Origin of the sequence: Labrys sedimenti (genome assembly GCF_034424805.1) — a bacterium.
Classification (GTDB): Bacteria; Pseudomonadota; Alphaproteobacteria; order Rhizobiales; family Labraceae; genus Labrys; species Labrys sedimenti.
This window is the reverse complement of sequence record NZ_JAXOUF010000008.1, coordinates 56,554-168,608: the sequence shown is the minus strand read 5'-3', so window position 1 is coordinate 168,608 and position 112,055 is coordinate 56,554. Positions and strand designations below refer to the sequence as shown.

General features: G+C 64.6%; 107 protein-coding genes and 2 pseudogenes (2 of these 109 only partly in view). 51 read left to right on the top strand and 58 right to left on the bottom strand.

The annotated features are described in order from the left end of the window. The 5 genes from sucD to U1R88_RS22280 form a co-directional block, all read right to left on the bottom strand. Window positions 1-884: the 5' portion of a succinate--CoA ligase subunit alpha gene (gene sucD, locus U1R88_RS22300; RefSeq protein WP_322433226.1), read on the bottom strand. 13 nt of this gene lie to the left of the window's left edge; 884 of the gene's 897 nt are visible here — the first part of the coding sequence; it begins with the start codon at window positions 882-884; the stop codon falls past the left edge of the window. A gap of 12 nt (window positions 885-896) precedes the next feature. Further along, on the bottom strand, window positions 897-2,081 hold the full coding sequence (locus tag U1R88_RS22295) for a malate--CoA ligase subunit beta (RefSeq protein ID WP_322433225.1): 1,185 nt from the start codon (window positions 2,079-2,081) through the stop codon (window positions 897-899). 12 nt (window positions 2,082-2,093) lie between these two features. Then, a complete protein-coding gene (locus tag U1R88_RS22290; RefSeq protein ID WP_322433224.1) occupies window positions 2,094-3,059 on the bottom strand; it encodes an HpcH/HpaI aldolase/citrate lyase family protein in 966 nt (321 codons plus the stop codon). Window positions 3,060-3,178: 119 nt separating this feature from the next. Next, the gene (locus U1R88_RS22285) at window positions 3,179-4,369 is read right to left on the bottom strand and encodes an aminotransferase class V-fold PLP-dependent enzyme (protein WP_068289224.1); all 1,191 of its coding nucleotides are present in this window, start codon (window positions 4,367-4,369) and stop codon (window positions 3,179-3,181) included. Window positions 4,370-4,595: 226 nt separating this feature from the next. Continuing rightward, window positions 4,596-5,348: a DUF899 family protein gene (locus tag U1R88_RS22280; RefSeq protein WP_322433223.1), complete on the bottom strand. Its 753-nt coding sequence runs from the start codon at window positions 5,346-5,348 to the stop codon at window positions 4,596-4,598. Between the two features lie 535 nt (window positions 5,349-5,883). Between U1R88_RS22280 and U1R88_RS22275 the strand changes: the two genes are divergently transcribed. The 3 genes from U1R88_RS22275 to U1R88_RS22265 all read left to right on the top strand — a co-directional run bounded on the left by U1R88_RS22275 (window position 5,884) and on the right by U1R88_RS22265 (window position 9,002). Beyond that, window positions 5,884-6,660 carry a response regulator transcription factor gene (locus U1R88_RS22275; protein WP_322433222.1) on the top strand — a complete coding sequence of 259 codons (777 nt, stop codon included), beginning with the start codon at window positions 5,884-5,886 and terminating at the stop codon, window positions 6,658-6,660. Between the two features lie 113 nt (window positions 6,661-6,773). Beyond that, window positions 6,774-7,037 (top strand): hypothetical protein, encoded by a 264-nt coding sequence (locus U1R88_RS22270; protein ID WP_322433221.1) that lies wholly within the window; start codon window positions 6,774-6,776, stop codon window positions 7,035-7,037. Between the two features lie 606 nt (window positions 7,038-7,643). Continuing rightward, window positions 7,644-9,002, top strand: coding sequence for a porin (locus tag U1R88_RS22265; protein ID WP_322433220.1), 1,359 nt, complete (start codon window positions 7,644-7,646; stop codon window positions 9,000-9,002). A 173-nt stretch (window positions 9,003-9,175) separates the two neighbouring features. On the opposite strand, the gene U1R88_RS22260 is transcribed toward U1R88_RS22265, so the two are convergent. Then, window positions 9,176-9,784: a CGNR zinc finger domain-containing protein gene (locus tag U1R88_RS22260; protein ID WP_322433219.1), complete on the bottom strand. Its 609-nt coding sequence runs from the start codon at window positions 9,782-9,784 to the stop codon at window positions 9,176-9,178. Between the two features lie 81 nt (window positions 9,785-9,865). Between U1R88_RS22260 and U1R88_RS22255 the strand changes: the two genes are divergently transcribed. From U1R88_RS22255 to U1R88_RS22235, 5 genes are all read left to right on the top strand, one after another. Beyond that, entirely contained in the window at window positions 9,866-10,675 is an 810-nt protein-coding gene (locus tag U1R88_RS22255; protein WP_322433218.1) for an alpha/beta fold hydrolase, read from the top strand. An 854-nt stretch (window positions 10,676-11,529) separates the two neighbouring features. After that, a complete protein-coding gene (repA, locus tag U1R88_RS22250; RefSeq protein WP_068289206.1) occupies window positions 11,530-12,741 on the top strand; it encodes a plasmid partitioning protein RepA in 1,212 nt (403 codons plus the stop codon). Between the two features lie 79 nt (window positions 12,742-12,820). Then, window positions 12,821-13,813, top strand: a complete 993-nt coding sequence (gene repB, locus U1R88_RS22245; RefSeq protein WP_322433217.1) for a plasmid partitioning protein RepB — start codon at window positions 12,821-12,823, stop codon at window positions 13,811-13,813. A gap of 154 nt (window positions 13,814-13,967) precedes the next feature. Then, complete coding sequence (repC, locus tag U1R88_RS22240) at window positions 13,968-15,194, top strand: plasmid replication protein RepC (protein WP_322433216.1); 1,227 nt, start codon at window positions 13,968-13,970, stop codon at window positions 15,192-15,194. A gap of 353 nt (window positions 15,195-15,547) precedes the next feature. Further along, a complete protein-coding gene (locus U1R88_RS22235; RefSeq protein WP_322433215.1) occupies window positions 15,548-16,651 on the top strand; it encodes an RHE_PE00001 family protein in 1,104 nt (367 codons plus the stop codon). Between the two features lie 28 nt (window positions 16,652-16,679). Here U1R88_RS22235 and U1R88_RS22230 read toward each other — a convergent pair whose 3' ends face one another. The 8 genes from U1R88_RS22230 to U1R88_RS22195 all read right to left on the bottom strand — a co-directional run bounded on the left by U1R88_RS22230 (window position 16,680) and on the right by U1R88_RS22195 (window position 24,201). Beyond that, window positions 16,680-17,117, bottom strand: coding sequence for an acyl-CoA thioesterase (locus U1R88_RS22230; protein WP_322433214.1), 438 nt, complete (start codon window positions 17,115-17,117; stop codon window positions 16,680-16,682). Further along, window positions 17,110-17,853 carry a glutathione S-transferase family protein gene (locus U1R88_RS22225; RefSeq protein WP_322433213.1) on the bottom strand — a complete coding sequence of 248 codons (744 nt, stop codon included), beginning with the start codon at window positions 17,851-17,853 and terminating at the stop codon, window positions 17,110-17,112. The genes U1R88_RS22230 and U1R88_RS22225 overlap by 8 nt, the downstream gene beginning before the upstream one ends. Window positions 17,854-17,934: 81 nt before the next feature. Further along, entirely contained in the window at window positions 17,935-18,894 is a 960-nt protein-coding gene (locus U1R88_RS22220) for a LysR family transcriptional regulator (RefSeq protein ID WP_322433212.1), read from the bottom strand. Window positions 18,895-19,051: 157 nt separating this feature from the next. Then, window positions 19,052-20,221, bottom strand: a complete 1,170-nt coding sequence (gene argE, locus U1R88_RS22215) for an acetylornithine deacetylase (RefSeq protein WP_322433211.1) — start codon at window positions 20,219-20,221, stop codon at window positions 19,052-19,054. 61 nt (window positions 20,222-20,282) lie between these two features. After that, window positions 20,283-20,960, bottom strand: coding sequence for a DUF1028 domain-containing protein (locus tag U1R88_RS22210; protein WP_322433210.1), 678 nt, complete (start codon window positions 20,958-20,960; stop codon window positions 20,283-20,285). 11 nt (window positions 20,961-20,971) lie between these two features. Next, on the bottom strand, window positions 20,972-21,391 hold the full coding sequence (locus U1R88_RS22205) for a RidA family protein (protein ID WP_082979771.1): 420 nt from the start codon (window positions 21,389-21,391) through the stop codon (window positions 20,972-20,974). Window positions 21,392-21,414: 23 nt separating this feature from the next. Next, a complete protein-coding gene (locus U1R88_RS22200) occupies window positions 21,415-22,869 on the bottom strand; it encodes a 4-hydroxyphenylacetate 3-hydroxylase family protein (RefSeq protein ID WP_322433209.1) in 1,455 nt (484 codons plus the stop codon). A 198-nt stretch (window positions 22,870-23,067) separates the two neighbouring features. After that, window positions 23,068-24,201 carry a branched-chain amino acid ABC transporter substrate-binding protein gene (locus U1R88_RS22195; protein ID WP_322433208.1) on the bottom strand — a complete coding sequence of 378 codons (1,134 nt, stop codon included), beginning with the start codon at window positions 24,199-24,201 and terminating at the stop codon, window positions 23,068-23,070. On the opposite strand from U1R88_RS22195, the gene U1R88_RS22190 reads away from it, so the two are divergent. From U1R88_RS22190 to U1R88_RS22165, 6 genes are all read left to right on the top strand, one after another. Beyond that, entirely contained in the window at window positions 24,200-24,409 is a 210-nt protein-coding gene (locus U1R88_RS22190) for a hypothetical protein (protein ID WP_322433207.1), read from the top strand. The two genes, U1R88_RS22195 and U1R88_RS22190, sit on opposite strands and share 2 nt — an antisense overlap. Window positions 24,410-24,454: 45 nt before the next feature. Beyond that, window positions 24,455-25,372: a branched-chain amino acid ABC transporter permease gene (locus tag U1R88_RS22185; RefSeq protein WP_322433206.1), complete on the top strand. Its 918-nt coding sequence runs from the start codon at window positions 24,455-24,457 to the stop codon at window positions 25,370-25,372. Window positions 25,373-25,375: 3 nt separating this feature from the next. Further along, window positions 25,376-26,563, top strand: coding sequence for a branched-chain amino acid ABC transporter permease (locus U1R88_RS22180; protein ID WP_322433205.1), 1,188 nt, complete (start codon window positions 25,376-25,378; stop codon window positions 26,561-26,563). A gap of 11 nt (window positions 26,564-26,574) precedes the next feature. After that, entirely contained in the window at window positions 26,575-27,363 is a 789-nt protein-coding gene (locus U1R88_RS22175; protein ID WP_322433203.1) for an ABC transporter ATP-binding protein, read from the top strand. Then, complete coding sequence (locus U1R88_RS22170) at window positions 27,356-28,054, top strand: ABC transporter ATP-binding protein (RefSeq protein WP_322433202.1); 699 nt, start codon at window positions 27,356-27,358, stop codon at window positions 28,052-28,054. The genes U1R88_RS22175 and U1R88_RS22170 overlap by 8 nt, the downstream gene beginning before the upstream one ends. A 147-nt stretch (window positions 28,055-28,201) precedes the next feature. Continuing rightward, window positions 28,202-29,362 (top strand): LysR substrate-binding domain-containing protein, encoded by a 1,161-nt coding sequence (locus tag U1R88_RS22165; protein WP_322433201.1) that lies wholly within the window; start codon window positions 28,202-28,204, stop codon window positions 29,360-29,362. A 181-nt stretch (window positions 29,363-29,543) separates the two neighbouring features. Here the strand turns inward: U1R88_RS22165 and U1R88_RS22160 are convergent, their stop codons facing one another. After that, window positions 29,544-30,524, bottom strand: a complete 981-nt coding sequence (locus U1R88_RS22160; RefSeq protein ID WP_322433200.1) for a quinone oxidoreductase family protein — start codon at window positions 30,522-30,524, stop codon at window positions 29,544-29,546. Between the two features lie 116 nt (window positions 30,525-30,640). Between U1R88_RS22160 and U1R88_RS22155 the strand changes: the two genes are divergently transcribed. After that, window positions 30,641-31,522, top strand: a complete 882-nt coding sequence (locus U1R88_RS22155; protein WP_322433199.1) for a LysR family transcriptional regulator — start codon at window positions 30,641-30,643, stop codon at window positions 31,520-31,522. A 257-nt stretch (window positions 31,523-31,779) separates the two neighbouring features. On the opposite strand, the gene U1R88_RS22150 is transcribed toward U1R88_RS22155, so the two are convergent. The 7 genes from U1R88_RS22150 to U1R88_RS22120 are packed head-to-tail and all read right to left on the bottom strand — an operon-like array spanning window position 31,780 to window position 39,846. Then, window positions 31,780-32,769 (bottom strand): ABC transporter ATP-binding protein, encoded by a 990-nt coding sequence (locus U1R88_RS22150; RefSeq protein ID WP_322433198.1) that lies wholly within the window; start codon window positions 32,767-32,769, stop codon window positions 31,780-31,782. Between the two features lie 8 nt (window positions 32,770-32,777). Next, window positions 32,778-33,737, bottom strand: a complete 960-nt coding sequence (locus U1R88_RS22145; protein WP_322433197.1) for an ABC transporter ATP-binding protein — start codon at window positions 33,735-33,737, stop codon at window positions 32,778-32,780. Beyond that, window positions 33,734-34,705, bottom strand: a complete 972-nt coding sequence (locus U1R88_RS22140) for an ABC transporter permease (protein ID WP_322433196.1) — start codon at window positions 34,703-34,705, stop codon at window positions 33,734-33,736. The genes U1R88_RS22145 and U1R88_RS22140 overlap by 4 nt, the downstream gene beginning before the upstream one ends. Further along, window positions 34,705-35,721: an ABC transporter permease gene (locus tag U1R88_RS22135; protein ID WP_322433195.1), complete on the bottom strand. Its 1,017-nt coding sequence runs from the start codon at window positions 35,719-35,721 to the stop codon at window positions 34,705-34,707. Before U1R88_RS22135 ends, U1R88_RS22140 begins: the two co-directional genes overlap by 1 nt. A 20-nt stretch (window positions 35,722-35,741) precedes the next feature. Beyond that, entirely contained in the window at window positions 35,742-37,406 is a 1,665-nt protein-coding gene (locus tag U1R88_RS22130; RefSeq protein WP_322433194.1) for an ABC transporter substrate-binding protein, read from the bottom strand. A 21-nt stretch (window positions 37,407-37,427) separates the two neighbouring features. Further along, window positions 37,428-38,333 (bottom strand): proline iminopeptidase-family hydrolase, encoded by a 906-nt coding sequence (locus tag U1R88_RS22125; protein ID WP_322433193.1) that lies wholly within the window; start codon window positions 38,331-38,333, stop codon window positions 37,428-37,430. Beyond that, window positions 38,323-39,846 carry a leucyl aminopeptidase gene (locus U1R88_RS22120; protein ID WP_322433192.1) on the bottom strand — a complete coding sequence of 508 codons (1,524 nt, stop codon included), beginning with the start codon at window positions 39,844-39,846 and terminating at the stop codon, window positions 38,323-38,325. The genes U1R88_RS22125 and U1R88_RS22120 overlap by 11 nt, the downstream gene beginning before the upstream one ends. A gap of 276 nt (window positions 39,847-40,122) precedes the next feature. On the opposite strand from U1R88_RS22120, the gene U1R88_RS22115 reads away from it, so the two are divergent. Continuing rightward, window positions 40,123-41,025, top strand: coding sequence for a LysR substrate-binding domain-containing protein (locus tag U1R88_RS22115; protein WP_068289134.1), 903 nt, complete (start codon window positions 40,123-40,125; stop codon window positions 41,023-41,025). Window positions 41,026-41,179: 154 nt separating this feature from the next. Here the strand turns inward: U1R88_RS22115 and U1R88_RS22110 are convergent, their stop codons facing one another. Together U1R88_RS22110 and U1R88_RS22105 are read right to left on the bottom strand one after the other, a co-directional pair. After that, on the bottom strand, window positions 41,180-41,782 hold the full coding sequence (locus tag U1R88_RS22110; protein WP_322433191.1) for a HutD/Ves family protein: 603 nt from the start codon (window positions 41,780-41,782) through the stop codon (window positions 41,180-41,182). A 45-nt stretch (window positions 41,783-41,827) separates the two neighbouring features. After that, window positions 41,828-42,640 carry a hypothetical protein gene (locus U1R88_RS22105; RefSeq protein WP_322433190.1) on the bottom strand — a complete coding sequence of 271 codons (813 nt, stop codon included), beginning with the start codon at window positions 42,638-42,640 and terminating at the stop codon, window positions 41,828-41,830. A 215-nt stretch (window positions 42,641-42,855) separates the two neighbouring features. On the opposite strand from U1R88_RS22105, the gene U1R88_RS22100 reads away from it, so the two are divergent. Together U1R88_RS22100 and U1R88_RS22095 are read left to right on the top strand one after the other, a co-directional pair. After that, complete coding sequence (locus U1R88_RS22100) at window positions 42,856-43,542, top strand: DUF2384 domain-containing protein (protein ID WP_068289129.1); 687 nt, start codon at window positions 42,856-42,858, stop codon at window positions 43,540-43,542. After that, window positions 43,535-44,227 (top strand): RES family NAD+ phosphorylase, encoded by a 693-nt coding sequence (locus U1R88_RS22095; RefSeq protein WP_322433189.1) that lies wholly within the window; start codon window positions 43,535-43,537, stop codon window positions 44,225-44,227. The genes U1R88_RS22100 and U1R88_RS22095 overlap by 8 nt, the downstream gene beginning before the upstream one ends. A 268-nt stretch (window positions 44,228-44,495) precedes the next feature. Here the strand turns inward: U1R88_RS22095 and U1R88_RS22090 are convergent, their stop codons facing one another. The 4 genes from U1R88_RS22090 to U1R88_RS22075 form a co-directional block, all read right to left on the bottom strand. Beyond that, window positions 44,496-45,269: an SDR family NAD(P)-dependent oxidoreductase gene (locus tag U1R88_RS22090; RefSeq protein WP_322433188.1), complete on the bottom strand. Its 774-nt coding sequence runs from the start codon at window positions 45,267-45,269 to the stop codon at window positions 44,496-44,498. Window positions 45,270-45,303: 34 nt separating this feature from the next. Beyond that, a complete protein-coding gene (locus U1R88_RS22085; protein ID WP_322433187.1) occupies window positions 45,304-46,125 on the bottom strand; it encodes a carbohydrate ABC transporter permease in 822 nt (273 codons plus the stop codon). A gap of 3 nt (window positions 46,126-46,128) precedes the next feature. Continuing rightward, window positions 46,129-47,019: a carbohydrate ABC transporter permease gene (locus tag U1R88_RS22080; RefSeq protein WP_322433186.1), complete on the bottom strand. Its 891-nt coding sequence runs from the start codon at window positions 47,017-47,019 to the stop codon at window positions 46,129-46,131. 410 nt (window positions 47,020-47,429) lie between these two features. Next, window positions 47,430-48,749, bottom strand: coding sequence for an ABC transporter substrate-binding protein (locus U1R88_RS22075; RefSeq protein ID WP_322433185.1), 1,320 nt, complete (start codon window positions 48,747-48,749; stop codon window positions 47,430-47,432). A gap of 461 nt (window positions 48,750-49,210) precedes the next feature. Here U1R88_RS22075 and U1R88_RS22070 point away from each other — a divergent pair, with 461 nt between their 5' ends. Next, the gene (locus U1R88_RS22070) at window positions 49,211-50,548 is read left to right on the top strand and encodes a hemolysin family protein (protein WP_322433294.1); all 1,338 of its coding nucleotides are present in this window, start codon (window positions 49,211-49,213) and stop codon (window positions 50,546-50,548) included. Window positions 50,549-50,838: 290 nt separating this feature from the next. Here the strand turns inward: U1R88_RS22070 and U1R88_RS22065 are convergent, their stop codons facing one another. The 9 genes from U1R88_RS22065 to U1R88_RS22025 all read right to left on the bottom strand — a co-directional run bounded on the left by U1R88_RS22065 (window position 50,839) and on the right by U1R88_RS22025 (window position 60,840). Beyond that, window positions 50,839-51,993, bottom strand: a complete 1,155-nt coding sequence (locus tag U1R88_RS22065; protein WP_322433184.1) for an alpha-hydroxy acid oxidase — start codon at window positions 51,991-51,993, stop codon at window positions 50,839-50,841. Window positions 51,994-52,174: 181 nt separating this feature from the next. After that, window positions 52,175-52,906 (bottom strand): histidine utilization transcriptional repressor HutC, encoded by a 732-nt coding sequence (gene hutC / locus U1R88_RS22060; protein WP_322433183.1) that lies wholly within the window; start codon window positions 52,904-52,906, stop codon window positions 52,175-52,177. Between the two features lie 59 nt (window positions 52,907-52,965). Then, entirely contained in the window at window positions 52,966-54,009 is a 1,044-nt protein-coding gene (locus U1R88_RS22055) for a zinc-dependent alcohol dehydrogenase (protein WP_322433182.1), read from the bottom strand. 3 nt (window positions 54,010-54,012) lie between these two features. Further along, window positions 54,013-55,341, bottom strand: a complete 1,329-nt coding sequence (gene hisD / locus U1R88_RS22050) for a histidinol dehydrogenase (protein ID WP_322433181.1) — start codon at window positions 55,339-55,341, stop codon at window positions 54,013-54,015. 40 nt (window positions 55,342-55,381) lie between these two features. Then, window positions 55,382-56,182 carry an ABC transporter permease gene (locus U1R88_RS22045; protein ID WP_322433180.1) on the bottom strand — a complete coding sequence of 267 codons (801 nt, stop codon included), beginning with the start codon at window positions 56,180-56,182 and terminating at the stop codon, window positions 55,382-55,384. Further along, window positions 56,179-57,123 carry an ABC transporter permease gene (locus tag U1R88_RS22040; RefSeq protein WP_322433179.1) on the bottom strand — a complete coding sequence of 315 codons (945 nt, stop codon included), beginning with the start codon at window positions 57,121-57,123 and terminating at the stop codon, window positions 56,179-56,181. The genes U1R88_RS22045 and U1R88_RS22040 overlap by 4 nt, the downstream gene beginning before the upstream one ends. Before the next feature lie 250 nt (window positions 57,124-57,373). Then, the gene (locus U1R88_RS22035) at window positions 57,374-58,480 is read right to left on the bottom strand and encodes an ABC transporter substrate-binding protein (RefSeq protein ID WP_322433178.1); all 1,107 of its coding nucleotides are present in this window, start codon (window positions 58,478-58,480) and stop codon (window positions 57,374-57,376) included. Between the two features lie 35 nt (window positions 58,481-58,515). Beyond that, the gene (locus U1R88_RS22030; protein ID WP_322433177.1) at window positions 58,516-59,655 is read right to left on the bottom strand and encodes an ABC transporter ATP-binding protein; all 1,140 of its coding nucleotides are present in this window, start codon (window positions 59,653-59,655) and stop codon (window positions 58,516-58,518) included. A gap of 405 nt (window positions 59,656-60,060) precedes the next feature. Then, window positions 60,061-60,840, bottom strand: coding sequence for an SDR family NAD(P)-dependent oxidoreductase (locus tag U1R88_RS22025; RefSeq protein WP_322433176.1), 780 nt, complete (start codon window positions 60,838-60,840; stop codon window positions 60,061-60,063). Window positions 60,841-61,088: 248 nt separating this feature from the next. On the opposite strand from U1R88_RS22025, the gene U1R88_RS22020 reads away from it, so the two are divergent. From U1R88_RS22020 to U1R88_RS22000, 5 genes are all read left to right on the top strand, one after another. Then, window positions 61,089-61,601, top strand: a complete 513-nt coding sequence (locus U1R88_RS22020; RefSeq protein WP_322433175.1) for an OsmC family protein — start codon at window positions 61,089-61,091, stop codon at window positions 61,599-61,601. Between the two features lie 169 nt (window positions 61,602-61,770). Then, entirely contained in the window at window positions 61,771-62,802 is a 1,032-nt protein-coding gene (locus tag U1R88_RS22015) for a sugar ABC transporter substrate-binding protein (protein WP_322433174.1), read from the top strand. A 186-nt stretch (window positions 62,803-62,988) separates the two neighbouring features. Continuing rightward, on the top strand, window positions 62,989-64,518 hold the full coding sequence (locus tag U1R88_RS22010) for a sugar ABC transporter ATP-binding protein (protein WP_322433173.1): 1,530 nt from the start codon (window positions 62,989-62,991) through the stop codon (window positions 64,516-64,518). After that, entirely contained in the window at window positions 64,508-65,566 is a 1,059-nt protein-coding gene (locus U1R88_RS22005; protein WP_322433172.1) for an ABC transporter permease, read from the top strand. The genes U1R88_RS22010 and U1R88_RS22005 overlap by 11 nt, the downstream gene beginning before the upstream one ends. Next, a complete protein-coding gene (locus U1R88_RS22000) occupies window positions 65,563-66,543 on the top strand; it encodes an ABC transporter permease (protein WP_322433171.1) in 981 nt (326 codons plus the stop codon). The genes U1R88_RS22005 and U1R88_RS22000 overlap by 4 nt, the downstream gene beginning before the upstream one ends. Window positions 66,544-66,561: 18 nt before the next feature. Here U1R88_RS22000 and U1R88_RS21995 read toward each other — a convergent pair whose 3' ends face one another. After that, a complete protein-coding gene (locus tag U1R88_RS21995; RefSeq protein WP_322433170.1) occupies window positions 66,562-66,975 on the bottom strand; it encodes an NUDIX hydrolase in 414 nt (137 codons plus the stop codon). Window positions 66,976-67,071: 96 nt separating this feature from the next. Between U1R88_RS21995 and U1R88_RS21990 the strand changes: the two genes are divergently transcribed. The 7 genes and pseudogenes from U1R88_RS21990 to U1R88_RS21960 form a co-directional block, all read left to right on the top strand. Continuing rightward, entirely contained in the window at window positions 67,072-67,983 is a 912-nt protein-coding gene (locus U1R88_RS21990) for a LysR substrate-binding domain-containing protein (protein ID WP_322433168.1), read from the top strand. Window positions 67,984-68,229: 246 nt separating this feature from the next. After that, window positions 68,230-69,000, top strand: coding sequence for an ABC transporter ATP-binding protein (locus U1R88_RS21985; RefSeq protein ID WP_322433167.1), 771 nt, complete (start codon window positions 68,230-68,232; stop codon window positions 68,998-69,000). 102 nt (window positions 69,001-69,102) lie between these two features. Next, window positions 69,103-69,882 carry a transporter substrate-binding domain-containing protein gene (locus U1R88_RS21980; protein ID WP_322433166.1) on the top strand — a complete coding sequence of 260 codons (780 nt, stop codon included), beginning with the start codon at window positions 69,103-69,105 and terminating at the stop codon, window positions 69,880-69,882. 6 nt (window positions 69,883-69,888) lie between these two features. Beyond that, window positions 69,889-70,578, top strand: a complete 690-nt coding sequence (locus U1R88_RS21975; RefSeq protein WP_322433165.1) for an ABC transporter permease — start codon at window positions 69,889-69,891, stop codon at window positions 70,576-70,578. Continuing rightward, window positions 70,575-71,267 carry an ABC transporter permease gene (locus U1R88_RS21970; protein ID WP_322433164.1) on the top strand — a complete coding sequence of 231 codons (693 nt, stop codon included), beginning with the start codon at window positions 70,575-70,577 and terminating at the stop codon, window positions 71,265-71,267. The genes U1R88_RS21975 and U1R88_RS21970 overlap by 4 nt, the downstream gene beginning before the upstream one ends. Window positions 71,268-71,341: 74 nt before the next feature. After that, window positions 71,342-72,301 (top strand): arginase family protein, encoded by a 960-nt coding sequence (locus U1R88_RS21965; RefSeq protein ID WP_322433163.1) that lies wholly within the window; start codon window positions 71,342-71,344, stop codon window positions 72,299-72,301. Between the two features lie 73 nt (window positions 72,302-72,374). Then, a pseudogene (locus U1R88_RS21960) lies at window positions 72,375-72,770 on the top strand (EamA family transporter); the annotation flags it as partial. A gap of 44 nt (window positions 72,771-72,814) precedes the next feature. Here U1R88_RS21960 and U1R88_RS21955 read toward each other — a convergent pair. From U1R88_RS21955 to ocd, 5 genes are all read right to left on the bottom strand, one after another. Next, a complete protein-coding gene (locus U1R88_RS21955) occupies window positions 72,815-73,813 on the bottom strand; it encodes a hypothetical protein (protein ID WP_322433162.1) in 999 nt (332 codons plus the stop codon). Between the two features lie 3 nt (window positions 73,814-73,816). Then, a complete protein-coding gene (locus U1R88_RS21950) occupies window positions 73,817-74,929 on the bottom strand; it encodes a DUF3696 domain-containing protein (protein WP_322433161.1) in 1,113 nt (370 codons plus the stop codon). Next, window positions 74,926-76,101 carry a DUF262 domain-containing protein gene (locus U1R88_RS21945; protein ID WP_322433160.1) on the bottom strand — a complete coding sequence of 392 codons (1,176 nt, stop codon included), beginning with the start codon at window positions 76,099-76,101 and terminating at the stop codon, window positions 74,926-74,928. Before U1R88_RS21945 ends, U1R88_RS21950 begins: the two co-directional genes overlap by 4 nt. A 198-nt stretch (window positions 76,102-76,299) precedes the next feature. Next, window positions 76,300-77,232: a citrulline utilization hydrolase CtlX gene (gene ctlX, locus U1R88_RS21940; RefSeq protein ID WP_322433159.1), complete on the bottom strand. Its 933-nt coding sequence runs from the start codon at window positions 77,230-77,232 to the stop codon at window positions 76,300-76,302. Between the two features lie 226 nt (window positions 77,233-77,458). Next, window positions 77,459-78,508: an ornithine cyclodeaminase gene (gene ocd, locus U1R88_RS21935; protein WP_322433158.1), complete on the bottom strand. Its 1,050-nt coding sequence runs from the start codon at window positions 78,506-78,508 to the stop codon at window positions 77,459-77,461. Window positions 78,509-78,630: 122 nt separating this feature from the next. Here ocd and U1R88_RS21930 point away from each other — a divergent pair, with 122 nt between their 5' ends. The 3 genes from U1R88_RS21930 to U1R88_RS21920 all read left to right on the top strand — a co-directional run bounded on the left by U1R88_RS21930 (window position 78,631) and on the right by U1R88_RS21920 (window position 82,132). Beyond that, window positions 78,631-79,089 (top strand): Lrp/AsnC family transcriptional regulator, encoded by a 459-nt coding sequence (locus tag U1R88_RS21930; protein ID WP_322433157.1) that lies wholly within the window; start codon window positions 78,631-78,633, stop codon window positions 79,087-79,089. 398 nt (window positions 79,090-79,487) lie between these two features. Further along, window positions 79,488-79,940 (top strand): (2Fe-2S)-binding protein, encoded by a 453-nt coding sequence (locus tag U1R88_RS21925; RefSeq protein ID WP_068289035.1) that lies wholly within the window; start codon window positions 79,488-79,490, stop codon window positions 79,938-79,940. 14 nt (window positions 79,941-79,954) lie between these two features. Then, window positions 79,955-82,132: a xanthine dehydrogenase family protein molybdopterin-binding subunit gene (locus U1R88_RS21920; protein ID WP_322433156.1), complete on the top strand. Its 2,178-nt coding sequence runs from the start codon at window positions 79,955-79,957 to the stop codon at window positions 82,130-82,132. A 277-nt stretch (window positions 82,133-82,409) separates the two neighbouring features. Here U1R88_RS21920 and U1R88_RS21915 read toward each other — a convergent pair whose 3' ends face one another. Then, entirely contained in the window at window positions 82,410-83,657 is a 1,248-nt protein-coding gene (locus U1R88_RS21915; protein ID WP_322433155.1) for an NAD(P)-binding domain-containing protein, read from the bottom strand. Between the two features lie 59 nt (window positions 83,658-83,716). Here U1R88_RS21915 and U1R88_RS21910 point away from each other — a divergent pair, with 59 nt between their 5' ends. Together U1R88_RS21910 and U1R88_RS21905 are read left to right on the top strand one after the other, a co-directional pair. Beyond that, entirely contained in the window at window positions 83,717-84,385 is a 669-nt protein-coding gene (locus U1R88_RS21910) for a helix-turn-helix transcriptional regulator (protein WP_322433154.1), read from the top strand. A 190-nt stretch (window positions 84,386-84,575) separates the two neighbouring features. Next, a complete protein-coding gene (locus tag U1R88_RS21905) occupies window positions 84,576-85,886 on the top strand; it encodes an MFS transporter (protein ID WP_322433153.1) in 1,311 nt (436 codons plus the stop codon). 83 nt (window positions 85,887-85,969) lie between these two features. Here U1R88_RS21905 and U1R88_RS21900 read toward each other — a convergent pair whose 3' ends face one another. Then, a complete protein-coding gene (locus U1R88_RS21900) occupies window positions 85,970-86,356 on the bottom strand; it encodes a c-type cytochrome (protein ID WP_068289025.1) in 387 nt (128 codons plus the stop codon). A gap of 301 nt (window positions 86,357-86,657) precedes the next feature. Here U1R88_RS21900 and U1R88_RS21895 point away from each other — a divergent pair, with 301 nt between their 5' ends. From U1R88_RS21895 to U1R88_RS21850, 10 genes are all read left to right on the top strand, one after another. Continuing rightward, window positions 86,658-87,644 (top strand): ABC transporter substrate-binding protein, encoded by a 987-nt coding sequence (locus tag U1R88_RS21895; RefSeq protein ID WP_322433152.1) that lies wholly within the window; start codon window positions 86,658-86,660, stop codon window positions 87,642-87,644. Continuing rightward, on the top strand, window positions 87,629-88,414 hold the full coding sequence (locus tag U1R88_RS21890) for an ABC transporter permease (protein WP_322433151.1): 786 nt from the start codon (window positions 87,629-87,631) through the stop codon (window positions 88,412-88,414). Before U1R88_RS21895 ends, U1R88_RS21890 begins: the two co-directional genes overlap by 16 nt. After that, a complete protein-coding gene (locus U1R88_RS21885; protein ID WP_322433150.1) occupies window positions 88,383-89,114 on the top strand; it encodes an ABC transporter ATP-binding protein in 732 nt (243 codons plus the stop codon). Before U1R88_RS21890 ends, U1R88_RS21885 begins: the two co-directional genes overlap by 32 nt. Window positions 89,115-89,348: 234 nt before the next feature. After that, window positions 89,349-90,194 (top strand): quinoprotein relay system zinc metallohydrolase 2, encoded by an 846-nt coding sequence (locus U1R88_RS21880; protein ID WP_322433149.1) that lies wholly within the window; start codon window positions 89,349-89,351, stop codon window positions 90,192-90,194. 353 nt (window positions 90,195-90,547) lie between these two features. After that, window positions 90,548-92,350, top strand: coding sequence for a lanthanide-dependent methanol dehydrogenase XoxF5 (xoxF5, locus tag U1R88_RS21875; RefSeq protein WP_068289019.1), 1,803 nt, complete (start codon window positions 90,548-90,550; stop codon window positions 92,348-92,350). A 256-nt stretch (window positions 92,351-92,606) separates the two neighbouring features. Further along, on the top strand, window positions 92,607-93,152 hold the full coding sequence (locus U1R88_RS21870; RefSeq protein ID WP_082979766.1) for a c-type cytochrome, methanol metabolism-related: 546 nt from the start codon (window positions 92,607-92,609) through the stop codon (window positions 93,150-93,152). Between the two features lie 43 nt (window positions 93,153-93,195). After that, window positions 93,196-94,011, top strand: a complete 816-nt coding sequence (locus U1R88_RS21865; RefSeq protein WP_322433293.1) for a substrate-binding domain-containing protein — start codon at window positions 93,196-93,198, stop codon at window positions 94,009-94,011. A 4-nt stretch (window positions 94,012-94,015) separates the two neighbouring features. After that, window positions 94,016-94,564, top strand: coding sequence for a PQQ-dependent catabolism-associated CXXCW motif protein (locus U1R88_RS21860; protein ID WP_322433147.1), 549 nt, complete (start codon window positions 94,016-94,018; stop codon window positions 94,562-94,564). A 43-nt stretch (window positions 94,565-94,607) separates the two neighbouring features. Then, the gene (locus U1R88_RS21855) at window positions 94,608-95,444 is read left to right on the top strand and encodes a quinoprotein dehydrogenase-associated SoxYZ-like carrier (RefSeq protein ID WP_322433146.1); all 837 of its coding nucleotides are present in this window, start codon (window positions 94,608-94,610) and stop codon (window positions 95,442-95,444) included. A gap of 97 nt (window positions 95,445-95,541) precedes the next feature. After that, window positions 95,542-95,826 (top strand): hypothetical protein, encoded by a 285-nt coding sequence (locus tag U1R88_RS21850; RefSeq protein ID WP_322433145.1) that lies wholly within the window; start codon window positions 95,542-95,544, stop codon window positions 95,824-95,826. Between the two features lie 14 nt (window positions 95,827-95,840). Here U1R88_RS21850 and U1R88_RS21845 read toward each other — a convergent pair whose 3' ends face one another. The 13 genes and pseudogenes from U1R88_RS21845 to U1R88_RS21785 all read right to left on the bottom strand — a co-directional run bounded on the left by U1R88_RS21845 (window position 95,841) and on the right by U1R88_RS21785 (window position 107,468). Further along, complete coding sequence (locus U1R88_RS21845) at window positions 95,841-96,200, bottom strand: hypothetical protein (protein WP_162275118.1); 360 nt, start codon at window positions 96,198-96,200, stop codon at window positions 95,841-95,843. Next, a complete protein-coding gene (locus tag U1R88_RS21840; RefSeq protein WP_322433144.1) occupies window positions 96,181-96,870 on the bottom strand; it encodes a hypothetical protein in 690 nt (229 codons plus the stop codon). Before U1R88_RS21840 ends, U1R88_RS21845 begins: the two co-directional genes overlap by 20 nt. Then, a complete protein-coding gene (gene pqqE / locus U1R88_RS21835; RefSeq protein WP_322433143.1) occupies window positions 96,867-97,997 on the bottom strand; it encodes a pyrroloquinoline quinone biosynthesis protein PqqE in 1,131 nt (376 codons plus the stop codon). Before pqqE ends, U1R88_RS21840 begins: the two co-directional genes overlap by 4 nt. After that, a pseudogene (gene pqqC, locus U1R88_RS21830) lies at window positions 97,994-99,012 on the bottom strand (pyrroloquinoline-quinone synthase PqqC). Before pqqC ends, pqqE begins: the two are co-directional and overlap by 4 nt. Beyond that, window positions 99,009-99,926 carry a pyrroloquinoline quinone biosynthesis protein PqqB gene (gene pqqB / locus U1R88_RS21825; protein WP_322433292.1) on the bottom strand — a complete coding sequence of 306 codons (918 nt, stop codon included), beginning with the start codon at window positions 99,924-99,926 and terminating at the stop codon, window positions 99,009-99,011. Before pqqB ends, pqqC begins: the two are co-directional and overlap by 4 nt. Window positions 99,927-99,970: 44 nt before the next feature. Continuing rightward, window positions 99,971-100,063 (bottom strand): pyrroloquinoline quinone precursor peptide PqqA, encoded by a 93-nt coding sequence (gene pqqA / locus U1R88_RS21820; protein ID WP_068288997.1) that lies wholly within the window; start codon window positions 100,061-100,063, stop codon window positions 99,971-99,973. Between the two features lie 222 nt (window positions 100,064-100,285). Further along, a complete protein-coding gene (locus U1R88_RS21815; RefSeq protein ID WP_068288994.1) occupies window positions 100,286-100,987 on the bottom strand; it encodes a response regulator transcription factor in 702 nt (233 codons plus the stop codon). After that, the gene (locus U1R88_RS21810; protein ID WP_322433142.1) at window positions 100,984-102,564 is read right to left on the bottom strand and encodes a sensor histidine kinase; all 1,581 of its coding nucleotides are present in this window, start codon (window positions 102,562-102,564) and stop codon (window positions 100,984-100,986) included. Before U1R88_RS21810 ends, U1R88_RS21815 begins: the two co-directional genes overlap by 4 nt. 205 nt (window positions 102,565-102,769) lie before the next feature. After that, a complete protein-coding gene (locus tag U1R88_RS21805; RefSeq protein ID WP_322433141.1) occupies window positions 102,770-102,976 on the bottom strand; it encodes a hypothetical protein in 207 nt (68 codons plus the stop codon). Between the two features lie 121 nt (window positions 102,977-103,097). After that, window positions 103,098-103,904 carry a formylmethanofuran dehydrogenase subunit C gene (locus tag U1R88_RS21800; RefSeq protein ID WP_322433140.1) on the bottom strand — a complete coding sequence of 269 codons (807 nt, stop codon included), beginning with the start codon at window positions 103,902-103,904 and terminating at the stop codon, window positions 103,098-103,100. Continuing rightward, the gene (gene fhcD / locus U1R88_RS21795) at window positions 103,901-104,824 is read right to left on the bottom strand and encodes a formylmethanofuran--tetrahydromethanopterin N-formyltransferase (protein WP_322433139.1); all 924 of its coding nucleotides are present in this window, start codon (window positions 104,822-104,824) and stop codon (window positions 103,901-103,903) included. The genes U1R88_RS21800 and fhcD overlap by 4 nt, the downstream gene beginning before the upstream one ends. Further along, on the bottom strand, window positions 104,812-106,446 hold the full coding sequence (locus U1R88_RS21790; RefSeq protein ID WP_322433138.1) for a formylmethanofuran dehydrogenase subunit A: 1,635 nt from the start codon (window positions 106,444-106,446) through the stop codon (window positions 104,812-104,814). The genes fhcD and U1R88_RS21790 overlap by 13 nt, the downstream gene beginning before the upstream one ends. Continuing rightward, the gene (locus tag U1R88_RS21785; RefSeq protein WP_322433137.1) at window positions 106,440-107,468 is read right to left on the bottom strand and encodes a formyltransferase; all 1,029 of its coding nucleotides are present in this window, start codon (window positions 107,466-107,468) and stop codon (window positions 106,440-106,442) included. The genes U1R88_RS21790 and U1R88_RS21785 overlap by 7 nt, the downstream gene beginning before the upstream one ends. Window positions 107,469-107,648: 180 nt before the next feature. Here U1R88_RS21785 and U1R88_RS21780 point away from each other — a divergent pair, with 180 nt between their 5' ends. The 5 genes from U1R88_RS21780 to U1R88_RS21760 all read left to right on the top strand — a co-directional run. Next, window positions 107,649-108,686 (top strand): beta-ribofuranosylaminobenzene 5'-phosphate synthase family protein, encoded by a 1,038-nt coding sequence (locus U1R88_RS21780; RefSeq protein ID WP_322433136.1) that lies wholly within the window; start codon window positions 107,649-107,651, stop codon window positions 108,684-108,686. Next, entirely contained in the window at window positions 108,686-109,579 is an 894-nt protein-coding gene (locus U1R88_RS21775) for an NAD(P)-dependent methylenetetrahydromethanopterin dehydrogenase (protein WP_322433135.1), read from the top strand. The genes U1R88_RS21780 and U1R88_RS21775 overlap by 1 nt, the downstream gene beginning before the upstream one ends. Then, the gene (locus tag U1R88_RS21770; RefSeq protein WP_322433134.1) at window positions 109,545-110,699 is read left to right on the top strand and encodes an ATP-grasp domain-containing protein; all 1,155 of its coding nucleotides are present in this window, start codon (window positions 109,545-109,547) and stop codon (window positions 110,697-110,699) included. Before U1R88_RS21775 ends, U1R88_RS21770 begins: the two co-directional genes overlap by 35 nt. Next, window positions 110,696-111,670: a methenyltetrahydromethanopterin cyclohydrolase gene (mch, locus tag U1R88_RS21765; RefSeq protein WP_068288976.1), complete on the top strand. Its 975-nt coding sequence runs from the start codon at window positions 110,696-110,698 to the stop codon at window positions 111,668-111,670. The genes U1R88_RS21770 and mch overlap by 4 nt, the downstream gene beginning before the upstream one ends. A 94-nt stretch (window positions 111,671-111,764) precedes the next feature. Further along, on the top strand, window positions 111,765-112,055 hold the start of the coding sequence (locus U1R88_RS21760; RefSeq protein WP_322433291.1) for an ATP-grasp domain-containing protein. 621 nt of this gene lie beyond the right edge of the window; only the first 291 of its 912 coding nucleotides appear in the window; it begins with the start codon at window positions 111,765-111,767; the stop codon falls past the right edge of the window.

The window sequence follows — 112,055 nt, the reverse complement described above, 5'->3', positions numbered from 1 at the left end:
CTGCTTTCCAGCACGCCTGCCACAGTCGGCCCGAATTCGGCCGGCGTCGGCACGATCGCGACACCGGCATCGCGCAGGATCTCGACCTTTTCCTGGGCCGACTCGCCGAAGGCGGAGATGATGGCCCCGGCATGGCCCATGCGCTTGCCTTTGGGTGCGGACAGGCCGGCGATATAGGCGATCAGCGGCTTGCGCATGTGATGCTTGGCCCATTCGGCGGCTTCCGCTTCCTGCGGCCCGCCGATCTCGCCGATCATCACCACGGCGTCGGTGTCCGGATCTTCCTCGAAGAGCTTCAGGATGTCCTTGAAGGACGAGCCGTTGATCGGGTCGCCGCCGATGCCGACGCTGGTGGAAACACCGATGCCCAGTGCCTTCATCTGCGAGGCCGCCTCATAGCCGAGCGTACCCGAGCGGCCGACGATGCCGACCCGGCCCGGCAGATAGATATTGCCGGGCATGATGCCCATCAGCGCCTGGCCGGGCGTGATGACGCCGGCGCAGTTGGGGCCGATCAGGCGCATGCGGTCCTCGTAGCGGAAGCGGCGCATATAGCGCTTCACCCGCATCATGTCCTGGGAGGGAATGCCGTCGGTGATGCAGACGCAGAACTTCAAGCCGGCATCGGCGGCTTCCATGATGGAATCGGCCGCGAAGGGCGGCGGCACGAACACGATCGAAGCCTCGGCACCCGTCTCGCGCACGGCGCCCTTGACCGTGTTGAAGACCGGAATGCCGTGATGGTCCTGGCCACCCTTGCCGGGGGTAACGCCGCCGACGACATTGGTGCCATAACGCTTCATGTCCTGGGCGTGGAAGGAACCGATCTTGCCGGTCAGGCCCTGGACGATGACGCGCGTCTTGCGGTTCAACAGAACTGCCATTTCGTTTCCCCCTCAATGCTTCTTGGTTTTGGCAAAAGCCTGCATCGCCTCGACCGATTTTTCGGCCGCTTCCGCCAGGGTCTCGGCGACGATCACCTTCTCGCCGGACTCGGCGAGAATACGCCGTCCCTCTTCGACATTGGTGCCGGCCAGGCGCACCACCAGGGGCACGTTCACGCCCACCTCGCGTATCGCCTTCACCACGCCCTCGGCCACCCAGTCGCAGCGATTGATGCCGGCGAAGATGTTGACCAGGATGGTCTCGACATTCTTGTCGGCCAGCACGGCACGGAACGCCTTGGCGACGCGCTCGGGCGAAGCACCGCCACCGATGTCGAGGAAGTTTGCCGGCTCGCCACCGGCGATCTTGATCATGTCCATGGTGGCCATGGCCAGGCCTGCACCGTTGATGATGCAGCCGATATTACCGTCGAGCCCGACATAGGACAGGCCGCGATCGGAGGCAAAGGTCTCGCGCGGATCTTCCTGCGACTTGTCGCGCAGCTCCGAAATCTCGGCGCGGCGGAACAGCGCATTCTCGTCAAAGGACATCTTGGCATCGAGGGCGATCAGGTTGCCGTCGCGGGTGACGACGAGCGGATTGATCTCCAGCATCGAGGCGTCGTAGTCGCGGAAGACGCGGTAGCAGCCCAAGAGAGTGTCGACCGCCTTGCCGATCATGTTGTTCTCCAGCCCGAGGCCGAAGGCGATCTCGCGGGCCTGGAACTGCTGCATGCCCGCACCGGGATCGACGATGGCGCGGATGATGGAGTCAGGCTGCTTCTCGGCGATTTCCTCGATCTCCATGCCGCCGGAAGCCGAGGCCACGATCATCACGCGCTCGGATTTGCGATCGAGCACGATGCCGAGATAGAGCTCCTGGCGGATGTCGACGGTTTCCTCGACATAGAGGCGCGAGACGAGCTTGCCCTTCGGGCCGGTCTGGTGCGTGACAAGCTTGCGTCCGAGCATGGCCTCCGCCGCATCCGATACTTCGCCGTCGGACTTGCAGATGCGGATGCCGCCGGCCTTGCCACGGGCGCCGGAATGGATCTGGGCCTTGACCACCCATTTGTCGCCGCCGATCTCGCTGGCGCGATAGGTCGCCTGCTCGGGGCTGTAGGCAAGTCCACCGCGCGGAATCTGCACCGAATAGCGCGAGAGCAGTTCCTTGGCCTGGTATTCATGGATGTCCATAAGGGTACCTCGTCAGTTGGGCAGGCCGGCGCGCGGCTGGGTGGACTGTTGGATGGCTTCGTGCATGACCAGGACGTTGCGAGCCATGCGTTCGGACGCGGCATCGATCATCTTACCGTCGAGGGCGGCGGCACCCTTGCCCTGCTCCTCGGCTTCCCGGAGCATCTCGATGATGCGGCGGGCACGATTCACTTCCTTTTCGGGCGGCGAGAACACCTCATTGGCAAGCGCGATCTGCGTGGGGTGGATCGCCCATTTGCCTTCGATGCCGAGGGCGGCGGCGCGCCTGGCCGCGGCGATGTAGGCCTCGGGATCAGAGAAGTCGCCGAACGGACCGTCGATGGCGCGCAGGCCATAGGCACGGCAGGCCACCGTCATGCGCGACAGGGCCGCATGCCACTGGTCGCCGGGATAATCGGGATTGAGGCCGCCGATCGAGACCGTGCGCGCCTTGCAGCTCGCCGCATAGTCGGCAACGCCGAAATGCAGCGCCTCGAGCCGGCCGCCATAGGCAGCGATCGCCTCGACATTGGCCATGCCGAGCGCCGTCTCGATCAGGCCTTCCAACCCGACGCGGGTCTTGAACCCCTTGGCGGTCTCGATCTGGTTGACCATGGCCTCGACCATGTAGAGATCGGCCGGCACGCCGACCTTGGGCACCAGGATGGTGTCGAGCCGGTCACCCGCCTGCTCCATCACGTCGACGACGTCGCGATACATGTAGTGCGTGTCGAGGCCATTGATGCGCACGGAGATGGTCTTGCCACGCGCGCGCCAGTCGATCTCGTTGAGGGCCTCGATGATGTTCTTGCGCGCCCGCTCCTTGTCCGGCGGGGCAACCGCATCCTCGATATCAAGGAAGATGTAGTCGGCCTCGCCGTCGGAGGCCTTGCGGATCATGTCCGGATTGGAGCCCGGTACCGCGAGTTCGCTACGCTGCAGGCGCAGTTTTCGCAGGTGATGGATGGTGTGGCTCATGATGTTCCTCCCTTCGGGCTGCCGCATCTTCGAACGTGGGCACGACCCGTTGGTACTGGCTTTGATCTTTATGGAGCGAGTCTTCGCCCTCCCCTTGATGGGGAGGGCCGAGTTGCGTCTTAGGCAGCCTTGGCCAGGCTCGGCTGAGCCGACAGGCGATAGTGCTCGAGGGCCGCGCCCACGCCGGAGCCGGGCTGGACCTTCACGCCGCAATCGCGCAGCGCCATTTCGGCTGCCGAGATCGCACCGCACATCATCACGTCGTTGACCCAGCCGAGATGCCCGATTCGGAATACTTTGCCGGCAACTTTGTTGAGACCGACCCCGAGGGAGGTCTGGTAGCCGTAGTGGGCCCGCCGCACGATCTCGGCACTGTCGATGCCTTCGGGCACCAGGACTGCGCTGACCGTGTCGGAATTCCACTTGGCTTCCTTGGCGCAGAGCTTCAGCCCCCAGGCCTCCACCGCCTTGCGCACGCCGGTGGCCAGGCGGTTGTGACGCTCGAAGACAGCCTCGAGGCCTTCCTCATGGAGGAGATCGAGGGCGACGCGAAGCCCGCGCAGGAGTTGAACCGCCGGCGTATAGGGGAAATAGCCGGTGTCGTTGGCGCGAATCTGGTCCTCGAAGGAGAAGTAGCAGCGCTTGTGCCCGGCCGTCTTGGCGGCTGCGAGAGCTTTTTGGCTGACCGACAGGAAGCCCAGGCCAGGCGGCAGCATGAAGCCCTTCTGCGAACCGGAGACGGCACAATCGACGCCCCAATCCTCCTGGCGGAAATCGATCGAGCCGATCGAGGAGACGCCGTCGGCAAAGAGCAGGGCCGGATGCTTGGCCGCGTTGAGAGCGGCCCGCACGCCGGCGACATCGCTGGTCACGCCGGTGGCCGTTTCATTATGCGTGACGAAGACAGCCTTGATGCGATGCTCCTTGTCCTGGAGAAGCCGCTCCGCATAGATCTCGACGGGGCAGCCGGTGCCCCATTCGACATCGACCACATCGACGTCGAGGCCGAAGCGCTCGCACATGTCGACCCACAGATGCGAGAACTGGCCGAAGCGCGACATCAGCACGCGGTCACCCGGGCTGAGCGTATTGGTGATCGCCGATTCCCAGGCACCCGTGCCCGAAGACGGGAAAATGAAGACGCGGCCGGTCTCGTTGCGGAACACCTTCATCAGGTCGGCGAACAGACCGCGGGTGAAGGCCGGATAGTCAGGCGCGCGCATGTCCTCCATCGGCATGTTCATCGCCTGGCGAACGACCTCCGGAACATTGGTCGGTCCTGGAACGAAAAGCTGGGTGAAGCCGGCCATCTAAATCCTCCCGAAATGTGCGGCGGGTCCTGAGCCTGCCGGTTGCTTTCGAGGGTGATGATCGGTCGGGGGGCCTCCTGCCCACAACACCTGTCGGGATAGATTCACGAGCCTGAGGGCATTGGAAGCCCCCTACACTTTCAGAGCCTGCCGCACCCCATCGGATGGGTGAGATCCTACCCGGACTGCCCCGAGAGGATCACGCCGCCCCCAGCAACAAGCGGCCTCAATGCCCAGAAAAATCGAGATCATCGGAATAGCCGGCCTCGAGGTGCGACCACTGGGCGGTGGGTCGCCCGTCGACACGCATCCTGCCAACCCCTTCGAGCGGTCGCGGCCATCCGGCAGGCGAGTCCTCCCACGCCTCCTGCCGTCCATAGACGGTCATATCGAGCAGCCGGTAATTGTTGTCCATCGCCTCGCCCCCCCGCCACGTCGTCCAGTGGGTCTCGAAGACGTCCGATCCCTGCCGCAGATAGCAGACGATGTACATCAGCCCTACCCGGCGCCCGACCAGGAGCGTATCGAGCGAGGCACGAGGCGCCGAGTACCAGAGCATCTGCCAGCCCATGAAATCCCGGTAGCGGGCGCTTTCCGCGTAAGGGCCCTGGCGGAAGGTGGCATAGGTGACATCGCGCGAATGCACATAGGACAGTTCTCGGACCCGCGACGTGACCCAGGTGCAGCTTTCGCATTGCTCCGGCGCGGGATGGCCGGCATGCCACATGAAGTAATAGGCGATGAGCATGCGGCGCCCTTCGAAGGCATCCAGCAAGGTCACCGCCCCCTGGGTACCGATGAGCGGGATTGCCCCATCCACCGTGACCATGGGCAGCCGTCGGCGGGCTGCGGCGATGGCATCACCTTCCCGGGTGTGAGCCTTTTCCCTGATCCGCAACGCCTCCGTCTTCGCGTGGAAAATATCCCGATCGACTATTTCGGGAGCTCCGAGCCGATGTGCAGTGCCGTCATCGATCATCGTTCTCGCCTTCCCTGGCCTCTATCGATGGCAACCAGGTTAATGCCGGATGTCCGAACGCTGCGAGTGATAAGTATGGCGGGATTGTGATGCGCGCCTGTCCGCGATCCACGCGCTGCCCTGTGGGGGCGCGATCTTTTTGCGCCTGTCGAGACTGTATGGTGATACCTCCATTGATCGTACGAAAGGAAGGGCTCGGATAGTGAGTGGGTTCCGTCCTCCCCAGGTATGGAGCCGTCCGAAGATCGATACGACGAGAGCGGAACTGGCAGCTGTAAATGCCAGTGAGCGGAGCTCTGTCGGCTCACCATCATACCAACGTATAATACAGGCAGAAACATTCAGTAAAAAAAGCCGGTATAGATGTGATGCCACGGTGGCGGGAGTGCAATCCTCGATTGAGATAATTGGCTTGGGGGCGAGCCGCACTGTCGGACTGATCTGCCGGAGGAAACACCAGGATGGTTTCAAAGCCCGCATGACCTTATCGCCGACAGAGATTCTAATCGGGGTGCGCGTGGACGAGGGACGTTGCTTGCATGCCTTGCAGGCTGAACGAACCTTCGGCACCTATGGCCTCACTGAACGCAGCGACGCTGTCACGCGCACCAACATACCGCCTATTTCCATCGACCTGATCGGCGGTTGCGGCCTCCACCGCACGGCCTTGATGCGCTGCCTCGCGGCGTCGGAGACCGCTCTCGCGGTGGAGGGCTTCAGGGATGTCGAGGCCTGGGCGGCCGCGCCTCTTCGTGCCACCGACGTTCTTCTCATCGCTTCGGAGCAGTTCTCCAGCATCGCGGCGATCGGCAGAGACATTCGGGCGATACTCGAGACAGCGCCCGCGGCCCGCATTCTCGTGCTCGCCGACATTACCACCCAGGCCATGCTGATCGCGCTTCTCAAGCAGGGTGCAAAAGGTGTCGTGCCCTCGGAATCGACGATCGACAATGTCATCTTTGCGGCCCGCCTCGTCCGCCGAGGCGGGTTGTTCACGCCTCTCCTGGAAGCGGTTCAAAGGAAAGCCGCTACGCCTGATCCTGGCGAAGGCGAGCGGCCCCCGCAGGCTGTGCTGACCCCCAGGCAGATCGAAATCGTCGTCGAATTGCGCAAGGGCTCGGCCAACAAGGACATTGCCCGCGAACTCGGGATGAGCGAGTTCACCGTAAGAGTACACGTCCGCAACATTCTGCGCAGGCTGAAGGCTCGTAGCCGTACTGAAGTCGTTGCGAGAACGAATGCCTTGCAGTTCCCGCCTGCCCGCTCCCGCGCAGCGCCGGAAGCCTCCATCGCCGCCCGTCAAGCTCGTTAGCCAGTTTATTTGCCCCCTCCGCCGGTGCCGTTCATTTATCCTCGTCGCGAATGGACAGCCCGGCGTAGCGAGCCCTCGCGATCAACCGCCTGCCGCGCGGACCGGAAGCGCCCATGCCTCACAAGCTCTATTCATTGCTGCGAACACTGGAACGGCATCGCCTCTGGTTCATGATGGACCGTCTGGGTTCCAATTCCGTCACCCTGACGGTCACGGTCGAGGAAAACCGGCTGGAGATCGATGTCTTCGAGGATGAACGGGTTGAATATGCCTGCTACAAGTCCAATCAGAAAATCACTGCCGGGGGCAAGAACCTCGACGCTCTAATCTCGGGGCTGGCTGCCATCGGCCGGCAATGGCCACCCGGCCCGCGATAAAGCGGGGATGGCCTTTTTCCAAGGGCACGCTGGCGACGGGCGTGGCGAAGCTCGGCCCAGAAGCTTCCGCTCCAATCATCCCCCAATGGGCCAGCAAGGCCTATCTCGCATTCACCATGACACCACGAGGGAGCGAGGCCCGCGCCAGGCGGTTTGGCGAGCCCCTGTGCGCAGTCCTCGAGCCATGTGCCCTCCACAAGGCCCCGCGCGTGCCCCTCAAAGCGAAACCCGACCAGGGAGGTCAATTCCTGGCCGGGCTCCAATAGCTCAGGGTCTCGCGAACCCGAGGGAATATTAGGGAATCACCGGCGTCTGCGCCACAAGCGCAAGGTTGCATTGATTTTCGATCAGATAGATATCGCGTGTAATTATCTTTAATTACGATACAACTAAAAGGCGATTTTAGCAGTGAAATTCCGAAGAACTGGTTGTAATTTTAAAAGATAGATTTCACATTTGCCCATCAACACTGATTAGATTGTGGCCTTTTTGTTACACAATTTCCCAAAAAGCCCAATCTACTAGCACATATATCGGATTCTTTTTGCGATGACTCGGGAAGTGTCGCAATCTCGCCTCCGGTAACAACCTCAAAGGGGGAGTCGCATGGCGACCAAATCTCTGCTTCTAGGAACCATAGCCGGCATCGCCGTCGTCGGCGTCGCCCAGGCCGCCGACCTGCCCATGACCAAGGGCGAGGCCGTCGAATATGTGAAGGTCTGCACGGCCTTCGGCCCGGGTTTCTTCTACATTCCCGGCACCGACACCTGCCTGAAAATCGGCGGTGAGATCCGCGCCGACTATCGCGGCTTCGGCGGCAGCGGCAGCGGTCGCGTCGAGACGACCGTCAACGGAGGAACACCCACGGTTACACGCGGGAACTTCAAGTGGAACCGCAATAACGATCGTACGGCTTTCAACACCCAGGCCCGCATCTGGTTCGATGCCCGCACCCAGACCGACTGGGGCCTGCTGCGTTCCTACTTCCAGATCAATGCCGACTCGCATCCGATCAGCCATCAGGGCCGCGGCGGCGTCTATAATGGCAACACTTTCACCATCGACAAGGCCTTCATCCAGTTCGGCGGCCTGACGGCGGGTTATGCCCATTCGTTCTTCGGCTTCTACGACAACGAATATGGCGACACCATCTGGGCGCCCTATTATGCCGAGAGCAACACCGTCAACCTGCTCGCCTACACCGCTCAGTTCGGCGGTGGCTTCAGCGCCACGCTGTCGGTCGAGGACGGCCGCGATCACCGCTCCAACGTTGCGGTGAAACAAGGCGGCCAGCAGGTTCCGGACGTGGTCGGCCAGCTGCGCTGGGATCAGAGCTGGGGTTCGGTCGCCATCCAGGCGGCAGGCCACCAGTTCCGCTCGGCGGAGGCCGTCGACGCCAATGGTGTTCCGCTCCTGGCCACCGACCCCGACTATATTCCTCACAAACAGAAATATGGCTGGGCCGTGGGCGGCACGGGCCTGCTGAAGCTGCCCTTCATCGATGGCGGACACTTCATCGTTGAAGGCCAGTATGCCGATGGCGCCCTCGATTATCTCGGTGCCGGCAACAGCATCTTCAACAACTACAGCGACTATTATTTCGGCTCGAACAGCACCTTCCGCGCCGGCAAGGGCTGGTCGGTCGTCGGCGAACTCGGCGGCAACATCACGCCCGTCCTGAACGCCAACCTCGTGGCCAGCTATATCGACGTTCGCTACGACGACCTGCTCGGCTTCGCCGGCAAGAAGTCCTTCGACAAGGAATTCACGGTCGCCGCCAACCTCACCTACACGATCGTCAAGGGCCTTACCATCGGCGCCGAAGTCGCTTACACCCGGGCTGACTTCAACCTGGGTTCGAGCAGCACCACCACGACCGACGGAGAGACCACCACCACGGTCACCAATACCAAGGCCACGCCCAATATCTGGCAGGCCGGCATTCGCATACGGCGTGTGTTCTAAGTCTCTCAGTACAGCGTCAAACCATGAGGGCTCGGCTCACGTCGAGCCCTTTTCATTGAGCCATTCGCCCGGGAAACCGCGGACTCATGACGACGCGGGCCGGCGGCGGGAAGCGTTGGAGAATCATTCCTTATCTCGATGAAATGATATCAATAGCCGACTACCAATAGTAATCACCGGCAGCGAAAAGCCTCGGCCTTGGCACGATTGCCGCAGGTGCGCATGTCGCACCAGCGTCGGCCCGCGCCCCGCCCGCGATCGATGAAGAGCCAAGTGCAGCGGCTGCATTGCCGCAGGCGCGCGACATCTTCGCTGCGCAGGAACTCCTCGAGGGCCAAGGCGATGGCGTCTAGCCAGCGCTCGGAACTGCCCGCGTCCGGCCGCCACCTGAATCGCCTCCCCTCCTCCCGGAAAGCGCCTCGTCCCAAGGCATCGCGGATCGCCCGTTCCACGTGCTCCATGCCTTGGCGAGCCGGCTCCGCAAGGCCAGATAGGCCAAGCATTCCCGCATAAGCCTGCTCCCGCAGGTCATGCAACCGGACCAACGCACCTTCATCGTCGAGCGACGTATCCTGCAGGAATGCGGAGAGTTCCTGCTTCGACAGCAGCCCCGCCCCGTCGGCCCAATGACGAAGCGCCTCCCAACTGCAGATCTTGTCATCCAGGCGAGTCTTGCCGGTGTCGGCAACGGTATTGATGAAATCAAGTACGGGATGGCCGCCGACATAATCGGCTTCGCTCCACCCTTGGGCAAATCGGCTCTGAGACTCGGAAATAACCATTATTTTGAATTTAGCGGTTGCGCTCTCGAAAATCCAGCCTAACCTATAATTGCAATAAAGAGGTTATTCTGGAGAAACGCCATGCTGGAGCTTACCAACCGTTTCACCTTTGAAGGCAGCCAGATCGCCTGGGGCATGCTGGGCGATGGTCCCTCTATGGTGCTGGTGCATGGCACCCCCTTTTCGTCGCAGGTCTGGCGCCGCATCGCTCCCTGGCTCGCCCGCAGGCGGCGGATCTTCTTCTACGACCTGCTCGGCTACGGCCAATCCGACATGCCGGACAGGGATGTCTCACTCGGCATGCAGAACCGGCTTTTCGGCGCCATGCTGCGCGAATGGGGTCTGGAGCGGCCGCACGTGCTCGCCCATGATTTCGGCGGCGCCACCGCTCTGCGTGCGCATTTCCTCGACGATGTCGCCTTTTCCGACCTGACCTTGATCGATCCCGTCGCGATCGCACCGCAGGGATCTCCCTTCGTCAGGCATGTCGGCCACCATGAAGCCGCCTTTGCGGGACTGCCGGCCTATGCCCATCATGCCCTCGTCTCGGCCTATATCGGCAACGCGGTCGCGCTGCCCTTGAGCGAGGAGGAACTGTCGATCTATCGAGATCCCTGGCTGGGCGACATCGGCCAGAGCGCCTTCTATCGCCAGATCGCGCAGATGAATCAACGCTATATCGAGGAGGTCGAGGCTCGCTATCGACGCCCGGACTTTCCCACGCGCATCATCTGGGGAGAGGACGACGCCTGGATCCCTCTCGCCCAGGGAGGCAAGCTAGCCGAACGCCTCACCGACGGCGCCCTCATCGCCGTGCCCCGGGCCGGCCACCTGGTTCAGGAGGATGCACCGGAGGCCATCGTCGCGGCTGTCCTTGACGAGCTTCCTTGAGGAGAGTTGATACGCCGCCGATCGAGCAGAGGCTCAACAAGCGCGGAATCCTCCACCCAGGCCCGGAGCGCCCCGCGGTAGGTCCCTTGCGTCATGGGGCACCCGACGTCGCTCCCTCACCCGATGGAGCGGGGATGATACTCCCTATATCCAGTGCGCCTCCACGCAAACGCACAAACGCAACTGTAGTGCTGGCTTGCAACGACGGCCCGGCGGCGCTGTCAGGCTCGGCGACAACCTGAGCCCATTGGCGATCGATCGGCCGGGGACATCGCAGGGAGCTGACCCGAACTCCATGCGAGGCTTCGGGCACTCCCATTCCATGCTGGGGTCCGAGATTGACATCGCAGCCAGAAGTCGAGCCCCAGGGTAGACCGCTCCCCTTTTCCACACAGGATACCCGCGCCCTGCCCTGCCAAGGAAAGCTCACAAGCCCGCCTGAGCGGCCGTAGTCGATCGGCATTGGTGCGAGCTGCAGATCGCCATTCCTGAAATCGCCGGCCCTTTGACCATCGCAAGCACAGCGCGCTGCGCTCGTCTCGAGATATTTTCTTTGGAGAGGATAGAATCGGCGGGAATCAGACTTCGATTCCCGTCAATAGGCAGCGGCCTAAATCTTTTATTTTTCCTACCAGCCTCAAGCGGCGTTTTGACAGCCGTGCAAACCGCAAAAAACCAACGATAATACAAAAAGATAGAATTGAAACAGGCCGTGCCGGAAGTGATTCGAGACACTATTTCGGCGTTAACCTTTCATTAACCTAAAATTCATTGCCGCTCCGCGAGAATCGGGCATAATTCCCGCTTGAAATGTTGTTTCATGCGAAAAAGCGTTATTCCGAGAATCGTAGTCGATGAACATGTCGATCTCAAACCAGGATCTGGAGGCATTCAGCTTTCACGAGACCATCCTCCAGCAGGGGGAATTGATCTCGGACAAGCTTAACATGCTCCGGGTCGAGCACTATCCACCGAATGCGCTGAAGAGCCTGCGCTCCTTCTCGCTGGCGGAGGTCGCCTATTTCCTTGGCGTTACCCAATCCAACGTCAAGAAACTGCATCTGGAAGGCAAGGGCCCGATTCCGACCACTTCCAGCTCGGGCCGGCGCAGCTATACGGCCGAGCAGATGCTCGAGCTGCGGCAATATCTCGACCGGCATGGCCGGGCGGACTTCAAGAAGTATGTCCCGCATCGCCGGGCCGGCGAAAAGCTTCAGATCCTCTCCGTGGTGAACTTCAAGGGCGGTAGCGGCAAGACCACCACCGCTGCCCATCTTGCCCAGCACCTCGCTTTGACCGGGCACCGTGTGCTGGCCATCGATCTCGACCCGCAGGCTTCGCTTTCGGCATTGCACGGCATTCAGCCCGAGCTCGACAAGAACCTCTCGCTCTACGAGGCCCTGCGCTATGACGATCAGAGGAAGCCGATCACACAGGTGATCCGGCCGACCAATTTTCCCGGCCTCGACATCGTACCGGCCAATCTGGAGCTGCAGGAATACGAGTACGACACGCCACTGGCCGCCTCCAACCGCGCCTCGCCGGACGGGCGGCTGTTCTTCACACGCATCACCAACGCGCTGAAGGAAGTCGAGGATCGTTATGATGTCGTGGTGATCGACTGCCCGCCCCAGCTCGGCTATCTCACCCTGACGGCACTGACGGCATCGACTTCGGTGCTGATCACCATCCACCCCCAGATGCTCGACGTCATGTCGATGAGCCAGTTCCTGCTGATGCTCGGCGGCGTCCTGCGCTCGATCAGCAAGGCAGGGGCGGAAGTGCGCCTGCAGTGGTTCCGATATCTGGTCACCCGTTTCGAACCGATAGACGGACCTCAGACCCAAATGGTCGGCTTCATGCAGGCACTGTTCCCGCATCAGATGCTGAAAAGTCCGATGCTGAAATCCACCGCGATTTCGGATGCCGGCATCACCAACCAGACCCTCTATGAAGTCGACCGCTCCCAATTCATCCGATCGACCTATGACCGCGCGATCGAGGCTCTCAATGCCGTGAACGAGGAGATCACCACTCTGGTCCACAAGGCATGGGGCCGGCGATGAGACCGATTTTTGACAGCCGTGCAGACCGGCAAAAAAACGCATTCTTTCAATATGTTGGACGAGAGCAGGGGAGGGCGCTTTGGCACGCAAGAATCTTCTAGCGAGCATTACCGGCCCCGCTGCGGATCGGACGGTGCATGAAACGCGCTCAGACTATGCTTCGCGCGGCGCGTCGCGCTCCATGATGCTGTCGATCGAGGAACTGGCCGAGAGTGCCAAGCGTCTCACCGACGGTGAGACCATTGTCGCGCTCGATCCAGGCCTCCTCGACGCTTCCTTCGTCTCCGACCGTATCGAAGACGACGAGGAGGAATTTGCCCTGTTCCGCGAAGGGATCGAGAAGGATGGGCAGCTTCAGCCCATTCTCGTCCGCCCCCATCCGGACAGCGATGGGCGCTATATGATCGTCTTTGGTCATCGGCGCGCGCGCGCAGCACGGGAGCTCGGCATCCGGGTGCGTGCCGTGGTCAAGAATGTCGAGGAAATCGCCCATATCATCGCGCAGGGCCAGGAAAACACCCGCAGGGCTGATTTGTCCTTCATCGAGAAGTCGCTATTTGCCGCCAAGCTGCTCGCGATGGGGCAGAGCAAGGATACGATCAAATCAGCCCTCACGGTCGATGATACGCTGCTTTCACGCATGCTGTCTGTGGTCGAGATCGTGCCCCCTTCGATCATCGAGGCGATCGGTGCTGCCAAGGCTATCGGCCGCGACCGCTGGGAAGAACTCAAAAAACTCCTTCTACGGCCTGGCACAGCCAGCCAGGCAGAGGAGCTTCTCGCCACGGAAGATTTTCGCCATCTCGATACGCCTGCCCGCTTTAACCGACTGCTGACGCATCTCCAGCGCTCACGCAAGCCGGTCCGAACGGCATCGGCACCAGAATCGGCCGGCAACTGGGCTGCGGAGGACAAACGCGTGGCGGCCAGCTACCGAAACACCGGAAAATCCTTCAGCCTATCGCTCAAATCGAAGGATGCGGGCGAGTTCGGTAATTACCTCTCGTCCAACCTGGAGGCGCTTTACGAAGCCTTCAGGGAGGCAAAACAACGCAACCAAACAGGAGATTAACCCCGCAAAAGAAAAAAGCCCCCGAGCGTCGCCGCGCGGAAGCCTTTTCTGTCGTAAGCAAACAGAGAATCTCATTTCCGCGAATCACTGTCAAGCGTTTCAGGCGTCGTACTTCGACGAGCGGATTTCTTTTGCCTGGATAAGGTGAAAGAGAGTGCAGATTCATCATGCAACGTCGCCCTTTGGGCGGCGAACGCTGACACTTGCCCAGATTGCAAGTCAGGCGATCGCTAAGACACATCCAAACACACGTGCACTTCCGAAATGGGAGATTTATCAGGCCCTGTGCACGGCACGCATGCGTCTCGGCATTTCCGAGCGCGCATTGGCCGTTCTTAACGCATTGCTGACTTTCCATCCCGAAAACACGCTCTCGGGCAAAGCCATCATCGTGTTTCCGTCCAATGAACAGCTCTGCCGTCGCGCGCATGGCATGCCCGCCTCGACACTTCGGCGCCATCTCGCCGTCCTCGTCGAAGCCGGCCTGATCATCCGGCGCGACAGCCCCAACGGCAAACGCTACGCCCGTCGCAATCGTGGCGGCAGCATTGAGCTCGCCTATGGTTTTGACCTCGCCCCCCTGCTTGCCCGTGCCGACGAGTTCATGCAGCTTGCCGCCGAGGTCGAGGATGCCGCCCGATCGCTCAAGCTCGCCCGCGAGCGCATCACCATCTGCCGGCGCGACATCTCCAAGATGATCGCCGCCGCACAACAGGAACTGATGCATGAGAGCCCAGAGAAGGCAGAGGGCCAGATCTGGCTCGACCTGCACGCCCTCTATCGCGACCTTATCGAAAGCATGCCACGACGCGCCACGCTCGAACAGCTCGAAACCTTGGCGAACCAGCTTTCGGCATTGGCCGACGACATCCTCAACCGATTGGAAATACAGATCAAAACTGCAAAAGTGAGCACCATTGAGTCCAGCAATGAGCGCCACATACAGAAATCAGATCCAGAATCCTTTATTGATTCTGAACCGGCAACACCCATTGCCCAGGCAACAAAGCCAGCACCGGCAAACCGCACAGCCTCGCTCGACAGCAGCTGCACCCTCGGCATGGTCCTGCGCGCCTGCCCCGATATTCTCGACTACACCCGCAACGGCATCGGCAATTGGCGTGATTTCCTCGGGGCCACCAGCCTGGCCCGCTCCATCCTGCGGATCAGTCCAAGCGCCTGGGAGGAAGCACAAACCGTGATGGGTGAAACACAGGCTGCCGTGGTCATCGCCTGCATCGTCCAGAGAGCCGCCAATATCAATTCAGCTGGCGGTTACCTGCGCAGCCTCACCCGCAAGGCCGAGGCAGGACAATTGTCGCTTGGTCCCATTCTGATGGCGCAAATCCATGCCCGCGAACCACAACCCTTAAGAACCTGACGATCGTCATGGCCAGGATGAAACGAATGATGTCCTTTGCAAAAAAAACGGCCGGAAAACCGGCCGCTGCTTGGATAGGCATCCAAGAAGTTTCTCTTGGGAGGAAACACCGGGAACCCATCAACCCACCGGGGAAGAATGGGGACGTGCTCCCGACAACGGGGATATGGAGAGAGCCAGGCTCCGCTTCAAGGTCGGGCGGCGTTAAATATCGGCAAGGCAGGAATTGAAAACGCATTTGCCAACGACGAGCGCCGAAAAAAGCTCTTCTCGATGTGGCGGAAGCTAAATCTATGTTAGGTTCCGTTATTAGATTTTTCATTAGGGTTATCAGGCCTTTGAAAATAGCTGGATTGGAGCTCGGAAGGCTGCCCTGGAGCGAAATCGCAGTCCCTCTTGCTATTGCGGAGGATGGACTTGCGCGGCTCGACGAAAGGCTGCGCACCAGTCCGATCCGACAGGGCTGGATCTCGCGCACCCATTTCTACGATGCCGCCGGCAGCCTGTGGCTCGATGGCGAATTGGTGCATCTCGAAGACCTTGTGCTGCACGATGCGGCCATGGACGCGCGCACACCGACCCATGAGCTTACCCGAGCTCACACCGTCCTGCGAGCTCGGCGGCGTATCGCTTCGGCTCCAGGCGACTGGGCTCTCTCGCCGGAAGGGCTGGCGGCGCTGATCGGCAAGGAACCGGCCGGGCAGGGATTATTCCTCACGCCTCGGGAAACGAATGACTTCAAGCCACAGGAAAAAGACAACGCATCGGTCCGGCCTGATGAATCGGAGGATCAGGCCTGGGCGGCCGAGCTGGCTGCAATCGACACGGTCGTCTCGCGCTCATCGGCCGTGCTTGCCGGGGAGATTGCCTCGATGCCCAATCGCAAGCCGGACATCTACGACGCCGACTGGGATGAGGAGGCTCGCCTCGAGGAATGGCGCGAACACATCAAGCGGCTGGAGGGGCTGCCGCCGGTGCTCGCCGCAGCGGCAGCGATCCTCGCCTGGGAAGCCATCGAGCCCCTGCAATATGCCGCCTGGCTCGGACGCGTGCTGGGAGCGAGCATCCTCCGGGCACGCGACAAGGCGCGCTTTCATCTGCCTTGTCTATGCGTGGGCTTGCGGGCTTTGCCTCGCGAGACGCGATTTGCCCATGGTCCCGGTCCGCGGCTCCTGGCTTTCATCCAGGCCATCGCAGCGGCGGCGGAACAAGGATTGAAGGACCACGACCGCTGGATCCTGGCTCGGCACCAGCTCGAGCGCCACCTTGCCGGGCGCCGCTCCACCTCGAAATTGCCGGCCTTGATCGAACTGATGCTGACGACCCCACTTGCCTCGGCTCAGCTCATCGCCAAGCGGCTCGATATCACGCCGCGGGCCGCGCAGGATCTCGTTACGCAACTGGGGGTGAGGGAGATCACCGGGCGAGGGCGCTATCGGGCCTGGGCGATCATATGAGTGAATACAGCAAGGCGTCGGCGGTTCGCTACGCCAGTTGAGGTCGGTGGACGCTCAGTTCCTGCAGGCGCTTGACGGCTCCTTCGGAAAGGGCACGGGAGCGGCGCGTGCTGTTGTCGACGAGCACCACGACGCTCTGCCCCTGGGCAACACAGGACCCGTTCTGAAACACGGCCTGATCGAGCGTGATCGAACTGCGGCCGAAGCCGTTGATCCTCGTACCGATTTCCACTGTCCCAGGCCAAAGCACCTCGGCGCGAAAATCGATGACCACGCGCGCAAGCACGAAAGAGCTGCCGGCATCCGCAATGGGGGCGGCGAGATCATGGAGGAGTTCAACCCGGCCCGTCTCCAGGAAGGTCGCAAACACTGCATTGTTCACATGGCCCTGCCGGTCCGTATCGCCATAGCGCAGCTTGTCGGTGGTCAGGAACTCGTAGTCTGCCGGAACAGGCAGGTCAGGCATCTGGCAACTCCGAAACGGCCTTGTGGTGGGGAGCTTGGCGTGCAAAACCATCGAAGAGATCGAGCAGGCGCTCGCGCCAGGCATGGATCGTGTCGTCAGCCGCCAGGAGGGTGGCACCACTAGTGCAGCGGGCCCACATGAACATGCCGAAAACGCAGTAATCGGCATAATTGGGATGCAAGCCTCCGAGGAAGGCCTGCCCGCCCAGCAAATGGCGCAGAGGCGTGAGCGTGTGACGCAGCCTGTCGAGATGAACCTGCTGGTCCTGGACGACCTGCTCCAGCGTCTTGCCATAGCGCTGCTCGCGGGTCGCGCGGAAATAGTCCCGGTCCTTGTCGTCAAGGATAGTGTAGATATCGAGCAGGATCAGGCGGGCGATGGCAGGCAGCAGGGCCGTATCGGCCCAACTGTTGACGAAACGCGTCACCGCTGCCGCTTGCGGCGCACCGAAGAGGGAAGGGCGGTCGGCAAAGCGCTCTTCGAGGTGAAGCGCGATGCGCCAGGAATCGGAAACGACATTGGCGCCATCGATGAGAACGGGCACCAGCCCCTGGCCCGAGAAGGCGATGGCTTCCTTGTCGGTGAAACGCCATGGCCTGCGATCGGCCTGAAGCCCTTTATGGGCCAGGGCCATCCGGATCTTCCAGCAGTGCGGGCTGAAGCGAAGCTGCGGGTCGGATCCGGCGAGTTCGTAGAGGATGAGTCTCGGCTCATTCGCAAGTCTTGGCTCGTTCATACCGCCTCCCATGCACAAGATGGCATTCGGCACGCATGGTGCTGCGGCCGGACAGGCATCCGGGTGGAGAATCAGGATCGATTACACCTCATCGGCTATAACACGAGAGGGACCTGACTCGGTTCCGCGCATGCCTGGAATATGATCGGCCGTGATGACCTCCCGGCAATGAGCCTCGAAGGCATCGACGATGCGAGGGCGCCGCATGTCCTTCAAACAGGCCAACCCCATCACCATCGTGGCGGTATTGCCCTCGAGTTCGACATAGGCGAGGGGGCGGCCATTTTCCGCCATCATGTTCACTGGTCTTACCGTCAGCATGGAAAAGCCGAGGCCGGCGCCGACATAGGAACGCAGGGTCGACGGGCTGGCCGTTTCGGCGACGATCCGGGGCGTGATGCTGCGCTGCTCGAACATGGACAGGAAATATTGGCGGCTGAGCGGCAGGTCGAGCAGGATGAAGGGCTCGTCCGCCAACTCCTCCAGGCGGACGCTCGATCGGCCGGCGAACCGATGGTCCGCAGCCAGCAGCACATAGGACGGCATCTCCACCAGAGGCTGGAAGCTCATGTCCGGCGTCAGATTGAGCTGATAGGTCAGGGCGATGTCGATCCGGGCCGAGCGCAGGCCTTCCAGCAGTTCGGCCTCGCTGCCCTCGGTCACCACCATCTGGGCATCGGGATATTTGGAGACGAAGCCGCGCCAGAGCTCCGGCATGATCAGGGAAGAGAAGGTCCTGAATGAGCCGACATTGATCGGACCCGACACGATGGAGCCGGCGGCATTGGCCACGTCATAGAGTTCATAGGCGGCGCGCAAGGATTCCTTGGCGGCTCGGAGCAGGCGCTTGCCGGGCGTGGTCAGCGACAGGCCCTGGGCGTGCTGGCGCACGAAGATCTGCACGCCCAGCTCGGTTTCCAGATGCGAGATCGCCGCCGAGACCGAGGGCTGGGAGATATTCACGAGCTCGGCTGCCCGGGTGACGCTGCCGGTCTCGCCGGCGGCGACGAAATAGCTCAATTGTCGCAAGGTGAAACGCATGGGGGGCTCCTCACGCGGCCGGCACGGATGGTGGGTTCAACACTGCGGCCCTGGATGGCAAATATTACTGTCGGACAAAATTCCCTGTTCGATGCGGTACGTCAAAGCGGCAACTGGCCGCTCGGCAGGAAAGGGCAGGGGAGAGGCCGCCCCGCCATCAGAGTCCGACGGCAAGGCGATCGACCAGCGTGGCGAGCATGGCGTCGCAGCGCCCGAGCTGGCCGGCGTCGATATATTCGTCGGGCTTGTGGCCCTGCGCCATGAAGCCGGGGCCGCACACCGCCGTCGCCAGGCCGAGCCTGTCCTGGAACAGGCCCCCCTCCGTGCCGAACGCCACCTTGAAGGTCGGCTCCCGGCTCTGCGTGATCCGGCGCAGCAGAGCCACCACCGGTGAATCGGCGGGAGTCTCCAGGCCCGGATAGGCATTGACCTCGTCGATCGCGATGGCCGCTTCCGGAAAGGCGGGGCGCAGGGGCGCGACGATCGCTTCGGCGTCGCCCTTCAGACCGGCGATGATAGTCTGCGGATCATCGCCGGCGACGTTGCGGATCTCGAATTCGATCTCGCAGCATTCGGGCACGATGTTGAGGGCCTGGCCGCCGCTCATCCGCCCGGCATGGAGGGTGGTATAGGGAATTTCGTATTGGTCGTCGCGCCTGCCGGTCTCGGCGAGGAGGCGCTGGCGCTCGCGCAGCCTGCCGAGGAAATCCGCCCCCAGATGCAGGGCGTTGAGTGCGAGCGGCGCCAGCGCGGAATGGCCGGCACGGCCTGTGCAGCAGGCCCGCAACGCCACCTTGCCCTTGTGTCCGGTGGCGATCCGCATGCCGGTCGGCTCGCCGACGATACACAAGGCAGGGCGGATTCTGCCGGTCGCCAGCCGCTCGATCAAGCTGCGCACGCCGACACAGCCGATTTCCTCGTCATAGGAAAAGGCAAGATGAAGCGGCGTCTTCAGCTCCTGCCTTGCCGCTTGCAAGGCCGTTGCCAGGGCCGACGCCACGAAACCCTTCATGTCGGCGGTGCCGCGGCCGTAATAGCGGCCATCCCGTTCGCTAAGGGCGAACGGATCCGTGCTCCAGGCTTGGCCCTCGACTGGAACGACATCGGTATGGCCGGAGAGCACGACGCCGCCATCCGCGGCAGGTCCGATGGTCGCGAACAGATTGGCCCTTGTGCCGTCCGGACTTTCGACGAGATCCCAGGCGATGCCGGCACCATCGAGCAGACTGGTGACATAGTCGATCAGTTCGCGGTTCGATTGCCGGCTGATGGTCGCAAAACCGATCAGGCGCTCGAGAATGTCCAGGGTCGTCGGTTCGGTTGCCATGCTGTCATCGCCACATGAAGGAGCCCGATCCTTTGGACCGGGCCCCGATTGTCATACCTGCTCAGAGATCGCCCGGTACGCCATAGCTCGGCGCCTTGCTCGGGTCGAGGGCTCGCGAGACATAGGCTTCCATCTCGCCCTTCCAGCGCTGCCAGAGCTGGTCGAGGTCCTCGATCGGGTCGCCTTCGCTCCAGTCGACCCTGAGGTCCGCGACCGGCCAGGCGACGTCCCGCACCAGCAGCATGCCGATGGAATGGACGGGGCCTTCCTCGCCACCGGCCTTCACCGCGGCGCGCATGGCGCCGATCAGGCGATCGCCAAGCGATTGCTCCGCCGCCGCCTCGAAGGCCGCGACCATGGCGACCGGGACCTCCGGCGACGACAGGAGGTTGCCGGCCGCGACCACGCCGGCGCCCTCGACCACCCGGTGGGTGCCGAGCGTCCGGCTGCCCGAGAAGGAGGCGGTGCGGCCCTGGCTGTCGACCAGAGCGAGCTGCCGGAACTCCAGATGCGGGGCCTCGGCCTTGAGCCGTTCCAGGGCTTCTGGTGCCGACAGCCCTCCGGCCATCAAATCGAGGCCCTTCGGTCCGAGCCGGGGATCGGTGATGTTCTGCGTGGCGACAACGCCGACACCGGCCCGCGCATGCGCGCAGCGGGCGGCGACGCAGGGCGAGGACGAGGATACGGCGATGCCGAACATGCCGGTCCGGGCGCAGCGCGCCGAGATCGAGAAGGTCATCGGGCTCTCCCTCAGGCCGCGTCGGGGATGACAGCCGTCACCTCGATCTCGACCACCCATTCGGGCCGGGCCAGGGCAGGCACCACCAGGCCGGTGGAGCAGGGATGGACGCCCTTGAACCACTCGCCCATCTCCAGATAGACCGCCTCTCGGTAGCGGATATCGGTCAGATACACCACGATGCGGCAGATATGGGCCATTTCGCTGCCGGCTTCCTCCAGCAGCATCTTGATGTTCTCCATGGATTTGCGGGCCTGGGCCCGGGCATCGCCGACATGCAGGCTCTCGCGGGTGTCGAGGTCCTGGGAGACCTGGCCGCGCAGGAACACCATGGTGCCGCGGGCGACCACGCCCTGGCTGAGATCGGTGTTGAGCTTCTGCTCGGGATAGGTGTCCTTGGTGTTGAAGGGGCGAAGACGCTTGTGGATCATGATTGAGTACTCCGGGGGCCGAATTAGCGCGGGGCGGTGAGGATGCGGTCCGACAGGCCGGCGGATTTCTTGGTGAAGCGCAGGGCGTCGTTCCAGTCGAAATTGCGGTAGACGGCGCCGAGATGGGCGAAGGGCGGCGACTGGGCGAAGAGCTGGAAGGTCAGCCGGTGGCCGGCATAGTCGGAGTTGAGCAGGTCGCGGGCGAAGGCGAGCAGCTTGCGCCGGTCGTTGCTGTCCCAGTTCTCGTTGAGCGTGTAGTACTTCTTCAGCCAGACGCCGGCTTCCTCGTCGGCGAAGCTGGCGGCATCGGGCGTGACGCAGATCTGGCCGCCGCAGAGCTCGCGGGCGATATGCATCATGTGATGAAGCTGCGAGCAGGCATGCACGCGCCCCGTCATCAGGAGGGATTGGTTGGGCATCAACAGCCCGCCCGGGCTCTTCTCGGCATTGGTGATCGAGGCGGTCAGATGCGCATTGATGCCCTCACGGTAGCAGGCGAGCGTCGCCAGCTTTTCCTGGACCGCCTGCTGGTTTTCCAGGCCGGTCTGGCGCACGTTCCATAGCGCCGCGCCGATCAGCATGTCGGCGAGCTTGAGGTTGCGCTGCACGAAGGCGAAGGCCGAATAGCGATGCAGCGTGGCGCGGATGAAGGCAGCCGCCTTGGTGTGCTGGTAGAACAGCACATTCTCCCAGGGGATCAGCACATTGTCATAGATGACCAGGCAGTCGACCTCGTCGAAGCGGTTGGCGAGCGGGTAGTCCTCGGCCGGGGCGCGGCCGGCGAAGCCGGTGCGGGCGATGAAGCGCAGGTTCGGCGAGGAGAAGTCGCACACGAAGCCGACGGCATAGTCGGACAGTTCCGAATTGCCCCAATTGGCGATGGTCGGCTTGGTGAAGGCCTGATTGGCATAGGCCGCGGCGGTCTCGTATTTGGCCCCGCGCACCACGATGCCGGCATCGGTCTCCTTGACGACATGCAGGAGCATGTCGGGATCCTGGTCCTGCGGCCGCTTGGAACGGTCGCCCTTGGGATCGGTGTTGGCCGAAACGTGGAAGGGATCGCGGTCGACGACGCGCTGGATGTGGTTGCGGATGTTGACGGAGAAGCGCGGGTCGACCTCGTTGAGGATGTCCTGGCCGTCATAGAGCGACCACATCTCGCCGGCCGTCTCGTCGCCCACACGGGTGACGACGCCGCCGACATCCTCCAGGATGGTGTCGGTGGCCAGGCGCTTGGCGTGCCAGTCGCTCTGATTGTGGGGCAGCTTGAGGCCGACGGAGTAGCGCTCGCCGTTTTCCTCATAGCTGAGGATGTCGCGGGTGGCGTCCTCATGCGCGAGGTCGTAGATGCGCGCGCGGATGTCGACCAGCGGCTTGAATTGGGGATGGAGGGTGACGTCCTTGACGCGCTCGCCATTGATCCAGATGCGCCGGCCGTCCCGGATCGAATCCCTGTATTGCTGCCCCGTTCTGAGCATCGTCTTTCCTTCGAAGTTTTCAGCGACATGAAGGCATGTCGCGAGGTGTGCGGCGGGTGAGGCCCGCTTTGCTTGTGTGCTAGATCTTGGGCGCCCGGTTGAAGGCGCAGACCATCGATCAGGGCAGGCAGGGCTTGCCCCGTGATGCGGCAGGTTGGTGGTGCCGGCGTTGCGGCCGACACCGGTAGCGGTAGCCGGTCAGTTCGTCTTGGTGGTCCAGGCGCCGTCCTTGACGACCTTGATCTCGATCTCGACCGGGATCTGCGTCTGGCCGTGATCGTCGAACGAGGTGGTGCCGAGCACGCCGTCATGCTTGATCGAGCGGATGGCCTGGGCGAGCTTGGCCTTGTCCTCGATGCCGTTGTCGGCGATCACCTTGAGCAGGATTTGCGTCGCCTCATAGGCATATTTGGTGTAGGGGCTGGGCGCCTCGGCATAGTTCTGGGCCTTGTAGTCGGCCTCCATCTTGGTCAAGGCCGGGTTGGACTGGGAAGCCGGATAGCTGACCATGGTGCCTTCGGCGGCCTTGCCCGCGACCGAGATGAATTCCGGATCGTAGAAACCGGAAATGCCGATCATCGGCATGGTTAGGCCGAGCTCGGCCATCTGCTTGCGCAGGATGCCGGCCTCGGTGATGACGCCGCCGAAATAGATCGCGTCGGGCGCCTCGCCCTTGATGCGGGTGAGGATGGTGCGAAAATCAGTGGTGCCCACGGGAAGCAGGTCAGTGGAGGAGGTCTGCCCGCCGGCCTCGCCGAAGAACTTCTTGAAGAAGTCGGCGTTGGAGACGCCATAGTCGGAGGTATCGGCGACGATGGCGATCTTCTTGGCACCCAGTGTCTTGAAGGCCCAGCCGGCCAGAGGCTGGTTCTCGGCCACCAGGGTCGGGGTAACGCGGGTGATCTCGGGCAGGTTCTGCTCGGTGATCTTCGGGCCGATGGCGCCCCAGACGATCATCGGCATCTCGAAGCGATGGAAGACGGGAATGGTGGCGAGCGCCACCGGGCTGTTCCAATGGCCCGTCGCCGCCACCACGGCTGAATCATTAGCCAGCTTCATGGCCGCGGAGACGCCGGTCTGCGGGTCGGAGGCGTCATCGAGCGCCACGCCCTCGATCGTATAGGGATAATTGCCCTCATTGGCCTGCTTGATGGCGAGCAGGAAGCCGTTGCGGGCGCCCAGGCCCTGGGGCGCGTTGCCGCCGCTGAGCGGGCCGAGGAAGCCGAGCTTGATGGTGTCCTTGGCCAAGGCCAGTGTCGGCAGCGAGGCCATGGCGGTCGCCAGCAGCACACTGCCGAGGAGGCGGCGCCGGCGTGCGTTGAAGATGGTCATGTCTATTCCCTTGCTCGATGGTGCGCCGGACCACGGCAGGATGGCTGGACTTGTCTTCTTGTTTGGGAGCCCGTGGCCGGTCGGCTTGTCCGAAGACGAGAGCAAGGGTGCGAAGTTTTTGCAAAAGCGAGAAGTCGCAATTTTTGAAGCACTGCCTCAGAAATGCCTAAGCAGCGCCGGCTTTTATCGCTGCCCCGCCTATGCGTAGAAAAGAAGACCGGACACTCGGCAAACGAGGCGGGAGGGGAATTCTATGGATGCGCTGCTCGCGCAATATCTGCTCAATTGGCTGGTGCTGGCCAGCATCTATGCCTTGGTGGCCTTGGGGTTCAGCCTGCTGTTCGGCGTGCTCAATGTCATCCATTTCTCGCATGGCGACGTCTCGATCACGGCGCCCTTCGTCGCCCTGGCGATGATCCAGATCCTGACCGGCGGCATGCTCGGCTTCGATACCGTGCCGGCCGCCCTGATCGCCTGCCTGATCGCGATCGCCTTTGTCGGCCTGCTCGGCGTGCTGCTCGACTGGCTGGTGATCCGCCGCTTCCGCAACGCCCCGGCGATGATGGCCCTGGTCGCCACGGTGGCGCTGGGCACCGTGGTGCGCGAATTGATCCGCAGCTTCTATCCACAGGGCAGCAATCCCAAGCCCTTCCCGGCCCTGGTGACGGGCGAGATCTCGCTGTTCGGCCTGACCGTGCCGGCTTTCAGCCTCACGGTGATCGTCCTGTGCATCGCGATGGTGGCGGCCCTGTTTGCCCTGATGCGGCATACGCCGCTTGGCATACGCATCCGGGCCGTCGCCGAGGACCGCAACACGGCGCGGCTGATGGCGATCAATCCCAGCCGCATGTTCGCCGCCACCTTCCTGCTCGCCTCGGCGGTCGGCGCCATCGGCGGCCTGTTCTATGCCAGCCATGCGGGGGTAGTGCGCTTCGATTTCGGCATCCAGCTCGGGCTGATCGGCTTTTCGGCCGCCGTGATCGGGGGGCTCGGCTCGATGCAGGGCGCGATCATCGGCAGCCTCCTGATCGCCGGCATCGAGATGCTGGCGCAGGCTTTGCTGGCGGATGGCGCCTCCTATCGCCTGGTCTGCATCTTCGTGCTGGTGATCTGCGTGCTGGTCTTCAAACCCTCGGGCCTGCTCGGCAAGCCTGTCTTCGAGAAGGTGTGAGCGATGGCCGCCACCACGCATAATCTGTCGCAGGCGCGTGCCGGCGCATCGCTCGGTGCCCTCGCCACCGTGCTCGGCATCGAGCTCGTCGGAGCCGTCCTGCTCGGAGCCCTGCTCCTGGCCGAACAGACCTGGATCATCGTCGCCCTGCTGGCCCTGCTCGGGGCCGGCTTCGCTGCCCTGCAGCTCAGGCCGCAGATCGAAGAACAGATCATCGCAGCCTTCCGGCAGTATCGGGGCGTCGCCACTCTCCTCGGCATCGCCATCGTCCTGGCATTTCCCTTCTTCATGCAGGGCAGCAGCTATGCGCTGCATCTGCTCATCGTGGCCCAGCTCTATTCGGTACTGGCGCTCGCCCTCAACTTCCAGCTCGGCAGCGCCAATATTCCCAATTTCGCGACGGGTGCCTCCTATGGCATCGGCGCCTACACCTCGGCCCTGCTGGCGATCAATTTCGGCATTTCCTTCTGGCTGACCCTGCCGATCTCGGCGGTGGTGGCGACCCTGTTCGGCTTTGCACTCGGCTTTCCCTCCATGCGCACCAAGGAGAGCTATCTGGCCCTGGTGACCATCGCCTTCGGCATCGTCGTCCAGCAATTGCTCAACAACCTGTCCTGGACCGGCGGTCCCAACGGCCTGGTCGGGATCCCCGCGCCGACCTTCTTCGGGCATTCCTTCATCAAGCCGCTCTATGTCTTCGGCTACAAGCTGCCGAGCCAAGCCAATTTCTACTATCTCTCGGCGGCGTTGGTGGGCCTGGCCATCCTCTCGGCGGGACGCCTCCACCACAGCCGGGTGGGCCTGGCCTGGAACGCGCTGAGGGCCGATCCGCTGGCGGCGCGCTGCCAGGGCATCAACGTGGTCTGGTACAAGATCCTGGCTTTCGGCGTCGACGCCTTCCTGGCCGCGTTCGCCGGCACCGTCTATGCCTTCTATGTCAGCTACATCTCGCCCGACAACTTCACCTTCGTGGTGTCGGTCACCATCATGACCATGGTGATCGTGGGCGGCATGGACAATACGCTCGGCGTGATCATCGGCGCCTTCCTGCTCACGCTGCTGCCGGAAAAGCTCAGGGTATTCTCCGATTACCGCCTGCTCTTCGTCAGTATCATCGTGATCGCCTTCCTGATCCTGCGGCCCCAGGGCCTCTTCCCGCAGCGCGCGCGCAATTATGGGGGCCAGCCATGAGGGAGGCGGTCATGAGCCAGGCGCTTTTGGAGACCCGCGACCTCACCATCCGCTTCGGCGGACTGACGGCGGTCGACGGCGTCGACCTCCGCCTCAACAGCTCGGAGATCCTGTGCATCATCGGGCCGAACGGGGCGGGGAAATCAACTTTGTTCAACGTCATCACCGGCATCTATCGTCCTTCCAAGGGCACGGTGGCGCTGGAAGGGCGGGATATCACCGGCAACCCCGCCCATCGCATCGCGGCCGCCGGTATCACCCGCACCTTCCAGTCGAGCCGGCTGTTCAACGATCTGACGCTGGTCGACAATGTGGTAATCGGCATGCATTGCCGGACCCGCACCGGGGTGCTCACCGCCCTGTTGCGCCCAGGCAAGGCACGGGCCGAGCTCGACGAAGCGGCGGAGCGGGCGGGTGAACTGATCCGCTCCATCTCGCCCGACCTCTATGAGCGGCGCCATACGCTGGCGGGAACGCTGCCCCAGGCCGACCGTCGCCGTCTGGAGATTGCCCGGGCGCTCGCCTCCGACCCGAAGGTGATCCTTCTCGACGAGCCGTCCTCGGGCATGGACGACCGCGACACCGACGCCCTGATGGCGAGCATCCGCTCTGTCATGGCCCGGCGCGCCGGCCTATCCTTCCTGATCATCGAGCACGACATGCGCCTGGTCAGGGCTTTGCCCGACAGGGTTGCCGTCATCGATTACGGCCGGAAGATCGCCGACGGCGATTTCCAGGAGGTGCGGCAGCTGCCGCGCGTCCAGCAGGCTTATCTCGGACACAAGGCCGGCCATGCTTGAACTCAAATCCGTCTCGACCAGCTATGGGCCGGTGCCCATGCTGCGCAACGTTTCGCTCCAGGTGAACAAGGGCGAGCTCGTCTGCCTGCTCGGGCCGAACGGCGCCGGCAAGAGCACGACCTTCAACGCCATTTGTGGCCTCATCAGGCTCGATGCGGGTTCGATCGGCATTGCGGGCAAGGATGTGGCGGCGGTGGGAACCGAGCGCCTGTCCGCCCTCGGCGTCGGCTTCGTCCCCGAAGGGCGCCGGCTCTTTCCGACCCTGAACGTGCGGGAGAATCTCAAGCTCGCCTTCGACGCCTCCAAATGCCGGGTGCCGTTCGAGGACAGGCTGGAGGCGATGGCCAGCTTGTTTCCGCGCATTCGCGAGAGGCTGGCGCAGGGCGCGGGGACGATGTCGGGCGGCGAGCAGGCCATGGTGGCGCTCGCCCGCGCCTTGATCGGCAATCCGCAACTGGTGGTGATGGACGAGCCCTCGCTCGGCCTCTCCCCCAAGCTGATCGACGAATATTTCGACATCGTCGGGCGCATCCGTGACGAGGGCAAGACCGTGCTGCTGATCGAGCAGAATGCCGAGACCGCGCTCTCGATCGCCGATCGCGGCTATCTCCTGGTGCGTGGCCAGATCGCGGTGACGGGTTCCAGCAAGGACCTGCTCGCCAACGACACGGTGCATCACCTCTATCTCTAAGGCGGCCCTGCCGACCTAGGGCGTGCTGCGGCTTTTCTGAACCCGTGCAGCGGAAATCCATATTTTCCAGCGCCGACGATTTCCGGAAGGATCGTTGGCCTGAACGGCCGGGGTGACACCGGCTTCAAGATCAATGGGAGAGAGCGGATGGGCGTGGGGATCGATCCGAAGGTGCGCGAGAAGTTTCTCGGCGGCATGAGCCAGGCCGCCTGCACCGTGAACGTGGTCTCCACCGACGGGCCGGCCGGCCGGGCAGGGGTGACCGTCTCGGCCATGGCTTCCGTCTCGGCCGATACGGAGCTGCCGACCATGCTGGTCTGCGTCCACCATCTCAGCCCGGCCGCGACCAAGATCGTCGAGAACGGCGTGCTCTGCGTGAACGTCCTGCGCGACGACCAGTCCTACATCTCGGACGTCTTCGCCGGGCGTTTCCGCGACGAGATCGGCGACAAGTTCGAATGCACCGAATGGGTGACGGCATCGACCGGTGCACCGCGCATCGCCGATCCCCTGGTGGCGTTCGACTGCAAGCTGCTGTCGAGCGAGAAGGTCGGCACGCACCATATCTTCCTGTGCGAGGTGCGCGACATCCATCTTTCCCGCCACGGTTCGCCGCTGATCTATGCCAATCGTTCCTATGGCTCGTCGAACCGGATCGAGGGGGCGAGTTCGCTGCGTGCGGCCCTGGCGGGCGAGACGGCCAAGCTGGTGATCGGCTGCTTCCACACCTTCGGCCCCTATCTCATGCCCTCGCTCATCCGCGAGATGGGCGGGATCGGCGTCAAGCTGATCGAGGGCGATCATCGCCGCCTGCGCGAAAGCCTGCTGGCGGGCGAGAGCGAACTGGCGCTGCTTTATGATTTCGACCTCGGCGAAGAGTTCGAAAAGCTGTCCCTGGGCGAGCTGACGCCCTATGTCCTGCTCGCTGCCGACCATCCGCTCTGCCACCAGAGCGAGGTGGCGCCCGAGGATCTCGCCGCCGAGCCGATGATCCTGCTCGATGCCCCGCCCAGCCGCGACTATTTCACCGGCATTCTCGAAGACGCCGGCATCAAGCCCTTGATCGCCTATCGCTCGATCTCCTTCGAGATGGTGCGCGGCATGGTGGCCCACGGCCTCGGCTATTCGATCCTGGCGACCAAGCCGGCCTCCGACATGAGCTATGACGGGCTCAACCTGGTGACCCGCCCGTTGACCGGCAAGCATCGCGAGAACCGCATTGTGCTCGCCCATCGCGCCGAGCGCGAACTCTCGCCCGCGGCCCGGCATTTCGCCGATCTGTGCGCCAGGCGCTTTGCAAGGCGGTGAGGCGATCTGGGAGTGCCGGGAAAGCACGACGGCGCGGAAGGAGGTCTCCTCTCTCGCCGAGAGGGGCGCGACTCGCCTTCCCCACTTCCTGGAGAGGGCAAGCCGCGTTTCGTTCGGCGCGGTCTGAGATATGTGCATCCGGGCCCGTATGGGGAGAGATTAGCACCCCGGCAACATCCTCCTACGGCGTGATCAGGATGGCCCCGACGACCTGGCGGGCCTCGGCTACCTCATGCACTTTGGCGATCTCGTCGAGCGAGAAGCGCTGCCCGATGTCGACGCTTACATGCCCCTTGGCGACCGCATCGAAGAAATCGGCGGCATTGGCGCGGAAGCTGGCGGTGTCGGCATTGTGGGCGAACACCGAGGGTCGGGTGATGAACAGGCCGCCCTTCTTGTTGAGCAGGTCGAGGTCGATGGCGGGCGCCGGGCCCGAGGCCGCACCATAGGAGACCACCAGGCCGAAGGGGGCGGCGCAGTCGAGCGACTTGATCAGCGTATCCTTGCCGACGGCGTCATAGACCACGCGTGCCTTGCGGCCGCCGGTCGCCTGCAGGAAGGCTTCGGGCCAGGCGGGATCGTTGAGATCGATCACGGCCTTGCACCCGGCGGCGAGGGCGGCATCGCGTTTACTTGGCGAGCCGGTGGTGCCGATCACGGTGGTGCCGAGGGCGGTGGCCCAGCGGCTGAGGATCTGGCCGACGCCTCCGGCGGCGGAGTGGACGAGCAGGAGATCGCCCGGCTGGACAGCATGGGTCTTGCGCAGCAGGTATTGCGCCGTCATGCCCTTGAAGAACAAGGTGGCCGCCGCCTCGTCGCTGACCGAGGCGGGCAGGACGGCGAGCTTGTCGGCCGGGACGTTGCGCCTGTCGGCATAGGCGCCCAGGCCTGCGTTGATGTAGGCCACCCTGTCACCGACCTTGACGTCGCTAACGCCAGAACCGACCGCTTCGACCGCGCCGGCGGCCTCGAAACCGAGCCCGCTCGGCAATTGCAGCGGGTAGATGCCCTTGCGCTGGTAGATGTCGATGAAGTTGAAGCCGATCGCGGTGTGCCTGACCTGGGCTTCGCCGGCGCCCGGCGCGGGCAGGTCCCGTGTCTCGAGCTTCATCACAGCGGGGTCGCCATACTCGGCGACGACAACTCTGCGTTGGGCGGACATGAACGGTATCTCCTGGGTGGACCGTATTGCGGTGTCGCTATCTGTTATGATCTCAATAGCATTTCGTGATAAATGGAGAGATGATCGTTAGACTTGAAACAAATGGTTTCAAATTGATGGATCGTTTCACCAGCATGGGTGTGTTCGCCAAGGCCGTGGAGGCTGGATCGTTCTCGGCGGCCGGCAATGCGCTGTCGATGTCCTCACAGATGGTGGGCAAGCATGTGCGCCTGCTGGAGGATCACCTCGGCGTCAAGCTGATCAATCGCACCACCCGGCGCCAGAGCGTCACCGAGATCGGACGGAGCTATTATGAGCGGGTCCGTACCATCCTGGCCGAGGTCGAGGCGGCCGAGGTGCTGGCCGCCGAGACGCGCGCGACCCCACGCGGCCAGATCCGGATCAATGCCCCCGTGACCTTCGGGGCGCATGAACTCGCCAATATCCTGCCGGACTATCTGGCCGCCAATCCCGAGGTCGATGTCGAGCTCACCCTGTCCGATCGCGTCGTTGATCTCGTCGACGAGGGCTATGATGCCGTGTTCCGCGTCGGCCCATTGGCCGATTCCAGCCTGATCGCCCGGCCGCTGCGACCGATGACGTTCACCGTCTGCGCGGCGCCGGCCTATCTTGCGGCGCATGGCCATCCTGCGAAGCCGGCCGACCTCGAGGACCATGAAAGCCTCGGTTTTATGCATGGCAATACGCGCGACCAATGGCGCTTTGCCGGTCCCGATGGCCTGGAAACGGTCGAATTATCCTATCGCTTCCTGGCCAATAATGGCCAGGCCCTGCTCACGGCGGCCCTGGCTGGCCTCGGCATCATGCTCCAGCCGTCGTCCCTGGTGCAAAGCGAGATCGAATCCGGGCGGCTGGTCCGGCTGCTGCCGGGCTATGAGGCTCCGCCGCGGGTGATGCACATCCTCTATGCGCCTGATCGCCGGATCACCCCGAAGCTGCGCTCCTTCGTCGATTTCGCCGTCACCCGTTTCGGATGAGGGCAGCACAAACCCTTGTGTAGTTTGCCGTAAGAGGCAGTCCCTTTTTTAGGACGACGAGGCCTGAAGTACCGCAACCCCTCATCCGCCTGCCGGCACCTTCTCCCGCAAGGGGAGAAGGGAATCAGTTTGGAAGGCGCCACGCCAGCCGGTCCCTTCTCCCCTTGTGGGAGAAGGTGCCCCATAGGGGCGGATAAGGGGTCGCGATGCCCTATCTGGCCTTGCTCCCGTTTTTTCAAGGACCCTGAAGGGAGGACCTATGAAGCAACGGGGAAGTGGCAGGCGACCTTGCGGCCGGGGCCGTAGTCCCGCATCTGCGGACGCTCCGTACGGCAGCGGTCCTGGGCGACCGGACAGCGCGGGTGGAAGCGGCAGCCCGGTGGCGGCTTGAGCGGGCTCGGCACGTCACCGGTGAGGATGATGCGCTTGCGCGTGCCGCCCGGCGTGGTCTCCACGGTCGGAACCGCCGAGATCAGGGCCTGGCTGTAGGGATGCGCCGGGGTGGAGAACACCTCTTCGGCCGGCCCTTCCTCGACGATGGAGCCGAGATACATCACCGCGATGCGGGTCGAGACCTGCCTTACCACCGACAGATCGTGGGCGATGAAGACATAGGTGAGGTTCAGCTTCTCCTGGAGGTCAGCCAGGAGGTTGACGATCTGGGCCTGCACCGACACGTCGAGCGCCGAGACCGGTTCGTCCAGAACCACCAGGTCCGGATTGAGCGCGATGGCGCGGGCGATGCCGACGCGCTGGCGCTGGCCGCCGGAGAACTCGTGCGGATAGCGCATGACGTGATCCGGCAGCAGCCCGACGAGATCGAACAGCTCCGCCACGCGCTTGGTGATCTCGGCGGACGACAGCCTGGTGTGGATGCGCAACGGCTCCGCCACCAGGTCGCCGACGCGCCGGCGCGGGTTGAGCGAGGCCGATGGGTCCTGGAACACCATCTGCAGCCGGCGCCGCAGCGGGCGGAGCTCGGCCAGCGACTTGCCGGTGATGTCGTCGCCCTCGAAGAAGAGCTGGCCATCGGAGATGTCGTAGAGCCGGACCAGGCAACGGGCCAAAGTGGACTTGCCGCAACCCGATTCCCCGACGAGCCCGACGGTCTCGCCACGCCGCACGGTGAGGGAGACGTTGTCGACCGCATGGACGGTGCGCCGGCCTTCCGAGGAAAAGCGGCTGCCGATCGAGAAGCGTTTGCCGAGCGCGCGCGTTTCGAGGATCGGCTGGTTCCTGTCTGTCATTTGTCCGCTCATGCTTGCGCCACCCGGAAGCAGGCGGCGGCGTGCGTGCCGCTGCCGAGACCGGGCTTGTCGGCCTGGCAGGGCTCGTAGCGTACCGGACAGCGAGGGCCGAAGGCGCAACCCTGCGGCAGCCTGAGCAGCGACGGCGGCGAGCCGGGAATAGCCGGCAGGCGCCTGGGCTTCTCGCCGGTCAGCGGCGGGATCGAGCCCAGCAGGGCCCGCGTATAGGGGTGCCTGGGATCGGAGAACAATTCCGCCCGGCTGCCGCGCTCCACCACGCGTCCCGCATACATCACCATGACACGGTCGGCGAGTTCGGAGACCACGCCCATGTCGTGCGTGATGAAGACCACGGCCGAATTATGAGTCGAACGCAGCTTGCGCACGAGATCGAGAATGCCGGCCTGCACGGTGACGTCGAGCGCCGTGGTGGGTTCATCCGCCACCAGCAAGGCCGGGTCGCAGGACAGGGCCATGGCGATCACCGCGCGCTGGCGCATGCCGCCGGAAAGCTGATGGGGATAGCGCGACATCGCCTCGCGCGGATTGGGGAAGTTCACCTCCGCCAACAATTCCTCCACGCGTTCCAGCGCCTTGGCCTTGCTGACCTTGCGATGGGCCTGGATCTGCTCGGCGATCTGCCAGCCGATGGTGTAGACCGGCGTCAGCGCCGTCATCGGGTCCTGGAAGATCATGGCGATCTCGTTGCCGCGCAGGCGCCGCAGCTCCCGAGCCGGCAGGCCCACCAGTTCCCGGCCCTTGTAGCGGATCGAGCCTTCGATTTTCGCATTCGGGTCGGTGATCAGGCCCATCACCGCCAGCAGCGACACGGTCTTGCCGGAGCCGGATTCGCCGACGACGCCGAGGATCTCGCCCTCGGCGAGGTCGAAGGAAACGCCGTCGATGGCACGAACCAAACCATCATCGGTGCGGAAGGAGACCCGCAGGTCGCGTACGGACAGCATCATGACGTCCTCACGCGCGGATCGAGGAGAATATAGACGAAATCGACGACGGCATTGGCCACGACCACGAACATGGAGGCATACATCACGGTTGCCATGATCATCGGCAGATCGAGGTTCTGCAGTGCGTCATAGGTGAGCTTGCCGATGCCATGGAGGCCGAACACCACCTCGGTCAGCAAGGCGGAGCCTCCGACCAGCGCGCCGAAGTCGAGGCCGAACAGGGTGATGAAGGCAATCAGCGAGGTCCTGAGCGCATGGCGCAGCAGGATGCGCGTTTCCGACAGGCCCTTGGCGCGGGCGGTACGGATATAATCCTCCTGCAGGGATTCGATGATCGCCGCCCGCAGCACGCGCCCGTAGATGCCGATATAGAGCACCGCGAGCGTGATCCAGGGGATGACCAGAGTGAGGAACCAGCCCGTGGGATCGTCGAGGAGGTTCTTGTAGCCGAGCGGCGGCACCCAGCCGAACAGCCAGGTGTCATGGTAGCGGCTCTGGGTGATCAGGTTCATCACCTCGCCCAGCCAGTAGACCGGCATGGAAATGCCGATCAGTCCGGCCGCCATCAAGAGCCTGTCGATCCAGCTGTCGCGCGTGGCGGCGGCGACCATGCCGATGATGACGGAGACCACGACCCACAGGACCGCCGCGCCGAACACCAGCGACAACGTGACCGGGATCGAATCGAGCACGGCCGGCACCACCTTCCAGCCGCGATTGACGAAGGAGGTGAGGTCGCCGGTGATGAAGATCTTCTTCATCATCAGGCCGTACTGGACATAGAGCGGCTGGTCGAAGCCGAAATTGTGACGCACGGCCGCCAGCACTTCGGGCGAGGCGTTGCGGCCGGCGATGCGGGCCGCCGGATCGGCGCCGGGCGTGGCGAAGAAGATCAGGAAGACGATGACGGAGATGCCGAACATCACGAACAGCATCTGGCCGAAGCGGCGCAGGATGGCATAGATCATCAGTCGCGCCCCAGTCGAACTTTGGAGCGCGGATCGAGCGCATCGCGCAGGCCGTCGCCGAACACGTTGAGCGCCATCACCGACAGGGCGATGGCGATGCCCGGTGCCAGTGCGACCAGGGGGCGTGTATAGAGCAGGGCTTGCCCGTCCTGGATGATGGTGCCCCAGCTTGCCGCCGGCGGCTGCACGCCGATCGACAGGAAGGAGAGCGCCGATTCCGTCAGCATGTTCAGCGCCATCATCAGCGGTACGAAGACGATCAGGGTGGTGGTGATGTTGGGCAGGATGTCGCGCCACAGGATGCGACGGCCGGGCACGCCCAGATTGATGGCGGCGAGCACGAATTCGCTCTTGCGCAGCGACAGCACCTGCCCGCGGATGGGGCGCGCCACATAGGGCACGTAGACGATGCCGATGATGATGATCGGCAGCCACAGGCTGCCGGACTCGATCACGATCGGCCCGATCGAAATGCCTTGCGCGATGGTGACGATGGAAAGCGAAATCGCCAGGAGATAGATCGGGAACGCCCACAGGACGTCGAGGAAGCGCGACAGAACCGTGTCGACGATGCCGCCGAAATAGCCGGCGATCAGGCCCGCCGCCGTGCCGAAGATCAGCGTGAAGATGGTGGCGGCCCCCGCGATCATCAGCGAAGAGAGGCCGCCATAGAGCATCCGGGCCATGACGTCGCGGCCCTGGCTGTCGGCGCCAAGGAAGTAATTGCCGAGCCGCCAGGTCGGGCCGATCGGCGTGTAACCGAGCCCCAGCCCTTCGGTCGACTGCTCCATAACCGGAACCTCGGCGCCATCGATCTGGATGACGGCGTCGAGCGTCGAGGCGAACGGGTCGACCCCGGCCCAGCGCGCATAGAGCGGTGCGCTGAGACAGGCGGCCACGATCAGGAGGAACAGTGCGAGGGAGGCCATGGCCGCCTTGTTGCGTCTCAGCTTCATGAAAGCGAGGGCCCAGGGCCCTCGCGATCGGCGTGGCATGGCGACGACTTCATTCGCCACGGAGGTTTCCTCGAAGTGTGTCACTGAACCCAGGCCTGCGTGACCATCCAGTTGAACTGCGGGTTGAACTTGAAGTTGCCGACGCGCTTACTGACGAAATCGAGGCGCTTGGGCGTGAACAGGCCGACGGCCGGCGCCTTGTCGGTGATCTGCCTGTCGATCTCGGCCCACATCTTGTCGGCGGCCTTCTGATCGGTGACGCCGAGGTCCAGCGCCTTCTGCATCTTGGCGTCGATCTCCTTGTCGCAGAAACCGGAGATGTTGATCGAAGCATCCGAGCCTTCGCGGAAGGAGGCGCAGCCGAACAGGATGTTCAGGAAGTCCGAAGCCGCCGGATAATCCTTGTACCACTGGCTGACCGACATCTGCACCTTGTTGTTGGTGTTCTGGATGTAGGTGAACTGGATGTTGGTCGAGATCGGCTTGACGTCGGTGACATAGCCGATGCTGGTCAGCACACTCTGCAGATAGACGCCGATGGAACGCGAAATGGCGGTATCCTCGACGATGATGGTGACCTTCTGGCCCTTGGTGCCGGATTCTTCGACGAGCTGCTTGGCCTTGTCGAGGTCGGGAGCCGACCATTTGGTGCCGGGATTCTTGGTGAAGGGGCAATAGTCCTCATGGCCGGGGAAATCCGGCGGCAGGACCTGGCAGACTGGCGAGGCCAGCACCTTGCCCCCGAACAGCTTGACCAGCGTGTTGCGATCGATGGCAAAGGCCACGGCCTGACGGGCCTTCTCGTTGTCGAAGGGGGCTAGACGCGTATTGAGCGGGGCATACCACCACGCCGAAAGCGGCGAGATGTGGAGCTGGTCCTTGAACTTGGTACCGAGTTCGGCGAGGCGGTCGCTCGGTAGCGGGTCGAACATCCAGTCGGCTTCCCCGTTCTGGATCGCGGTCACCGCGGCTTCCTCGGACAGGCCGAAATCATACTGGACGGCATCGGGATAGCCATCAGGCTGGGCCTCTTCGCTCCACTGCTTGAAATTGGGGTTGCGCGAGAGCGTCATGCCCTTGTTGGGATCGAAGGCGGAGATCATGTAGGGGCCGGTGCTGGGAATGGGGCGCGATCCCATGTCCTCGGCCGGCGTGTCGGCGGGCAGGATCACCGCGTGCGGCAGAGCGAGCTTGTAGAGGAGCTCGGCATCCGGCTTGGTCAGGTTGAGGGTGATGGTGCCGGCCGCCTCGTCGGCGACGACGCCGCCGTCCAGCGTGCAGCTCTTGGTGTCGGCCAGGCATTTGTCGGCCCCGACGAGGCCGGCATAGAAGGTGCCGGAGGTCGGGCCGGAAATCTTGAAGATGCGCTGGAAGGAGGCGACGACGTCCTTCACGCCGAGGTCCTGTCCGTTCGAGAACTTGATGCCCTTCCGCAGCTTGAAGGTGAAGGTCTTGCCCTCATTGCTGACGGTGGGCAGCGCCTCGGCGAGATCGGGTACGACGGAAAAGCCGTCCTTGCCTTCCGCCTTGCGGAAGATCACCAGCCCGTCATAGACCGGCTGGTACATCTGCCAGCCCTGGTCGGTGTAGTTGATGTGCGGATCGAGGGTCCCGGCTGCGGAGCGGGCCAGCAGGCGTATGGTGCCGCCGCGATGCTCCTTGAGATATTCGGCCTGTGCCGGCGCCAGCCAGGAGCCGGCCAGCAAGGCCGAGGCCGTTGCGGCCAAAAGCAGTTTCTTCATCATCGATCCCCTCTTCTGATTTGTTTACCGGTCGTGCTGATCCAGGAAGTCCCCGACCACCCGCATGCATTTCTCTTGCTCTTCCACATGCGGCATATGGCTGGAATGCTCGAATATCTCCCAGCGCGATCCCTCGATGCCGTCCTTGTAGGGCTGCACGGTCGCGGGGGTGGCCTCGTCATGGCGCCCGGAGAGGATCAGCGTGGGCACCTCGACGGCCGACAGGCGGTCGATGACGCTCCAGCTCTTCAGCGTGCCGATGACGTGGAACTCGTTGGGGCCGTTCATCACGTTGTAGACGGTGGGATTGCGCGCCACCTGGGCAAAGCTCGCCGCCACTTCCGGCGGGAAGGGCACGACCCGGCAGACATGGCGCTCATAGAACACCATGGTCGCCTCCTGATACTCGGCGTCATCCGTGGTGCCGGCCTGCTCGTGCCGGGTCAGCGTGTCCTGCACGTCGGGGGGCAGGTCGGCACGCAGGCGATTGGCTTCCTCCACCCACAGCTTCATCGAGGCGGGCGAGTTGGCGATGGTCAGCGACTTCAGGCCCTCAGGCCGGGTCACGGCATATTCGGCGCCCAGCATGCCGCCCCAGCTCTGGCCGAGCACATGGAAGCCGGCCCGGATGCCGAGATGGTCGACCAGGTTCTCGAGCTCGGCGATGAACAGTTGCGGCGTCCAGAAATCGGCACCCTTCTCCGGCAGCAGGGTAGAATTGCCGCAGCCGAGCTGGTCGTAATGAATGACGGCCCGCCCGTCGCGGGCGAGCAGCTTGTAGGCGTCGACGTAGTTGTGGGCGACGCCGGGGCCGCCATGCAGGATCACCACCGGGGCCTTGTCGCCACCGAGTGCGCCGTTGATGCGATACCAGGTCTCGTAGTCCCGGAAGGCTGCCCGGCCTTCCCGGCTGATGATCTCAAGCGACATTGTGCTTCCCATTCAGGTTATGGACCCATTCTTCCAGCATCTGCACGCCGAAAGCCGTGGCGCCCTGCCGGCCCAGAGGGCGGTCGCTGTCGGCCAGCTCCTTGCCGGCGATGTCGAGATGGACCCAGGGGCGGTCTTGCGTGAAATGGCGCAGGAAGGCCGCGGCATAGGGGGCATCGCCGTCTTCCATGTCCTTGGCGTGGTGCCGGAGATCGGCGAAGGGCGAGTAGAGGCCCTCGTCATAGGCGCGGTCGAGCGGCAATTGCCAGAAGCGCTCGCCGACGGTTTCCCCGGCTGCGATCATCTGCGCGGCGATGGCATTGTCCGTGCTGAACAGGCCGGCGAAGACCGATCCGAGGCCCCGCATCACCGAATAGGTGAGGGTGGCCAGATCGACGATCACCGAGGGCTCGAAGCGCGAGGCGGCATAATGGAGGCAGTCGGCCAGGAGCAGGCGCCCTTCGGCATCCGTGTCGAAGATCTCCACGGTCTGGCCCGAGGCGGTGGTGATGACCTCACGGGGCTTGAGTGCGGTACCCGAAGGCAGGTTCTCGGCGATGCCGAGCACGCCCACGGCATGGACGGGGCTGCCCTGCCGGGCGAGCGCCAGCAGGAGGCCGACCACGGCGGCGGCCCCGCCCATGTCGGCCTTCATGTCGAACATCTGGGCGCCGCCCTTGATGCACAGGCCGCCGGAATCGAAGCAGACGCCCTTGCCGACGAAGGCGAGCGGCTGCTCGCCCGAACCCTTGCCGCGATAGCGCAGCACGGCGACGCGTGGGGCGCGGGCCGAGCCGGAGCCGACGGCGAGCAGCGCATTCATGCCGAGTTCCTTCAGCCGCGCCGCGTCGAGGATCTCGACCTCGATCCCGGCTCCGCGCAAGGCGTCGAGGTGATCGGGGAAACTGTCGGGATGAAGATGGTTCGGGGGCAAATTGACCAGGGTGCGGGCATAGTCGACGCCCTCGGCGATGGCATTGGTCCGCGCCAGCGCTGCGGCAAGTTCGGCTTTGCCGGTGCCGACCAGCGCCAGCTGCCAGGCCTGATCCGCCTCAGCCACCGGACGCTTGTTGCGCAGGTCGAAGCGGTAGCGGCGCAAGCGGATGCCGAGCGCGACGCGTGCCAGGATCTCCGCCCCGGACAGATTGGCGCCGGCGATGGGATCGAGGACGAGCGTCGCCTCGCCGATGCCCTTGCTCTCCAGATGCGCGGCGAGCGCGCCGCCCGCACGCGCCAGCGACAAGGCGTCGAGCGTCTCGGCCTTGCCCAGCGCCAGCACGATCACCCGCCGGGCCGAAGCTGCCGGTGGTGCGAAGATGTCGGTGCAGGTGCCGGATGCTGCGAGTGTGGCAGGGTCGGCGCAGACCTGGGACAGAAGGCCGCTCATTTCGACGTCGAGGGCCGCAGCCCGGGGGCCGAGTTCCTGTCCGGCAGGTTTCAGGACCACGATGGTGGAGGCTGTGGAGGAGACCTCGTCTGCCGGCTCGAACACGGGTACTGGAGATTGCGGCATCGGACGGAAGGCTCCTTCATTGCAGCGCGACGCGCGGGTAGCCATCCGGCGCATATCACCGCTCCAGTGCCCGGCCGTTGCCGCTCGATCTGGAGTTCTGGCGCATGCGCAGAGCCGCGACCGCTTCTTGCAGCGGTGCGGTGCCGATGTCCCCTATGGTCGCTTTGTCGTGACGACTTGGTCCTTCTTCGGTATCCCCGAAGCTGGCGGGCGATCAAACGCCAATTTCGTCCACGTCGATTGACAAAAACTCATCCGACAATTCATCATCGGCGCATGGCACTCCCCTCACTCAATGGCATGCGCGCTTTCGAGGCCGCCGCGCGCCTGGGCAGCATCAAGGAAGCGGCGGAAGAGCTGCATCTGACGGCTTCTGCCGTCAGTCGCCATATCCGTACGTTGGAGACCACGCTCGGCCAGGAACTGTTCGAGCGCGGCTTTCGCCAGATCACCCTGACGACGCGCGGTTCCTATTATGCGCGCAGCCTCTCGGAGGCCTTCGAGGCGATCTGGCGTGCCACCGACGACGTCAGCTTTCACGACGGCCCGCGGCAGGGCAAGGCGCATCGTGTCCGGGTGCTGTGCGTGCCGGCGGTGCTCAATCTGTGGCTGGCCGACCGGCTGCCGGCCTTTCGCCGCCAGCATCCCTCCGTCGACCTGGAGGTGATGACCTCGGGCAAGCGCGCCAATTTCGATTTGGCCATCGTCGACGAGTTCGACTACAAGGCCGGCCCGGCCCTGACGCTGCTGATCCCGCTGGTGCTGACACCGGTCTGCACACCCGCGCTTTTGAACGGTCCCCTGCCGCTGCGCTCGCCGGCCGACCTTCTCCAGCATCACCTGATCCATGAATGCGAGACCACGCGGTGGAAGCGCTGGCTCGAGCAGGAAGGCATTGCGGACAGCCCGTCGAAGTCGGGCAGCATCATGGATGATTGCACGGCGATCATGCGGGAAACCATCAATGGCGTCGGCATCGCTCTCGCCGATACCATGATGGCACAGGACCTGCTGGAGCAGGGGAGACTGATCGCTCCCTTCAGCGCCCGCCATACCTATCCCGCCGGCATCTATCTCTACCAGCGCCGCAGCGTCGGCAACAAGCAGGGCGCCAGCCTGTTCCAGGACTGGTTGTTCGGTGAAGTCGCCGAGCACAAGCGGGCGATGGCGATCGGCTGAGATTATAGCAACGGCCTTGATGATTGATCGGTCAAGCATCGTCATTGCGAGCGCAGCGAAGCAATCCAGGAGCCACGGACACCACGTTTTCCATCTCTGGATTGCTTCGCTGCGCTCGCAATGACGCGCGGATCAGACAACGATGCCGTCGGTATTACAGGCCTTGCAAGGCCATGGCCGATCGCAGGCGCAGGACGAGGGCGCGCGCCTTTCTGCCACCATCCGATGCGCGGAGCGCTGCCGCCTCTTCCCTCAGTATCACCGTGTCGCGCTCCGCCAGGCGAAGGGCACCCCGGGTGGTGGTGTCAAGGCTCCAGCTGCCGCTGACGGAGAAGACGACGACGAGGTCGTCGGGTGGGATTTCGTGGCTGCCGGGGCCAGCCAGCACCTGCTGCGCGGCATGATACCAGCACTGGCGGCTGGCCATGACGTTGAAGACCCGCACCGCCCCCTTGACCGGCCGGCCTGTTGGAGCGAGGCCGGTATCGAAGCGGAACGGCGCGAAGGGCAGGAGGCAGTGTTTGGAATCCCCGAAGTCGAGGTCGAGTTCTTCGCCCTCGATCAGGGTGATCACCCGTTCCGCGCCGGGAAAGCTGGAGAAGGCGCCGTCCTCGATGATTGGGGCGCTGCTGATCCTCACCTCGAAATCCTCGCGCGAGCCGCCGGGTGGCGAAAGATAGATCTCGTCGGTTTCCCCGCGCCCGTTCTTCCAGGGCAGCGTGACATAGGTGGCGCGGGCAAGATGTTCGATAGCCATGATGGTCCGGGTTTTGATGATGCGCGGGTCTTGCCGCCGGGTCGGTCAGGCCAGCCGGTCGAGAAAGCGAAGGAAGCCGGGGGCAGGCGTTGCGCCCCGGTCCGATGCGATCACGCCGTCGGCGCCGAGGTAGAAGTGCCGGGTGCCGCCGTCTGTCCAGCACAGATAGCGGCCGGCGGGCGGGCGGCAGAGCATCGGCGAAAGGGCGAGTTGGCCGCCGGAAGCGACGGTTTCCGCCATCCAGGCAGAACCGAGCAAGGCGTTGGCCGCCCTGATGTCGCCGGCCCGCAGGAAAGCGCGGACCTGGCTGGAGGAGCAGCGCCGGGCATTGGCCGAGACTTCCGGAACGCGGGTCACGCCGAATCCGAGCGACCTGCCGAGATGCGCCAGCAGGTCGGCATCGCCGGCCCGCGCGCGGCCGAAACGGAAGTCGTCGCCGGTGACGACATGGCTGATGCCGAGGGCCTGCTTGAGGAGCCTGTGGGCAAACTCCGCCGGTGTCAGCGAGGCAAAACCCGCATCGAAGGTCGGGGAGAACACGTAGTCGAACCCCAGGGCGGCGAAGCGACGGGCCTTCGTCGCTGAGGTGGTCAGGCGAAAGGGAGAATCCGACGTGCAGAAGAAGCTGCGCGGGTGTGGCTCGCAGGACATCACGGCCAAAGGCAGGTCCTCGCCCGCAATGCGCTCGGCGGCATCGAGCAAGGCCTGATGGCCGCGATGGAAGCCGTCGAAATTGCCCAGCAGCAGGACGGCGCCGCGATCGGGGTCGCCGGCCGGCAAGCCATCGGCGACATGGCGCAGGCCGCTTTGGCCGGCAGGGCGCCATTGCGCATGCTGGATAGGCTGTGTCCATGCCATTGGCAAAATCCCCGGGAAGCGGCTCTGCTGCGACGTTCGAAGGCTAGCGGTCCACCGCCGCCACGGGAATTCGCATTTTCCGAAACGCTGCTTTGGGAAAACCGTGGCGTGCCGGCTGCCCGGCATGACCCGCCATTCGGGCCCGATAGTCTTGATGAGATGGGTTATCATGCTATATAGATAACCATGATCATTTCAAGATTGGAGCTGATGACATGACGACCGCCCAGGCTCTCAAGGCATTGTCGGGGGTCACCACCATCACCGGGACCCCGGAGGAGGTGCGCGACGGCCTCGGCCATCTCGGCGCCAAGGGGACGCAGGTCATCGCCGTGACGCTGGACCAGGTCAGTTCTCCGGCGGCGAAGGTGCTTGCTCATACCTTCGAGGCGATTGCTCCTCTGGTCGGCGCGATCATGGCCCGGCGCGAGAAGGCCGCGCTCCAGTCGATCATCGAGGCCCTGGTGCCCCAGGTGCCGCTGCCCCAGCATATGCTGGCCGAAGCGAGGATGACGGCCGAGGCGCGCAAGGCCGTGCTGGAGGAGGGCGAATGGCTCACCGCGGCCCAGGTCGCCGAGGTGGCGGGGTTCAGCGCAACCAATCCCAGCGCTCAGCCCAACAAGTGGAAGAAGGACGGGCAGATCTTCGCCATCCGCCATCAGGGTGTCGACTATTTCCCCGGCTATGGCCTGGATCCTGCGACAGGGTATCGGCCGGCCAAGCCGCTGGGCGAGGTCCTGAAGATCTTCGGCCCGGCTAGGGATGGCTGGGGCGCGGCCTATTGGTTCGCCTCCGACAACAGCTATCTGGGCGGGGAGCGTCCCCTGGACCTGCTGCTGCGCGAGCCCGACCGGGTCATCGCCGCGGCCCGCGACGAAATGGAGGGCGTGCTGCATGGTTAAGGTGAGGACCGTGCCGAGGCTTGCCAAGGCACGCCCTGCGACACCCGCGCCGCTATCCCAGTTCGCCGCCAAGACAGCCATGATGACCTGGCCCAAGGGCCAGGTCATCCACCGCATCCACCTCGACAGATATGGACCGGCCCAGTTCAATCCGGGCCTTGCCGGCAATGCCCGCTTCAGCCCGATCAGGAACGAGGAGGGCGGGCCGATCCCCACCCTCTATGGCGGCACTTCCTTCGAATGCGCCGCGATGGAAACCGTCTTTCACGACGTTCCCTTCACCGCGCGCCTGAAGACCCTCGACAAGGCCAGGCTCGCCGGCCAGGTGCATTCCCGGCTCGAGCCCCGGCAGGATCTCCTGCTCGTCGATCTCAGCGCCACAGCCTTGCGTCGCCTCGGCCTGCGCCGGACCCAGCTCATCGACACGGAAAAGGACCGGTATCCCGGCACGCGGGCTTGGGCCGCGGCCTGGCATGCGGCGCTTCCCGAGGTGCAGGGCCTGTGCTGGATCTCCCGGCAGGACGACCGGGCTCTCGCCCTCGTCCTGTTCGGCGATCGCCTCCCCGGCGATGTCCTGGCCCCGGTGGGCGAGCCGCGTGCCGTTCTGGGTTCGATCGAAGCGCTTACCGAGTTGACCGTGCTGGCCGACCGCATCGGCGTGAAGCTGGTCGCAGGCAAGGCCTGACGGCCGAGAGAAGATGTCTGTCCCCTCCGCACATCTCTGCAGGACCTTGTGGAACGCGAGAATCCCTCCCCGACTTCGGGGAGGGTGGACCGGCGAAGCCGGTTCGGGTGGGGGTGAGTGGCGCGATCTCGCCTTTATCTGACCGGCTTGCGCCTCTCGCCCCCTTCCGTCGCTGCTGCGCAGCGCCACCTTCCCCGAAGTCGGGGAAGGATTTCCGCGCTCTATCTTGGGTCGGGGGAACGAAGCTCCCGATGGACGCGAGATCGGGCTACCAGATAGTGTAGCCGCAATCGACGACGACGACCGAGCCCGTCATGGCGCTCGCGGCATCGCTGGCCAGGAACAGGATGGCCGAGGCGATCTCGTCGGCGCGTGCCACGCGCTTCATCGGCGTCATCTCCATCCACACTGGGAACAGCTCCGGCTTGTCGAAGCCGCCGCGCGACATCGGCGTGTCGACATAGGTCGGCGCCACTGCATTGACGCGCACGCCATGAGGTGCCCATTCGCCGGCCAGCGACTTGGTCATGTGATGCACGCCGGCCTTGGCGGCATTGTAATGGACCTGGCGCTGGGGCTTGTTGGAAATGAGCCCGGACATCGAGCCCAGCGTGACGATCGAGCCCTTGCCACGCTGCAGCATCGCCCTGCCGAATTCGCGGCAGCTCCAGTAGCAGCCATTCAGATCGACATCGATCACCTTGCGCCAGACCTCGTCGCTCATCTCCTCGCCGCCGGTGTCGGGCCAGGCGATGCCGGCATTGGCGACCAGGATGTCGATGCCGCCGTGGCGTTCATTGGCCTCGCGCGCGGCCCGGCCGACGGCATCGGCATCGGTGACGTCGAGCTCGACGGCATCGACGGTCCAGCCCTTGTCGGCCAGGGCCTGCCGGCCGCTGGCGAGCACGGCCGGGTCGAGATCGGAGATCACCACCTTGGCGCCGGCCTCCAGCAAGGCCTCGGCACTGGCGAGGCCGATGCCGCGGCCGCCGCCCGTGATGAAGGCCGTCTGGCCGGAAAGGTCGAATTTCTTCAAATACATCGCTGCAATATCCTCCGCGCGAACGATAGCGTCGTCACTTGACGGCGCCGAAGGTGAGACCTCGGACGAGCTGGCGCTGCGTCAGCCAGCCGAAGATCAGGATGGGGCCGATCGCCATCAGCGATGCGGCGGAGAGCTTGGCCCAGAACAGGCCCTCGGGGCTCGAGAAGCGGGCGATGAAGGCGGTCAGCGGCGTCGCCTGCGTCACCGTGAGGTTGATGCTCCAGAACGCCTCGTTCCAGGACAGGATGATGGCGAGCAGCGCCGTCGAGGCGATGCCGGGCATGGTCATCGGCAAGAGCATCCACACGAACTGCTTGAGGGGGCCGGCGCCGTCCATGCGCGCCGCCTCCAGGATCTCCTTGGGTACGTCGCGGAAGAAGGTGAAGAGCATCCACACGATGATCGGCAGGTTGATCAGCATGTAGAGGCCGGTCAGGCCCAGGAGCGAATCCAGCAGCCCCGCCCATTGGAACAGCAGATAGATCGGCACGAGCACGCCCACGGCCGGCATCATCTTGGTCGAGAGCATCCACATCATCAGGTCCTTGGCACGCTTCCCCGGGAAGAAGGCGAGCGCATAGGCGGCCGGTAGACCGACGAGGATACCCAGTATGGTCGAGCCCACCGAGATGATCACGCTGTTGGCGAAGAAGTGGAGATAGTCCGCGCTCTCCAGGATCTCCTCGAAATTGTGCAGGCTGGGCTGGAAGAACAGGATCGGGGGCGTGGCAATCGCCTGCTGCTCGGTCTTGAAGGCCGTGATTCCCATCCACAGGATGGGAAAGAACAGCACCAGGGTGAACAGCCAGCACAAGATGCTGACGATGATGCGGCGGGTGAGGGAGACGGCCATCGATCAATCCTCCAGCGTGCGCGAAATCGTGCGCATGAGGAAGACGGCGACGATATTGGCGAGAACCACGGCGAGCATGCCGCCGGCGGAGGCGCCGCCGATGTCGGAATCGAGAAGGGCGGTCTTGTAGATGAGATAGGGCAGGGTGGTGGAGGCGTCGCCCGGGCCGCCGGCGGTGGTGACCAGGATCTCGGCGAAGATCGAGAGCAGGAAGATCGTCTCGATCATCACCACGATGGTGATGGCCCTGTAGAGGTGCGGCAGCATGATATGCGCGAAAAGCCGCAGCCCGTTGGCGCCATCCATGCGGGCCGCCTCGATCTGCTCGCGGTCGAGCGATTGCAGCGAGGTCAGCAGGATCAGGAGCGCGAAGGGGATCCATTGCCAGGCCACGATGATGATCACCGATGCGAGCGGATAGTCGGAGAACCAGTCGATGACGGGCAGGCCCAGGGAGCGCGAGATCCAGGCGAACAGTCCGTTCACCGGATGCATCAGGAGGTTCTTCCACACCAGCGCGCTGACCGTGGGCATGATGAAGAAGGGCGCGATGCATAAAAGGCGCGCCAGTCCGCGGCCGAACACCGGCTGGTCGAGCAGGATGGAACCGAGGATGCCGACCACGATCGTGATCGCCAGTACGCTCACCACCAGGATGACGGTGTTGAGGATGGCGTTGGTCAGCCCCGGATCTTCGAGCAGGTAGCGGTAATTTTCGAGGCCGGCAAAGCCGGTCTGGTCGAGATAGTTCAGATTGTACCGCTGGAACGACAGGTAGATCGTGAGTGCCAGCGGCACGATCATCCAGACGAACAGCAACAGAACGGACGGCGCCAGCAGGGGACGCGTGTTAACTCCGACACCGCGATGGCGGGCGAACAAGGCGACGGCCATGGAGCTCCTTTCGGATCGATCCCAGGGCGTTCTGCGATCTGCCGGCATCGGCGGCAGCGCAAGGACGCGTCGAAACAGGGGAGAGCGGGCAAGTGTTCCGGCTCGCACATGCCACTTTCCAGGAGTAGGCGGCGCGATCCCGGTCTAGGCAGGATCGGGATCGCGCCGCCGAAGATGCGTTCCGGGAGAGAAAACGCATCTTGGCACGGAGCGGGGCGGAATCACCCCGGCAAGCCTGTGTCTTGCGCTAATGCGGTTCACTTAAGGAGGAAACACTCCGGGTTGTCATAGCCGGGCTTGACCCGCGCGACGGGGATCCGGACTGGATTGCCGGGTCAAGCCCGGCAATGACAAGCGTCGTGCAACCTCGAAGATGCTTAGGTGAACCGCATCAGCGTCTTGTGGTCGCGCTATTTCTTCGGATAGCCGGCCTGGCGCATGGCGCGCTGGGTCAGCGACTGGGCGGCCGTCAGGCCCTGGTCGACCGTCTTCTTGCCGGCGATGACGGCAGCGAATTCCTGGCCGACGGCGGTGCCGATGCTCTGGAACTCGGGAATGCCGACGAAGGAGATGCCGCGATAGGGCACCTTCTCCTGGGTGGCGTCCGTCATGTTGGCGGTCTGGATGGTATCCAGCGTCAGCTTGGCGAAGGGCGCGGCCTTGATGTAGTCGGCATTGTCATAGGTCGACTGGCGGGTGCCCGGCGGCACGGTGACGATGCCGGAATAATCGGCGACCAGCTTGATGTAGTCGGGCGAAGTGGCCCAGTAGATGAACTTCTTGGCAGCGTCCGGTGCCTTGGAGGAAGCCGGCACCGCCAGCGCCCAGGACCACAGATAGTGGTTGCCCTTGTTGAACTTGCCATAGGGCGGATGGGCATAGCCCAGCTTGCCGACGACGCTGCTCTGCTTGGGATCATTGAGGAAGCCGGCCGAGACGGTGGCATCGACCCACATGCCGCATTTGCCGCTGGCGAACAGAGCGAGATTCTCGTTGTAGCCGTTGGAAGCGGCGCCGGGCGGGCCGTATTTCTTCAGGAGGTCGACATAGACCGTCAGGCCTTCCTTCCAGGCCGGCGTGTCGAATTGCGGCTTCCATTCCATGTCGAACCAGCGCGCGCCATAGGAATTGGCGACCGGCGTGATCTGGCCGATATTCTCGCCCCAGCCGGGCTTGCCGCGCAGGCAGATGCCGTAGACCCCGTGGTCGGGATCGTGGATCTTGGCGGCAAAGCCGTCGATGTCCTTCCAGGTCGGCTGTTCGGGCATGGTCAGGCCGGCCTTGTCGAACAGGTCCTTGCGATAGAAGGTCATCTGGCTTTCGGCATAGAAGGGCAGGGCATAGAGCTTGCCATTATAGGAAAGTCCGTCCCGTACCGATTTGAGCACGTCATCGAGCTTGTAGTCGGCCGGCACGTTGTCGAACGCCGTCAGCCAGTTGCGCTCGCCCCACATCGGTGCCTCGAACAGGCCGATGGTCATGATGTCGTACTGGCCGCCCTTGGTGGCGATGTCGGTGGTCAGGCGCTGGCGCAGCGTATTTTCCTCGAGCACCACCCAGTTCAGCTTGATGTCGGGGTTCTTGGCCTCGAAATCCTTCGACAGCTTCTGCATCACCACCATGTCGTTGTTGTTGACGGTGGCGATGGTGAGCTTGGTTTCGGCCTGTGCGGGCAGGCCGGCGATGAACGCCGCCGCTGCGCCGAGACACAGTGTTTTGAGAGCTCGCATGGTTTCCTCCTCCTTATGGTGTCGTGTTCGACATCTCGATGCACTGCAAAGTCGATGGCCGAGCCGGCTGTCGCTCGAAGACAAACGTCCCCGCGCCGCGGCATTGAAGAAATGCGCAAGCTTCATCCAAATTCGGGCAAGGCAAGTGAGCTTTGGCAGCGATTGCTAGCGGATCAGGCCATTTCCTCCGGGTGTTGGTATTTTTCTTTCATATATTTTCATAACATTCCAAAAGCTATCATGGAGATTGTTTAAGTCAACAACGAAGCTGCCCCGAGCAGGCACGATCTGTCGGTACCCGGCGGCGAGACGGGTTTTCGGGCGCATGGCAGCGGTGGCCCCCCTTTCGGGGAGGTTTCGCACAGCCTTGGCGAGGAGCGGTTTGCCTCCCGGCTTCAGAGCGGCGATGCTAGGAGGGTTCGTTTTGTGAAAGGACCGCGCCCAGCGCGGAAGGGGAGATGATGTCCGGTTCCGACGACGGTGCTCTCGTCATGGACTTGTTGAGGGTACTAGCCGTCTTTGCTCTCGTGGCCGCCAACGGCTTTTTCGTGGCCGCCGAGTTCTCGCTCGTTGCCGTCCGCCGCAGCAGGGTGGCCGAGCTTGCCGCTACGGGGCGGATGAACGCCCGCCCGCTCTTGCGCGCCATCGACAATCTCGACGCCAATCTGGCGGCGACCCAGCTCGGCATCACCATCTCGTCCCTGGCACTCGGCTGGATCGGCGAGCCGGCGCTCGCCCATCTGATCGAGCCGCTGCTCGGCTGGCTGCCGACGGGGATCGCCACCGTCGGCTCGCATGCCATCGCCGTCGCCCTCGCCTTCGTGATCATCACGGCCCTTCACATCGTGCTGGGCGAGCTCGCGCCCAAGAGTCTGGCCCTGCAGCGCAGCGAAGGCACGGCGCTGTGGATCGTCCGGCCGCTGGGCCTGTTCCTGTTCCTGCTGCGCCCGGCCATCCTGATGCTGAACGGGCTCGGCAATTTGGTGTTGCGGGCCTGCGGCCTGCGGCCGGGTTCCGGGGAGGAATCACTGCATTCGCCCGAGGAACTCAAATTGCTGGTCCGGGCCAGCCAGGACGCCGGCATCCTGCAGGATGCGCAGGAAGAGGTGATGGTGCGCGTGCTCAGCATTGGCGGGCGGCGCATCAGCGATATCATGACGCCCCGGCGCGAGATCGACTGGGTCGATATCGATGACGATCCCAAGGAGACGCTGCGCATCATCCGCGAATGCCGGCACGACCACATCCTGGTCGGACGCGGCAATATCGACGAGCCGCTCGGCATGATCGTCAAGCAGGATCTGCTCGACCGGGTGCTGGACGGGGAGAGGCTCGATCCGCTCGCCGTCATGCGCCAACCCCTCATCGTGCATGAGGCCATGCCGATCTTCCGGGTGCTCGACCAGTTCAAGCGGACCCCGATCAGACTGGCCCTCATCATCGACGAATATGGCGGCCTCGAAGGCATCGTCACCCAGACGGACCTGCTCGAAGCCATGGCCGGCGACCTGCCCGAGGTCGAGGGGGAAGAGCCCGATATCGTCGAACGCCAGGACGGTTCGCTGCTGATTGACGGCATGATGCCGGCCTATGCCGCCTTCGACCGGCTGCAACTGCAGACAAGGCCGCAGGATCGCGACTTCCACACCATCGCCGGCTTCGCCCTGTCGCAGCTCGGCCACCTGCCCGATGTCGGCGAGCAGTTCGACTATGGCGGCTGGGTGTTCGAGATCGTCGACATGGATGATCGCCGCATCGACAAGCTCCTGGCACGCCGGGTGGACGGGGCCGAGCCGTGAGGGGCGGAATTCACACAACTCAGATCGCGCCCAACAAGGCGCCGCTTGCCTTCTCCACGAAGTGGGGAAGGTGCCTGAACGAAGTTCGGGCGGATGGGGTGCGGCGGGTAGCACGCTGAGCATGAAAATATTGCACCAGGGTCGTGCCATCTCCGGAAGAGGCCGTGGCCTGCCCACCACACCCCATCCGTCATTTCTTCGAAATGACACCTTCCCCACTTCGTGGAGAAGGCAAGCCGCGTCATTCTCGGCAAGATCGGAGGTGCGCCCTTTCTTCGTGAGGCAGCAGGTTATGATCCGCCGGCTGCGATGACGGCCTTGGTGCCCAGCGACTTCAGCTCGTCGATCGAGGCTACGCCCATCAGCGCCAGGGTGATCGAGATCTCGCGGGTGAGGATGTCGATCACGCCGGCAACCCCGGCCTCGCCCGCGGCGGCGAGGCCATAGGTATAGGCGCGGCCGAGCATGACGCCGTCGGCGCCGAGGCCGATGGCCTTGACGATGTCGGTGCCCCGGCGGATGCCGCCGTCGAGCATCACGCAGAAATCGGGCCCGACCGCCCGGCGGATGGCAGGCAGGGCCGCGATGGTGCTCGATGCCCCGTCGAGCTGCCGTCCGCCATGGTTGGAGATCACCACGCCGTCCATACCGATCGACTTGGCCTTCAGTGCATCCTCGGGGGCAAGCACCCCCTTGACCACCAACCGGCCCTGCCAGCGTTCGCGCAGCCAGGCCATGTCCTTCCACGACACGGTCTTGTCGATATGGCGCGAGAGATTGGCGGCCTGTTCGAGGGCGCCGCGCCCGAAGTCGCGCCGGTGTTCGATCGCCCGTACGCTGGGCATGCCGCGCGCCGCCACGTCGAGAAGCCATCCTGGCTTGCGGGCAAGGCCGAGGAACAGGCCAGGCGTCACCCGTGTCAGCGAGCGGAAGCCGTTGCGGACGTCGCGTTCACGGATGCCGGTGATCGCGGTGTCGACGGTGACGAAGAGCGTATCCGCGCCGGCCAGGCGGGCGCCTTCCAGGAACTCGTCGCAAAGCGAGCGATCATCGAGCACATAGAGCTGGAAGTGGAGCGGGCCCTTGGTCGCCTGCCGCACATCGGCGAGCGAAGCGATGGAGAAGTTGGAAAGGCAGAGCGCGATCCCCGCGGCATGCGCCGCCCTGGCGGCCTTCTCCTCGCCCTTGCCGGCATAGAGCCCGAGAAAGCCGACCGGGCCCAGCATGAAGGGCAGGGGATGGCGCGTGCCGAGATATTGCGTGCCAAGGTCCTGCTCGCGCGGCTCCACCAGCACGTTCTGGCGCAGGGTCAGCCGGGCGTAATCGCTGCGATTGGCCCGCAGGGTTTCCTCCTCGAAGGATCCGCCATCGATATAGTCGAAGAAGATCTTCGGCAGGCGACGGCGGGCCGCCTCGCGATAGTCGTCTACGTTCACCAATTGCATGGAAGTATGCCGGCTTTCGAAAATTTTAGCCCGTCATTGCCGGCGCCGCCGAAGGCGGCGGGAAAGGAATCCAGGGGCAGCGAGATGCGCTCCTGGCCCCTGGATTCCCTTCCCCTCGCTTCGCTCGGCCGGGAATGACAGGTCGATGTTGTTGGGTGCGGAGCAAGCGGGCGTTCAGTCATCAACGCGCCGTGTGAAGGTAGCGGCTGCCCAGCGAATAGCGGCTGCCGACATAGGTGAAGGTGTTCACCGTCGCGACAACAGGCCCCGTGAAGGTCTTGCGGTGCAGGACGAGGCAGCTGTCGCCGGGGCGGATGTGGAGCAGGCGCGCGGTTTCCTCTCCCGCCGGCAAGGCGCTGATCAGCTGTTCGACCTCGGTCAGGGGCGTGGATTGCTGCAGATAGTCATAGGTCGCCGCATTGGTATAGTCCTGGTCGAGATAGCCACTGACCAGGTCGATGTTGATGTAGCGTTCCTCGAGCTGCACCGGCACGTCGTTTTCGAAATGGATGACGATGGAATGGTCGACCGGCTTGATCGCCTCGAATTCGAAGGCGATCATCAATTCCGGCGTGGGATGATGCACGCGTTCGAGCAGGACCACCTCGGCCCGGTGCCGGCTGCCGCGGGCCTTGATCTCGGTGGCGATGTTGCTGATCTCGATGAGCGTCGATTGCGGCTTGGGCGGAGCGACGAAGGTGCCGACGCCCGGAATGCGGCGCAGATGCCCCTGTGCCGTCAGTTCGCGCAAGGCCCGGTGCACGGTCATGCGCGAGACGCCGAGCGCGGCGACGAGATCGTGCTCGGAAGGCAGGCGCCCTTGGCGCCCCCATTTACCGCTGGCGATGTTGCCGAGCACGAAGTCCTTGACCTTCTCGTAGAGGGGAGAGGCGGCGTCGGAAAGAACGTCCATGGTCCTGTCTCCTGCGGGGCGTTGTCGAGAAGGCCTGATATCGGGAAAGTCCGGTTCAATCATGCAATCGGGAAGAGGGCGGCCGGCTCATCGGTGAGGTGGACAATGGTTTTCAGCTTCGTGCTCCGGCCGGCCAGCAGGCGCTCATAGGCCGCCGGCACCTCGTCCAGGCCGGGCAGGACCTCGCAGAGCTGTTCGAGGGCACCTTGCAGCTCCACCAGCAAAGAAGCGGCCTGCACGAGGTCGTCGTCGGCGAAGGCATGGCAGCCGATCAAGGCGATCTCGCGTTCGACCAGCTCGGTGGGGTCGAGGTCGAGCTTGCCATGACCGATGCCGACCAGGCAGAGCGCACCCGCCCCGGCGAGGAGGCCGAGCGTCGCGGCGATGGCTCCGACATGGCCCGTAGCATCGATGGCATGGCGCAGGCGCCGCCCTCCAAGCGCTGCGGCGATGTCCTCGGCGACGAGGCCGACACGCCTGCCGCCACTCAACACCGACACCAGGTCGGCGCGCGCGCTATTGGGATCGCTGAGCAGGATGGGGCCGTCGTGGAGATGGGCGAGCAGCAGGGCGCATAGGCCTCCGATCGTGCCGCAGCCGACTACGAGCACCGGCTCGCCGCGCGATGCGGCGAGGCGCCGTACCGCGTGCAGCGCCACTGCCAGCGGCTCGGCCATGGCGGCGATCCGCGGCGGCAGCGAAGGCGCGTGCGGCACGAGCAGCCGGGCCGGCAATTGCACGGCATCGGCAAAACCGCCGTCGCAGGCCTCGCCGACGAAGCCGAGATTCTCGCAGACATTGTGCCGTCCTCCGGCACAGGCGGGGCAATTGCCGCACCAGAATCTGGAATCGGCGACGACGACATCGCCGACCGCAAACCCGCTCACTCCCTCGCCGATCGCCGTCACGCGGCCGCAGAACTCGTGGCCCGCCACCGAGGGACGGCGCGTGATCCACTGGCCGGTCCGGTAATTGTGCAGGTCCGAGCCGCAGATGCCGGCGGCCCTGACCTCGAGGTTCACATGGCCAGGCGGCGGGGCGGAGGGGGCCTCGACCGCTTCCACGCGCAGATCCCTGACATCATGCAGCCGGACGGCCTTCATCGCTCAGCCGCCCTTCTTCAGATAGGCCTCGCGGATCGGCGAGACGGCATTGGCATGGGAGGAAAAGCCCTCATAGAGCGCCAGCTTGTGGGAATGGCGGGCGAATTCGGCATAGGCCGGCGGGGTGACATAGCCGATCGAGGAACGCTTGACGAAATCGTTCACCGAAAGCGGGCCGAAGGTGCGGGCCCAGCGGCTGGTCGGCAGCACGGCATTCGGCCCCAGCGAGAAATTGGCGATGCTCACCGGTGTGTGCGTTCCCATCAGGATCTCGGAAGCCTCGGTGATGTGACCGAGATGGATGAAAGGCTCCTCGGACAGGATTTCCAGATGCTCGGGCGCATAGGCGTTGACGAACGCGTAGCTCTCCTCGATCGAGGAGGTCAGCACCACGCCGCCGGTGCTGCCCGTCAGCACGGCCTTGGAGAAGGCGACGCGCTGCTCGGTCATGCGGGCCCAATGCTCGGGCAGGGCGGCGAGCGCCTCCTCGGCGACGCGGCGGCTATGGGTGACGAGATAAGCCGAGGAATCCGGGCCATGCTCGGCCTCGATCAGCAGATCGAGCGCGGCGAGGCCGCCATGCACGCTGTCGTCGGCCAGGATCATCACCTCGGAGGGGCCGGCCGGCAGGCCGGTGTCGATGACACCGGAGAGCAGGCGCTTGGCGGCGACCACCCAGGGGCTGCCGGGACCGACGATCTTGAGGGCCGGCTTGACGGTCTCGGTCCCATAGGCGACTGCCGCGACCGCCTGCGCGCCGCCGACCTTGTAGACCGTCTCCACGCCCGCCAGCCTGGCGGCGACCAGCGTGGCCGCGTCGACCGCGCCGTCGGGCGCCGGCGGGGTGACGATGGCTAGATTGGGCACGCCGGCGACCACGGCCGGAACCGACGTCATCATGGTCACGGACGGGAAGGAGCCCTTGCCGCGCGGCACGTAGAGGGCGACCGATTGGATCGGGGTGAAGCGATCGCCGGCATAGGCGCCGGGCCGGATCTCCTTCAGCCACATGGCCTCGGGCTTCTGCTCCTCGTGGAAGCGGCGGATATTGTCGATGCCGAAGGTGATCGCTTCGATGACGTCGCTGTCGACTTGGCTGAAGGCGGCGTCGAACTCGGCCGGCGTGACCTTGAGGTTCGCCTCGGTCACATTGGCTTTATCCAGCTCCCGGCCGAAACGGGCCAGCGCGGCATCGCCCTCGGTTCTGACCGCCTCCAGGATCGGCGCGACCTTCTCGATGAATTTGGAAATGTCCGTTTCCGAACGGCGCAGCAGGGCGGCCTTCTCCTCCGCGCTGAGGCTGGCATAGTCGTAGAAGCGGGCTGAGGTCATCGTTCTATCCTGGATGCATGGCCTCGCGGGGCCGGGAAGGTCATTTCGATTTGAGGAAGATGTCGAGGCCGACGAGCCGGTCGAGCAAGGCGATGGCAATACCGGCGCAGGCGATGAAGACGACGGAAATGGCGGCGAGGTCCGGCGTGATGATGGAGCGGATGGAGTTGTAGATCTGCACCGGCAGCGTGACGGAGCGCGCATCGACCAGGAGCAGGCTGACCAGGAACTCGTTGAGGGCGAGGATGAACATCAAGAGCGAGCCGGTGATCACCCCCGGCAGCACGGCGGGCAGCGTGATGTAGAGGAAGCGCTGCAAAGGGGGGGCGCCGCAATTGGCCGCGGCCAGTTCCAGGTCCGGGCTGAGATTGCTGGCGCTCGCCGTGACGGCCCAGATCATGAAGGGCAGGTTGATCACGCAGCAGGCAATGCCGACGGGCCAGAGCCGGCCGAGCACTCCGAGATTGCCGAAGACCAGCATCATGCCGATGCCCGAGCCGATCAGCGGAATGGTGAAGGGCAGCAGCAGGTAGACCTGGATCGAGCGTTCGAAGCGGACTTTGTATTTGGCGAGCGCGATGCCGGCCAGGGTGCCGACCGGCACGGCGATGAGGGTGCAGATCGTCGCCACGATCAACGAGCGCAGGAAGGCTTGGCGCAGGTCGCTCGCCTGGGCGATGGCGCCGTACCAGCGCAGGGAAAGGCCTTCGGGCGGGAAGGTGATGATGTTGCCCGCGGTGAAGGAGGCGCCCAGCACCACGATGGTCGGCGCCGACAGCATGACCAGCGCCGCGATCACGAAGCCCCAGATCACGATGGACTTACTGGTGCTGCCGGTCATTTGCGCTCTCCACTCATGGCGAGCGTGCCGGCCCCGAACAGCATGAACACCACGCCGACGAGAAGGGAGCCGACCGCCACCAGCATCAGGCAGAGCGTGGCGCCCAGGCCCTGGTCGGAGGTGCGGAAGAACTGGTCGTAGATGGCGTTGGCGATGAAGTCCTGCGTGCCGCCACCCAGGATGGCGGGCACGGCGAAATCGGTGAGCGAGAGGGTGACGACGACGAGGCCGGCGCCCACCAGGCCCGGACGGGCAAGGGGCAGCACGATGTGCCGGAAGGTCCGCACCCAGCCCGCGCCGAGCGAAGCGGCGGCGGCTTCCAGTTCCGCCGGTATCGCCGTCAGGGCCGGTGCCAGCATCAGCACGGCGAAGGGCAGCATGTACTGGACGAGGCCGAACAGCACGGCGGGATAATTGTAGAGCAGGCGCATGGGCGCCACGCCGACCAGGCCGAGCGCCTCGTTGACCATGCCCTGATTGCCCAGGATGATCAGCCAGCCATAGGCGCGCACCACCTGGCCGATGAAGAAGGGCAGGAACAGCGCGACCAGCAGGAATTTGCGCAGGCCCGAGGAGGGCGTTCGCACCATCAGATAGGCATAGGGGAAGGCCAGGATCAGGGTCGCCAGCGTCACGATGACGGCGCCCATCAGGCTGCGGCCGGCCACGATGGTGAAGAAGCTTTCGCTCACCACGCGCTGGTAATTGGCGAGCGTGTAGTTCTCCGACATCAGGAAGGTGCTGGTGTCGAGGACGCGCAGGCTGGCATCGCCCATCTGAATGAGGCCGAGCACGAGCAGGCCGACCAATACGAGCGCCGGCAGCAGCATCAGATAGGGCAGGCCGGCCCGGAAGCTCGAGGGCCAGACAAGGGCGGCCAGGCGCTCGAGCGCATCCATGATGCGCCAGGTCAGGGGATAGGCGGCACGCGAAGAGCGCATCCTGTCGGGTCCTTGATGGTATGGCCGGGCTCTGAACTCAGGCCTCTCGACTAAGACAAATGTGACGCAAGAATCCATCCCCGACTTCGGGGAGGGTGGGCCGGCGAAGGCGGCTCGGGTGGGGGAGAGTGGCACGGCAATGCCGCTTGATTGCTCGATGTCGCCACTCTCCCCCTTCCGTCGATGCTTCGCATCGCCACCTTCCCCGAAGCCGGGGAGGGATATGGCGCGCTCTATCCTGCTCTCGGCCTTAGCCCTGCATGATTTCCTTGAACTTGGCGAACCACTTGCTCTCGTTTTCCACCTGCGTGCGCGACGAGATGCGGATGAGGTGCTTGAAGTCCTCCTCCTTGGTCGGATAGGCGGGATTGTTGACGAGATCGGCCGGCGGAGTGAGGCCGGGCACCACACCCGGCAGGCCGAGGCCGTCGAGCCAGATCTGCTGGGCTTCCTTGGTCAAGGCGTGGTCGATGTACTGCTTGGCCCAGTAGAGTTCGTTCTCCGGCAGGCCCTTGGGAATCCACAGCCCGTCCGTATCGAACTTGGCGCCTTCCTCCGGCACCACCCAGGCGAGGTCGATGCCGTTCTTCTTGGCCTCGCGTGCATTGGTGGAAATGGTGCAGGCCGCGTCGATCTCGCCCTTCTGGAACCAGGTGGTGAAATCGGGATCCTCGCCCAGCAAGGGCTGTTGCTCCTTCACCTTGGCGATGAAGTCCCAGGCAGCCTGCATGTTGGCCGGGATGTCCTCCAGCTTGCCGCCGCCGGCGACCTGCGCGGGGAAATGGAAGCCGATGCCGTCATTGTAGAGCGCGATGCGGCGCTTCAGCTTGGGATCGAGCAGGTCCTTCCAGGATTTGGGCGCACCGTTCGGGAAGGCCGACGGCCTGTAGGCCAGCACATAGACATAGCCATAGGTGTTGACGATCGGATAGCCGTCGAGGCCGACCGGCTTGGCGAGCTCGGTGGTGTTCTTGAGGTTGGGCAGATCGGACAGATCCTCGGTCACGCCGCGTAGCGCCGATTTGGTGGCGTTGGTGGTGGTGTCCCAGTTCACATGGATCGGCGGGGTGCGCTTCTGCGCCACGGCCGCCCAGAGCTTGGGCTGGATCTCGTTGTCCTCGGTCAGATCGTGGCGCACGGCGATGCCGGTCTTCTTGGTGAAGCTGTCCGAGACACCCGCCTTCAGGGCGTCGACCCAGCTGCCGCCCCAGGCGCGCACGATGATCTCGGAGGGCTTTTCGGGTTCGGCGGCCATGGCGCGGCCCGTGCCCAAGGCAGCCGTGGCGCTCGCCGCCAGCAGGGAGGCGAGCAGGGTACGCCGGCGGATCTCGACTGACAGGAACTGATCGTGTGACATCACTGGTTCTCCTCTGGATGCGCCCCTTACCGGGGTCACTTTTTGAAGACGTACATATCCTTGGCATTCCATCCCAGGCTGACGGTCTCGCCCGGGGCGAATTGCTGGTGGGAGACGGGATCATGATCGAAGACCCGCAGCAGCGCGTCCGCGAGGGCCGAAACCCGTATTTCGTAGACGATGCGCTCGCCCTCGAAGATGGAATCCTCGACCACGCCGTCGACGATGGTTTCAAGGCCCTGAAGCCTCTCCGCGCTCGAGGCGATCCGGATCTGCTCGGCCCGGATGGCGCCCTGGCAGGCTTCACCGGGCGCCGGCGACCCGGCGGGGCTGGCTGACACGCCGACCAGGTTGCGCCCCGCGCTGGTGAAGGCCAGGGTGGAGGCGGTCGCGGCACCGGCCACGCCCTCGATGAAATTGGTCACGCCGATGAAATTGGCGACGAAGGGGTTGGCCGGCGTCCTATAGGTGTCGAGCGGACGGGCCTTCTGCTGGATCTGGCCGCCATCCATCACGATGATTTCGTCGGAGACCACGAGGGCCTCGCGCTGGTCGTGGGTGACGTTGATCGTGGTGACCCCGAGCTCCTTCTGGATGCGGCGGAATTCCAGCTGCATCTCCTCGCGCAGCTTGCGGTCGAGCGCAGCCAGGGGCTCGTCGAGGAGCAGGAGATCGGGCTCGAACACCAGGGCACGGGCGATCGCCACGCGCTGCTGCTGGCCGCCCGACAATTCGTTGATGCGGCGCGAGCCATAGCTGCCCAGCCGCACCAGTTCGAGATAGCGCTCCACCTTGGCGGCGATGCCGCGGGCATCGTGGCGGCGCATCTTGAGGGGGAAGGCGACGTTCTCGGCGGCCGTCATGTGGGGGAAGAGGGCCAGTTTCTGGAACACCATGCCGATGGCTCGCTTGTGTGCGGGCACGGCGCTGACGGGCTGGCCGTTGATGAAGATCTCGCCGCGGCTTGGCGCATCGAAGCCGGCCACCATGCGCAGCAGCGTGGTCTTGCCCGAGCCGGACGGGCCGAGAATGGTGAGGAACTTGCCCTTGGGCAGGTCGAAGGATGCGCTTTTGACCGCATGGACGTCGCCGAAGATCATGGCGACATCCCTGACGGACACGGCAAAAGGATTGGTTCCGCCGGACGGGCTGATGCCGAGGGGCGCAGATTCCATTTCGTTCCCCTGTCTTCCCAAGCCGCCGCGCCCAGTCCCGCAGGTCGATCTCACGGCAGTATGAACCTGTCTATACAGCTACATACAAATACGGTCAACGCAACATGCGCAATTCTTGCCCGGCTTGACATTCTGGCTAATTATTGTGCAGCGCACGAGGGCCGCGGTTGAGATGGCGATTGCGCCAAGCAGAAATCAGGCAACAAGTGCGCCCGTCATCCCCGGCGGGGTCGAAGACCCAGGAAAGGGGATCCAGGGGCTGATGGGTGTGGCTTTATGGCTCCTGGATCCCGGTCACAAGCGCAGCTTGTGACGATACCCTCACCCTCTCTCTCGCTGCGCTCGCGAGCGGTTCGGCCGGGGATGACAGCTTCAGAGCAACTTACTTAATTCTCCCGAGCTTCCCTAGATCGAGGCGAGATAGCCGCCGTCGACCGGGATGCAATGGCCGGTGATATAGGCCGACGCATCCGAGCACAGGAACACTGCGACACCCGCGATGTCCGCCTGCTCGCCGAAGCGCCGCTGCGGGATCTTGGCTAGCATCTGCTCCTGCCACGCCTCGTCCTGGTAGAACACCTCGGTCATCGCCGTGCGGAAATAGCCGGGCGCGATGGCATTGACCCGGATGCCATGGCCGGCCCATTCGGCGGCGAGGGCGCGGGTGACGCCGAGCAGGCCGGATTTGGAGGCGCCATAGGGCACAGCGGTGGGAATGCCGACGAAGGAGGTGAGGGAGCACAGATTGACGATGGCGCCGCCTCGGGTCTCGACTTGGGCCCCCGCCATGATCCGGCCGGCTGCCTGCGAGCAGAAGAAGGCACCCTTGAGATTGGTGGAGACGATCACATCCCACAAGGCTTCGTCGACGTCGAAGGAAGGCCTGACATTCTCGACGCCGGCATTGTTGACCAGGATGTCGAGGCCGCCAAGGGCCTCGGCCGCCTGGCCGATCACGGTGTTGCAGTCGGCGACGTCGGCGACGTCCTGCGCCAGGGCGATGCAGCGGCGCCCGGCCTGTTCGACGAGCCGGCGGGTGTCTTCGAGATTCTCGAGGCGGCGCGCCGTCACGGCGACATCGGCGCCCGCTTCGGCCAGGGCCACGGCAATGGTCTGGCCGATGCCGCGGCTGGCGCCGGTGACGACGGCGCGGCGGCCGGTGAGGTCGAAAATCGGGCGCGACATGATGCTCCTCTCGCCATCGGGAAATGCCAATGCCGGCTGCTCTGCAATCGGGTCGGTGAAGGCTGTCTTAATTTGATCAGACAGAATCGCGCAGATCGCAAGATGCCCGTGCACCCGGAGATCGCCTTTCGCCGCCGTCGTCAATCCGCATTCGCATCCCCCGCCAGTGGCAAGACATGAGTTTGCCAAGCCTCATGCCGAGCCTATAGTCCGGGCCAACGCACACCATGATGGTCCGGGAGGGACAGATGGATTCGACGGAACTGCGCGCCATGCAGGCGCCGATCAAGGATCGCTATCGCGCCGATCCGAAAACGGCCCTGATCACCCTGACAGCCAAGGGCTCGATCGATAGCGAGGGCATCGCGTGCAAGGTCGAAACCGGGCGGGCGCTCGCCACGGCCGGGCTGCATCCGGCAACCGGCGGATCCGGACTGGAACTGTGCTCCGGCGACATGCTGCTGGAAGCCCTGGTGGCCTGTGCCGGCGTGACGCTGAAATCGGTGGCGACGGCGATCGACCTGCCCCTGAAGGCCGGCCAGGTCAGCGCCGAGGGGGACCTCGATTTTCGCGGCACGCTGGGGGTCGACAGGGAGGCCCCGGTCGGCTTTGCCGAGATCCGGCTTCGCTTCGATGTCGACAGCGAGGCACCGCAGGAGCGGCTCGACCAATTGCTGAAGCTGACCGAACGCTACTGCGTGGTGTTCCAGACCATCAAGAACGGCCCGAAGACGAGCGTGTCGCTGCACCGGATGGCCTGACGCGTCGGGCCGCTCGGGGGGCGGCGTTCCCATGACCCAGTGACGGTTCCGGCGGTTGGCGGTCAATTAATTATATTAAGTCTATAAATTTAGTTGACATTATGTCGGCGACCATGTGTGCTTTGGTCAGGCCTCGACAGACGGGCCAAATCAAAGCTGGACCGACACGATGACGACGATTTCCTCCGCGCCGCTCGGGCGCCGCTCGCTTCTCAAAATGGGCTCGGCCCTGGCTGCCGCCGCAGCCTTGGGCGGCACCGCCCGGGCCGACGATACCGCCAAGCCGGAAGCGGCAAAGGCTGAAGCGGGATTGCCCTCGCTCAAGGGCAAGACCATCGCGATCAGCGTCGCGGGTACCGATCACTTCTTCGATCTCAAGGCCTATCAGGCCCAGGTCGAGACCGTGAAGGAACTTGGCGGCACGCCGATCGGCCTCGATGCCGGGCGCAACGACAAGACGCTGGTCAGCCAGCTGCAGACCCTGGTGACGCAAAAGCCCGATGCGGTGATCCAGACGCTCGGGACGCTCTCGGTCGTCGATCCCTGGCTGAAGAAGCTGCGCCAGGCCGGCATCCCGGTCTTTTCCGTCGACCTGCCTTCGACCAACGTCATCAACACGGCGACCTCGGACAATTTCTCCCTGGGCGCCCAGCTCGCCCTGCAGCTGGTCTCCGATATCGGCGGCAAGGGCAATGTCGTGGTCTTCAACGGCTTTTCGGGCGTTCCGGTCTGCGAGATCCGCTACACCCAGCTGCGCAACGTGCTGAAATATTATCCCGAGGTGAAGATCATCCAGCCCGAATTGCGCGACGTCATCCCCAACACGGTGCAGGATGCCTATGCGCAGATCACCGCTTTGCTCAGCAAATATCCGGACAAGGGATCGATCTCTGCCATCTGGTCGGCCTGGGACATTCCCCAGCTCGGCGCCACCCAGGCCCTGATCGCGGCGGGGCGCAGCGAAATCCTCACCTATGGCGTCGACGGCACGCCCGAAGTGCTGGCGCTGGTCAAGGACCCCAAGGCGCCGGCCGGCGCGGTGGCGGCCCAGCAGCCTTCCGTCATCGGCCGCCAGGCGGTCATGAACCTCGCCCGCTATCTCAACGGCGATACCACGCTGCCCTCGCAGACCTTCCTGCCGGCGGTCATCGCCAACAAGAAGAACGCCGCCGAGGTGCAGAAGCAGCTCGGCCAAGCCTAATCAGTACATGATGGCCTGACACCTGACTGACCCCGCAGGGTGCCCTCGTTGACACCATCCTGCCCAGCCACCCCATCCGCAAGCCGGGATGGGGTGGCTCTTCCGCTTTGCCGGCACCGTGCCGCATTCCCTGGACAAGGGCCGAGCCGGCCGGCGCGCCGGCGACGCCGAGCGACGATCGATGCGATGACCTCACCACCTCCCGTTCTGGCCATGCGCGGCCTCGTCAAGACCTTCGGGCCGACCCGGGCGCTCGATGATGCCTCGCTCGTGGTCGCGCCCGGTACCGTCCACGGCCTGGTCGGACAGAACGGCGCCGGCAAGTCGACCCTGATCAAGGCCCTGGCCGGTCTCGTCAGCCCGGAGGCCGGCAGCATCGAATTCGAAGGCAGGCCGCTCGATCATCTCTCCCCCCAGAAGGCCGAGCAGCTCGGCATCGCCTTCATCCACCAGGACCGGTTGCTGGTGCCGACCGCTACCGTCGGCGAGGCGCTGTTCCTGGGGCGCGAAGCCATGGGGTCCCGCTTCGGCGTCTGGCAGGGGAGCCTGCAGCGCCGGGCCGACGAGGCCCTTCGGCATTTCTTCGGCATCACCCTGCCGCGCGGCGCGCTCATCCGCGACCTGTCGACGGCGCAGCAGCAGATCGTCCAGATCACGCGGGCCCTGCTGGCCAAACCCCGCCTGATCATCTTCGACGAGCCCACGGCGGCCCTGGCCAAGCGCGAGGTCGAGAGCCTGTTCGCCGCCATCGCGCAATTGAAGGCGCGCGGCCTCGCCAGCATCTACATCTCGCATTACCTGGCCGAGATCGAGCGCATCTGCGACGTCGTGACCATCATGCGCAATGGCCGGGACGTCGCCCATCTCGAGCCCTCGCGCACGACGATCGGCGAGATCACCCGCCTCATGGTCGATCGCGACGTCAAGGACCTCTTCCCCAGGCATCGCGCCGGGCGCGGCAAGCCCGTGCTGTCTGTTGCGGGCCTCGGTGCCCCGCCGGCCTTCGCCGATGTGTCCCTCACCGTGCATCGCGGCGAGGTGGTCGGGCTGACCGGGCTGCTCGGCTCGGGAGCCAAGGAACTCGTCCAGGCCTTGTTCGGACTGCGGCCGGCGCGGGCGGGCACCATCGAGGTCGATGGACGTGCGCGGCGCCTCTCCAGCCCCGTGGCCGCGGCGCAGGCGGGCCTCGCCTTGGTGCCGGAGGACCGCCGGGCCCAGGGCGTGGCGCTCGGCCTCTCCATCCGCGAGAACGCCACCCTCGCCAGCCTCGGCCAGATCACGCGCCTGGGCTGGCTCGACCGCTCCGGCGAACGTTCGAAGGTGTCGAGGCTGATCGATGCGCTCAAGATCAAGGCCAGTGGCCAGGATGCGCCCGTGCGCACCCTTAGCGGCGGCAACCAGCAGAAGGTGGTGATCGCCAAGTGGCTGGCGCGCCGTTCCGACGTCTATGTCCTCGACGAGCCGACGGTGGGCGTCGACGTCGCGGCCAAGGCCGAGATCTATCGCCTCATCGCCGAACTGGCGGAGAAGGGGGCGGGCATCCTGCTGCTCTCTGCCGATCTCGACGAGCTCCTGGGCGTGTGCGACCGCGTCCTGGTGATGCATCGCGGCGCCGTGGTCGGCACCTACGAGACCGCGGCTACCTCGTCCGACCAGCTGCTGGCGGCGGCCCTGACGGGCGCCGATCCCGGGGAAGGAGCCAGCCATGCCGCATGAAACCCTGGAAGCGGTTGCATCCGCGACATCGGCCTCGATACGCCCCGAGCTTCATGAGGCCAGAACGCGCGCAGGCTGGCGGGATCTGGCGGGCGGTGCCGGCGCCCGCCTGGTCCGGGCCGGGGGGCTGCTGTTCTTCCTGGCCGTGATGGCTTTCTTCGCCATCAACGTGCCCTCCTTCGTCTCGCCCGCCAATATCGGCCTCATCCTGTCGCAATCGGCGGTGCTGGGCATCTTGGGCTTTGGCCTGACGCTGGTGCTGATTACCGGCGGCTCGGATGTGATCGCCGGCGGCATCGACCTCTCCCTTGCCGGCACGCTCGGGCTTTCGGCCGCCGTCTTTGCCCTGCTCAACCAGGCCGGCTTCTCTGACACGACCTGCGTGGCGGTCGCGCTCGGCGTCGGCCTCCTCGTCGGCCTGGTCAACGCGCTTGCCGTGGTCTGGCTGCGGATCCTGCCTCTGCTGGCGACCCTGGCCGCCATGAATGTCTGCGCCGGGCTCGAACTGGTGGTGACCGAGAACACCACCATTCCCGCCACCTCGCCGCTGATCGACTGGCTCGGCCTGGCCGGCCCGCTCGACATTCCCGTGCTCGGCTGGTTGCTCCTTGCCCTGTGCGCGCTGCTGGCCGTGCTGCTGCATCTCACGCCCTTCGGCCTGCGCGCCTATGCGGTGGGCGGGCATCGCGAGGCGGCCAAGGCCGCCGGCATCGCCATCCATCGCTATGTCGCGCTGTCCTATATCGCCAGCGGGTTGCTGGGCGGGCTGGCGGGCGTTGTGTCGGTCGCCTTCCTCAACGGGGCAACCGGGGGTTCGGGCGACATGCTGCTGCCGGTGGTGGCAACAGCCTTTCTCGGCTTCATGTTTTCGCGCCGGCTGGTGCCGACCATGGCAGGCACACTGCTCGCCGCGGTCTTCCTGGGGGCGCTCACCAACGGATTCCAGCTCCTCCATGTCTCGACCTACTGGGTCAACGGCATCGAGGGCGTGCTGATCCTGGCCGTCGTCGCCGCCACCGCCAATCTCGCACGCAAGAGGGCGTCATGAGCGCCGTTGGGGCCGAAGCGCTACGCATCCGGCCGGCATCCGAATTGCTGCGCTTCGGCATTCCGCTGGCGCTCGTGCTGGTCGTGGCCGTCTTCTCCGTGCTGGCGCCGGGCTTCCCGACGCTCTCGAACATTACCGGGGTGCTGGTCAACAATGTCGCCCTGACGGCCATCGTCGCCATCGCCATGACCTTGACGGTGGCCTCGGGCGGCACGGATCTGTCGGTGGGCACGGCGGTGGATCTCGGCAGCCTCGCCTTCGTCTCGGCGGTCTCCTCGGGCCAGCCGGTGGCGCTCGCTTGCCTCTATGGTGTCGGCGCGGGCATCGGCACCGGGCTCTTCAACGCCGTCCTGATCGCGCGGCTGTCGATCACGCCCTTCCTGGCGACGCTGGGCACGCTGTTCATCGGCCACAGTCTCCAGCAGCTCACCACCGATGGTGGCAATCCCGTCTATGTGCCGGCCGGCAGCATACCGCCCGCGCTCGCCTTCATCGGCCATGGCACCCTCCTCGGGGTGCCGGTCTCGCTGCTTCTCGTCGCGGTGCTGGCGCTCGGCGCCTGGCTCCTCCTGGAGAAATCGAGTTTCGGCCGCACTGTCCTGGCCGTCGGCACGCAGGAGGAGGTCGCGCGCTATTCCGGCCTGCCGGTGCGGCGGATCCTGGCGATCGTCTATATCCTCTCCGGCGCCGTCGCCGCCGTGACCGGCATCCTGCTGTCGTCCAACGTCAACGCCTATGTGCCCTATTCGGGCAATGCCTATCTGCTCAACGCCATCGGCGCGGCCTTCATCGGCACTTCGCTCAGCCGCAACCGGCGCGCCAGCATTCCCGGCACGATCCTCGGCGTGCTGCTGTTCGGCTTCGTCTCCAACGGCCTCCTGCTGATCGGCTGGAATTTCTATTGGCAGCAGGTCGGTGCCGGGGTCCTGATCTTCCTCGCCTTGCTGCTGGCCTTTGCCGGCCGGCGTGAGAGCTGAGACGGATTCGGCAGAAGGCTAGTCCGCACCGGGCGCCGCCGCGAGGGCCAGCACATGGTCGCGCGTCAGGGCGGCGAGGGGCAGCGGGCCAGGTGCGCTGGGGTCGACCCAGGCGATCTCCTCGATCTCGGCGGTGGCGGCGACGGGCTCGGCGATGTCGAGGCGGAAGATCTCGGCCTCGACCATCCGGTCGTCCTCATGCGCGGCCGGGGCCTCGAACCGGCCGAGATAGACAGGGCGCGCCGGATCGACCGCGAGGCCGATCTCCTCTGCGAGCTCGCGGCACAGGGCCTGCCGGGGCTGCTCGTCGGGCTCGATCTTGCCGCCCGGCTGCATGAAGGCCGATGTCCCTCGTTTTCTGACCAGGAGTGTCATACCGTCGGGACGGACGATGACGGCGGCTGCAATACGAATCGCATCGGGGAAGGACATGGCGCCATCCTAGGTGATATCCCGGCGGCCATCCATATTTTGGGAGATCCGAGGTGGAGGATGAAGGCCAGGCCGGCGTCATGATGGGGCGCGGGGATGCGTAACCTGCCGCTCGGCGTGCTGCGCACCTTCGAGGCGGCTGCGCGGCATGAAAGCCTGACCAAAGCCGCCGGGGAGCTTGCCCTGACCGACAGCGCCGTCAGCCACCAGCTGCGGCGGCTGGAGGAGGTGCTGGGCTATCCGCTCTTCCACAAGGCCGGGCGCGGCGTGGTGCTCACCGATGCCGGCCGTGTCTTCGCCAAGACGGTCTCGGCCGCGCTGCAGGACATCACCAACACCGCGCTGCGCCTGTCGGAGGCGGACCAGGATGGCGGGCGCATCGGCATCGCCTGCCCGCCGATGTTCGCCAGCGGCTGGCTCGCCAAGAACCTCGCCGATTTCTGCCAGGACCACCTTGCTGTCGAATGCCATATCAAGCTCACCGAGAACCACCGCATCCACGAGCTGGTGGATGCCGATATCGGCATCGTCTTCGGCGCCGGCGGCTGGGACGACAAATGGTCGGCACAACTTGCCCATGTCAGCATCATGCCCGTCTGCAGCCCAACCTTGTTCCAGCGCATCGGCCGGCGCATCACCAGCCCGGTGGAACTGCGCAGCGCCATCCTGCTGCACTGGGACGATGGCTCGGAATGGCGGCGCTGGCTCTCCGAGGCCGGCGAGCGCGACTTCGGACCCTATAGCCGCCATCTCTATTGCAGCGATCTCGGCATGGCGATCGACCTCGCCATCAACGGTACCGGCGTCGCTTTGGCGAGCGACACGCTCTCGGGCGCGGACGTCAGGAACGGCACGCTGCTGCGACCCTTTTCCACCGCCATCGACGCCTTCGGCGGCTGGTATGTCGTCTCCACCCATGCCGGCCTGCAGCGCTCGGGCGTGCGGCTCTTCCTGCGCTGGCTGCTGGCGCGCTTCGGCAAGGATGCCGCCGCCTGGCAGATCGGTTGACTGGATGGTGTACAGTTGAGGCTAGTTCAGGAATTGACCGAATACGCCGCCAGGCGATGCCTCCTTCGCAGGCAATCTGCCCTGGGAATGCACAATAGATGAAATGACGTCATCTATTTGATGATCAAATATCAATTGCCCCGGGCCGGCCTTCTGATTTTATGAGCATCGTCGCGATGGGCGGACAAGCCCGGCGCAGGAGAGGGGTCTTGGCGGCGGATGAACGCGGCCGGATTGGGAAGAAGCATGCACAAGCTGGCCGTAGACGGTATCCGCAAATCCTATGGCAAGGTCGAGGTCCTCAAGGGCGTGTCGCTCCAGGCCGCGGCCGGCGACGTCATCAGCATCATCGGGGCCAGTGGCTCGGGCAAGAGCACCTTCCTGCGCTGCATCAATTTCCTCGAGCGCCCCACCGCCGGCAGCATCGTCATCGACGGCGAGGCGCTGAAGACGGTCAGGGATGGCGACGGCTTCCTCAGGGCCACCGACAAGAGACAGCTCCAGCGCATGCGCAGCCGCCTCGCCATGGTGTTCCAGAATTTCTGCCTGTGGTCGCATATGAGCGTGATCGACAATGTCATCGAGGCGCCGATCAGCGTGCTGGGCGTCTCCAGAGCGGAGGCGACCGAGCGGGCCAAGGCCAATCTCGCCAAGGTCGGCCTCGGCCAGGAGGTGCTGCAGCGCTATCCCGCCCATCTCTCCGGCGGCCAGCAGCAGCGCGTGGCGATCGCCCGGGCGCTCAGCATGAACCCCGACGTGATGCTGTTCGACGAGCCGACCTCGGCGCTCGATCCGGAGCTGGTGAGCGAGGTGCTCAAGGTCATGCAGGCCCTCGCCGAGGAGGGCCGCACCATGATCGTGGTGACGCATGAGATGGGCTTTGCGCGCCATGCCTCCAGCCGCGTCGTCTTCCTGCACAACGGCGCCATCGAGGAAGAGGGCCCGCCCGAAGCCGTTTTCACCGATGCCCGCAGCGACAGGCTGCGGCAATTCCTTGCCGGGCGTTTGCAGCATTAGCCATCGCTTCACTCTCCACCTTCAGGGGAGGGTAAATCGACCCCACCAAGGCCGGTGGAAATCGGCTTCCACAACGACAAATCCCATCCTGAGAGACCCATCATGAGCATTCGCATCAGAAACGCCGTCGCTGCCCTCCTGCTCGGCCTTGCCGCCTCCGGCGCCCAGGCGCTCAGCGCCCAGGCCGCCGACAAGATCAAGATCGCCACCGACGCCACCTTCCCGCCCTTCGAATCGATCGACGCCAACGGCAAGCTGGTCGGCTACGACGTCGAGCTGATGCAGGCGATCTGCGAGGCCGCCAAGCTCGACTGCGACATCTTCAACGCTGCCTGGGACGGCATGATCCCCGGCCTGATCGACGGCAAATATGATGCGCTGATCTCCCAGCTCACGGTCACCGAGAAGCGCCGCAAGGTGATCGCCTTCTCCGACATCTACAACCACCCGATCTTCCGCTTCGTGGCCAAGAAGGGCTCTTCCTACGAGTTCACGCCCGAGGGCATGGCCGGCAAGACCATTGCCGTGCAGACCGGCACGCCGATGGACGCCTATGTCACCAGCCATTTCCCCAAGGCCGTGATCAAGCGCTACGACACCGGCAGCGCCCCCTATCTGGAACTCACCGCCGGCCGCGCCGAGCTCCACATCAGCTACCAGGCCCAGATCAGCGCCAGCTTCCTGAAGTCGGATGCCGGCAAGGATTACGAGCTGGTCGGCCCGCAGCTCACCGGCAAGGACGCCAAGGAGTTCGGCGAGGGCGTCGCCATCGCCATCGGCAAGAAGAACACCGCTTTGGTGGCCGAGATCAACAAGGGCCTCGCCATCCTCAGGGACAACGGCAAGCTCAAGGCGCTGGACGCCAAATATTTCGGCGAATGACCAGAGATGATCCTCGATTTCGTCCGCACGATCCTGGCGGCAGGGGCGATCACCCTGCTGCTGGCCTTCGCCTCGCTGGTGGTGGCCGTCCTCCTCGGCCTCGGCGCGGCCCTGTGCAAGGTCTCGCGCCATAGGACGCTGGCGGCGCTCGCGGGGATCTACACCTTCGTGGTGCGCGGCATCCCCGATCTGGTGATGATGCTGCTGGTCTTCTACAGCCTGCCCTCTTTCATCGATCAGCTCGGCGAATGGCTCGGCTTCGACATCCAGGTCGAGTTCTCCCCGCTGGGCGCCGGCATCGCCACGCTCGGGCTGATCTTCGGCGCCTACATGACCGAGACCTTCAAGAGCGCGCTCCTCAACATCCCGCGCGGCCAGATCGAGGCGGCGCAGGCCTACGGCCTCAGCCGCACCCGCATCTTCACCCGCATCGTGCTGCCGCAGATGATCCGCCTGGCGCTGCCCGGCTTCACCAACAACTGGCTGGTGCTGGTCAAGGCGACGGCTTTGGTCTCGCTCATCGGCCTGCAGGACGTGATGTTCCGCGCCAAGGGCGCGGCCGAGGCCACGGGCAAGCCCTTCACCTTCTACCTGGTCGCCGGCGGCTTCTATCTCGCCATCACCATCCTCTCGATGCTGGTGCTGGCCTGGCTGGCGCGGCGCTACGAGCTCGGCACAAGGAAGCTGGCGCCATGAACTGGGACGTCATCGCCGAAAATCTCGGCCTCTATGCCGAAGGCGCCCAGCTGACGCTGACCCTCACCGTCGCGTCGCTGGCGATCTCCTTCTGCCTCGCCATCCCGCTTTCCTTCGCGCGCAACAGCGCCAACAGGCTGATCCGCAGCCTGGTCTTCGCCTATACGCTGGTGTTCCGCGGCACGCCGCTTTTGGTGCAGCTCTTCCTGATCTATTTCGGCCTCGCCCAGTTCGAGCTGGTGCGTGCCAGCCTGCTCTGGCCCTGGCTCTCCAGTCCGCTCGTCTGCGTGCTGATCGCCTTCGTGCTCAACACCACCGCCTACACCACCGAGATCTTCGCCGGGGCGCTGCGCCACATCCCGCCCGGCGAGGTGGAAGCCGCCACCGCCTATGGCATGTCCGGCTGGACGCGGGCGCGGCGCATCCTGGTGCCGGCGATGCTGACGCGGGCGCTACCGCTCTATGGCAACGAGACCATCATGATGCTGCACGCCACCTCGCTCGCCAGCACCGTCACTTTGCTGGAGACCACCGGCGTCGCCCGCATGATCACGCTGAACTACTACATCCAGTTCGAGCCCTATGTCGCGGCCGCGATCGTCTACCTCACTTTGACCTTCGTCCTGGTCGGCGCCTTCCGTCTCGTCGAGCGCCGCTGGGCCGGCTACCTCGACGTCCGCCCGTCCTGAGGTTCGCCGCCGGCCATCCCCCGCTTTTCCAACCCGATGCCGCCCGAGGGCGGCCCGCATAGAGGATCCCCATCATGAACCAGAAAGCCGATCTCGGCGCGCTGTTCGGCGCGGCGGCCGATACCCTCACCTTCCTCGGCCTGGAGGAATGCCGCGACCTCACTGAACTCACCGCCCCGATCGCCCTGATCGGCGCGCCCTGCGCCACGCCCTATCGCTCCGTCGGCGCCTATTGCCGCAACGCGCCCGACGCCCTGCGCCGCGCCACCGCCGCCTTCACCGCCAATGTCGACCGCCACGATTTCGACAATGGCGGCAAGGTCTTCCCGGAGCCGCGCCTGCGCGCCGTCGATTGCGGCAACCTGCCCTATGACGAGAATGACGGCGCCGCCAACCGCGCCGCCATCGCCGCCGCCGTCAAGGCCATCCGCGCCCGCGGCGCGGTGCCGATCGTGCTGGGGGGCGATGATTCCATCCCCATCCCCATGCTCGAAGCCCTGGGGGCGGAGGAGGGTGCCCGCTATACCATCCTGCAGATCGATGCCCATATCGACTGGCGCGAGGTGCATATGGACGAGCGCCTCGGCCTCTCCTCCACCATGCGCCGGGCGTCGGAAATGCCCCATATCGAGCGCATCATCCAGGTGGGCGCCCGCGGCATCGGCTCGGCCGCGACGAGCGACTATGAAGATGCGCTGGCCTGGGGCGTGAAATTCGTGCCGGCTTACGACCTGCACCGCCAGGGCGTCGAGGCCGCGCTCGACCTCATCCCCGAAGGCAGCCGCATCGTCATCTGCATCGACGCCGACGCCCTCGACCCGGCCCTGGTGCCCGGCGTCATCGGCCGCGCCCCGGGGGGCCTCACCTACTACCAGCTCGTCGACCTCATCAAGGGCGCCGCCCGCCGCGGCCGCATCGAGGCGATGGACTTTGTGGAATTCATGCCCGAGCGCGACGTGGACGGGATTGGGGCGCTGACCTTCGCCCGGGCGATCACCACGGCGCTGGGGGTGATTGCACGGCAGAGGGGGTGAGGGGCGAGGAAGGTAGCGGCCGCCGGTGAGGAGCCGGCGGCTGTTCGTACGAAGTGCCACCGTTTTATAGCCTTTGGCCGGCATGCTGGTCATCGTGGCCCATGGCGATCTCGGCGCGCTCAAGGGGCTGCAGTTCAGTGCCGGCGAATTGTGGATCGTCGGCAGCGCCTTCTGCTGGGGCCTTTACACGGTGCTGCTGCGCCGCTCGAAATTCGGAATCGCCCTGCTGCCCACGGTGGTGGTTCTGCTCGGAGCCGGCTCCCTTGCCGCCCTGCCTTTCTATCTGTGGGAGGTGACCGGCGGTGGCGGCTCGGCCCTGAACGCGAATGGCCTGCTGGCGCTCGCCTATCTGGCCGGACCGGGCGGCGCGCTGATGTATTATCTCTACAATCGCAGCGTCGAGGCACTCGGCGCCGGCCGCGCCAGCATGCTGCTACTGGCCATTCCTGCCAATCTGGAAAGTTGCTGAAAGTCGTCATTGACGAGACTGAGCTACTCCTTTTTTGAAGGCGCTCACGTCGGCAGTGGCAGATGCTCGTGTATCATACCAATTACGATCTTGTTGCCGCTTTCTGGAACGGGCGGGTGGAAGTGAATCCGGTTCTGATGCAACTGAAGCTTCACGTGCCATTCGCAGTAAAGCGTGCGCGTCTTCAGGACAGTTTCTCGTGCTTCGCGGCTGGCACGGTGATTTCGAACATTAGTATTCTCGGGTGCAGCGTTTAGATTCAAGCCCCCGAACCGTCGCTCGATGAGTTGATTGGTTGGGCTGGCACCCGGATCGGGCGGCGGCTCTTCGCCGGGAGCGATCGTCGGTGGTGGGCATGTAAATACCCAATATCCCCAGTCATCGAGCGTCGCTAGCGCATCCCGCACCCGCTGCCTTGACGCGAGATAGCCACCAGCGAGGTGTCCGGCACCTTCTATCACGCCGTCAACAAAATACAGTTCTGGATACGCTCGCGAGGAGTAACGCAGAAGACTTTCAAGATTGTCGCCTTCGAGAACGATCATATCTCGCCAGAACTGCTTCCGATGAGTGTTGTTGGCGACAAAGTGGACATCTGCGCTGCCGGTTGCTGTCGTCGTGGCGAATACCCCAGCATTGCCAAGGGTAAATGTCGCTGCGGGGGTACCCGCACGAATCGAATAGTGAACCCAAGCGACGTCCTCATTGGCAGCAGGTGCGGCATCAGCAATAGAAATCACGACATCGTCGAAGCCGTTTGGCCACTGCTCCGTATCGGCGTAACAAGGCGCCCTGTTCAGCCATGCAGCGAGTTCTTGCGAGAGTTCGCGCCGGATCGGCAGCGGCGAGGTCTGCGAGAAAAGATCCCACAGGGTCGACGCCCCATGCATCGGTCTCGTCTGGAAGTCGTCGCCAATCGCGACCTCCTCTCCACGCTCGCTCGATGCTTCGATGAATTCCAAAGCACAATCGATGAGTTCTTCGGCCTCGCCTACTGTCAGTTCGTTGAAATCCCAGTCTGCACCATTGACGATAAACACCATCGCCTACCGACTCCTACGCCTAATGCGGCCGAGTGACGCAACGTCGATCTGATACTGGTCGAAGAAACCTTCTGGCCATTCGGATACATTGCCTGTTTCACCAATCGATAGCGTGTGGAAGGTCCGGTCGCCACGGCTCGCAGTATCGTTACCGAACCAGTGCAGAAGTGCCGATGACGGATCGAGGTATTGGTGTTCGGCTATTGCCCTGCGGATCCCGTTTACCACATGGTCTGAATGGGTCTCAATGATCGTCTGAACCCCGCGGCCGGCGAGCCACGCGAGGAAGACACCCATTCGCGACTGCCCGGCAGGATGAAGATGGGCTTCTGGGTTCTCGACTAGAAGGAGGCCGCCAGTCTCGGCAATCAGACCCGCCAAGACGATGGGCAAAGCGTAGGTGATACCGAAGCCCATGTTGGTCGAACGAACCCAGGTTGAACCCGCCGTTCTGAATCGAAGTTCCGCCACTGTTGCACCCGCAGCACGCTCTCCGCTCACCTCGATGGGGCGCGCGATCTCGCTTAGCCACTGCTCAACTTCGTACTTCAACAGACGTGGCGTCGTCCCTTCGTAAAGAGGGTGTGATCGCTCAACAGATTCGATCACTCGGTCGCCAAGAACGCTAAGTACATGCGCGCAATATTCTCCTTGGACTCCCACCTCAAGTTCCGCTTCGGGAAGCGGCGACGCAGCAGTGAAGCCGCGCGGCCCTAGCCGCTCTGCGCTCAGGTATGTAAAGGTACGTGCTTCGCCGGAAAAGGGTTTCGGCAGATTGTCAGGCCGGGCCACAATGTCGAGGTAAAGCGCGTCCTCGGATGGAACGGCGAAACGCCATTCGACAGTTTTAATCCCTGATGCCTCGAATGAGATCTCGATTGGGCTAGAGCTATCCCAGTTCAGCACGTCCTCGGCCATGCCGAGTTGGAGGCCGAACGGCCCGTTAAGGCTGAGAGAAACAGACTTCTTCGTTGATGCCTCTACAGTGAGGAGCACCGATTGCAGCAGCGAGGTCTTTCCTGATCCATTCAGACCGGTCAGCACTGTAAGCGGAGCCATGTCGAACCGCTCGTCCCCGAAGCGCTTGAAGCCACTGATCGTTGCCCTTGTGATCACTTCAGTGCTTCCTTGAGAATTTGGCGTGTCCGATCGAGTCTGTACGCGACCCGATTTACGTCGCCCGTACCCACTGTCACGGCTCGAAGGTATTCTGGCTCCAGGAACGCTTTTCGAAAAGCGTCCACGATTACGTCGCGGTGTGGAAGCAGCGTCTCAAGCGAGTGATCCGCGAGTGCGTTGGCCTGAGCCTCGAACACTGCTCGGTTAATCGGACCACGGCGATCGGCGCCATGGGGCCATCGTCGGAACGCTGCAGGGCCGAGTATCTCATGAGCAGCTGTCATCGCGCGATTGAAGGCAGACTCTAAGTTGGCAAGCGTATCGTCTGATATGGCAGGCTCAGCAGTCCCATCTATGCGTTTCGTGAAGTTCATCAAAAACGCGTCGAGACTGGCAAACTGACGGTACTGCTCGATCGAGCTAGTACGAAACGCGCAAAAACGGAGAGCTAATTCGCGGTTTGCCATCCGCCCGCTGTCCCGAATCATCGCACCTTCGGGACTCCTCTTCCAATAGTGCCGTTCGGTTGCGGTGTCGAAATCATTGTGCTCCGCGAGACGGCCTATAAATTGGCGCGAGCGGATACCGCTCATCGCATGCCTTATCTCCTGCGCGGAGAGCGGGCTGCCGAGCGTGTTGACGCGGTTGAAGATGTCGTACTTCACTTCATCTGGCGTCTGCGGCTCTATGACGTGCACGACGATTTGTGTGCTCCTGAAGCGACGAACGGACGCGGTGTCGAGCTGCCCATAAGTTAGGTCGTGCAGGTCAGAGAGATATTCCAGATCAACATTCGAGAGTCTGTGCTCGTTTCGCATGAAGAGCGCAATCGTCGAGAGGCGCTGAACTCCGTCAACGACTTGGTATGCTCCTGTTTCCGTTTGATTAAAATAGAATGCTGGAAGAGGAATTCCGAGCAAGATAGACTCGATCAAACGTGTCCGCTGTCGCGCTTTCCAGACATATTCGCGCTGGAAGTCGGGCGAGAGATCAATGTCTCCGTCATCGATCTGATCGACGATCTCACGAAGCGTAAACGACTTAGTCGTAATACGAATTTTACCCGGATCCCATGGCTTGATGGCCCCCGAATGACCACCGGCATCCTCGGCATCGAGCCCGTCGATGTCCTCTTCGGGTGTCAATTCTTTCAGGGTGTTTTCGCTCATCTGTCCGCCTTCACGCCAAGCCCGAGTCATGATGGCGATCTTGCAGCAATCGTGCGCTACGCGCCACAACTGGCGCATGCGCGATCACTTTTTTCGACGAGCGCCGTTCCACCATAAGTCGGAGCCAAGCATTTCGCCGGCGCCTCTATCCGCACAAAGCGATTGTCTGGATGTCGTTCACAGAAAGTGCATCCTCCCTCACCCCCGCGGCGTCAGATGCACGCCCGCCAGAGTACACCGCACCGAACCCCCCGCGCGTTCGATGGTCGGAATATCAAGCGCGACGCAAATGGCGCTTTGCTCGATAATCTCGCGCTGCTCGGGCGTCAGGGCGGCGAGGGCCGTGGTCGAGAGGGCGAGGATCCTCCCGTCTCTGCCCTGCAATTCGATTGCGTTGCCGGCAAAGTTCTCGATCTGGCGGTTGCTCAGTGCCAGCACGTCGCGGCCGGAGCGTTCGAGGCGGGCGATGATTTCGGCCTTGCGGGCGGCATCGACGATCATGTCCAAGCCGATCAGCACGAAATCCGTGGCGATGCACATCAGCACATTGGTGTGGTAGATCGCGGCGCCCTTGTCGTCGAGGGCGTCGAAGGCCATCGGCTCGAAGTTGAAATGGGTGCAGAAGCGCTCGAGGGCGATCGGGTCGGTGCGGTCGGAGCGCACGGCATAGGCCACCCTGTCGATATGGTCGAGCACCATGGCGCCGGTGCCTTCCAGGAACAGGCCGTCGGGCTCCAGGCCCGAATAGTCGATGACCTCCTGCACGCGGTAATCGGTCTTCAGCATCTCGATGACGTCGGCCCGGCGCTCGCGCCGCCGGCTCGGCGCCTTCATCGGATAGATCGCGACATGGCCGCCGGCATGGGTGGAGAACCAGTTGTTGGGAAACACCGAATCCGGGGTTACCAGGCTCTCGTCCTCGAAGAGATGCACGGTGACGCCATGGGCCGACAGCGTCTGCGCGGCCCGGGTGATCTCGGCATGAGCGAGCGGGGCGAGGTCTTCCCCGCCGCTGCCCGCGACCTGGAAATGATTGTCGGCGGCCGTCTCGGTGTTGACGGTGAAGTGGTGCGGGCGAACCATCACCACGGCGGAGGGGGCCTGGACCGAAAAGGCAGGGCGCTTGGACATGGGGGCTCCGGGGGGCTGTCGCGTTGGTTCGTGGATGATGAATCGCAAGGGGTGTCATCCCCGGCCGAGGCGCTCGCGAGCGGAGCGAGGGAGGGCGAGGGTATCGTCACAAGCTTTGCTTGTGACTGGGATCCAGGGGCCGCAAGTCGAGCCCTTCAACCCCTGGATTCCCTTCCCGCCACCTCCGGTGGCGCCGGGAATGACAGATATAGTTCTAAGGCCCCCCTCAGCGGGCGCGCTGCAGCATGCCGAAGAGGTCGCGCGGGTCGTCGGGATCGGCGATCATGTCGAGCTCCTGGTAGAAATCGGTGCCGACGATCTGGGCGCGCAGATAGCGCAGGGCCGAGAAGTCCTCGATGGCGAAGCCCACGCTGTCGAACAGGGTGATCTGGCGCTCGTCGCGCCGGCCCGGCACCTGGCCGGTGACGACCTGCCAGAGCTCGGTGATCGGGTAGGAGCGGTCCATCTGCTGGATCTCGCCCTCGATCCAGGTCTGCGGCGGATATTCCACGAAGCAGTCGGCGCGCAGCAGGATGTCCTTGTGCAGCTCGGTCTTGCCGGGGCAGTCGCCGCCGATGGCGTTGATGTGAATGCCGGGGCCGACCATGTTGTCGGTGAGGATGGTGGCGAACTGCTTGTCGGCGGTACAGGTGGTGACGATGGCGGCGCCCTCGATCGCCTGCTGCGAGGAGCTGCAGGGGATGACGGTGAGGCCGCTGCCCTGCAGGTTGCGGGCGGTCTTCTCGGTGGCGCGGGAATCGATGTCGTAGAGCCTGACAGTGTCGATGCCGCACACCGCCTTCATGGCGAGGGCCTGGAACTCGGCCTGGGCGCCATTGCCGATCATCGCCATCACCGTGCCGCCTTTGGGGGCGAGGTGGCGGGCGGCCATGGCCGAGGTCGCCGCGGTGCGCAACGCCGTCAGCAGCGTCATCTCGGTCAGCAGCACGGGATAGCCGGTGGCGACATCGGCGAGCAGGCCGAAGGCCGTGACGGTCTGCAGGCCCTCGGCGGTGTTCTTCGGGTGGCCGTTGACATATTTGAAGCCGTAGATGGTGCCGTCCGAGGTCGGCATCAGCTCGATCACGCCGTCCCGCGAATGGCTGGCGACGCGCGGGGTCTTGTCGAAGCTCTCCCAGCGGCCGAAATCCTCCTCGATCAGGTCGGTGAGCTCGGCCAGCACCCGCTCGATACCGAGATGGTGGACGAGGCGCATCATGTTCTCGACGCTGACGAAAGGCACCATCGCCTTCTGTGAGGGCAGGGGAGCGGTCATCGAAAAATCCCTGAACGGTCAATGTTGGCCTTAGCCTAGGCCGTCCGGATGTTCACCGAAATCGCAATCCTGTGCTAGAACCGTCAGTCCATTGAACAGATTGCCAGGTCGGATTGTAAAAAATGTCAGTGACGGGGCGGGACGCCGAGACGGTCAAATATATTCCCGATGCGCTCGACCGCGGCATCATCGCGCATCTGCGCACCGATGGGCGGGCCTCGCTCTCCAAGCTCGCCGATGCGCTGGGCGTGGCGCGCGGCACCGTGCAGAACCGGCTCGACCGCCTGATCGAGACTGGTACGCTGCTCGGCTTCACCGCCCGCGTCCGCGAGGATTACGACATGAACGCCGTGCATGCGGTGACGATGATCGAGGTGGTCGGCAAGTCGACCACGCAGGTCATCCGCAAGCTGCGCGGCCTGCCGGAGGTGCACACGCTGCACACCACCAACGGCAATTGGGACCTGGTCGCCAACATCCGCGCCGCGAGTCTCGCCGAATTCGACCGCGTGCTGCGCGAGGTCCGGCTGATCGACGGGGTGTCGAACAGCGAGACGAGCCTGCTGCTGAGCAGTGTGTGAGGGATGGCTGCGGGCTTCGCGCATTCCGCTCAGCAGGAAGAGGCTCGACTATCCCTCCCCGACTTCGGGGAGGGTGGCCCGAAGGGCCGGGTGGGGGAGCGTGGCGCAAATGCCCCTGGAGTTGACAGGTCGGCGCCACTCTCCCCCTTCCGTCGCTGCCATGCAGCGATGGAAGGAACATCTTCGTTTACGAAGATGTTCCGGACTTCCCCGAAACCGGGGAAGGATTTCCGCTCTTTATCTGTGACGCGAGAGATCCGTGCATCGGGCAACTTGCAGGTGCCCCAAAGCCCACACCGGCTTGTGATCGATTGAACCCTTGCCCCGACAGGCCTAGGCTGATTGTCTGGAATCGCTCCAAGGAGGGGATATGCCCTTCCGACTCGCGGGAGACTGCCATGGCCTATACCATCAAGATCAACGGAACCGCTCACACCATCGATGCCGATGGCGACACGCCGCTGTTATGGGTGCTGCGTGACATTCTGGGCATGACCGGCACCAAGTTCGGCTGCGGTGCCGCGCTGTGCGGCGCCTGCACCGTGCATGTCGACGGCACGGCGACGCGTTCCTGCATCACGCCGCTGGAAAGCGTCGGCGAGAGCGCCGTCACCACCATCGAGGCGATCGGGCAGACCCCGCAGGGCAAGGCTCTGCAGCAGGCCTGGCTCGATCTCGAAGTGGTGCAGTGCGGCTATTGCCAGTCCGGCCAGCTGATGTCGGCCGCGGCCCTGCTCACCGCCACGCCCAAGCCGAGCGACGAGGACATCGATGCCGCCATGTCCGGCAATGTCTGCCGCTGCGGCACCTATCAGCGTATCCGCGCCGCCATCCATCACGCTGCCGCTTGAGGGAGGAAGGGATCATGCCCGACGGTACCGATACATATTCACGCCTCGATCGCCGCGCCTTCCTGAAGGCGGGAGCCGCCATCGGCGGCGGCTTCGTTCTCACGCTCGCTCTGCCGCCGCTGGCCGGATCGCCGGTCGCCGCGGCCGAAGCTGGGGAATTCGCCCCCAACGCCTTCATCCGCATCGACAGGCAGGGCCTGGTGACGCTGGTGATGCCGATGGTCGAGATGGGCCAGGGCGTCTACACCGCCCAGGCCATGCTGCTGGCCGAGGAGCTGGAAGTCGGCCTCCACCAGGTCAGGCTCGAACATGCCCCGCCCGACGACAAGCTCTATGGCAATGCCCTGCTCGGCAGCCAGGCGACGGGCGGCTCCACCACCATACGCGCCTTCTGGCAGCCCTTGCGGCAGGCCGGCGCGGCGGCCCGTACCATGCTGATCGCCGCCGCCGCCAAGCGCTGGAACGTCGACGCGGCCAAGTTGACGGCCCGCGACGGCGCCGTGCTCAATCCGGCCAGCAATGCGACGCTCGGCTATGGCGAGCTCGCCGATGACGCCGCGACCATGCCGGTGCCCAAGCCCGAGAGCATCACCCTCAAGGACCCCAAGGATTTCAAGCTGCTGGGCACGCCGGCCAAGCGGCTGGATACGCCGGACAAGGTGGTCGGCAAGGCCGAGTTCGGCATCGACGTCAAGCTGCCCGGCATGAAGGTCGCCGCCATCGCCATCTCGCCGGTGTTCGGCGGCAAGCCCAAATCCGTGGACGACAAGGCGGCGCTCGCCGTCAAGGGCGTCAGGCAGGTGGTCAAGACCGACGACGCCGTCGCCGTGGTCGCCGACCATATGGGCGCGGCCAAGAAGGGCCTCGCCGCCGCCAACATCACCTGGGACGACGGGCCGAACGCCAAGGTCGACAGCGCCCAGATCGTCAGCCAGCTCACGGAGGCCTCCAAGCAGCCGGGCGCGGTGGCCCGCAACGAGGGCGACACCGCCAAGGCGCTCGCCGGCGCGGCCACGAAGCTCGAAGCCATCTACCAGGTGCCCTTCCTCGCCCATGCCGCCATGGAGCCGATGAACTGCACCGTGCATGTGCGCAAGGATGGCTGCGAGGTCTGGGTCGGCACGCAGGTGCCCACCATGGCCCAGGCGGTCGCGGCCGAGATCACCGGCCTGCCCAAGGACAAGGTCAAGGTCTACAACCACCTGATCGGCGGCGGCTTCGGGCGCCGGCTGGAGGCCGACGGCGTGGCGCGCGCCGTCAAGGTGGCGCAGCAGGTCGACGGGCCTGTGAAGGTGATCTGGAGCCGCGAGGAGGATATCCAGCACGACATGTACCGGCCCTATTATTTCGACCGGATGTCGGCGGGGCTCGATGCTTCCGGTAAGCCGGTGGCCTGGACCCATCGCATTTCCGGCTCCTCGATCCTGGCGCGCTACTTCCCGCCGGCCTTCAAGGACGGCATCGATTCCGATGCGGTGGAGGCGGCGGCCGAACCACCCTATGCCCTGCCCAACATCCATGTCGACTATGTCCGGGTCGAACCGCCGGGCATCCCGACTTCCTGGTGGCGCGGCGTCGGGCCGACGCACAACGTCTTCGTGGTCGAGAGCTTCATGGACGAGCTGGCCGCCGCGGCCAAGGCGGACCCGGTCGCCTATCGCAAGGAACTGCTCGCCAACAACCCGCGGGCGCTCGGCGTGCTCACGCTGGCGGCCGAGAAGGCGGGTTGGGGCCAGCCGCTGCCCAAGGGGCGCGGGCGCGGCGTCTCGGTGCAGTTCGCCTTCGGCAGCTTCATGTCGATGGTGGCCGAAGTCGAGACGGCCGCCGACGGCACGCTCAAGGTGCATCGCCTCACCTGCGCCGTCGATTGCGGCCTGCAGGTCAACCCGGACACCATCGCCGCGCAGGTCGAGGGTGGCGCGATCTTCGGCCTCACCGCGGCGCTGCACGGCGCCATCACCTTGAAGGACGGCCGGGTAGAGCAGGGCAATTTCGACACCTATCTGCCCATGCGCATCGACGAGGTGCCTATCATCGAGACCCATCTGGTCAAGAGCGCCGAAGCCCCCGGCGGCATCGGGGAGACGGCGACGGTCGCCGTCGGCCCGGCCGTCGCCAACGCCGTCTTCGCCGCGACCGGCAAGCGCGTGCGCACGCTGCCGATCGACACGGATGCGCTGAAGACCGGGTGAGGACCCGCTCTGCCTGAAGCTTGGCAAACAGGAAAGTGGCAGAAAGGGGCGCGATTATCCTTCCCCGGCTTCGGGGAAGGTGGCCGAACGCAGTGAGGTCGGATGGGGTAGAGTGGCGCGTTGCACGCCAAATTTGGCAAACTCGCGCCACTCTCCCCCTTCCGTCACTGCTACGCAGCGACACCTTCCCCGAAATCGGGGAAGGATCTCGCAGCTTTGTCCTGGCAGGGTGGAGACTGCGCACCGAATGCCACCTCGTGGAAAGGCTGGTCAGGCCTTACTCCGCAGGAGCCGTGCTCATCGGCTGACCGCCGATCCCCAGCGTCGCCGTCAGCCCCCGGGCGGCCGCGGCGCCGGCGCGGTTGGCGCCGATGGTGGAGGCCGAGGGGCCGTAGCCGACCAGATGGATGCGTGGGTCCCGGGCGACCTCGGTCGCCAGGCGGCCCGTCATCACGATGCCGCCATCGTCCTCGCGGATCTGCAGCGGCGCCAGATGGTCGAGCGAGGAACGAAAGCCGGTGCACCACAGGATGACGTCGACCTTCTCCTCACTGCCATCGGCCCAGCGCACGCCCTCCGGTGTGATCTGGCTGAACATCGGCCGGCGTGCCAGCACGCCGCGCTCGCGTGCGGCTCGTAGCGCCGGCGTGAGCGGCAGGCCGGTGACCGAGACGATGGAGCCGGGCACGAGGCCCCGCCTGACCCGGTCTTCGACGAGAGCGACAGCGGCCCGCCCGTCCTCGGGCGTGAAGGGACGCTCGCGGAACTGCGGCTCGCGGCGGGTCACCCAGATCGTCTCGGTCACGCGCGAGATCTCGTCGAGGATCTGCACGGCCGAGATGCCGCCGCCGACCACGAGGACGCGCTGGCCGGCAAAGGCTTCGGCGGTCCGGTAGTCGCGGGTGTGGAGCTGGCGCCCCCCAAAACTCTCCCGGCCGGGATAGTCGGGAATATAGGGCGTCTCCCAGGTGCCGGTCGCGTTGATGAGGCCGCGGGCCGAGAAGGTCTCTCTATCCGTCTCGACCCGGAAGCGTTCGCCGCGCCCGCACACCACCTTGACCGTCACCGGCCGATAGACGGGCAGTTCGAACTTGCGCTCATAGGCCTCGTAATAGCGCGGCACCGCTTCCGCCGCCGGCACCTCGGTGAGGCCGGGATCGATGACATCGGCAAAGGCCATGCCGGGGAGGTCGTGCACCCGGTTGACGGTGCTCAGCGTCAAAGACGGCCAGCGATATTGCCAGGCCCCGCCCGGCGCGGGCGCCTTGTCCAGCACCAGGAAACCGCGGCCGGGCGCCAGGCCGAGTTCGTGCAGGTGATAGGCGCTCGCGAGCCCGGCCTGGCCGGCGCCGATGACGACGATGTCCACCTTGTAGGCGAGGTGGACGTCCCGCGCGCTTGCCGGGTCTGCGAGGGGCGAAGCGGCCTTCGCTCCATCTTCATCATGCTGAGCCATGCTGCGAGAGTGGCGGCCGGGTTGCCGGAATTCAAGGGGGGCGGCGACGGCGCCATCGCGCGATTGCATCACGCTGCCTGAAATCCTATAAAGCAAGTATATGCTTTGAATATAAGCTGCTGAGGATCATGTCGACGCCGGAGCTGGAAAATTCGAGCCTGCAGACACGGCCCGGACCCGACCGCCTGTTGTTCCTCTTGAAGACCAAGGGGCAGCAGACGGCGGCCGAGCTCGGCAAGGCGATCGGCACGACCGGCGAGAATGCGCGCCAGCAATTGATGAAGCTCGCCGCCGAAGGCCTGGTCGAGACCGAATCGGTGGCCCGGGGCGTCGGCCGGCCCTCCCAGTTCTGGCGGCTTACGGCGCAGGGGCATGGCCGTTTTCCCGATACCCATGCCGAGCTGACGGTCGGCCTCTTGCGCAACATCCGTGACCTGCTCGGCCCGGAGGCGCTCGAGCGCCTGATCGCGGCGCGCGAGGACGAGATGCGCGCGGCCTATCAGGCCGAGCTCGGCCGGCTTGAGGGCACGGATGCCCGCGTGGCGGCACTGGCGAAGATCCGCACGCGCGAAGGCTACATGGCCGAACAGCGCCCTGCCAAGGATGGAGAGGGCTGGCTCCTCATCGAGAATCACTGCCCGATCTGCGCGGCCGCCACGGCCTGCCAGGGCTTCTGCCGCTCCGAGCTCGCCATTTTCCGCGAAATGCTCGGCCCGCACTGCTCGGTGGAGAGAACCGAGCATATCGTCCACGGCGCCCGGCGCTGTGCCTACCGCATCCGGGAAGAGGCGCCCTAAAGGACGGGGCGCCGGCGCATTTTGTGATTTGACGGAATCGGTGGGAATCGCAAGGTCGCGTCAGAACAAGGCGCTGGGGTGAGAGCGTTCCGTCGTGAGCGCGCTTGCCACCGGCGTCGGAAAGGCGATGTGCCGGCTGGGCAAACGAGGCCAGCCGTAAGCATCCGCCGGCAAAGGGAAGGATTGCCTGATGAGCGCCACGGCGAATCAGGACGGACAGGCGATCGAGGCGTCGACGGTGCGGGCGGTGTCATGGCGCCTGCTGCCGTTCCTGATGCTGGCCTATCTCCTGGCCTATCTCGACCGCGTCAATCTCGGCTTTGCCGCCCTGACCATGAATGACGAGCTGAAATTCTCGCCCCTGGTGTTCAGCTGGGGCGCCGGCATCTTCTTCATCGGCTATTTTCTGTTCGAAGTGCCGAGCAACGTCATCCTGCACAGGGTCGGTGCCAGCCGCTGGATCGCCCGCATCATGGTGAGCTGGGGCATCGTCTCGGCGCTGATGGCGCTGGTCGCAGGTCCCGTCAGCTTCTATGTGCTGCGCTTCCTGCTCGGCGTGGCCGAGGCCGGTTTCTTTCCCGGCATCATCCTCTATCTGACCTATTGGTACCCGGCCAAATACCGCGCCCGCATCCTCGCCGCCTTTGCCGTGGCGGTGCCGGTATCGACCGTGATCGGTGCCCCGATTTCAGGCTATCTGCTGGGCCTGGACGGCGTCGGCGGTCTCAAGGGCTGGCAATGGCTCTTCATTCTGGAGGGCCTGCCGGCAGCCCTGCTCGGCATCGTGACCTGGTTCTATCTCACCGACCGCCCGGCGTCGGCAGCCTGGCTCGGTCCCGAGCAGAAGCGCTGGCTTTCCGACCGCCTGGCGCGCGAGGAGGGCGCGAGGAAGGCCGCGCACCATATGAGCCTGCGCCAGGCACTGGCCTCGCCCAGGGTCCTGGTCCTGAGCCTGGTCTATTTCGGTTTCGTCGGGGCGCTCTACGGCATGCAGTTCTGGCTGCCGCAGATCGTGAAGGCCTTCGGCCTCAGCAACATCCAGACCGGCTTCGTCACCGCGATCCCCTATGTGTTCGGCTCGGTCGCCATGGTGCTGTGGGCGCAGCATTCGGACCGCACCCGCGAACGGGTCTGGCATGTCGCGCTGCCGCTCCTCCTCATCGCCCTGTCCCTGGCGGCGGCCAGCGCACTCAGCGATCCCGTGCTGACCATGATCGCCCTGACGGTGGCGGCCATCGGGGTGTTCTGCACCTTCTCGCTGTTCTGGACCCTGCCGACGGCTTTCCTGAGCGGGGCGTCGGCGGCGGCGGGCATCGCCCTGATCAATTCGATCGGCAATCTCGCCGGCTTCGGCGGGCCCTATCTGATCGGCTGGTTCAAGGACCAGACCGGCGGCACCGCCATGGGGCTTCTGGCCCTGTCGCTGCTGCCGCTGGTCTCGGCCCTGCTGGTCCTGGGCCTGGGACATGATTCTAAGACGGAATTCGCCGCCGCCGAATGACGGGTGCGCAAACGGCGGGCAGGCCTGGACCCCATCCGCCCGTCGCCGGTTTCAGTGTAGGCATGCAGCGGCTGCCGGCCGTCTCAAGGTGCCTTCTTGCCGCTGGCGTCGAACTGCTTGAGATAGGCGATGACATTGGCGATGTCGTCGGGCTTCGACAGGCCGACAAAGGCCATCTTGTTGCCGGGTACCTTCTGTTTTGGGCTCTTAAGATATTCTGAGAGAGTGTCCTCCGCCCAGGTCAGGCCGGCACTCTTCATTGCTGGTGAATAGGTGTAAGTTTCTACAGACCCGGATTTACGACCGATTATTCCATTCAACTCAGGGCCAACGGCGTTCTTTGCGGTCTCTCCAACCTGATGGCAAACTTTACACTTAATGAATACTTTCTCTCCAAGTGCCGCGTCTTGCGCAAGCGCGGCGCTTGATATCAGGATAGAGGCAAGAATTCCGACGGCGACCTGTCGCATTTTCTCTCCCTTTCGGCCATTCATCCGAAGTCATCGAAGGTTAAGCTTAATTTCTGCTTATTTTGTTCTTCATATATCGTGTTGCGTTGTGAATCAGTCTAGGCGCAACGTAAAGTGACTGGACAGCATGAAGAATGATGATCACACTCCTTGTCAAGAATAGATATTATCTGCACAGGGAGGATGCGCGCTTGGTAGCCGGCGATTTCGGCTCGCTCCCGGTTCGGCAGCGGCGGCCTTTTCAGAAACAATTTGATGGGGTTGGGCGTGCCATGGCGCGTTTCGACGGTGGATTGCCGCAATGATGAAACGGCGACAATTTCTCGCGCTTGCGGCTGCGGGCCTGGGTGCGGGCTTTCTGGGTTCTGCCGGGGCGGCCCGGGCGCAGCTGGCGCCGCTGCGCCTGGGGGTTCTGTCCTTCGGCACCGTCGAATGGGAGCTTGCCGCCATCCGCGCGCTCGGCCTGGACGAGGCTGCGGGCTTGAGGATCGAACCGCTCAAGCTCGCCTCTAACGACGCGGCGCGCATCGCCTTCCTGGGCGATGCCGTTGACAGCATCGTCTCCGATCTGCTCTGGGCGGCGCGCATGCGCGGCGAGGGGCGCGACATCGTGTTCCTGCCCTTCTCGGCATCGGAAGGAGCAGTGATGCGGGCGCCGGATTCGACGATCGCGACGGTCGCCGATCTTGCCGGCAAGCGCATCGGGGTAGCCGGCGGAGCGTTCGACAAGAGCTGGATCCTGCTGCAGGCCTATGCCCGACACCAGGCCGGCATCGACCTGGCCAAGGTGGCCGAGCCGGTGTTCGGGGCGCCTCCCCTGCTGAGCATGAAGCTGGAGCAGGGCGAACTCGATGCGGCGCTGCTCTATTGGAATTTCTGCGCGCGTCTGGAAGCCAAGGGCTTCAAGCGCCTGATCGGCGCCGACGAGGTCGCGCGCTCCTTCGGCGTCGAGGGGTCGATCTCCTTCGTCGGCTATGTCTTCAAGCGAGGCGACGAGCAACATGACAAGCGGATCGCCGCCTTTGCCGCCGCTTCCCGGCAGGCCAAGCGGGCCATGGCGAGCCAGGAGGCGATCTGGTCGCAACTCCGGCCCTTGATGCAGGCCGACGACGAGGCGACCTATAACGTCCTGAAGCGCACCTTTCTGGCCGGCATCCCCAACCGGGCGATCGCCGACGAGCAGGCCGATGCCGCCAAGCTCTACGCCAAGCTGGCCGAACTCGGCGGCGAGAAGCTGGTCGGCAAGACCGCCACCCTTCCGGAGGGGCTCTATTGGGCCGGACATTGACAGGATGGGGCAGCGGGCGTCTGGCCGGGCTCACGGCCCGGCTGGTCTCGCTGCTTGCCCTGCTGGCGATCTGGGAGGTCGCGGCCCGGCTGGCCAATGGCCCGCTGCTGCCCTCGCCGGCGGCGGTGCTCGCCTTCATCGTGGCGGAGACCCGGCGCGGCGACCTGATCGCCAATATCGGCATCACGCTGGGACGGGTTGCCGGCGCCTTCGGCGTGGCGATGCTGATCGGCAGTGCCATCGGCATCGTCCTCGGCCGCTGGCACCGGGCCAACGCGGCCTTCGATGTCTGGCTGCTGGTGCTGCTCAACATGCCGGCCCTGGTGATCGCCGTGCTGTGCTATATCTGGCTCGGGCTGACCGAAGCCGCGGCGGTGACGGCGGTCGCCCTCAACAAGATCCCTAATGTCATCGTGGTGCTGCGCGAGGGTACCCGGGCCCTCGATCGCGACCTGGAGGAAATGGCCCATGTCTATCGCTTTCCGGCGGGAACCTGGCTGCGCCATGTCCTGATGCCGCAATTGGCGCCCTATATTGCTGCGGCGGCGCGTTCGGGCCTGGCGCTGGTCTGGAAGATCGTGCTGGTGGTCGAATTGCTCGGCCGCTCGTCGGGCGTCGGCTACGCGATTTCACTCTATTTCCAGCTTTCGGATGTCACGGCGGTGCTGGGCTATGCTCTCGCTTTCACCTGCGTCATGCTCGCCATCGAATTTCTCCTGTTGCAACCCCTTGAGAAGCATGCCCGACGCTGGCGCCCCGCCCTTGCTTGACCTCAGCATTGCCAGCAAGGTCTATCGCGATGATCGCGGCAGGGCCGTGGAGGCCGTCAGGGGGCTCGACCTTTCGCTGGCCGTGGGGGAATTCACTTGCCTGATCGGCCCTTCCGGCTGCGGCAAGACCACGGCCCTGAAGATCCTGCTAGGGCTCGATCGTGATTTCGAGGGCAGGGTGGAGCCCGACATCACGGCGCTGACAGTCGGGGTAACCTTCCAGGAGCCGCGCTTGCTGCCCTGGCGGACGGTCGAACAGAATGTCCGCATCGCCTTGCCGCCGTCGCAGCGCCGGCGCGAGCTCGACGCGCTGTTCGGGCGGCTCGGCCTCACGGAATGGCGCGCGCATTATCCGCATGCGCTGTCGCTCGGCCTGCAGAGGCGCGTCGCGCTGGCTCGAGCCTTGGCACTCGAGCCGCAATTGCTGGTGCTGGACGAGCCCTTCGTATCGCTCGACGACAAGGCCGCGCTGGAACTGCGCGCCTGCCTGCTGGCTGAAGTCGCCGACCATGGCATCACGGTTCTGATGGTGACCCACAATGTGCGCGAGGCGATCGGCCTGGCCGATCGGCTGCTGTTTCTGAGCGCCCGTCCCACCCGCATCCTCCATGAGGTCGCGATCGTGGAAGCGCGTCAGGACCGGCATTCGACCTGGATCGAGGAGCAACATCGTGAATTTGCGGTGCGCTTCGACTTATAGCGTCTTTGAAAACAAGGCGCAGTGGCTGGGACCGCGGACGTCTCGTCCGCTCTTGCCCTTTCGTGCGCGTGGCGCTTCCAAGAGGCGGACGAGACGTCCGCGGTCCCAGCCGCGGCGTTTCGCGTGGGAGGGTATCGGGTGATGCGCCGGTTCGTCGTTTGGGCTCTCTTGCTCGGTATATGTTTTCTGCTACCGACGAGCGTGGCCCGGGCGCCGACGCCGACGCCTTTGCCGATGACGGAAGTGGCCGAGGGGGTCTTCGTTTTCGCTGCCCCGCATGAACTGGCCGCGCAGGGCAATGCCGATGCCATCGGCAATGCCGGCTTCATTGTCGGCAGCGAGGCGGTCGCGGTCGTCGACACGGGCGGTTCGAAGCAGGCGGGTCTTTCCTTGCTGGCGGCCATCCGCGCCCGCACCGACAAACCGATCCGCTATGTCATCGACACCCATGTTCATCCCGACCATCTGCTCGGCAATGCCGCCTTCCGCCTGCCGGGCGTGACGATCGTCGGCCATGCCAATTTGCCCGAGGCCCTGTCCGCGCGCGCCGGGACCTATCTGTCGGCGACGCGCCGGCTGATCGGGGAGACGGCCTTTGCCGGCACCGAGGCGATTCCTCCCGCCCTGCTGGTCAAGGATCGGCTCGACCTCGATCTCGGCGGCCGCCGCCTCCTGCTGGAGGCCTGGCCGACGGCCCATACCAACACCGATCTCACCGTGCTGGACGAGAAGACAGGCACTTGGTTCCTGGGAGACCTGCTCTTTGCCGGCCATGTCCCGGCGCTCGACGGCAGCCTCAAGGGTTGGATTGCCGTGATCGACACGCTGCGCTCACGCCCGGCAGCCCGTGTCGTGCCGGGCCACGGTCCGGCAGCGATGCCTTGGCCGGCGGCGGCCGATCCGATGCGGCGCTATCTCACGCGCCTGCGCGACGATGTGCGCGCGATGATCGCCGAAGGCCGGACATTGCAGGAGGCTGCGGAACGTGCGGGGCAATCCGAGCGCGACAACTGGGAGCTTTTCGACGAGTTCAATCCGCGAAATGCCACAAGTGCCTTTCATGAACTCGAATGGGAATAGCCGGCGCCGAGCGTAAGAACCATATATTACCGTCGGGATTTTTGCGGTGCACTCAATAAATGATGCAATGCACCATAATAAGGTAAAAATAAATCTAATGACATGTCAGTCAAATCTTGCATGAACTGAGCACGTTGCATAAGGTAACGCATCTTCGACTTCCAACGGCACCGTGATGGGGATCGCAGTGTCGATTCGAAAGCCAGCGGCTTATGCCTATGGCTACGAGGCGGATCCGCCGGCTGTGACACGCTGTCGAAGAGACGAGGTATCCCCAAGGCTAGAAGAACGACATCAAGTTCGGCATGTGGTCCGGCGGGACGGCATGCGTGTGGCCACTCGGAGGAAGCCCAATGAAAATATTGATAGCGTGGCTGGGCGTGGTCTGCTCGCTGTTATTCGGCGCGCAGGCCTACGCCAACGACGAAGTACAAAAGCTGACGCAGGACCCCAATCAGTGGGTGCTGCAGACCGGCGATTATGCGAATACTCGATATTCGAAACTTGACCAAATTACTGCGGAAAACGTCAAGAAGCTCCAGGTTTCCTGGACATTCTCGACAGGCGTCCTGCGCGGCCATGAAGGCTCCCCGCTGGTCGTCGGCGACATCATGTATGTCCATACGCCGTTTCCCAACACGGTCTATGCCCTCGATCTCAACAATGAAGGCAAGATCATCTGGCGTTACGATCCCAAGCAGGATCCGAACGTCATTCCCGTGATGTGCTGCGACACGGTCAATCGCGGCTTGGCCTATGCGGACGGCAAGGTGTTCCTGCACCAGGCCGACACCACCGTCGTGGCGCTCGACGCCAAGACCGGCAAGGTGGTCTGGTCCGTCGTCAACGGCGACCCGAAGAAAGGCGAGACCAACACCGCGACCGTCATGCCCGTCAAGGACAAGATCCTCGTCGGCATTTCCGGTGGTGAATTCGGCGTGCGTTGCCATCTCACCGCCTATGACCTCAAGACTGGCAAGCAAGCCTGGCGCGCCTATTCCATGGGCCCGGACGAGGAAATGCTGGTCGATCCGGAAAAGACCACCGAACTCGGCAAGCCGATCGGCAAGGATTCCAGCATCAAGACCTGGCAAGGCGACCAATGGAAAACCGGCGGCGGCTGCACCTGGGGCTGGTATTCCTATGATCCCAAGCTGAACCTGGTCTATTACGGCACGGGCAACCCCTCCACCTGGAACCCCAAGCAGCGCCCCGGCGACAACAAGTGGTCGATGACCATCTTCGCCCGTGACGCCGACACCGGCGTTGCCAAGTGGGTCTACCAAATGACGCCCCATGACGAATGGGACTATGACGGCGTCAACGAAGTCCCGCTGGTCGATCTCAAGATCGACGGCAAGGAGCACAAGGCCCTGGTCCATCTGGACCGCAACGGCTTCGGCTACACCCTCGACCGCGAGACGGGCGAGCTCCTGGTTGCCGAGAAGTATGACCCGGTCGTGAACTGGGCCACCAAGGTCGACATGGACAAGAACAGCAAGACCTATGGTCGTCCGCTGGTCGTGGCCAAATATTCGACCGAACAGAATGGTGAAGACGTCAACACCAAGGGCGTATGCCCCGCGGCTCTCGGCTCCAAGGACCAGCAGCCGATGGCCTATTCGCCCAAGACCGGCCTGTTCTACGTGCCGACCAACCATGTCTGCATGGATTACGAGCCGTTCAAGGTGAGCTACACCCCGGGCCAGCCCTATGTCGGCGCTACCCTGTCGATGTATCCAGCCCCCAACAGCCATGGCGGCATGGGCAACTTCATTGCCTGGGACGCTGCCAAGGGTAAGATCGTCTGGTCGCTGCCCGAGCAGTTCTCGGTGTGGTCCGGCCCGCTCGCGACTGCCGGCGGTGTCGTGTTCTACGGCACGCTGGAAGGCTATCTGAAGGCGATCGACGCCAAGACGGGTAAGGAACTCTACAAGTTCAAGACCCCCTCCGGCATCATCGGCAACGTGATGACCTACACCCACAAGGGCAAGCAATATGTCGCAGTGCTCTCGGGTGTCGGTGGCTGGGCCGGTATCGGCCTGGCGGCAGGCCTGACCGATCCGAATGCGGGTCTGGGCGCCGTTGGCGGCTATGCAGCCCTCAACAACTACACCGCGCTCGGCGGACAGCTGACGGTGTTCGCGCTGCCATGAGCACGTGATGCAGCAGCCAGGGCAAGGCGCGTTTGCCCTGGCTTGCCGTCTCAGGTGTCTTTGCGCCGCTTGTCGATATCGGCAAATTGCAAACCCTTTGGCCGATCATTTCGTCGGGGCTGGGGAGACGTCGTTCTTTCCCAGCCCCCTCGCCAGATAAAAACGAAGACTTCCGGCTTTCGGTGCCCTTCGGCCCGCGAAATGGTGGTCTGTGCCCTGAGTGGGAGACAAACGATTGCTTGTTCAAGCCAATCCAATGAAATCACGAGCCGGGAACCGCCCCGCCCCCCTGCATCGCAATGCGCTCTTCGGCCTGACGGCGTTGGCGCTGGGCCTTTTCGCAGCGACCTCGGCCTTCGCCGACCCGGCCAAGCCGGCCAGCAGCGAAGACGGCAAGTACAGCGATGCCGAGGGTGCACCGACCTATAACATCACTGCAGATGGCAATGTGGATTGGTATACCTTCTCCGGCTATCGGCGTTATCACTCCGAATGCACGGTCTGCCACGGTCCCGACGGCGCAGGCTCGACCTATGCGCCGGCGCTCACCGATTCCCTGAAGAAGATGAATTATGAGCAGTTCAGCACTGTCGTGGTCCAGGGTCGCAAAGATGTGAGCACGTCAAGCCAGAAGGTGATGCCGACTTTCGGCACGAACCGGAACGTGATGTGCTATCTTGATGACATCTATGTTTATCTGCGGGCGCGCAGCGATGGTGCCCTCGCGCGCGTCCGTCCCGAAAAACACGACCCCAAGCCGCAGAGTGCCAAGGATGCCGAAACGGCCTGCATGGCGAACTGAGTCCAACCTGCTTCTTGTTCCCGGCCTTGTCCTGGCCGGGATGGTGCTCGGCTTGAATTCCGCCAATGCCCAGCAGGTGCCCGAGCTCGTCGACAAAGCCAATCTGCGCGTGTGCTCGGATCCTGCCAACATGCCGTTCTCGAACCGCCGCCAGGAAGGGTTCGAGAACCGCATCGCCGAGATCGTTGCCAAGGATCTGCAGCGGCCGGTGCGCTACTACTGGCTGCAGCAGGGCATGGGCTTCGTGCGCAATACGCTGGGCACGGGCCTGTGCGACGTGATCATCGGGGCCGCTTCGGGCTCCGATCTCACCCAGCACACCAATCCCTATTACGCGTCGACCTATGTCCTCGTGGTCAAGGCGGATGGGCCGCTGGCCGGCGTCACCAAGCTGGAGGACCCCGCGCTCAAGGGCCGCCGATTCGGCATCATTGCCGGCACACCGCCGGGCGACCACCTGCAGCGCCTCGGCCTGATCGCCAACGCCAGGAGCTATGGGCTGACGCTGGATCAGCAGGACAATGCGGCGGGCAAGGAAGCCATCGACGATCTCGTCGCTGGAAACACCGACGGTGCGCTGCTTTGGGGGCCGATCGCCGGCTATTACGCCAGCAAGGCGGCCAAGCCGCTCAAAGTCATTCCGCTCGTGCAGGAAAGCGAGCGCCCGTTGCTGGCCTATCGCATCACCTTCGGCATCCGGGCCAACGAGACGCAATGGAAGCACACGCTCAACGCCGCCATCCGCAAGCACGCCAAGGAGATCGCGCAGGTGCTGTCCGACTACGGGGTGCCGCAGGTTTCCGTCGATAGTCTGCCGGCCGAGCGGCCCAATCTCGCCGCAGGCCAGGTGCAGGAATAAGGCGATGATCAGGCCGATCGCGCGCAGTGCTGTCCTTCTGGTCCTGGCTCTCGCGACGTTGCCGGCCCAGGCCGGTCCTCCGCCCGAGCCGAGCGGCTATCGTCTCGACGACTACAGGGCACCGACACCGGCGACGCTCGCCGGCGCCACGGTCCTGGATACGGCGCGGGCCGAGGCATTGTGGAAGCAGCGAGAGGCCCTCTTCGTCGATGTCCTGCCGCATCCTCCCAAGCCCGCCGAGCTTCCCGCTGGTACGCTCTGGCGTGATCCGCCGCATGAAACCATCGTCGGCGCGGTATGGCTGCCGGAAGTCGGGCGCGGTGCGCTGGCGGCGGCGACGGAGGATTATTTCAAGCGCAGCCTGGCCGAGCTGACCCATGGCCGCCGCGAGGAGGCGCTGGTGTTCTTCTGCAAGAAGGACTGCTGGATGTCGTGGAACGCTGCCAAGCGGGCGGTCAGCTATGGCTATGGCCGGGTCTATTGGTATGCCGACGGCGTCGATGGCTGGAAGGGCGCGGGCCTGGCCCTGGAGACGGTCAAGCCGCGACCGTGAACGGCAGTCTTTGTGCCGCTGGCATCAGAAAGGGAGATGGACAATGACCTTTCTTGAAAAACGGGCTGGATTGCGCCCTTCGCGCCGCCGCTTCCTGGGTGGGACAGGACTGGCCGCGCTCATGCTCCTCGCCAGCCCGGGGTGGGCCGAGGCCGGCGACACGCCGAGCGAGGCGACCTGGGATTCGATCCGCCCGGACCTCTTCGGCGAAAAGACCATCGATGCCGAGCCGGTCCTGCGCTTGAACGCACCGGTCAGGGCCGAGGATGCGGCGCTGGTGCCGATCGAGGTGGTTGTCGACCTGCCGGCCAATGACAGCCGCACGATCAGGGCGATCACCCTTGTGGTGGACGAGAATCCCTCGCCGCTGGTGGCCGTCTTCAAGCTCGGGGAAGGGCGCCGGCAGTTCGGGCTGTCGACGCGCATCCGCGTCAATTCCTATTCCTATGTCCGGGCGGTCAGCGAAACCAGCGACGGCAAGCTGCACATGACCAAGGCCTTCGTGAAAGCGGCCGGCGGCTGCTCGGCTCCGGCTGGCAAGGATCCGGTGGAGGCCAAGGCCAATCTGGGCAAGATGCGCTTTCGTGATTTCTCCGGGACGGGCAGCAAGGAAGCCCAGATTCAGATCCGCCACCCGAATTATTCCGGCATGCAGATGGATCAGGTGACGCGGCTCTACACGCCGGCCTGGTTCGTGCAGACCCTGGCGGTTACCCAGGGGCAGAAACCGGTCTTCTCCATGGAGGGTGGCATCTCGCTCAGCGAGGATCCGACATTCCGCTTCAGCTATGACAAGGATGGCCAGCCGATCTCCGTCGATGCCAAGGACACCGAGGGGAACGAGTTCAAGCGCGCCTTTCCCGCCGATGGGGGCAGTTGAGCCGCTGTCGAAGAATTCTTTGACGTGCCCCTTCGGATCGATGACATAGCGTGTCATGCGGGAAAGCACCACTGCACCACCGCGATGTGATCACGCCATGACCGAAAGCCCGGAAACGCCGGATACCGTCAAAATCAGCCTCGATGCCAACGAGGCCATCGTGCTGTTCGAGCTTCTCTCGCGCTGGTGCGATCCAAAGACGGACGCTACGCCGGCGGGCGCCTGCTTCCGGAGCACGGCCGAATGCGCCGTCCTTCTCGGGCTTCTCGGCAGCCTCGAAGGGCAATTGGCCGCGCCCTTCAAGCCTGACTATGAGGAGATCGTCGCGCAGGCCCGGCGGCGTCTGGAACCGCTGTGGGATCAGGTGACCCTAAACGGCTGAACACCCCGGAAACGCTATTTGAAGCAGCGGATCTCGGCTTCGGCCTGGGTGCGCCGGAGATTGGCGACGACGTCGTCGAATTGCTTGGTGCTGCGGAAGATGGCGGACTGCTGGCCGACACCCTGGCGCATGGCCAGGATGGTTTCGGCCCTTTCATAGCCGTCATAGGGCAGGATGGAGGCGATCACGTCGATCGAGCAGGCGCACCGTTCCATGGCTTCCCGCGTCTCGCCATTGGCGGCCATGCAGCCGATCACATAGTCGACCCGTGCCTTGGTCGGATAGTCGTTCTCGACCTCTGCGCCGAAAGCGGGAATGGCCGTGGCTGCCAGCATCAGCAATGCCAGAAGCGTGTCAGTCGGGCTTGGCCTCATAGGAAATTCCTTCGTCGAGCAGCGGGCTGTTCTTTCCGGGCGCCGAGACTTCGATGCGGGCGATCTCGCCGGGCAGGTCCCTGGCCACCAGGAATTCGTAGCGCAGCGTGTCCAACCCATTGAGCCGGGCCTTGTTGGGGTCATCGCTGAAAGGCTGGATCGAGACGCGCCAGCCGGGAAGGGTGCGGCCCTCATAGGGGATTTCAGCCGGTTTCACCTCGGCCTTGTCGCGCAGGGCCGTGCGGATGGCCGTTTTGAAATAGCGCGGATTGGCCTGATAGGTTTGGGCGAGTATGCCGATATGATGCTCGAGGAAGAGGCTCAGCACCGGATTGCCGCTCATGTTCTCGAACGGCCCGGCGGCGCGTCGGTGAGCGCCGCTGAAGAGCTGGACCTGCACGGTGCGGGTCTGCTCCGTCTCGCCCTTGTCGAGGGTGAGACGGATGGTGTCGTCGAAGGAAGCACCGTAGAGTTTGTCGTCGGCGCTCTTGCGATGATAGGCGTAGGTCAGCACCTGGTTGATGGTGGTCTTGTCGAGCTGGGGTTCCTCGAACAGCAGGGTGGCGGCGTCCGGGGGCGCTGCGGCCGCATGGGCGGCACCGGCGAGGACCAGGAGGGCCAGGGCGGATAGCCATGCTCTTCCCGGCTTGCGACGTGCACGATCATTCATGCCGGCTGTCCTTCCATCGGTCGGGGAGCGGCCGTGATGACGCGGTAGTCATAGGCCGGTGGTGAGGAAACGGCCGATTCGCTGGCGGCCAGGGCCTGCATGCGGTCGTGCCAAGGCGATTTGTGGCAGGCCGGATCGGTCACGCCGGCATCGCCGGCCAGGGCCAGGGCCTGGCAGCGGCAGCCACCCCAGTCGCGTTCCCGGCGCTCGCAACTGCGGCAGGGATCCGGCATCCAGTCGGTGCCACGATAGGCATTGAAGGCGGGCGAGTTCAGCCAGGCCTCTGCCAGAGTATGCTCACGCACCGACCAGAATTCGAGGTGGGGGATGGTTTCGGCGGCATGGCAGGGCAGGATCTTGCCCGACGGCGTGACGTTGAAGGTCCGGCGCGCCCAGCCGCCGTTGCAGGGCTTGGGATAGGCCGAATAATAGTCGGGCACCACGAGGTCGATGACGATGCGGCCTTTCAGCCTTTCGCGTGCGGCTTCCACCAGGGCGATCGAGGCATCCGCCTCGGCGCGCGTCGGCATCAGGGCGGCGCGGTTGCGCTGCGCCCAGCCATAATACTGGGTGTGGGCGATTTCGACGCGCTTGGCCTGCATCTCGACGGCAAGATCGATGATATCGCCGACCTCGCCGATATTGGCACGATGGATCACCGCATTCACCGTCAGCGGCAGGCCGAGCGTCACCACATGCCGGGCGAAGTCGCGTTTCCTGGCATGGGCTCCGGCCAAGCCACCGATATGTTCCGCCATTTGCGCGGTTGCAGCCTGGATCGACAGCTGCACATGGTCGAGACCGGCCTCGGCGAGGGCCTCGAGCCGGGCATCGGCCGCGCCGACACCGGCCGTGATCAGGTTGGTGTAGAGGCCGAGTTCGGCACAATGGGCGGTCAGCTCGACGATGTCGGGCCGGGTCGTCGGCTCGCCGCCGGACAGATGCACATGCAGGACGCCGAGGGCGGCGGCCTCCGAGAACACGCGCTTCCAGGTCTGCGTGTCCAATTCCTGCGCGCGGTGGTCGAGCTCGAGCGGGTTGGAGCAATAGGGGCAGCGCAGCGGGCAGCGATGGGTGAGCTCGGCGAGCAGGCCGATCGGATTGGGGATGCGGGCCTGGCTCGTCATCGCTCGATCACCCGCTTGGTAAGGAGATCATCGAGCATGGCGATGACGTCGCCCTCGATCACTTCACGCTTTTCGCCATAGCGTTCGGCGAGCAGATCACAGATCGCGCCGACGCTGCGCTGGCCGTCGACCAGTTCCACCACGCTGGCGGCCACCGCGTCGAGGCCGAAGGCACGCTCGGGTGCCAGCAGCATGTGCTTGTTGCGGACGCTGTCGAAGCGGAGCCTGACCCCGCGCGGCAGGCTGGGGACATCCTCGGCCGAGAGCGTGCTCATGATGCCAGCTCCATACCGGGAATCCAGGCGCCGGGCGGCGGCAGGCCGGGTGTCACATAGGCGTGGTGCAGGCCGTCCAGCTGCGCCCATAGCACGTCGCATTTGAAGGCAAGGGCCGCGAGGACGGATTGCTGCAGGGCGATGCTGGTGGCGTGACGCTTGACATAATCCAGCGCGAAATCGGCATCGCGAGGTGCCTGCGACAAGCGCTTGTCGAAATAGGCGAGGGCCTGAGGGGAGATGAAATCATAGCTTGCCAGCATGCCGGCAAGGCGTTCGGAAATGATGGTGGGCGCGAACAGCTCGGTGAGGGAGGAGGCGATCGCCTCCAGGAGCGAGCGGTCGCGCACGAAATCGACATAGGCCTGCACGGCATAGCGGGTCACCGGCAGCAGGCCGCGGGTGGAGACGACATAGTCGCGCGGGAAATCCAGGCTGTCGGTCAGTTTGAGCCAGCGCTCCAGACCGCCATCACCATCGCCGGTGCCGTCATGATCGACGATGCGCTGGCGCCAGATCCGCCGCAGCGCCGGGTCCTGCATGCGGGCGAGGATGGTCGCGTCCTTCACCGGGATCATGGCCTGGTAGAAATAGCGGTTGAGGGCCCAGGCCCTGACCTGGTCGCGGCTCAGACGGCCACCATGCAAGGCGGCATGGAAGGGATGGAGATTGTGGTAGCGCCGATGGCCGATATCGCGCAGGGCAGCTTCCAGCGCGGCGGGGGAAAGGAGCGTTGTCATAGGGAAAATACCATGCCGTCATGGGCGACCTGCCAACCCGCTGTCTCGACCGCCTGCCTTTGGGGCGAATCCTCCACCAGGACCGGATTGGTATTGTTGAGGTGGATGAAGACCCGCTGTTCCACGGGCAGGCCTGCCAGGGCGGCCATCGATCCGTCGGGGCCGGCAATCGGCATATGGCCCATGCGCCGCCCCGTCTTGGTGCCCAAGCCATGCCGGATCATCTCGTCGTCCTCCCACAGCGTGCCGTCGAACAACAACAGATCGGCACCGGCAATGGTTTCGCGCAGCCAGGGCGGCACGTCGGCGCAGCCCGGAATATAGGCGATCCGCTTGCCGCCGCCGGCCAGGATCACGCCCACCGTCGCCTCGCTTGCCTCCCCCAGGCGCATCGGTTCGTTCTCGCGCCAGAGCGGCAGTTTTCCCGGAACTGGCACCAGCGTTACGGTCAGGCCCGGCAGGGCCTCAAAGCTCTGACCCGGGGTTACCGCCTTTCGGCCGACGAGGTCGCGTGCCAGGACGTCGAAGATCCGGTTGCCGGCGATGCTATCCAACGTCTCGGCCGTGCCATAGAGCGTGAAAGCCTGGCGCTCGCGCAGGCCCAGCAGGCCGGCGACATGGTCGACATCGCCATTGGTCAAGAGCACCGCTGCAATCGGCGAGTGGCGCGCGGATCCCTTGTGACGCAATGGATCCCCGGGCTGGAGCGCAGGCACAGCCTGGAGTTGCTGGCGGATATCGGGCGAGGCATTGAGCAAAAGCCAATCCTCCCCGTTCACCGAAACCGCGATGCTCGACTGGGTGCGCGGCCGGACCCTAGGATCGCCGGTCCACGCCAGACGACAGACCGGGCAAGCACAGTTCCATTGTGGAACCCCACCCCCGGCCGCCGCCCCGAGAACGATGGTATGCAAGCTTGCCTGCACGACCCCGATTCCGTTGCTGTCGCCGATTCAACTTAGAATTCCGGCGGCAGGTCCTCGTCGGACATATAGCCCGTCACTTCCATTCCGACGCAGAACTCGATGATTTCAGGTTTGGTCCAGCGCATTTCAATTCCTCCGTTGCTTGGTTTGTGAGCTTTTTCATAAGGAATTTATAAGTATTAATCTTGGAAGATACCAAGATCATTACCAACAACACTATCCACGTCTTCCATCAATACCGCAAGTGAAAACGATTGGGTTTTGTGGCGCACCGTTTTTGAGGCACAAGGAATCATGGGGACCCGCCGGTGCGGATCCACCGCGTGCGACATCGTGGCAGCCGCTGCTCAGCGTCCGGACCGATTGCCTGCCATGTCGAGCATGAAGCCGCGGCCGCGAACCGTGCCGATCAGCGGTCCGCCGACGCGGGTGATGTCGGCGAATTTGGTTCTGAGATAGCCGACATAGACATCGACGACGTTGAGCGAGACGCCTCCCTGCGTGGCCCAGAGGCGGTCGAAGATCTCGCCGCGCGAGACGGGATGGTTGGCGTTCTGCATGAGCAAGGCGAGCAATTCGGCCTCCCGCTGCGTCAGGCGCACATGCACGGTGCCGTAATGGGCCTGGCGTGTCTCGTGATCGAGCACGAGGCGTCCGACGATCAGGCGTTCATGTTCATCCGAGGTGCCGGACCGGTGCAGGAGGTGGGTGCGCAGCCGCGCCACCAATTCATCGAACTGGAAAGGCTTGACGATGTAGTCGTCGGCGCCGGCCGTGAGGCCGTCGACGCGATCCTGCACTTCGTCCTTGGCGCTGACGAACAGGATCGGTCCCGTATAGCCGGTCTCACGCAAGGCCCTGCAGACGTCGAGCCCCGAACCGTCGGGCAGGATCATGTCCAGCACCACCGCGCAGGGATTGATGTCCCGGGCCGTGTCGAGGGCCTGGTCCGCCCGCTCCACCGTGGTGACGTCGAATCCCTCCACCTTCAGGCCCCTGCTGAGCATCGAGCCAATGTCGGCATCATCTTCGACGAGCAATACATTCATGATGCAAATCCTGTGTGCGTATTCCCTTCGGCGGCTCGGGGCAGCGTGATCGCCACCCGCGTACCACGCTCGGTGTTTGGATCCGATGCTATAACGATGCTGCCGTGATGTCGCGTGATAACCCATTGGGCCAGGGCCAGACCGATGCCGAAGCTCGATGAGGCGTCGCCGTTGCGGCTGACGAAACGCTCGAACACCTGCTCCCGCGCCTCGGCGGGAATGCCGCAGCCATCGTCGCTGACGAAGATGCCGGCGGCGTCCGGGCTATCTTCCAGGCGGATCTCGATGCGCGTGGCGCCCTTGGCATGGCGGATGGCATTGTCGATCAACCCCTCGACCACCTGGCGGATCCAATCGCCGTCGGCGACGATGTCGCCAGGCGATTCGGGCAGGACCAGCGCAATTTCAAGCTGGTGGCGCCGGACCGCGGGCGCGTAGCTCTCCACGGTGTCCGCCAGCAGGCGCGCCAGGTCAATGCGGCGGAAATCGAGGGTGATCTCGCCGCTTTCCGAGCGCGCGACACGCAGCATGTCCTCGACGCGTCGATGCAGGCGGAAGGCGCGCTGGCGGATGGTGGTGAAAGTCGTGCGGGTCTCCTCGGGGCTGATCGAAGGCGCGCGCAGGGCAATGTCGCATTCGCCCAGCACCACGGTGAGCGGGGTGCGCAGCTCATGGCTGACATCGGCAAAGAAGCGCCGGCGCGAACGGTCGATGCCGGCCAGCCTCTCATTGGCGGTAGTGAGGTCGGCCGTACGCTCGGCCACGATGCGTTCGAGCGCTGCCCTGTCCAGCGATAATTTATGTTCGCGCCTGGCCAGCGAGGCTGCCATGCGGTTGAAGCGGGCCACCAGCAGGCCGAGTTCGTCGCGCGCTCCGACGGCGAGCCTGATATCGAGCTTGCCGCGGCCGATGGCGATGGCGGCGTCGTCAATGGCGCTGATTCGGCGTAGCAGCGGCCTGGTGATGCGCTGGTGCAGCAGGATCGCGATCAGGATGGCGAGGATCGCCGCGGCGATGGCGGCGATGGTCAGGCGCTGCGAGGTGCGGGCGATGTCCTCGCGCGCCAGCTTGACGGCCTGCCGTTCGGCCTCCACCAGGGCGGACAATCGCGGGCCGGCGCTGAGGCCGAAGCCGTTGAGGGCACCGCGGATGGTGTCGCCGCGCGCAGCTGTATCCGATTGCTCGAGCCCGGTGGCGATGGAGGCATCCAGACTGGCGATATCCGCGCGCAGCAATGCCAGCATGCGCTCCGGCGTCTCGACACGGCCGGGGATGGTTTCGCCCTGCCAGGGGTCGGCGCCGGCCGCCGTCAGCACGGTGTCGATCTGGTTCTTCAGGGCAGTCAGGCGCAGGCGGCTGGACGCGGCGGTCTGGGCGCTGTCGATGGCGGCAAAGGCATAGTCGGTCAGGCGTCCGGAGGCCTCGGCCAGCAGGTCGAGCCGGCGCTGCGACACGGTGAGACGCTCGACGGCGAAATCGGAGGTCCGCACCGCGAACAGCAGGCCGGCCGCCGCCAGCAGGGTCAGCATGGCGGCACCGGCGATCAGAAAGGAGAGAGAGCCTCGAATCGATCCCATACCGCCACGAATCACAATTGTTCCGACTATTGGAGTCGGTTGACGATGCACACTTGCCCAGCTGAGGCGCCGTTGCAAGGCTGCGGCACGCCGGACAAAGCGCGTTTGGACGGAAACGCTTGTTTACTCCGGCGTCCTGCTGGCGCGGCCTTACGGTTCCTGCCGGGTGCCACAAATCGCGAAACGCCGTTGGCAGTGTGCGTCTTCAGATGTCGGTGGACAGGTCCCGCTTGGTGACGCAGCGCCAGTTGCGTATTTTCCATTGCCGGTGCGTGGACTGCCACTGGGCGATGGTTTCCTGGGCATGCAACAAGCAGGCCATGCTGTCCTGCGTATCCATGGACCAGCTGATACGCTCCTCGCGGCAGGAGTCGGGCGCGCTCATCAGGCAGACGGTCAGGAGAATCCACATGAGGTGCCTCTTGCTACAGCAAGCGATGTTAGCCTGTTCCCGTTTGCAGCTCCAATCAAGCTGTACTTGTGTGCTACCTCCCATGCGGTAGCCGGATGCCGCCGGAATGCTGCCCGCCCGTTCATGCCGCGGGCATCAGGATCTCGCCCTTGCCGAGCGTGGCAAGGTCGCCTGCCAGGCGCTCGGCCTGCTGGGGGATGAGCTCGGCCGATCGGGGGTGGATGCGGGCCACGGCGCGGCGAAGCAAGTGGGCAACCACAAGACGATGCCGGCCGGTGGGGACGAAGCTCGGCAGCAGGGTGCCATGCGTGGCTGCAATGATGGTGCCGCGCCGCATGCCGTAGCCGGGATTGTCGCCGACTTCCTGGGCGATGATGGTGCCGGCGATCAGGCCCGAGCCAGCATAGTCGCCGGCCCGCCCACCGACGAGGATCAGTCCTCGCCGCATGCGCTCGCCCAGCCTGTCGCCCGCATTGCCCTCGATGACGAGGATCGCACCGTCGAGGCCGTGCATCGCGCCGTGGATGGCGCCGCCGGCACGTTCGTCCGCATCGCCAGCGATACGGACGAGCCCGCCCTTCGCCGCACTGGCCGCAAACGGACCGGCACTGCCGGTGACTTCGATCGTGCCGCCCCGCATCGCCTGGCCCAGCCGTTGGCCGACATCGCCGTCCACCACGAGGCGGCCCGATTCGAGCCCGGCGCCGATCAGGTCGAAGCGCGGGGAGCCGCCCTCGAAGCGGATGCTATCGCGATCGCCTGCTTCGACCGTGAAGATATCGGCCACCGCCACGCCGTGCCGGGAGGTACCGATCGGGAGTCTCTCGATGTCCGGAAGCGACAGGGCGCCGATGCGATGCGGCACCAGGCCCGAAAGGTCGAGGCGTTCGGGCGGGGCTTCGCGCAGGCGGAAAGTGAGGGCGTTCATGTCAGCAACTCGCGCAGATGAAAGTGATATTTGCCGAGCTTGCCGCCATAATTGCCGGCGGTGACACGCACCAGGCCATGCTGCGGTCCTGCTTCGACGGCTGCGTGGAGCCCCTCTCTCATCGAGGCGCGTACGGCCTCGGCGGAGAATCCGTCGATGACGATTTCGAGTACCGCTCCCACCTCGGGCGCCAGGGCCGAACGGGGGCGGCCCTTCAGCGTCGGGCAGTAGGGGTCGTTGGTCGAGGCGATCATGCCCTTGGTGCGTCCGCCGACCTTGGAGCCGGAGCGCACGATGCCGCCGGGAAAGGGCAGGATTACATCGGGTACGGCCGCTGCGGCGCGGGCAGCGGCTTCGGCTACCGCCAAGGTGCCGGCCTGGTCGCGGCCGAGAAACAGCAGGTTGCCGCCACCCACCGCGCCCTCGACGAGGCCGGTGTCATGCTCGCAGACGAATTCGCCGTCCATCACCGGCACGCGCCAATAGCGATGCCCTTCGATGCGTTTGGCCATCTCATAGCCGTCGCCGAAATAACGGATATTGGCGCCCAGCTTGAGACGCCGCGTGCCGTCGGAACCAGCATAGCAGGCCGAGCCGGGGCTGGTCAGCACGCATTGGCCGACACGGCGCGCGAGCTGCTTGCCGAGCCCGTCGGCATCGAAGCCGAAGAGCAGGACGCGCAGGCCCGGCCTTCCGTCCGGGGTTTCCTCCGGCGAGAGGGACCGGTCGATACCGGCTTCGACGCCGCAGCCGATCACCGACGTCGCAAAGCCCGTCAGGCTCGCCGCTGCGATCTCGGCCCAGCGGGGCGTGTCTGCCGTCAGCACGATCGCTGTGGCGGCCATGCCGAAGGCTTCGGCGAAGGTGTCATCGATGGCGATGCCATTGAGCGTCAGGTCGGAGCTGGTTAGGTTCGACATGGCTCGACCTCGAAAACATTTCTTTCGCCAAAGGCCTCGAGCGGCACGCTGAAACTTTCCAGGCCGGCCCCGAAGCGGTCTTCGAGATAGCGGTCGGCATGGCGCCTCATGGCCGGATCGAACTCCGGCGCCAGCGTCAGGGTGCGGCCGGCGCGCCATCCCAGCGGCTCGCCCTTGCGCACCACCGCCACGCCGTCCTTCAGGACCAGATCGGCCGAGGCGAACATCGCGGTGCGGTCGGCATCCTCGCGGTAGATGGCCACATCAGCGCGGGCGCCCGGCTTGAGATGGCCGCGGTCGGCCAGTCCGAGCAGTCGTGCCGGCGCGGCGCGGGTCATGATCGCGACTTCCGCCAGGGTGTATTCGCGCTCGATCGCGGCAAGGCCGCTGCGCTCGCGCACGATGTCCGGCAGGCTCGCCAGAGTGCGATCCCGTTCCGCCTTGTCCATGAGCAGATGGATCAGGCGGGGATAGGCGGTGAACGGGCCGCCATTGGGATGGTCGGTGGTGAGCAGCACCCGCCAGGGGTCCGGCGAGAGCAGGAAGAGTTCGAGGCCGATGGCAAATTGCAGCGCGTTGATGCCGGAGTTGCGGCGATAGCGGTAGGGCACGATGCCGACGCCCTCGGCATCGCCGTCGACCAGGATCCATTTGCGTGGCCGGCCGGCCTTGCGGCTGGAGAATTGCCGGAGGATGTCGAGGGAGATCGTGCAGGTCTGGCCGAACACCACCTGGCCGACATCGAGGGTTGCGTTGGGATTCGCGGCCAGGGCCGCGCAGACCTCCGCCGCAGCCGAGACGATCCCGCCACTCTCGTGCCGGCCATAACTGTAGAACTGGGCATGGGCGAAATGGACGGGGCGCCCCTCCGCTGCCTTGATGGTAGCGATCAGCGTGTCGACGGCGCCGGGCAGTCCGAGATTGCTGCAATGGACATGGAGGGGATGCGGCACGCCGATCGCCGTGGTCGCGTCGAGCAGGGCCGTGAGGATCTGGCGCGAGGTCAGGCCATAGCTCGGCACCTCGTCGTCGAGCCCGAAGGCGCGTACGTTCTGCTTGAATGCCGCCGCTCCGCCGGCATTGATCACCTTCACGCCGAGCCCGCGCGAGGTCGCGAGGGTCAAGGCCGTCAGGTCGCGCACCGCCTGAGCGCCTTCCTTGCGCCTGAGCAGGGAGAGCAGCTGGTCGTCATTGCCGAGCACGCTGAGCGCGCCCCGGTCGATCAGGGGAATGTCGTCGAGTTCGAGGTGGGTCGCCAAGGCGGCGCTGGGCGCCAGTGCCGGCTCGATCACCGTCGTATAGCCCATGCGCGCATAGAGGCGGCCGGTCTCGAAGGCCGACCAGCGCGCGGTCGAGAAGGGCAGGGCCGGGTCGCCGGCAGTTTCGCTGACATGAAGTTCGGGCAGCAGCAGGCGCGCTAGGGTCACGTTGCCGCCGGCAATATGGGAATGGACGTCGACGCCGCCGGCCATCACCACGCAGCCGCGCGCGTCGATCACGGTATCGGCGACGGCCTGCACCGGCTTTTCGACGATGCGCTCGTCCTGGATCCACAGATCTGCCTTGCCGTCACGGCCGGAAACCGGATCGACGATGCGGCCGCCCGCAATGCGCGTCAGCATGATCCCTGTCCCTTCTGGCCGATTGTGGTTTGAATGGCCTCGATGATCTCGGCCGCGCCGGTGTTTCGAGGGGCTGGGCCCGTCCCGATGGCTGCGAGCGTGCCGCGGCGTTCGTCGAAACAGACGGCCATACCGGCTTCGCCCGGAACAGCCACCTCGATCACGATGCCGGCCTGCGCTTCGTCTGGACGTCCGGAGAGGACGACGCCGGGAATGCCGACCGGGGGCTTCTCGCCATGGGCTTGTGCGCAGAGCCATAGCGCCGCATCGGCTTCCTTGCTCGCGACCAGGCGGCGAGCGTCGAAGCGCCAGGGATCGTGCTCGGGATAATCGCGTCCCAGCCCGACACGTGGCGCATCGCCGGTCGTCCAGCTGCCGACCGCGAGGGCCAGCCGCGCCGCGGCCGGCACGCCGAGCGGCAGACTGGAAAAACGGGTCTCGTCATTGAGGTCCTTGACCAGCCCCTGGAGCATGCCGACGGCTGGTTCGCCCAGTTCCCGGGGGTCATAAACGGCGACCCCGAAACGGGCCGCCTTGATCCTGCCGGCCAGATCGTTCAGCGCCACCGTTTCCGGGCGGGGCGACAACCGGCCAGTCGCGAGGGCGCGCAGCAGGCCCAGATGCGCGGCAAGGGTGTCCTGGTCGGCCTCCAGGTTGAGGACATTGCGCTCGGCCACGCCGGCCAGCGGGGCAGGGGCAGCCACGAGCTCGGCCAGCAAGGGATTGGCGCCGGCCTTGCGCCCGACCACCAGCAGGAGGTCCGCGCGCGCCCGTGCCTCGGCCCAGGTGGTGGTCATCGCGCCGCGGGCGGCGAGGACGCCGAGATCGGCATAGAGCGCATCCGAGCCCTCGCAGTCGATCGCAGCGCCGATATGGAAGGCAAGCCGGTAGGCTGCGCGCACCGCTGCAACGTCGCCGGACAGCCCGCCGATCACGGGCAGGCGAGCCCGAGCCAGCATCCGCGCCGCAGCGGCTATGGCCTCATGCTGATCAACCGATTGGCCTTCGATCCAGGCGCGCATCCGTGAGCCGTCTCCTGCCTTTCATTTTCGCTATAGCTAACAACCACCTCAGCGTTCGGCCAAGTACCTCCGCGCTCTCTGGCAAATTTATAAGAATAATATGGATTATTTCTAAGAAATTGCTGCGTTGCCAACGATGTTTATTTGTTATGATATTTTCCTATTGGGGAGGCCGCGCCGATGTATCAGCAGAAGGGAACGACCTTACCCGGATTTGAGTCCGCTTCCGCGACAAATCCCGCTTCGATCCGCGTGAGTGCGAGTGCGCGCCTGCATCTCGGTTTTCTCGATCTTCATGGTGGGCTCGGTCGCCGTTTCGGCAGCCTCGGCCTCGCGGTGAGCAGCCCCGCCGTCGATCTCGTCATATCGGATGCGGAGCGTTTGATCGCCGAGGGAGAGGAGGCCGAACGCGTGCTGCGTTATGCGGAAGCGGCGGCGCACCATCTCCAGGTCGAGCCGCGCGGCCATTTTCAGTTGCGGCGCAGTATCATACCCCATGCCGGCCTCGGCTCAGGGACGCAGATCGCCCTGGCGGTGGCGGCGGGCCTTGCCAGACTGCGGGGGCGGCCCTTTCAGGCGCGCGACGCCGCGGAAGCACTCGACAGGGGCAATCGTTCTTCCGCCGGCCTGGCCGCATTCGAAAAGGGCGGCCTGGTTCTCGACGGCGGACGCGGCGAGGACGATCGGGCGCCCCCGATTCTTGCCCGCCTGCCTTTTCCGGAGGACTGGCGGGTGCTGCTGGTCTTCGACACCTCTTCCCATGGCCTGCATGGCGAGGCCGAGGTCAGCGCCTTCCGGCAGTTGCCGCCCTTTCCCGAGGCTGCCGCAGCACATCTTTGCCGTCTTGCCCTGATGCGCATCCTGCCGGCCGCGGCCGGCAGGGATGTCGAGGCTTTCGGTGCCGGCGTGGCGGAGTTGCAACGTGTGGTGGGTGATCATTTTGCGTCCGCGCAGGGCGGCCGCTTCACCAGTCCGATCGTCACCAAGGTGCTGACCGCCTGCGAGCAGCGGGGCTTTGGCGGTATCGGGCAAAGTTCCTGGGGTCCCACCGGCTTCGTCATTATCGGTTCCGACAGCGAGGCACGCCGGCTGGTTGCCGAGCTGAAGGCCGACGGGTTGCCCCCCGGCATCCGCCTCGAGATCGTGCGCGGACGCAATCAGGGCGCCCAGGTGCGGATCAACCGTGACCATGCGCTCAAGAGGAGGCTCGCGTTTTGATGGCCCGATCGATCCTGCATATGCTCTCGCCGCTCAAACATATGAGTCCCTTCGACGTCAACATGGCGGTTGATGCGGGCTTCGACGTCGTCATTCCCTATACGGGCGTGACGCTGGAGGAGATCCGGCCTCTCGTGCAGGACGCGATCTTCTCGCGGGCACCGGGCGATGGCAGCCGCACCTCGATCTTCATCGGCGGCAAGAATGGCGGCCTTGCGCTCGACATGCTCGATGCCGCGCAGAAGGCCTTCGTGCCGCCTTTCGCCCTCAACCTGTTCACCGATCCGGCCGGCTCCTTCACCACCGGCGCGGCCATGGTCGCCAAGGTCAAGGCCGTGCTGAGGGACAAGCATGGCGGCGAACTGGCAGGCCGCAGGGTCGTGATCTTCGGCGGGACCGGTGTCGTCGCCTATTGCGCCGCCGTGCTGGTGGCGCTCGAGGGCGGCCAGGCCGTGCTGGCGGGCCATGACGGCACCAAGCGAGTGAGCGATATTGCCGCCGGCATCAAGCAGCGCTTCGGCGTCGATGTCGGTTATGCCGATGGCAGCACGCCCGAGGCCCGGCGGGCGGCGGTCGCCGGTGCCGAAATCGTCCTGTCCAGCGGGCCCGCCGGTGTGAACATTCTTTCCGCGGCCGACCTCGATTCCGTGCCGGGCCTGCTGGTCGCCGCCGATGTCAACGCCGTCCCGCCGGCGGGGGTGGAAGGAGTCGGCGTGATGGCCAATGGCGAGCCCTTCGGTAATGGCAAGGCGCTGGGCGTCGGCGCACTCGTGATCGGAAACGTCAAATACAAGACCGAACTCGGCCTGTTCCGTCGCCTCCTGGCGACCGACAAGCCGATCAGCCTGGATTTTCGCGATGCGTACAAGCTTGCCCTCGAGATCGCAGGGTGAGGGCGCCTGCGTCCTGATCGCCGCCCAGTCCGGTCGCGCTCTCGCCGCTGCCGCCAGGCGCGCGGGCTACAGGCCGCTGGTCGTGGACCTCTTCGGTGACAGCGATACCCGAGCGCTGGCCACGGGCTATCGCCAGGTCAGGGGTCGGTTCGGCGTGGGTGTCGCCGGCCTTGCCGTCCTCGATGCGCTGCATGAATTGGCTCTTGCCAGTGCCCAGCCGCCTCTCGGCGTCGTTCTCGGCAGCGGTTTTGAAGCCAGTCCCGCTTTGATCCAGGCCATCGACGAACGCTTCGGCCTGATCGGTGCCAGTGCCGACACGGTGGCCAGCCTGAAGGATCCGATGGGCTTTGCGCGCCTGCTGGCGGAACTTGGCATCGGCCACCCGCAGGTCCGGCTGGAGCCGGTCGCCTTGTCCTCGGGCTGGCTGGCCAAGCGTCGCGGTAGCTCGGGCGGGGGCCATATCCGCAAGGCCCGCTCCAACAGGCTAGCGCCTGGGCGCTATCTGCAGCGGGCGGTCGAGGGAGAGCCGGTTTCCGTCACCTTCCTCGCCGATGGCCGCCGGGCTCAGGTGGTCGCCCGCACATGTCAATGGGTTTCGCCCGGCCGGGGTGCCGCGTGGCGCTATGGCGGCGCCATCGAGCCGGGCGGGCCGCCCGCGATCGATCCCGAGATCGAGATGGCGATCGGCCGGATCGTGGCGGCCACCCGGTTGCGAGGCCTCGCCAGCGCCGACTTGATGGTGGCGCCGGATCGCTGGTGGCTGCTGGAGATCAATCCGCGGCCTGGCGCCACCCTCGATTGCCTCGACCGGCGGCGGACGCCGCTCTTCGAGCGCCATTGCCGCGCGAGCAGGGGCGAACTCGGCGAGGCCGAAGCTCCTCCCCAGGAGGCCGCCGGGAGCATGATCGTCTATGCCCGGCGCCGAATCGCCAGGGTGCCGGAGATCGCATGGCCGGTTTTCGTGGCGGACAGGCCGGAGCGCGGCAGCGCGATCGAGGCTGGTGCGCCGATCTGCACCGTCGCCGCCACAGGCACGGAAACCGCCGAGGTTCGACGCCTGCTCGACTTGCGTGGCGCGGACATCATCCGTCTCGTTCAAGAGGAGAGAGTTCCGGCGTGACGATTTTCCTGCAGCCCCCGAGCGTCAATGCCCTGGCCAGACCGTTGGTCGACAGCCTCGTCGCCGATGCCGCGGGCCTGCGGCTCACCGTCAGCGCGGGCCCGGGCGGGTGCCGCTTCATCGATGCCGGCGCCGGTGTTCCCGGCTCCATCGAAGCGGGCCGTCGGCTTGCCGAGATCTGCCTGGCGGGCCTCGGCCGCGTATCGATCGCGCCCACCGGGCCGGTGGAGCGCTGGCCCTTCTCCGTCAATGTGCAGACGACCAATCCCGTCCTGGCTTGTCTCGGCTGCCAATATGCCGGCTGGAGCCTACGCGCCGGGAGCGGCAAGGAAGCCTATTTCGCGCTTGGCTCAGGGCCGGGGCGCGCTGCCGCGCGGGTGGAACCTCTCTTCGTCGAACTGGGCTACAGCGACGATGCCGACAGCGCCGTCCTGATCCTGGAAACCGCCTCGCCGCCGCCTGAGGCCGTGGTGCGCAACGTAGCGGAGGCGACGCGGCTGGCACCCGAAGCCCTCACTTTCATCTATGCGCCGACCCAGAGCCTGGCGGGGGCGACCCAGGTCGTCAGCCGCGTGCTCGAAGTCGCGCTGCACAAGGCGCACAGCCTCGGCTTTCCGCTTGCCGACATCGTCGATGGCCTGGGCACGGCACCGCTGGCACCGCCCACCCCGGATTTCGTACGGGCCATGGGCCGCACCAATGATGCGATCATCTATGGCGGGCGTGTCCATTTGTTCGTGGCCGGCACCGCCCAGGCCGCCAAATCGCTGGCCGAGGCCCTGCCGAGCCCCACGTCCCGCGACCACGGCAAGCCCTTCGCCGAGATTTTCAGCCGTTTCAAGGGAGATTTCTATGCCATCGATCCGCATCTGTTCAGCCCGGCGGAGGTCATCGTCACCGCTCTCGAGAACGGCGAGACCTTCCGCGGCGGCCATCTGATGCCGGACCTGGTGGATGCCTCCTTCTCGTAGCATCGAACGCTGAGCTCACAGGACCCCAACCTCGCAGGAACTCTTGGTAGGACATCTCGAATTGAACCCGCTCGAACACCCTATGGGACGCCGATTGCGTATCGGCCTCGCAGCCGACAATGGCGAATGGCATCGCGGGCGCCTGCTTGGCGCCCTGCGCGCCTGCGGCGTCGAGCCGGTGCTGTTTTCCCTGGCTGATGTGGCCATGGTCACGGGCGGGGGCGAGCCACTGCGCATACCCGGCTTCGAGGGAGAATTGCCCGATGGAGTGCTGCTGCGCACCATATCGGGCGGAACCTTCGAGGCGACGACCCTGCGGCTCGGCGTGCTGCATGCCCTGGTCGCGGCTGATGTGGTGGTGTGGAACGATCCGCGGGCCATCGAG

What these genes read in the sequence shown, in the direction of transcription:
- U1R88_RS22295 (WP_322433225.1), bottom strand. Translation starts at nt 2,081, where the DNA reads ATGGACATCCATGAATACCAGGCCAAGGAACTGCTCTCGCGCTATTCG.
- U1R88_RS22290 (WP_322433224.1), bottom strand. Translation starts at nt 3,059, where the DNA reads ATGAGCCACACCATCCATCACCTGCGAAAACTGCGCCTGCAGCGTAGC.
- U1R88_RS22285 (WP_068289224.1), bottom strand. Translation starts at nt 4,369, where the DNA reads ATGGCCGGCTTCACCCAGCTTTTCGTTCCAGGACCGACCAATGTTCCG.
- U1R88_RS22280 (WP_322433223.1), bottom strand. Translation starts at nt 5,348, where the DNA reads ATGATCGATGACGGCACTGCACATCGGCTCGGAGCTCCCGAAATAGTC.
- U1R88_RS22270 (WP_322433221.1), top strand. Translation starts at nt 6,774, where the DNA reads ATGCCTCACAAGCTCTATTCATTGCTGCGAACACTGGAACGGCATCGC.
- U1R88_RS22265 (WP_322433220.1), top strand. Translation starts at nt 7,644, where the DNA reads ATGGCGACCAAATCTCTGCTTCTAGGAACCATAGCCGGCATCGCCGTC.
- U1R88_RS22260 (WP_322433219.1), bottom strand. Translation starts at nt 9,784, where the DNA reads ATGGTTATTTCCGAGTCTCAGAGCCGATTTGCCCAAGGGTGGAGCGAA.
- U1R88_RS22255 (WP_322433218.1), top strand. Translation starts at nt 9,866, where the DNA reads ATGCTGGAGCTTACCAACCGTTTCACCTTTGAAGGCAGCCAGATCGCC.
- repA (WP_068289206.1), top strand. Translation starts at nt 11,530, where the DNA reads ATGAACATGTCGATCTCAAACCAGGATCTGGAGGCATTCAGCTTTCAC.
- U1R88_RS22230 (WP_322433214.1), bottom strand. Translation starts at nt 17,117, where the DNA reads ATGCCTGACCTGCCTGTTCCGGCAGACTACGAGTTCCTGACCACCGAC.
- U1R88_RS22225 (WP_322433213.1), bottom strand. Translation starts at nt 17,853, where the DNA reads ATGAACGAGCCAAGACTTGCGAATGAGCCGAGACTCATCCTCTACGAA.
- U1R88_RS22220 (WP_322433212.1), bottom strand. Translation starts at nt 18,894, where the DNA reads ATGCGTTTCACCTTGCGACAATTGAGCTATTTCGTCGCCGCCGGCGAG.
- argE (WP_322433211.1), bottom strand. Translation starts at nt 20,221, where the DNA reads ATGGCAACCGAACCGACGACCCTGGACATTCTCGAGCGCCTGATCGGT.
- U1R88_RS22210 (WP_322433210.1), bottom strand. Translation starts at nt 20,960, where the DNA reads ATGACCTTCTCGATCTCGGCGCGCTGCGCCCGGACCGGCATGTTCGGC.
- U1R88_RS22205 (WP_082979771.1), bottom strand. Translation starts at nt 21,391, where the DNA reads ATGATCCACAAGCGTCTTCGCCCCTTCAACACCAAGGACACCTATCCC.
- U1R88_RS22200 (WP_322433209.1), bottom strand. Translation starts at nt 22,869, where the DNA reads ATGCTCAGAACGGGGCAGCAATACAGGGATTCGATCCGGGACGGCCGG.
- U1R88_RS22190 (WP_322433207.1), top strand. Translation starts at nt 24,200, where the DNA reads ATGTCTATTCCCTTGCTCGATGGTGCGCCGGACCACGGCAGGATGGCT.
- U1R88_RS22195 (WP_322433208.1), bottom strand. Translation starts at nt 24,201, where the DNA reads ATGACCATCTTCAACGCACGCCGGCGCCGCCTCCTCGGCAGTGTGCTG.
- U1R88_RS22185 (WP_322433206.1), top strand. Translation starts at nt 24,455, where the DNA reads ATGGATGCGCTGCTCGCGCAATATCTGCTCAATTGGCTGGTGCTGGCC.
- U1R88_RS22180 (WP_322433205.1), top strand. Translation starts at nt 25,376, where the DNA reads ATGGCCGCCACCACGCATAATCTGTCGCAGGCGCGTGCCGGCGCATCG.
- U1R88_RS22175 (WP_322433203.1), top strand. Translation starts at nt 26,575, where the DNA reads ATGAGCCAGGCGCTTTTGGAGACCCGCGACCTCACCATCCGCTTCGGC.
- U1R88_RS22170 (WP_322433202.1), top strand. Translation starts at nt 27,356, where the DNA reads ATGCTTGAACTCAAATCCGTCTCGACCAGCTATGGGCCGGTGCCCATG.
- U1R88_RS22165 (WP_322433201.1), top strand. Translation starts at nt 28,202, where the DNA reads ATGGGCGTGGGGATCGATCCGAAGGTGCGCGAGAAGTTTCTCGGCGGC.
- U1R88_RS22160 (WP_322433200.1), bottom strand. Translation starts at nt 30,524, where the DNA reads ATGTCCGCCCAACGCAGAGTTGTCGTCGCCGAGTATGGCGACCCCGCT.
- U1R88_RS22155 (WP_322433199.1), top strand. Translation starts at nt 30,641, where the DNA reads ATGGATCGTTTCACCAGCATGGGTGTGTTCGCCAAGGCCGTGGAGGCT.
- U1R88_RS22150 (WP_322433198.1), bottom strand. Translation starts at nt 32,769, where the DNA reads ATGACAGACAGGAACCAGCCGATCCTCGAAACGCGCGCGCTCGGCAAA.
- U1R88_RS22145 (WP_322433197.1), bottom strand. Translation starts at nt 33,737, where the DNA reads ATGATGCTGTCCGTACGCGACCTGCGGGTCTCCTTCCGCACCGATGAT.
- U1R88_RS22140 (WP_322433196.1), bottom strand. Translation starts at nt 34,705, where the DNA reads ATGATCTATGCCATCCTGCGCCGCTTCGGCCAGATGCTGTTCGTGATG.
- U1R88_RS22130 (WP_322433194.1), bottom strand. Translation starts at nt 37,406, where the DNA reads ATGATGAAGAAACTGCTTTTGGCCGCAACGGCCTCGGCCTTGCTGGCC.
- U1R88_RS22125 (WP_322433193.1), bottom strand. Translation starts at nt 38,333, where the DNA reads ATGTCGCTTGAGATCATCAGCCGGGAAGGCCGGGCAGCCTTCCGGGAC.
- U1R88_RS22120 (WP_322433192.1), bottom strand. Translation starts at nt 39,846, where the DNA reads ATGCCGCAATCTCCAGTACCCGTGTTCGAGCCGGCAGACGAGGTCTCC.
- U1R88_RS22115 (WP_068289134.1), top strand. Translation starts at nt 40,123, where the DNA reads ATGGCACTCCCCTCACTCAATGGCATGCGCGCTTTCGAGGCCGCCGCG.
- U1R88_RS22110 (WP_322433191.1), bottom strand. Translation starts at nt 41,782, where the DNA reads ATGGCTATCGAACATCTTGCCCGCGCCACCTATGTCACGCTGCCCTGG.
- U1R88_RS22105 (WP_322433190.1), bottom strand. Translation starts at nt 42,640, where the DNA reads ATGGCATGGACACAGCCTATCCAGCATGCGCAATGGCGCCCTGCCGGC.
- U1R88_RS22100 (WP_068289129.1), top strand. Translation starts at nt 42,856, where the DNA reads ATGACGACCGCCCAGGCTCTCAAGGCATTGTCGGGGGTCACCACCATC.
- U1R88_RS22095 (WP_322433189.1), top strand. Translation starts at nt 43,535, where the DNA reads ATGGTTAAGGTGAGGACCGTGCCGAGGCTTGCCAAGGCACGCCCTGCG.
- U1R88_RS22090 (WP_322433188.1), bottom strand. Translation starts at nt 45,269, where the DNA reads ATGTATTTGAAGAAATTCGACCTTTCCGGCCAGACGGCCTTCATCACG.
- U1R88_RS22085 (WP_322433187.1), bottom strand. Translation starts at nt 46,125, where the DNA reads ATGGCCGTCTCCCTCACCCGCCGCATCATCGTCAGCATCTTGTGCTGG.
- U1R88_RS22080 (WP_322433186.1), bottom strand. Translation starts at nt 47,019, where the DNA reads ATGGCCGTCGCCTTGTTCGCCCGCCATCGCGGTGTCGGAGTTAACACG.
- U1R88_RS22075 (WP_322433185.1), bottom strand. Translation starts at nt 48,749, where the DNA reads ATGCGAGCTCTCAAAACACTGTGTCTCGGCGCAGCGGCGGCGTTCATC.
- U1R88_RS22070 (WP_322433294.1), top strand. Translation starts at nt 49,211, where the DNA reads ATGTCCGGTTCCGACGACGGTGCTCTCGTCATGGACTTGTTGAGGGTA.
- U1R88_RS22065 (WP_322433184.1), bottom strand. Translation starts at nt 51,993, where the DNA reads ATGCAATTGGTGAACGTAGACGACTATCGCGAGGCGGCCCGCCGTCGC.
- hutC (WP_322433183.1), bottom strand. Translation starts at nt 52,906, where the DNA reads ATGGACGTTCTTTCCGACGCCGCCTCTCCCCTCTACGAGAAGGTCAAG.
- U1R88_RS22055 (WP_322433182.1), bottom strand. Translation starts at nt 54,009, where the DNA reads ATGAAGGCCGTCCGGCTGCATGATGTCAGGGATCTGCGCGTGGAAGCG.
- hisD (WP_322433181.1), bottom strand. Translation starts at nt 55,341, where the DNA reads ATGACCTCAGCCCGCTTCTACGACTATGCCAGCCTCAGCGCGGAGGAG.
- U1R88_RS22045 (WP_322433180.1), bottom strand. Translation starts at nt 56,182, where the DNA reads ATGACCGGCAGCACCAGTAAGTCCATCGTGATCTGGGGCTTCGTGATC.
- U1R88_RS22040 (WP_322433179.1), bottom strand. Translation starts at nt 57,123, where the DNA reads ATGCGCTCTTCGCGTGCCGCCTATCCCCTGACCTGGCGCATCATGGAT.
- U1R88_RS22035 (WP_322433178.1), bottom strand. Translation starts at nt 58,480, where the DNA reads ATGTCACACGATCAGTTCCTGTCAGTCGAGATCCGCCGGCGTACCCTG.
- U1R88_RS22030 (WP_322433177.1), bottom strand. Translation starts at nt 59,655, where the DNA reads ATGGAATCTGCGCCCCTCGGCATCAGCCCGTCCGGCGGAACCAATCCT.
- U1R88_RS22025 (WP_322433176.1), bottom strand. Translation starts at nt 60,840, where the DNA reads ATGTCGCGCCCGATTTTCGACCTCACCGGCCGCCGCGCCGTCGTCACC.
- U1R88_RS22020 (WP_322433175.1), top strand. Translation starts at nt 61,089, where the DNA reads ATGGATTCGACGGAACTGCGCGCCATGCAGGCGCCGATCAAGGATCGC.
- U1R88_RS22015 (WP_322433174.1), top strand. Translation starts at nt 61,771, where the DNA reads ATGACGACGATTTCCTCCGCGCCGCTCGGGCGCCGCTCGCTTCTCAAA.
- U1R88_RS22010 (WP_322433173.1), top strand. Translation starts at nt 62,989, where the DNA reads ATGACCTCACCACCTCCCGTTCTGGCCATGCGCGGCCTCGTCAAGACC.
- U1R88_RS22005 (WP_322433172.1), top strand. Translation starts at nt 64,508, where the DNA reads ATGCCGCATGAAACCCTGGAAGCGGTTGCATCCGCGACATCGGCCTCG.
- U1R88_RS22000 (WP_322433171.1), top strand. Translation starts at nt 65,563, where the DNA reads ATGAGCGCCGTTGGGGCCGAAGCGCTACGCATCCGGCCGGCATCCGAA.
- U1R88_RS21995 (WP_322433170.1), bottom strand. Translation starts at nt 66,975, where the DNA reads ATGTCCTTCCCCGATGCGATTCGTATTGCAGCCGCCGTCATCGTCCGT.
- U1R88_RS21990 (WP_322433168.1), top strand. Translation starts at nt 67,072, where the DNA reads ATGCGTAACCTGCCGCTCGGCGTGCTGCGCACCTTCGAGGCGGCTGCG.
- U1R88_RS21985 (WP_322433167.1), top strand. Translation starts at nt 68,230, where the DNA reads ATGCACAAGCTGGCCGTAGACGGTATCCGCAAATCCTATGGCAAGGTC.
- U1R88_RS21980 (WP_322433166.1), top strand. Translation starts at nt 69,103, where the DNA reads ATGAGCATTCGCATCAGAAACGCCGTCGCTGCCCTCCTGCTCGGCCTT.
- U1R88_RS21975 (WP_322433165.1), top strand. Translation starts at nt 69,889, where the DNA reads ATGATCCTCGATTTCGTCCGCACGATCCTGGCGGCAGGGGCGATCACC.
- U1R88_RS21970 (WP_322433164.1), top strand. Translation starts at nt 70,575, where the DNA reads ATGAACTGGGACGTCATCGCCGAAAATCTCGGCCTCTATGCCGAAGGC.
- U1R88_RS21965 (WP_322433163.1), top strand. Translation starts at nt 71,342, where the DNA reads ATGAACCAGAAAGCCGATCTCGGCGCGCTGTTCGGCGCGGCGGCCGAT.
- U1R88_RS21955 (WP_322433162.1), bottom strand. Translation starts at nt 73,813, where the DNA reads ATGGTGTTTATCGTCAATGGTGCAGACTGGGATTTCAACGAACTGACA.
- U1R88_RS21945 (WP_322433160.1), bottom strand. Translation starts at nt 76,101, where the DNA reads ATGAGCGAAAACACCCTGAAAGAATTGACACCCGAAGAGGACATCGAC.
- ctlX (WP_322433159.1), bottom strand. Translation starts at nt 77,232, where the DNA reads ATGTCCAAGCGCCCTGCCTTTTCGGTCCAGGCCCCCTCCGCCGTGGTG.
- ocd (WP_322433158.1), bottom strand. Translation starts at nt 78,508, where the DNA reads ATGACCGCTCCCCTGCCCTCACAGAAGGCGATGGTGCCTTTCGTCAGC.
- U1R88_RS21930 (WP_322433157.1), top strand. Translation starts at nt 78,631, where the DNA reads ATGTCAGTGACGGGGCGGGACGCCGAGACGGTCAAATATATTCCCGAT.
- U1R88_RS21925 (WP_068289035.1), top strand. Translation starts at nt 79,488, where the DNA reads ATGGCCTATACCATCAAGATCAACGGAACCGCTCACACCATCGATGCC.
- U1R88_RS21920 (WP_322433156.1), top strand. Translation starts at nt 79,955, where the DNA reads ATGCCCGACGGTACCGATACATATTCACGCCTCGATCGCCGCGCCTTC.
- U1R88_RS21915 (WP_322433155.1), bottom strand. Translation starts at nt 83,657, where the DNA reads ATGCAATCGCGCGATGGCGCCGTCGCCGCCCCCCTTGAATTCCGGCAA.
- U1R88_RS21910 (WP_322433154.1), top strand. Translation starts at nt 83,717, where the DNA reads ATGTCGACGCCGGAGCTGGAAAATTCGAGCCTGCAGACACGGCCCGGA.
- U1R88_RS21905 (WP_322433153.1), top strand. Translation starts at nt 84,576, where the DNA reads ATGAGCGCCACGGCGAATCAGGACGGACAGGCGATCGAGGCGTCGACG.
- U1R88_RS21900 (WP_068289025.1), bottom strand. Translation starts at nt 86,356, where the DNA reads ATGCGACAGGTCGCCGTCGGAATTCTTGCCTCTATCCTGATATCAAGC.
- U1R88_RS21895 (WP_322433152.1), top strand. Translation starts at nt 86,658, where the DNA reads ATGATGAAACGGCGACAATTTCTCGCGCTTGCGGCTGCGGGCCTGGGT.
- U1R88_RS21885 (WP_322433150.1), top strand. Translation starts at nt 88,383, where the DNA reads ATGCCCGACGCTGGCGCCCCGCCCTTGCTTGACCTCAGCATTGCCAGC.
- U1R88_RS21880 (WP_322433149.1), top strand. Translation starts at nt 89,349, where the DNA reads ATGACGGAAGTGGCCGAGGGGGTCTTCGTTTTCGCTGCCCCGCATGAA.
- xoxF5 (WP_068289019.1), top strand. Translation starts at nt 90,548, where the DNA reads ATGAAAATATTGATAGCGTGGCTGGGCGTGGTCTGCTCGCTGTTATTC.
- U1R88_RS21870 (WP_082979766.1), top strand. Translation starts at nt 92,607, where the DNA reads ATGAAATCACGAGCCGGGAACCGCCCCGCCCCCCTGCATCGCAATGCG.
- U1R88_RS21860 (WP_322433147.1), top strand. Translation starts at nt 94,016, where the DNA reads ATGATCAGGCCGATCGCGCGCAGTGCTGTCCTTCTGGTCCTGGCTCTC.
- U1R88_RS21855 (WP_322433146.1), top strand. Translation starts at nt 94,608, where the DNA reads ATGACCTTTCTTGAAAAACGGGCTGGATTGCGCCCTTCGCGCCGCCGC.
- U1R88_RS21850 (WP_322433145.1), top strand. Translation starts at nt 95,542, where the DNA reads ATGACCGAAAGCCCGGAAACGCCGGATACCGTCAAAATCAGCCTCGAT.
- U1R88_RS21845 (WP_162275118.1), bottom strand. Translation starts at nt 96,200, where the DNA reads ATGAGGCCAAGCCCGACTGACACGCTTCTGGCATTGCTGATGCTGGCA.
- U1R88_RS21840 (WP_322433144.1), bottom strand. Translation starts at nt 96,870, where the DNA reads ATGAATGATCGTGCACGTCGCAAGCCGGGAAGAGCATGGCTATCCGCC.
- pqqE (WP_322433143.1), bottom strand. Translation starts at nt 97,997, where the DNA reads ATGACGAGCCAGGCCCGCATCCCCAATCCGATCGGCCTGCTCGCCGAG.
- pqqA (WP_068288997.1), bottom strand. Translation starts at nt 100,063, where the DNA reads ATGCGCTGGACCAAACCTGAAATCATCGAGTTCTGCGTCGGAATGGAA.
- U1R88_RS21815 (WP_068288994.1), bottom strand. Translation starts at nt 100,987, where the DNA reads ATGAATGTATTGCTCGTCGAAGATGATGCCGACATTGGCTCGATGCTC.
- U1R88_RS21810 (WP_322433142.1), bottom strand. Translation starts at nt 102,564, where the DNA reads ATGGGATCGATTCGAGGCTCTCTCTCCTTTCTGATCGCCGGTGCCGCC.
- U1R88_RS21805 (WP_322433141.1), bottom strand. Translation starts at nt 102,976, where the DNA reads ATGTGGATTCTCCTGACCGTCTGCCTGATGAGCGCGCCCGACTCCTGC.
- U1R88_RS21800 (WP_322433140.1), bottom strand. Translation starts at nt 103,904, where the DNA reads ATGAACGCCCTCACTTTCCGCCTGCGCGAAGCCCCGCCCGAACGCCTC.
- fhcD (WP_322433139.1), bottom strand. Translation starts at nt 104,824, where the DNA reads ATGTCGAACCTAACCAGCTCCGACCTGACGCTCAATGGCATCGCCATC.
- U1R88_RS21790 (WP_322433138.1), bottom strand. Translation starts at nt 106,446, where the DNA reads ATGCTGACGCGCATTGCGGGCGGCCGCATCGTCGATCCGGTTTCCGGC.
- U1R88_RS21785 (WP_322433137.1), bottom strand. Translation starts at nt 107,468, where the DNA reads ATGCGCGCCTGGATCGAAGGCCAATCGGTTGATCAGCATGAGGCCATA.
- U1R88_RS21780 (WP_322433136.1), top strand. Translation starts at nt 107,649, where the DNA reads ATGTATCAGCAGAAGGGAACGACCTTACCCGGATTTGAGTCCGCTTCC.
- U1R88_RS21775 (WP_322433135.1), top strand. Translation starts at nt 108,686, where the DNA reads ATGGCCCGATCGATCCTGCATATGCTCTCGCCGCTCAAACATATGAGT.
- U1R88_RS21770 (WP_322433134.1), top strand. Translation starts at nt 109,545, where the DNA reads ATGCGTACAAGCTTGCCCTCGAGATCGCAGGGTGAGGGCGCCTGCGTC.